The sequence below is a fragment of the Streptomyces sp. NPDC029151 genome (assembly GCF_055564315.1).
The window spans coordinates 224,972-339,440 of the sequence record NZ_JBVHWQ010000004.1 but is presented as its reverse complement, the minus strand read 5'-3'; the positions used below and the strand labels follow the sequence as shown (position 1 = coordinate 339,440).

Here is a 114,469-nt window from a genome sequence, read left to right as displayed (position 1 = left end):
GAAGCGGCGCTGGTCGATGGTGCCGTTCGGCGTCCGGTTGAACGGCAGGCCCATCTTCTCCAGGTCGAGGACGGCGTCGATGGCCTCCTTCGCCAGGATCTCGGCGGCGTCCTGGTCGACCAGGTAGTCACCGCCCTTGACCGTGTCGAAGGTGTGCCACTCCCAGTTGTCCTCCTCCACGTTGGCCAGCGCGGCGGCCATGCCGCCCTGCGCGGCGCCCGTGTGGGAGCGGGTGGGGTAGAGCTTGGTCAGGACCGCGGTGCGGCTGCGCTTCGTCGCCTCGATGGCGGCGCGCATGCCCGCGCCGCCGGCGCCGACGATGACGGTGTCGTACTTGTGGATCTTCATGTTTCTCGCAGCCCCGTGCCTAGCGGATGTTCGGGTCGAAGGTGAAGATCACCAGCGTGCCCAGCAGGATGGTGAACACCGTGGCGGTGTAGAGCAGGCCCTTGAGCCACAGCCGGCTGTTCGGCCGCTCCGCGTAGTCGTTGATGACCGTGCGCAGGCCGTTGGCGCCGTGCAGCATCGCCAGCCACAGCATCAGCAGGTCCCAGACCTGCCAGAACGGGGACGCCCAGCGGCCCGCCACGAAGGCGAAGCCGATCTTGGACACGCCACCGTCCAGCACGAGCTGGATGAGCAGGTGGCCGATCACGAGGACGACCAGCACGATGCCGGACAGGCGCATGAACAGCCAGGCCGCCAGCTCGAAGTTGCCCCGGGTCGACTTCGGGGACTTCTTGGTGCGCTTGCGCGGGGCCTCGATCAGCGGGGCCGGGTTGTCGACGGAGTAGACGGGGGCGCCCTCGACGGGGCCGACTCCGGAGGCCGCGGTTTCAGTCGTGGACATCGGCGTCAGCTCCCAAACAGGACACGGTAGGCGTGACCGAGGACCGGGTAGATCGCCCCGGCCATCAGCACGATCCAGACACCCATCACGGTCCAGAACATCTGCTTCTGGTAGCGCGGGCCCTTCGACCAGAAGTCGACGGCGATGACGCGCAGGCCGTTGAGCGCGTGGAAGAGGATGGCGGCGACGAGGCCGTACTCCAGCAGCGCGACGATCGGCGTCTTGTACGTGGCTACGACCTTGTCGTAGTCCTCGGGGGAGACACGCACGAGAGCGGTGTCCAGCACGTGAACGAACAGGAAGAAGAAAATGAGGACGCCGGTGACTCGGTGAGCCACCCAGGACCACATTCCTTCCCGGCCGCGGTACAGCGTTCCAGCCGGCACGGAAGAACCCTCCGGGAGCGGGGACTAGGGCCGCGCCGGCTTCACTGTCGGTCGGGCCCGGCCGGGTACGGTCCACCGGCCCTCTGCATCGTAGCGAGGCCCTGCGCCGTGCTTTACGGGGGGCCTACCGGTGTGATCAAAGTGGCATCGGATGGGCTATCGCGGCGCCGCCACCAGGGTGGGATGTCGCGCTATTTGCCAGGTGTGGGGGTGTTTGCGCTGTTCGCGCAGCTCCCCGCGCCCCGCAGCAGGACCACCAGCCGTCCTCTCGCCAGGCGCCGCACCTCCTCGGCCGCCACCACCCGTTCCTCCTCCGGATCGTTCGTCAATCGTGACCGGATCGCTTCCAGGAGGCGGTCGATGACCTCGTCCGGGGGGACGTCGCCCAGGTAGATGACGAACGCGTGTCCGAATCGGGCCTCGTAGGCCGCGTGGGCGGCGCCGAGGGCCGTGTGGGCCGCCGAGTAGGTGCCCTCGGGCAGCTCCGGCAGGGACTCGCCGGCCAGGGCCTCGGCCAGATCGGCGGGGGAGAGGTCGTACGCCGCCTCGTCCGCCGCGGCCAGCAGGGCGTCCAGGTCGGGGTAGGGGCGGTGGTCGGCCAGCCGGTGGGCCCAGCGCACGCTGCGCAGGCAGTGCAGGAGAAGGGCGCGGGCCTCGTCGGCGCGGGCGGTGTTGAAGGCGTCGAGAGGTGTGGGGAGATACGGCAGGCGGTGGGCGGGCAGCGTGGGTCCTCGCGTCACATGTGGTGTGGCAGGGGATGCTGTGAAAGGTGTGTCGCCAGATTATCGAGAGTGGTCACGCTGTGTCCGAGGGATACCTGAAATTCACTCGGACGGGAGAGTTTGGGACCGCCTGGATGACGGATGAGCCGCGGATCGGTCGTACGTTGGCAGAGTGACCCAGCACAGGCACAGGCGCCGGGGCTCGGCGCGGCAGGTGATACGGAAGCGGGCGGTCGTGACCGCCGCGTTCGTCGGGACGGTCGCGCTCGGCACGGGCGTCGGCGTGTGGGCCTCGTCGGACGGGGGCGGCGGAACGCCCGGGAGCGGCGCGCGGCAGTCGTCGTCCGGGCGGGTGGCCGGCACCGGCGCCGACCCGGACGAACCCGGCACGCCGTCGCCGGCCAGCCCCAGCCCGAGCAGGTCGTACCCGCTCTCCCGGGCCCCGCGCACCATACCCGCGGTCCGCTCCCACACCCCGGCGCGCGGCCCCGGCTGGACTCCGCGGCACGGCGAGCGGGTCGTGGTGAGCGACGCCGGGCTGGCCGACGAGGGGCGGCTGATAGCCGGGGAGCTGGGGCTGACCTACGCGGGGCGGAAGGACGACGTACGGGCGGGCGACGTACGGCTCGCGCTCGGCGGCGGGGGCGGGAACCAGGAGTCGTACACCATGACCGTCCGGGGCGGGCGGGTCGACATCAGCGGGCCCGGCGAGGCGGGCGTCTTCTACGGCACCCGCACCCTGAAGCAGGAGGTCCACGGCGGCGGTACGGCTCCGGAGGGCGTCGTACGCGACCAGCCGGCCAAGCCGGTGCGCGGTCTCATGCTGGACATCGCTCGCAAACCGTTCACCGAGTCCTGGATCGAGGACCGGATACGCGAGCTGGGGGACCTGAAGTACAACGAGCTGGGCCTGCACTTCTCCGACGACCAGGCCTTCCGGATCGAGTCCGCCAGCCACCCGGAGATCGTCTCCAAGGACCACCTGACCAAGGAACAGGTCCGGCGGATCGTGGCGCTGGCCGAGAGCCGGCACATCACCGTCGTACCCGAGATCGACTCGCCGGGGCACCTGGGCGCCGTCATCGCGGCCCACCCCGATCTGCAGCTGCGCAACGCGAACGGGGTGGCCACCCGGGGCGCCGTCGACATCTCCGAGCCGGCCTCCGCGCAGATCGTCGACGACCTGCTGAACGAGTACGCAGGCCTCTTCCCCGGCAGCCAGTGGCACCTGGGCGGGGACGAGTACCAGGCGCTCACCGTGCGGGACCCGCAGGCCTCCTACCCGCAGCTGGCCGCCGCCGCCCGGCAGCGGTTCGGCTCCGGCGGGACCGTCGCCGACCTGGCCACCGGCTGGCTCAACGACCGTGCCGCCACCGTCCGCGCCCACGACCGGACCGTCCGGGCCTGGAACGACGGCTTCTTCCGCGGCACCTCCGTCCAGCCCGACCAGGACATCCGGGTGGCGTACTGGACCGGCAAGGAGATCGGCGCCCGGCCGCCGGCGGAGTACCTGGCCGCGGGGCGGAAGGTCCTCAACTACAACGACGAGTTCCTCTACTACGTCCTGGGGCAGCCCCAGACCTTCGTCTACCCGACCGGACAGCGGATCTACGAGCAGTGGACGCCCCGGGTGCTGCGCGGCACCACCGCCGTTCCGGCCCGCTACGACGGGCAGATCCTCGGCGGGTCGTTCGCGGTCTGGTGCGACTTCCCGAACGCGCAGACCGAGGCGCAGGTCGCCGCGGGCATCCGGATGCCGCTGCGGGCCACCGTGCAGAAGCTGTGGGACCCGGGAAAACCGGCGCTGAGCTGGGCGGACTTCAGGAAGCTGGCGGACCGGCTGGGCTGAGAGCCGCGGAGCACCCCCAAGGTCCCCGGGGAGTGCCGAGAACCGAGTGGACGCGCGGTGGCGTCCGATCGTATGTTCCGGTGTCCGCGCGTCCGGTTCGGGGAGAGCCGTACGCCGTCTCAGATCTCACTCGGGGGACCTCCTTCATGACCACACCCATGCCCGCACCCGTGCCGCCGTACCCCGCCTCGCCCGGCGCCCGGCTGCGCTCGCCGGCCGCGCTAGGCCGGGCCGCCACCGTGCTGTTCGGACTGGTCATCGCCACCGACCTGTTCGCCTGCTACGCCGACCTGCTGGAGGCGAACGTCACGGGTGACATCGCCGGCGGCGCCGCCGGCGCCGCGGTGATCGACCGGGCGGACCACGCGGACACGCTCTACAGCGCCGCCGGCATCTCGCAGGGCGTGGCGCTGGTGGCCACGGCCGTCGTCTACCTGTGCTGGCTGTGGCGCATCCGGGTGAACGCCGAGGTGTTCGACGCCTCCCGGCACAGGATGAAGCGCGGCTGGACGATCGGCGCCTGGTTCTGCCCGGTCGTGAACTTGTGGTTCCCGCGCCGGATCGTCGCGGACAGCTGGGACGCCAGCGCGCCCTGGGGCTCGCGGTCCGGGCACACGCCGGTCAACGCCTGGTGGACGCTGTGGATCGCCGGCATCGTCGTGGGCCGGATCGCGGACACCACCTCGCGGCACGCCGAGACGGCGGAGGAACTGCGCCAGGCCGCGCACGTGATGCTCTTCTCCGACGCCCTCGACATCGTGTCCGCGGTGCTCGCCGCCGTGGTGGTCGTCCGGCTGACCCGGATGCAGGAGCGCAAGGTGCTCTCCGGCGAGCTGTTGCAGGCCCCCGCGGTTGGCTGAAAACACCCGACTGTGACACTCCCGCCCCGTCGCACGCAGTTAGGGGAAGTGCGGGCTCCGTATCGGTCGGTGCCCTGGCGAGGGAGACATTCATGAGCCTGGTGGAACAGATCGCACAGGCCGACGAACGTGGACTGGCCGCCAGTGGGCTGGCTTGTTTGGATCGGTGTCTGCCGCTGCTCGGCGGCGACGACGAGCTGCTGCGCCCCCTGTGGGCGCGCCTCGCCGACGGCTCCGACTGGGCCGGGGACCTGTCCCGGGTGCGGGAGGCGCTCGGCTCCGCCGGCCCCGACGACGACGAGGCCGCGCGGCTCGCCCGCCGGATGCTGGAGTCGGCCCCGGCCGGGCGCACCGCCGACGCGCTGCGGCCCTGGGCCGACGCCTGCTCGGTCGCCTCCCTCCGCGTCCACCGGATCCTCGACCCCGCCACCGCCGACGGCCCGGCCCCCGCAGGCGTTCCGCTCCCGGCCGATCCGGACGCCGGGCGCGCGGGCGACACCGCGGACCTGCCGCCGCTCGTCGGCGCCGAGCTGCGCCGCCAGGCCGCGGTGCTGGAACTCCTCGCGGGCCACGGCGCGCAGGGGCTGCGCCGGGCGCTGGACGTGTCGGTGGAGGGCCGCCGGGTGCTGCGCGCGGTGGTCTCCCGCCGGGCCCGCAGCGCCGCGGAACCGGGGGCCTGACCCGGCCGTGTGACCTTCGTGCGGTGGGACCGGGGTGGTCCTGCGACGGTTGGCGGGACGTTTGGGGAAAGGTCCCGGAACCCAGTGACGGAACGGCGCCCCCGCTCGCTCTCCCCTATGTGACAGCCGATCTGACAGCTCATGTGACGGCCCGCTACGGGACAGTACGGCAGGAGACCAGGCCGCAGGCCGCCGCCAAGCCGGTGCGGTGGGCGGCGGACGCGGTCGCGACCATGCGCGAGGGTGCGCGGGTACGGCTCGACTACTCGGCGCAGAGCCTGTGGCGGGTGGACCGGATGATCGAGGAGATACGCCGCGAGGGCCCGCCGTACGCGGCCGTCGAGAGCGTGCTGCGCGGCTTCGGCGCGTACGCCGGGGAGGTGATCGTCCGGCAGACCGGCGCCGAGTGGTGGGCGACCGGCGGCGAACACTGGCTGCGTACGCCCGACGGCCGGCTGTGGGACCCCATCGACGAGGCCCGCCGCTGCTACGGCGGCCACGGCTCGCTCCGGCTGCTGTGCCGGGACGCGACCGCGAGTGCCTCCGGCTGAGCGGGCCGCCCGGAGCCGTCCCCCGCTGTGACACTTCCGTCGGGGCCGACGCTGATGATCGTGGAGGGCAAAGACACGGCCGGAGCGTGTCGCACCGTGAGGGAAGCGCCACGCAGTGGCCAGCAACTCGGCACGAACGAGGACGGTCTTGGGCCAGGGAGGGGTACCCCGCCGCCCGCAGCCGCGGGACGGGGAGCTGGGCGCGGCCGTGGCGCGGGCCCAGGAGGGTGACGAGACCGCCTTCGCGGTGGCGTACCGGATCGTGCAGCCCGCTCTGCTCGGCTATCTGCGGGGCCTGGTCGGCGAGGAGGCGGAGGACGTCGCCTCCGACGCCTGGCTGGAGATCGCCCGCGACCTGGGGAGGTTCCGGGGCGACGGCGCCGGGTTCCGCGGCTGGACCGCGACCATCGCCCGGCACCGCGCGCTGGACCATCTGCGCCGGCAGCGGAGCCGGCCCCGGGCGACGCGGCTGGAACAGGACGCGCTGGAACTGCCCGGCCGGCACAGCACGCCCGACCAGGCCCTGGAGTCGCTCTCCACGGAACGCGCGCTGGAACTGGTGCGGGCGCTGCCGCGGGACCAGGCCGAGGCGGTGCTGCTCCGCGTGGTCGTCGGCCTCGACGGCCCGGCCGCCGCCCGGGTCCTCGGAAAACGCCCCGGCGCCGTCCGCACCGCCGCGCACCGGGGCCTGCGCCGCCTGGCCCGCCACCTGGGCGTTCCCGGCGCCGCGGACGACCCTGCCGAGGGTGTGGCGGACGGCGGACCCCCGACGCCGGGTGAGCCGGGATGAACGGCGCCGGGTCCGGGACGTGTACGAGGGCGGACGGCGCGCCGGCGGCCGGGATGCGGGGTGACGAGGAGGGAACGGACATGGCTGACCGGCACAGCGGCGACGGGCCACCTGGCCGCGGGCCCGCGCACCCCGCCGGCACCGTCGCCGCGTTCGGACCGGCCGACGCCTCCCGCGAGCTCTCCGGGCTGGAGACACGGTTCGGAGCCGCACTGCGCGCCGCGGGTCTCGACCCCGAGGCCGAGCGCAGCGCCGTGGCCGCCTTCCGGGACGCCCGCGACGCGGGCGCGCACGACGCGCGCACCCGTGCCCGGGACGACTGGCGGCCGGCCCGGCCGGCCCGGCCGGGACAGTGGCAGGCGACGACGGCTCACGGGGAGCGGTCGGGGCCGCCACCGTTCCCACGAGCGTGAGCGGGACGGCCGTCGGGCCGGACGCGCCCGCCGAGCCCTGCTCCGCACGCGTTCACGCGCGGGTCTGCTGCCCCTGCCGGTGCGGCCCGGCCGGGACAGTGGCAGGCGACGACGGCTCACGGGGAGTGGTCGGGGCCGCCACCGTTCCCACGAGCGTGAGCGGGACGGCCGTCGGGCCGGATGCGCCCGCCGAGCCCTGCTCCGCACGCGTTCACGCACGGGTCTGCTGCCCCTGCCGGTGCGGCGGGCCGCCGACGGTGATGGCCGCCATGGGGCAGAGTTCGGCGGCCCGGTGAGCCGCGGCGTGGTGGGCCGGTGCCGGCTCCGGGGCCAGGAGGACCACCCGGCCGTCCTCGTCGCCCTGGTCGAACACCGCGGGGGCGGTCAGGGCGCACATGCCGGCGCCGACACATCGGTCACGGTCTACGGTGACGGTCAGGGCGACGGCCATCGGGCTACTCCTCCTCCCACGTGACGGGGAGGGTCTGCACGCCGTAGACGTTCGTGCTGACGCGCAGCGGTACCTCCTCCTGCGGGACGGCCAGCCGCAACGCCGGGAAGCGGGTGAGCAGTGCCGGGAAGGCGACGCTCATCTCGACGCGGGCCAGCTGCTGGGCCAGGCACTGGTGGGCGCCGTGACCGAAGGCCAGATGCCCGGCCGCCTTGCGGCGCAGGTCGAGGCGGTCGGGGTCCGGGTACTTCGCCGGGTCGCGGTTGGCGGCCGGGAGGGAGACGACGACCGTCTCTCCGGCCTTGATCAGCCGGCCGCCGATCTCCACGTCCTCCAGCGCCGCCCGCAGGCCCAGTTCGGCGATGGTGAGATAGCGCAACAGCTCCTCGACGGCCTGGCCGGCGAGACCCGGGTCACCGCGCAGCGCGTCGGCCTGGTCAGGGTTGCTCAGCAGCGCGAAGGTGCCGAGCCCGAGCATGTTGGCGGTGGTGTCGATCCCGGCCGCCAGCAGAAGAAAGCCGACACCCAGCAGTTCCTCGTCGCTCAGGTCGCTGTCCGTGAGATCGCTGAGGATGTCGTCGGTGGGGGAGGCGCGCTTGGCGGCCACCAGCTGTGCCAGATACGCCTGGATCGTGGTGAACGCGGCCAGTTTGTCGTCCATGTCCCCACTGAAGACCGCCGCAGCCTGCTCCTGGAAGGAGTTCCGGTCCTGGTACGGCACCCCCAGCAGCTCGCAGATCATGATCGCGGGAAGGGGCTGGGCGAACGTGGTCACCAGATCCACCGTCGGCCCGGCCTTCTCCATGGCGTCCAGGAGCTCGGCGGTGATCTGCTCGACCCGCTCGCTGAGCAGCTGCATCCGCCGGACGGTGAACTTGCCCGCCAGCAGCCTGCGGTAACGGCCGTGTTGGGGCTCGTCCATGTTGATGAACTCGCCGGGTGCCGCCGGGGGAATCTGCATACCGCCCAGGTCCATGGACGGGTTGTGCATGAGCTCCTTGCGGGAGCTCAGCCGCGCGTCGGCCAGGATCGCGCGGCACACGGAATACCCGGTGGCCAGCCAGCCGACGTGTCCGTCGGGGAAGGTCAGCCGGTGCAACGGCTGCTCCCCACGTAACCGCGTCAGCTCGGCGGGCGGGTCGAAGGGGCAGCCCGTGCGGCGGTCGCCCGGCCGCGTCACCAGCTCGAAACGCCGTGCCGTGTCGTAGGCGGGGGGCGTCGACGGTTCGTCGTGCATGAGGTCCTCCGGTGTTGAGCGCTGAGCACCACGTGGTCGGTGCCGAGCAGCATGTGGTCAGTGCTGAGTACTCGTGGTCAGTACCGGGTGCCGGGTGCACGCCGGCGAGTCTCGTCGTACCGAGTCCCCGGGCCGGGGACGAAGGCGGCGCAGGGTGCGGGGAACGCAGCCGGGGGCGAACGTCACGCAGGAGCCCGGCCAGCACCAGGACCACGAGGTCCGCGTCCTCGCGGGAGCCCCCGGACGCCGTGGCGGCAGCAGCGCAAGCCGCCGGCCGAGGTCCTTCGCGGCCACGGCGGCCACCACCGTCAGCAGGATCCAGACCGTCGGATCGTTGACGGCCGCGTACGCCAGGGCGGTCGTGCCGATCCGGTGCGGACCAGCCCGCCGTCGGCGATGATCCGGGCCGGCACCGGGAACGCCGTCGCGGTCATGGCGACCGCGACGAACGGTACCGACGCCGGGAGCGGGCCCTGCCCGTGCGCATCCGCCGGCAGCCACGCGAGCGCGGCACCCGGGGCGCGGGGCAGCGCTGTCGAGAAGACGGCCGCCCACACCGTGACCCGGCCGCGTCCGCGCAGCATTCCGAGGTCGATCTCCGACCCGACGGCGCACACGAACAGCGCGAGACCCAGGCCTGGCGGGTGTGCTCGGCAGGGGCCGCACGCCGGCGGGGAGGACGGCGTCGGCGAGGTGCGCGCCGAGCGAGGCGGGACCCGGCAGGACGCCGGCGAGTATCCCGCCGATGACCGCCGGCCGGCCCAGCGACCTCGCGGCCACCCCCCAGAGCACGTGCCAGGCCGAGGATCACGGCCGGGTCGGGGGAGAGGGAGAGCGTCTGTGACGGCGTCACCGGGAGGGGTCTTCGTCGGCCCCCGGCGAGCTGCCGCCTGTCGGCGGGGTACCGGAAGTCCGGTTCTCGCCCGGCAGGACGACGTGTGCGGTGCCCTTGGCCAGGTCGATGCGCGTCCGCGGCGGGGCGCCGTCGCCCTCCTCGTCACGGAGCACTTCCTGAAGCTGCTGCTGCTCCATCTCCACCAGCTTGTTGCCGTTGAAGATGAGGTTGAACTGGTCGAACGCGGCGCCGGTCACCGGGCGTCGGGCACCGCTGCGCCGGAAGAGGATGCTGCGCCCCTTGAAGAAGCGCCGCAGGACCAGCTCCGTTCCGCAGCATATGAACAGTAACAACGCGAGCACGGGGAGAACGGCCCCGCTCCACACAGCTGATGACATCGAAAAGGCCTCCTGCCGACGGGTCGAGACTATCCAGCAACCGGAATCCGGTTCGCCGATATCCGGTGTCCCGTTTCGTCCAGTGCCGTCTCGGACCTTGCACGGCATGCCGCCACAACAGAGCCTCCAGAGGAGATGAGCGCCTGCGCAGCCCGAGGAGATTCGATGATCCCGCTCTCGCACGCACAGCAGCGACTGTGGTTCCTCAACCGGTTGGAAGGGCCCAATGCCACCTACAACATGCCGGCCCTGCTCCGGCTGACGGGTGAGCTCGACCGGACCGCGCTCGTCGCGGCGCTGCAGGACCTCATCGACCGGCACGAGCCGTTGCGCACGGTCTTCGTCAGCCATGACGACGTGCCGGAACAGCGGATCCTCGCGCCGGGCGTGGGCCGTCTGGAAGCTGCCGTCACCGAGGTCCGACCGGAGGAGCTGGACGGCGAACTCGCCGAGCTGGCCGGCCGCGCCTTCGACCTGGAGACGGAGATACCCATCCGGGCACGGCTGTTCGCCCTGTCCGAGCGCGAGCACGTACTGGCGTTGGTGATCCATCACATCGCCGCGGACGGGTGGTCGATGGCCCCGCTCGCGCGTGACCTCACCGCGGCGTACGAGGCCCGCCGGAACGGGCGGGCGCCCGACTGGCCGGAGCTGCCGATCCAGTACGCGGACTACACCCTGTGGCAGCAGGAACTGCTCGGGGGCGAGGACGACCCGGAATCCCTGATCAGTGAGCAGATCGAGTACTGGCGCAAGACGCTCGCCGGGCTGCCGGACGAACTGCGGCTGCCGGTGGACCGGCAGCGCCCCGCCGCGCCCGGCCACCAGGGCGGCAACGTCCCGTTCCAGGTGAGTGCGGAACTTCACGGGAGGCTGTCCGAACTGGCGGCGCGGTCGGACGCCAGTCTGTACATGGTGGTGCAGGCGGGGCTGGCCGCACTGCTGAGCCGGCTGGGTGCCGGCACGGACATCCCTCTCGGCTCGCCGATCGCCGGCCGCACCGAGGAAGGGCTGGACGAACTGGTCGGCTTCTTCGTCAACACCCTGGTGATGCGCCTCGACACCGCCGGCGGTCCCTCGTTCCGTGAGCTCATCGCCAGGTCTCGGCAGACGGCCCTGGAGGCGTACGCGAACCAGGAGCTGCCGTTCGAGCGGCTGGTCGACATCCTCCGCCCGGACCGGAGCCTCGGCAGGCACCCGCTGTTCCAGGTGATGCTGGCGTTCCAGAACAACACGCTGCCGCGGCTGCGGCTGCCGGGGCTGGCCGTGGAGGGCGAGCAGCTGTACACGGACACCTCCAAGTTCGATCTGGCGTTCAGCATGGGCGAGCAGTTCGACGAAGAGGGACGGCCACGGGGGCTGGGCGGCACGGTCGAGTACGCCACGGACCTGTTCGACCGGGAGAGCGTCGAGCGGCTCGGCGCCCGCCTGATCCAGGTCTTCGAGGCGATGGCCGCCGACCCCGACCAGCGAGTCGACGCCGTGGACGTGCTGCTGCCGGGCGAGCGGCAACAGGTGCTGGAGACGTGGAACCGGACCGAGCGGGACGTCCCCGCGGCCGGGTTCGCGGAGCTCTTCCGGTCTCGTGCCGCCGAGACCCCGGACGCCACCGCGCTGGTGTCCGAGGCGGCCACGCTGACCTACGGCGAGCTGGACGCCGCCGCCAACCGGCTGGCCCGGCTGCTCGCCGCGCGCGGTGCGGGCCCAGGGCACCTGGTGGCGCTGGCGCTGCCCCGGTCGGTGGAGCTCGTGACGGCGATGCTCGCCGTGGCCAAGGCCGGGGCCGCCTACCTCCCGGTCGACACCGGCTACCCCGCCGAGCGCATCGCGTACATGCTGGAGGACGCCCGCCCGGTGCTGACGGTGACGACCGGGGCGCTGACCGGGCGGCTGCCGGCCGCCGGCCCGGTCCTCGTCCTCGACGACGAGCACACCGTCACCGAGCTGAACGGGTACCGCGCGGACGACCTGCCGTCGAACCGGACGCTCGGCAGCCCGCTCTACGTGATCTACACCTCGGGCTCCACCGGGAAGCCGAAGGGCGTGGTGGTGACGGACCGCGGCGTGGCCAGCATGGTCCGCAGCCAGCGGGAGCGCCTGGGCGCGGGACCGGACAGCCGGGTGCTCCAGTTCTCCTCGCCGAGCTTCGACGTCGCGTTCTGGGACTGCTGCATGGCGCTGCTGAACGGCGGCACGCTGTTCCTGCGGTCCGCCGAACAGCTCATGCCCGGCCGGGAGCTGGCCGAGTTCATCCGGGACCAGCGCCTCACGCACTTCACCATGCCGCCGTCCGTCCTCGCGGCGATGCCCTCGGGCGTGCTGCCGGCCGGCCTGACCGTGTCGGTGGCGGGCGAGGCGTGCCCCGGCGCGCTGGTGGAGCGATTCGCGCCGGGCAACCGCATGTTCAACGCCTACGGTCCGACCGAGACGACCGTCATCGCGACCATGAGCGAGCAGCTGTCCGGCCCGGACGGTCCCCCGATCGGCAGGCCGGTGGACAACACACGCGTCTACGTGCTCGACGAGGCCCTGCGCCCGGTGCCGGCCGGTGTCGTGGGAGACCTGTACGTCGCGGGCGCGAGCCTGGCCGCCGGCTACCTGCGCCGCCCGGGTCTGACCTCGGAGCGGTTCGTGGCCTGCCCGTTCGGCGGCCCCGGGGAGCGGATGTACCGCACCGGGGACCTCGCCCGGCTGCGGGCCGACGGACAGGTCGACTACGTCGGCCGCGCCGACGCGCAGGTGAAGATCCGCGGCTTCCGGATCGAACCGGGTGAGGTCGAGGCCGTACTCGCCCGGCACCCCGGGGTGCAGCAGGCCGCCGTGCTGGCGCGGGAGGACCGCCCCGGCGACCGGCAGCTGGCCGCGTACCTCGTCCCGGCGGGGGACGACGCCGACCGGGACGAGGCGGCGGAGCGGCAGCAGCTGGGCAACTGGCAGGCCACCTACGACGCCCACCACGAAGGTCTGTCGGGTGGTCTCGGCGAGGACTTCTCCGGCTGGAACAGCAGCTACACGGGGCAGCCGATCCCGGTCGCGGAGATGCGGCGGTGGCGGGACGCCACCGTGGCCCGGATCCGGGAGCTGGGCCCCCGCCGGGTGCTGGAGATCGGGGTCGGCAGCGGCCTGCTCCTCGCGCCGCTGGCGCCGGACTGCGAGTCCTACTGGGGCACCGACATCTCCGAGGTCGTCATCGACCGGGTACGCGCCCAGCTCGAAGGCCGGCCCGAGCTGGCCGGCCGGGTCGAGCTGCGCACCCAGCCGGCGCACCTCTTCGACGGCCTGCCCACGGGGTACTTCGACACCGTCGTCGTGAACTCCGTCATCCAGTACTTCCCCAGCGCCGACTACCTGACCGACGTGCTCACCCGGGCGCTCGACCTGGTCGTGCCCGGCGGCAACGTGTTCGTCGGCGACGTCCGCAACCTCCGGCTGCACCGGGCCCTGCGTACGTCCGTCGAGCTGCAAGCCGCCGACGCCGCGGTCCGCGACGCCGGCGACGTGCGCCGGACCGTCGACCTTGCCGTGGCACGGGAGACGGAACTGCTCGTCGACCCCGACTACTTCGCCGGCCTGGCCGCGGCCGCGGACGTCATGGTCAAGTCCGGCACGGACCGCAACGAGCTCACCGGCCACCGCTACGACGTGGTGCTGCGCACGACGACGCCGCCGGAGCCGGCCGCCGTCCGGGAACTCGTCTGGGGGCGGGACGTCGCCGGCACGGACGAGCTGCGCTCGACGCTGGCGGCCCGGCCGGACGGCCTGAGGGTCACCGGCATCCCCAACCGCCGGGTCGCCGCCGAGCTCGCCGCCGTGCGGGTGCTCGAGGCCGGCGACCTGCCGGCCGCGCTGGCCGCCCTCGCGGCGGACCCGTCCGGGTTGCCGGAGCCCGGGGAGTTCGCCGCCCTGGGGGAAGAAGCCGGCTACCGGACCGTCGTCACCTGGGCCGGCGCCGACCGCGAAGGCGGCACGCTGGACGTGGTGTTCGGTGCACCCGGTACGACGGCGCCGGCCGGCTACCGCCCCGGTGCGCGCCCGGCCCACGGGGGCGCCGCGTACACCAACGCCCCGGCCGCCGTGCTGGCCTCGGACGCCCTGGTCGAGTCGGTGCGTGAGCACCTGCGGCGCGCGGTGCCGGACTACCTGGTGCCGACCGCGTTCGTCGTACTGGACCGGATGCCGCTGACGACGAACGGCAAGGTGGACCGGCGTGCCCTGCCGGCGCCGGCGGTCCTCGGCAAGACCTCCGGCCGTGGCCCGCGCAACGACCGCGAGGCCACCCTGTGCCGGATCTTCGCCGAGATCCTCGGAGTGCCCCGGGTCGGCATCGACGACGGGTTCTTCGATCTCGGCGGCCACTCGCTGCTGGCGACCCGGCTGGTCTCCCGGGTACGGGACGCCCTGGGCGTCGACCTGGCCATCCGGGACGTGTTCCTGACGCCCACGGTGGCCGGGCTCGGCGACGTGCTGGACAAGGCCGAGGGGACCCGGCGGCGGGTGGTGCGGCAGCCACGTCCCGAGCGCACACCCCTGTCGTACGCGCAGCAGCGGCTGTGGTTCCTCAGCCGGCTGGAGGAGGGGAGCGCCACCTACAACATGCCGATCGTGGTGCGGCTCACCGGTGAGCTGGACCGCACGGCACTGGCCGCGGCCGTCCAGGACGTGTCCGACCGGCACGAATCGCTGCGCACGAGGTACCCGGACGTCGATGGCACCCCGTACCAGGACATCGTGCCCCCGGAGCAGGCCCGGATCGAGCTGGAGGTCACCGAGACCACCGAGGCGGAACTGACCGGACAGCTCGCCGGTGTCTGCGGCCATGCCTTCGACCTGGCCGCGGAACTGCCCCTGCGAGCACACCTGTTCGCGCTGTCGCCGCACGAGCACGTGCTGGCGCTGGTGTTGCACCACATCGCCGGGGACGGCTGGTCGATGGGACCGCTGACCCGGGACCTGACGGACGCCTACACCGCCCGCCTCGACGGCCGCCGACCGCGGTGGGCGCCGCTGCCCGTGCAGTACGCGGACTACGCGCTGTGGCAGCGGGAGCTGCTCGGCCATGAGGACGACCCGGACAGCCTGATCAGCCGGCAGATCGCCTACTGGCGCGAGGAACTGGCAGACCTGCCCGAGAACCTGCGGCTGCCCGGCAGCCGGCCGCGTGGGACGAGCGGGGAGTACCACGGGGCCACCCTGTCGTTCCGCATCGACCAGCGGACCCACCGCCGCATGGCCGACCTGGCCGCCTCCTCCGGCACCAGCCTGTACATGGTCGGTCAGGCAGGGCTCGCCGCCCTGCTCACCCGGCTCGGCTGCGGCACCGACATCCCGCTCGGCACGCCGGTCGCCGGCCGCACCGACACCGCGCTCGACGACCTCATCGGCGACTTCCTCAACACGCTGGTGCTGCGGACCGACACGAGCGGCAACCCCACCTGGCACGAGCTGCTCGGCCGGATCAGCGAGACGAACCTCAGCGCCTACGCGAACCAGGACGTGCCGATCGAGCGCCTGGTCGAGCTGCTCAACCCGGACCGCTCGGCCGGCCGGATGCCGCTGTTCCAGGTCCTGTTGTCGCTGCACGGAGCACCGCCGGAACCGGGGTTCCCCGGCCTCGCCGCCCGACCCGAGCCGGTCGAGCGGATCGTGCAGAACAAGTTCGACCTCGCCGTCCACCTGCGCGAGACCGTGGCGGAGGACGGCGGTCCGGGCGGTCTGGAAGGAATGGTCGAGTACTCGACCGACCTGTTCGACACGGCGGACGTCGAACGGCTGACGGACCGCCTGGCGCGGACGTTCGCCGCGCTGGCCGCGGACCCCGGGCAGCGGATCGGCGCGGCCGACCTGCTCGACGAGGCCGAACACGAGCAGGTCGTCCGGGGCTGGAACGACACCGCGCACGAGGTGCCGTACGCCACCCTGCCGGAGCTGTTCGCCGCGCAGGCGGCTCGTACCCCCCACCGCACGGCGGTGGTCTTCGAGGGCACCGAACTCACCTACGCCGAACTCGATGCGCGCGCGGAGCGCTTGGCCCGGGTGCTCACCGAGCACGGCGCCCGGCCGGAGACCTGCGTCGCGGTGGTGCTGCCGCGCTCCGAGACCCTCGTCGTCACCCTGCTGGCGGTTCTCAGGACCGGCGCCGCGTACCTGCCGGTCGATCCGGGCTATCCCGCCGAGCGCATCCAGTACCTGCTCGACGACGCCCGCCCGGTGCTCACTCTCACCGAGGACCACCCGCTCTTCGGCGCGGAGCCGTCCGGCGGCGCGGTCGTGGCCGGCCCGGGCGCCTGCCTCCCGGAGCACCCCGCGTACGTGATCTACACGTCCGGTTCCACCGGAGCCCCCAAGGGGGTGGTGGTCTCCCACGCGAGCATCGTCAACCGACTGACGTGGATGCAGGACCGGTACGGGCTCGACGCGACGGACCGGGTGCTGCAGAAGACCCCCGCCGGATTCGACGTCTCGGTGTGGGAGTTCTTCTGGCCCCTGCTCAACGGCGCCACGCTGGTGGTGGCCAGGCCCGGCGGGCACCAGGACCCGGTCTACCTGGCCGGGCTGATGCGTGCACAGCGGATCACCACCGCGCACTTCGTGCCGTCGATGCTGGCCGTGTTCGCCGCGGAGCCCGCCGCGGCACGGCTGCCGGACCTGCGCCGGCTGATCAGCAGCGGTGAGGCACTGCCGGCCGAGCTGGCCGAGCGGGTCGGCGCCACGATCGGGGCCGGCCTGCACAACCTGTACGGCCCGACCGAGGCGGCGGTGGACGTGACCGCCTGGGAGTGCCGGAAGGAGCCGGGGGCGGTCACGGTGCCGATCGGCAGCCCGGTGTGGAACACCGCCCTGTACGTGCTCGACTCCGCGTTGCGCCCGGTCCCGCCCGGCGTCGCCGGCGAGCTGTACATCGCCGGCGCCCAGCTGGCTCGCGGCTATCTGCACCGCCCGGCCCTGACCGCCGGACGGTTCGTGGCCTGCCCCTTCGGCGGAGCCGGGGAGCGGATGTACCGCACCGGCGACGTGGCGGCCTGGCGGGCCGACGGCCAGCTGGAGTTCCTCGGCCGCGCCGACGACCAGGTCAAGGTGCGCGGTTTCCGGGTCGAGCCCGCCGAGATCGAGGCGGCCCTGGCCCGGCACGACGGCGTCAGGCGCGTCGTCGTCGTACCCCGCGCGGAGGCGTCCGGTGACACCCGGCTCGTCGCCTACGTCGTCCCGGCCGGTGCGGACCGGCCCCGGGCCGCGGTGCTGCGGGAGTTCCTCGGCGGTCTGCTGCCGGAGCACCTGATACCGGCGGCCTTCGTCGTACTGGACGAGCTGCCGCTGACCCCGAACGGAAAGCTGGACCGGCGGGCGCTGCCGGCACCCCATCACGAAGGCCGGACGACCGGGCGCGGTCCTCGCAACAAACGCGAGGAGACGCTCTGCCGGATCTTCGCGGACATCCTCGGCCTGCCCGAGGTGGGTATCGACGAAGGCTTCTTCGACCTCGGTGGCCACTCCCTCATGGCGACCCGGCTGATCTCCCTGGTACGGGTCACGTTCGGGGTCGATCTGGCGATCCGCGACCTGTTCACGACGCAGACGGTGGCCGGACTGGTACGGATCCTCGACCAGGCCGACGACAGCCGGCGGCAGCCGATCGTGCGGAGGCAGCGCCCGGAGCGGGTGCCGCTGTCCCACGCCCAGCAGCGGCTGTGGTTCCTCAACCGCCTGGAGGGTTCGAACGCCGCCTACAACCTGCCCATGGCGGCGCGGCTGACGGGCCGGCTGGACCACCGGGCGCTGGCCGCCGCCGTGGCCGACGTCACCGTCCGGCACGAGACGCTGCGCACGGTCTTCCCGGAGACCGACGGCATTCCCCACCAGCTGATTCTGCCCCCGGACCGGGCACGGCCGGACTTCGAGGTGAGCGAGGCCGACCGGGACGGGCTGGCCGCGGCGATCGCCGCGATCGCCGAGCAGGACTTCGACCTCCGCACGGACCTTCCGCTGCGGGTCAGGGTGCTCACGGTGTCCCCCACCGAGCACGTGCTCGTGCTGGTCCTCCACCATGTGGCCGGTGACGGCTGGTCGCTGGTCCCGCTCGCCCGTGACCTGAGCGGCGCGTACACGGAACGCTGCGCCGGCCGGGCCCCGGAGTGGACCGAACTGCCCGTGCAGTACGTGGACTACGCGCTGTGGCAGCGCGATCTGCTGGGCCGCACGGACAATCCCGACAGTGTCGTCAGCGAGCAGGTCGCGTACTGGCGGCAGGCACTGGCCGGGATTCCGGACGAGCTGCCCCTGCCGACGGACCGGCAGCGGCCGAAGACACCGAGCTACGCCGGCGGCAGCGTCGCGTTCGGCTACGGGCCGGAGCTGCACGCCCGGATCAACAAGCTGGCCGTCGACTGCAACGCGACGGCGTTCATGGTCGTCCAGACGGCGCTCGCCGCACTGCTGACCCGCCTCGGGGCCGGCACCGACATCCCGGTCGGCTCGCCCATCGCCGGGCGCACCGACGAAGCCCTTGACGACCTCGTCGGATTCTTCGTCAACACGCTGGTACTGCGCACCGACACCAGCGGCGACCCGACGTTCCGCGAGGTCATCGACCGGGTGCGGGAGGCCAACCTCAACGCGTACGCCCACCAGGACCTTCCGTTCGAGTACCTGGTCGAGGCGGTCAACCCGGACCGGTCCGCGGCCCGGCACCCCCTGTTCCAGGTGATGTTCGCCTTCCAGAACACCAGGGACACCGAGCTGCGGCTGCCCGGCCTCACCGCCGAGGCGCTCGAAGCGGGCACCGACGCCACCATGTTCGACCTGTCGGTCCAGCTGACGGCCCGGTACCACGAGGACGGCCGGGAGGGCGGTGCCCGCGGCGCTCTGACCTACAGCAGCGACCTCTTCGACAGGGAGACCGTGGAGTCGGTCGCCGAACGTCTGCTGCTGATGCTGGAGGCGATCACCACCGATCCCGGGCAGCGGATCAGCCAGGTCGAGCTGCTCGACGCGGCGGAGCGGCGGCGGATCCTGGAGGAGTGGAACGGCGGCACCGCACCGGTCCCGTCGGTCACCCTGCCCGAGCTGTTCGCCGCGTCCGCCTCCCGCGACGGCGCCGCCACCGCGGTGCGTACGGGGGACACGCGGCTGAGCTACGACGAACTGCGGTCCTCCGCCAACCGGCTGGCACGGCTGCTGGTGGCAGGCGGCTGCGGCCCGGAGCAGCGGGTCGCGCTGGCCCTGCCGAGGGACGAGCGGCTGCCGGTCGCGATGTGGGCTGTGCTGAACTCCGGTGCCGCGTACGTGCCGATCGACCCCGGCCATCCGGCCGAGCGGGTGCGCCACCTGGTCGAGGACGCCCGCCCGGTGCTGGCGGTGACGGACCGCGCCGGTGCGGACGTACTGCCCGAAGGGCTGCCCCGCATCGTGCTCGACGACCCGGCGACCAAGGCCGCGCTCAGCGAACTGGCGGACGGCGACCTCACCGACGCGGACCGGTCGGCGCCGCTGCGCCCCGACGACGCGGCCTACGTGATCTACACCTCGGGGTCGACCGGGCGTCCCAAGGGCGTGGTGGTCGCGCACCGCGCGGTGGCGAACCTCTCGGCGTGGGCGGGACGGGCCTTCTCCCCGGACGTGTTCGCCGCCGTACTGGCCACCACCTCGGTGACCTTCGACGTCTCGGTGTCGGACATGATTCTGCCGCTGCTGCACGGCGGCAGCATCGAGGTGGTGCGCGACGTGCTCGCCCTCGCCGACGGGGACCGTGCCGAGGCGAGCCTGGTCTGTACGGCGCCGTCCGCGATGTCGGCCGCACTCGCCGCCGGCGGCCGCCTGCGGATCGGCACCGTCATCCTGGTGGGCGAGGCGGTCACGCCGCGGCTGGTGCACGATCTGCGGGCCGCGGCCCCCGGCGTACGGATCGCGAACCTCTACGGACCGACGGAGGCCTGTGTCTACGCCACCGAGTGGTACGACGACGGCAACGCCGGCGGTGTGGCACCGATCGGCCGGGCGCTGACCAACTACCGCACCTATGTGCTGGACCACGGCATGAACCCGGTGCCCCCCGGGGTCGTCGGTGAGTTGTACCTCGCCGGAGCGGGGCTCGCCCGGGGCTACTCCGGCCGGCCCGGGATGACCGCCGAACGTTTCGTCGCCTGCCCGTTCGGTGGCGCCGGGGAACGCATGTACCGCACCGGCGACCTGGTGCGCTGGCGCTCCGACGGCCAGCTGGAGTTCGTCGGCCGGGTCGACGACCAGGTCAAGATCCGTGGCCAGCGGGCGGAGCCCGGCGAGACCGAGGCCGTCCTCGCACGGCACGACGGCGTCGCTCAGGTCGCGGTGATTCCCCGGCGGGACCAGCAGGGGGACACCGTGCTGGTCGCGTACGCCGTGGCCACCGACGGCCACGAGGTGGAGCCGGCCGAGCTGATCGAGTTCGCGCGCCGTGAGCTGCCGGGCCACCTGGTCCCGTCGGCGGTCGTGCCGCTCGAGCGGCTGCCGCTGACGGCCAGCGGAAAGCTGGACCGGCGGATGCTGCCGGCGCCGGGAACCGCGCAGTCCGCCGCCGGGCGCGGGCCGCGCGACGCCCGGGAGCAGGCGCTGTGCGACCTGTTCGCCGAGGTGGTCGGGGTGCCGGCCGTGGGGATCGACGACAGCTTCTTCGAGCTGGGCGGGCACTCCCTGCTGGCCACTCGGCTCGTGGCGAAGGCGCGGGACCGGCTCGGCGTCGAGCTCGCCGTGCGGACCCTGTTCGAGGCGCCGACCGTGGCGGGACTGACCGAACGCCTCGACGCGGCGGGCCGGGAGGACTCCGGCACGGATTCGCTGCGGATCCTGATGCCGCTGCGCGCCGAGGGCAGCCGTCCTCCGCTGTTCTGCGTGCATCCGGCGACCGGGCTCGGCTGGGTGTACGCGGGCCTGCTGCAGCACCTCGACAAGGACCAGCCGGTCTACACGATCCAGGCCCGTGGCCTGGACGGGCAGGGCGGGTACGCCACGTCCGTCGACGAGATGGCCGTCGACTATCTCGCCCACATCCGCGAGGTGCAGCCGCACGGGCCGTACCAGCTCATGGGCTGGTCGTCCGGTGGCGCGGTGTCCCACGCCATCGCCGGGCTCCTGCGTGACCAGGGGGAGCAGGTGCACCTGCTCGCCATGCTCGACACCACGGTCCCCGGGCCCGACTACACCGATCCGGACACCGACGTGATGTTCCAGGCCCTGCGCTACGTCGGCCTGGAACTGACGCCCGCGGCGGGGGAGGAACCCGACTTTGCCCGGGTGCACGCGTTCCTGCGGGAAATCGACCACCCGCTGGCCGGTCTGGGCGAGCGCAGCCTGGCCGCGCTGCCGGAGGTCCTCGGCCGGCAGACCGCGATGCTGAGAGAGCCGTTCGACCGTGCGGTCGACACCGACCTGCTGTTCTTCACCGCACGGCGCAGCCACCCGGACGAGCCGGACTTCGCATCGAGCTGGCAGCCCCTGATCAAGGGCCGGATCACGGAGATCGAGGTCGACTGCGAACACAATCAGATGACGGAACCGCAGCAGTTGGCGCAGATCGGCCCGGCCCTGCGGGCGAGGCTTCTGCCGGCCGACCGGTGAAGCAGACGTCGTACCGGTGGGATTGGCGGCGCCATATCTGGTTTGTAATTCAACATAATTGAAAGTGGCCGAAGGTGGCCGGAGGTGGCCGGAATTGGTCGCTTATCACAACCGGGCGTCGACAAAAATGCTTGCGTGAGCCGGTGTTGCTGAGAAAGAATCAGCCGTGTCGCAGGTTCCTGCGATGCGGTTGCAAAACGGGGGTTGCGAGGTGAGGTTGCGCTCGTCGCGCTGCTATGGGCTTCTCGCTGCCGGTTGGGCGGTGGCTTTCGCCGGCCTGCATTTCTTCTGGGCCCTCGGCGGGGAAGTGGGGCTGGACGTCTCGTCCGGTGACCGGCTCGCGTCCGAGCGGCCGACCTGGTTCGTGGTCGGCGGGCTCTGGGGAGTGGGCTTTCTCTGCCTCGTCGGCGCCGCGGTGGCGCTCGGCCTGCGGCGGCGCGGTGTGCATGGGCGCCGTTGGCGTGCGCTCCGGTGGCTCGGCGTCGCGATCAGCGCGCTGCTGCTGACCCGGGGACTCGTTGTCGAGGTGCTCCTCATCGCCGGGGCGTCGACCGTCGGCGAGATCAGTGCCGCGCAGAGGTTCTGGACGCTCGCCCTGTGGAACCCCTGGTTCATTCTCGGTGGATTGGTGTTCGGGCTGGCAGCCCGCAGCTTCGGCAAGGGTATGGCGGGCCGGACGCCAGAAAGACGCAGTCATTCACTGACCAGATGACACGGCGTCACAGCATCACATTTATCCGGCGATACGGGGGAGTGACTGTCCCGGATGACGCTTCGCACGGCATCGGATTTCATAGGACAGCTGCGGGAACTTCGGCTGAGTGTCGGGCAGCCTTCCATGCGGCATTTGCAACGGTTGGGAGGACAGACCAGAGCGGCCAACGGTGACGCGGTGGACGCGCTGCCGCGGAGTACGGTTTCCACGGTCCTGCGTGGGAACAAGCTGCCGCGATCGGAGTTCGTCTCCGCGTTCGTGACGGCCTGCCTGGTGTACGGCGGTCAGCCCCCGGAGAAGGTGGCGGAGGAGACCGAGCGCTGGCTCGCCCGTTGGCGAGTCCTGTACGCCGCGGAGGCGAAGGACGGCCCAGAGGGCGAGACCGCCCAGAGTGACCCGGTCTCCGGGACGCCGAAGGCGGGGAGCGTGCCACATCACCTCCCGCTCGACGTGGGGTACCTGGTCGGCCGCGAGGCGGCGCTCGCGGCCGCTGACGAACTGGTCCGGCGGCACCAGAACAGCGTCTTCCTCGTTTCGGGCCCGGTCGGCGTCGGGAAGAGCGCGTTCGCGATCCGGTGGGCGCACAGCATGGTCGACGACTTTCCGGACGGCCGGCTGTACGTCGATCTGAGGGGTGGGCACGGCGCGCTGGACACCGATCAGGCCCTGGGCGTACTGCTCGGCGGGCTGGGTGTGCACGAGAACGACTGCCCGGCGGATCCGCGGCGGCGGGTCGAGCGCTACCGTTCGCTGCTCGCCCATCGCAGAGTGCTCGTCGTCCTCGACAACGCCAGTGACACCGATCAGGTGCGCCCGCTGCTGGCGACCGGGGAGCACTGCCGGACCATCGTCACCAGCCGCAACCGGATGTCGGGGTTGGTGGCCCGGGAGGCCGCGCGTCGGCTGACCCTGGACGTACTCGCTCCGGAGGCGGCGTGCGCGGTGCTGAGCGCCGTCATCGACCGGGAGCACCTGGTGGGTGCGCAGGCCGAGTTGGAGGAACTGGCACGGTTGTGCGGGTATCTTCCGCTCGTGCTGCGGCTGGCCGCCGTGAAGTTCGCCGATCGGCCCGGTCAGGGCTTCAAGCACTTCGTCCGCACCATGCGCGACGACACCCAGTTGCTCTCCCTGGCACTCGACGGCGACCGCGGCAGCTCCGTCCGGGCCGAACTGGAGTTCTCCTACCGGAGGCTCTGTTGCGAGGCGAAACGGTACTTCTGGAAGATGGGTCTCGCCGACGACGCCGGGTTCACGCTGGAGAGCGGAGCGGCGCTCGCCGGGATACCGCTCGCCGAGGCCGACCGGCTGACCGACGTACTGGAGTCGGAGCACCTGGTGACCGAGGTCGGCAGGCGCAAGTTCACCATGCACCGGGTGCTGCAGGCGTTCGCCCGCACCAAGGCGAGGGAACAGGCGGCCTGTGAACCCCGCACGTTAGCGGTGGCGTGAAGCGGAGGGCGCTTCGGCGACGGGCCCCGCCGCTGCGCCGGTGACCACGGCCGCCGGGCGTACCACGGCGATCAGGGATCCCACCGTCAGGATCACCTGGTCGCCGACCCGGCTCTCACCGGACATGAACGCGCCGCCCTCCACCAGCCGTTCGACGCGCACGCGGTGACGGATCACGTCGCCGGGGAACGCGGAACCGGTGAAGGCGCAGTCCCGCAGGCGGCCGACCATCGGCAGACCGTCCCCGGCGGCATCCGGGCTGCCGAGCCAGAGCAGTGCGGCGGACTGCCCGAACGATTCGAGGATCATGGACCGCGGGTAGGCGTACCGCTTCGCCGGCAGGCCGTCGGCCATGTCCTGATAGCACGGCTCACTGCCGGTCACGGCCTTGGAGGTCTCGATGGTGCGGCCGGGGTCGAAGCCGGTGACGCGGTCCACCAGCACCATCGGGTGCCGGACCGGGAGGAGCGCGAGGAGCTGTGCGTACCCGGAGTTCACGAGGTCCCTCCCCGGACGAGTTCGACGGTCGCCTTCGCGACCTGGCCTCCGTCGGCGCGACGGCAGTCGAGCACGGCCCGCAGGGCGCCGGGCCGTCCGGCCGACACCCTGATCAGGAGCCGGAGTTCATCGCCTTCGAGCATCGGCCTGAGCACTCGCGCGGAGTCGAGCGTCCCCAGTTCGAGCCAGTCCTCCCCCGGGCCGCCCGGGCCGAGGTGTGCGGCGAGTGACGGGGAACGGTGGAGCTCGGCACCGACCGCCTGCCGGATGCCGTCGAGCAGGAAGATCGCCGGGTAGAGAGTGACGCCCGGGAAGTGCCCGGCGAGGTAGGGATCGCTGGACCGCACCACCTTGTCCGCCTCGATCAGCAGCTCGTCGCCCTCCGCGCGGGCCGTGATCCGGTCGGCGCCGTCGACCGGGCGGGCGTAGCCCCGCAGCCCGCTCACAGGAACCACACTCCGGCGTAGTCCTTCCAGCGAGCCGCGAGCCGGGCGGTGTCCAGCCTGGTGACGCCTGGCAGCAGGGGAGCGCGGTCCAGGCCGAAGGCCGCCAGCCCCGGCTCGTCGACGTAGACCGCGGCTCCCTTGTCCACCAGCGCGCCGATGGACCGCCGTGGATCGGCGAGGGTGTTCAGCACCGTCGGGCCCACCTGGAGTGCGGGCGGCGGAGCGGCACCGGCCAGTGCGGCGGTCACGCTCGTCCCGCGCAGCACCACGTCCATGCCGCCGAGCTGGTCGCCGAGCATCTCGACGCCGTAGAGCGCGTCGAAGAACTGCGCCTCCGCGCTGCCGCGGTAGCCGCGGTCGATGATGACCAGGTAGGTCACCTAAGCACCTCCGATGTAGACGGTCCGGTGTGCCGCGGCGACGGTCGCCGCCAGCCGGGCGTCGGAGCGCAGCCGGACCTCGGCGATGTGGTCATGGGCACCGCGCTCGGCGCTGCAGGCCGTGCAGACGATCCAGCTGAACCGGCCCTTGTACGCGGTGAGCAGACCCCGGATCAGCGCGCCGGCCGTCGGCGCAGGTGTCGCCGGGTCGCGCAGATCGGCGGGTTTGGTCTCGCCCAGCGAGGACTGGGTCAGCATGGTGTTGTAGCCGCACGCCCAGACCCTGATGGTGCGCTCCCGCTCCAGAACGGCCTGGGCCAGCCGGAACACCGTGGTCAGGGCGTCGGTCGTGTGGGGCGGTGCGGTGAGGACCACCAGCACGTCCCAGGTGCGGCGTTCGACGGTCGCGGCCATGGTCAGTGCCACACCACCCGGGTGCCGGGCTCCAGCAGCCAGTCCGCCAGGTCACCCATGCCGGTGGTCCGCACGCCGGGGGCCAGCGGTGCGGCGTGCAGCGCCCGGTGGGCGAGGGTGAACTCGTCGATCCAGGCCTGCCCACCGGCACCGAGGAACCGCGTCAGCCCGGGGCTCGCCCCGCGGATCCCGAGCGCGACGCCGTCCGCGGCCAGGAACAGGCGCACCCGCTCACCGGCCCCGGCGAGCGCGGCGGCGTCGGCCAGGAAACGATCGGCGGTGTCGCCGGACCGGGTCTCGACGAGCAGATACCGCCCGGCTGCGAGGTCCTGGGTCATGCCGCCGACGCCCGCAGCTTCCGGAGCAGCAGCGCGGAGATGTCGGACATGGTCCGCACGTCGCCGATCTCATGTGATTCGATCTTGACCCTGTAGTGCCGCTCCAGGGTGACGGCCAGCTCCATGGCCAGGAGGGAATCGACGCCGAGGTCGCGGACGAAGTCGATCTCCGGTGTGATCGACTCTCCGTCGACCTCCAGTACATCGGCGATCAGCTCGCGCAGCTCTTCGGAGTCGGGGGTGGCTTCGGCGGTCATGGGGATCCCTTCCGTGGTTCGTCTTCGCGGCGGTCGCGGCGGTCGCGGCGTCAGCCGCAGCCGCCCGCATGGCCGGCGTCGCCGCCGGCCGGTATCGGTTCGGGCACCAGGCCCGCTTCGTCCAGCCAGGTGAGTTCGGCGTCCGGACCCGGTTCCCGGCCCCGGACCTTCGCGACGTAGGCGCGCAACCGGTCGGTGCCGAAGAACTTGTCGTGACCGTGGATGAAGAAGGGGACGCCGAACAGGCCGTCCTTGTACGAGCGGGTCAGCACCTCGGCACCCCGGCGCCGCAGCTCCGGATCATCCGAAGCGCCGGCGACCAGGGCCGGATCCAGGCCGAGTTCGGCGGCGAGTTCGGCCACGACGGCCCGGTCGGTGATGTCCCGGCTCTGCTGCCAGCGGGCGCGGTAGGCCAGTGCCACGTACTCCCGGCCCAGGCCGGCGTCCTCGGCCACCAGGTAGCCGAGGTGGGCGATCTCCCAGTTCGGGTCGCGGTCCACCGGCCAGGTGACGGAGAGGCCGCGGGCCTCGGCAAGGCGACGGGCGTCCTGGAGGATGTAGAAGTTCTTCGCGCGGGACATCTCCACGATCGGCAGCTCGACGCCGTCCTTCTCCAGCAGTGCCTGGGTCTGGCCGTCCGGCTCCCAGAACGGGATCCACTCGATCGCGTCCGCCACGTCGGGGTAGCGGTCCATCAGGTCGCGGTAGGCGAACCACGAGTACGGGCTGCGCAGGGAGAAGTACCAGCGGGGTGGTTTACGGGCCATGTCGGGTGGCCTCCTTTCCGGTAGGGCTCAGAGCGAGATGCCGCCGTCGATCTCCAGCACCGTTCCGGTGATGAAGGCCGCGCGGGGGGAGACCAGGAACGACACCAGGTCCGCCACCTCCTCGGGCCGTCCCGTCCGGCGCAGTGCCGTCGCCTCGACGGCCCGCTTGGCAACCGTTTCGGACAGGCCGGCGGTCATGTCGGTGTCGATGAACCCGGGGGCGACCACGTTCGCGCGGATCCCGTACGGGCCGACCTCCTTGGCCAGCGACCGCGTGAACCCGATGATCCCTGCCTTGGCGGCCGCGTAGTTGGTCTGCCGGGCATTGCCCTGGACTCCGGCGACCGATGACAGATTGACGATCGCCCCGGACCGGCTCTTCATCATCTCGAAGATCGTGGAGCGGCAGACGTTGTACATGCCGTCGAGGTTGATGTCGAGGACGGTGTGCCAGTCCTCGTCCGGCATCAGCACCAGTGCGCTGTCCCTGGTCACACCCGCGGACGTCACCACGGCGTCGACCGGGCCGAGCTCGTCCGCCGTGTCGCGCACCCAGGCGCGTACGGCCTCCGCGTCGGTCACGTCGACCCGGGTGGCGACCGCGCGCCTGCCCAGCTCGCCGATCTCCTTCTCCAGCTCCCGGGCCGGCTCCTCGCCGCTGACGTAGCAGAACGCGACGTCGTGGCCGTCCTCGGCCAGGCGGCGCACCACCGCCCGGCCGATGCCACGGGAGCCGCCGCTCACCAGCGCGACCGGTGACGGGGTTTCAGGCATGGGTACTCCTCGCTGCCTTGCTGATGCGGAAAAGGGCACAGCCGAGCACGTTGTCGCGGTCGGCCGACAGCACCACCGCTACGCGCCCGGCGGCGGCGGGGTCCTGTTCGGCCGCGGCCAGCACGGACGCGATCTGGAACGGTGCCGCCGCGGCACCGGCGTCTCCCCAGGACTCCTCGCCGCGCAGGATCAGCGGGGCGTGCCCGTCGAGGTGGATCCCGGTCTGCCCGACCGCGGGGGACACGGCCCACACATCCGCCGGGGTGATCCCGGCGCGTGCCAGGGCGCGGGAGAGGCAGTCCGCCAGCGCGGTGTCCCGCTCGCCCTCGCCGAACACCCCGAGGGTGACGCCGAGGACCTCGGCGAGCACCGTGCCGTCCGGGGGCGCGGCGGGTTCCATGAGCAGCAGTGAGCAGCCCTCGCCGAGCGCGGTCGGCCGGTCCGGATCGCCGGCCAGGTGTTCCAGCCAGCCCCGGTCCTGGGTGAGTTCCTCCGCGCCGCCGCAGAGCACCGAGCGCGCGCGACCGGAGGAGAGCAGGCGCAGGGCGTAGCGCAGCGCGAACAGCCCGGCGGCTCTGCCGCCCGCGACGGTCGCGTTGGGGCCCTTGAGGTTGTGCCGGATGGCGCACTGCGCGGCGGAGCTGTTCATGATGGCGTTGGGGATCCGCGGCGTGTCGATGTGGAACGGCATCGCGCGGGTGTGTGTGTCCCGGGTGATGTCCATCATGCTCCGGTTGCTGCCGGCGGTGGTGCCGAGCACGAGCGCAGCCCACTCACCGGCGGCGACCTCGCGATGGCGGCTGTCCGCGCCGAGCAGTTCGTCGGCCGCGGCCGCGGTGAGGGCCGAGACCCGGTCCATCGACCGGGTGCCCTTGCGCCCCAGCACCTCCGCGGTGACGAAACCCGGTACCGGCGCGACCCGCTGCCGCGGGACGGGCCACGTCTCGGGCCGGGTCACCGCGGACGTCCCCGCCGCGACGCCGGCCGCGAAGGCCCTCCGGCCGAGGCCGAAGGGCGAGACGGCGGACCAGGCGGTGATGACGGGCGCCGTCACGACTCCTCACCGGGCAGGCCCTTGAGGGCGCGGTCGATCCGGTCGTCCCAGGTGACGACCCGTGCCTGGTTGCCGTTCTCCACGACGCCGTAGCCGTGGGTGATCACACCCGTGGCAACCCGGGCCAGCCGGCCGTCACGCACCACGTAGCAGTCCATGCGCGCGGTGTAGAGCAGGTTCTTGAAGAAGCTCTCGACCGTGTAGACGGTGTAGAGGTCCTCTTCGAGCAGGGCCTCGCCGAGTATCTCGATCCGGGAGTGGGTGACCGCCGGGATCCAGTTGCGCTCGGCGAGCTGTGCCCCGATGGAGATGCCGCGGGCGTCGACGAAGCGGTGCTTGGCCTCCTCCATCTGCCGCAGATACGCCGACATGTGCATCCGGCTGAAGTAGTGCACGTACGGGTAGGGGATGCGGAACTTCCAGCCGTAGCCGTTGCGCCCGGCCAGGAGCTGGTCGAGCACGGGGTCCCGATCGGCCGTGCCGCCGGAACGCAGCTCCCCGTCCGTGTCCGGGACGGCCTCACCGGGTTCCGGGGTGCCCAGAGTGGCCACGGTGAAGCGGTCGAGCGCGGCGGGGGCGGGCACCCGGCCGGGCAGCCGCCGGTCGTCCTCGTCCCGGCGCAACACGGCGGCCGCCGAAGCGGTGACGATCTTCTTCGGCTCGCCGTCGCGGAGCACGGTGATGGCCACCTTGAACCGGAACGCGGTGTCGTCGTCGCCCGTCACCGGCTTCACCTCGAGTACGGCCTCGTCGTCGACGAACACCCCGCCGCGCAGCCGGGCTTCCAGCTCGACGAGGTCGAAACCGAGGCCGTACTTCTCGTAGAGCCCGCCGACCGGCAGTTCCTGCCGCCGGAAGTGCTCGATCACCGCCTTCTCCACGAGGTAGTTGACGTGCTTGAAGCCGATGTACGTGCCGATGTTCGCGCCCTCGTACCCGGGCGTGAGGGAGACCGTGGTGGTCTGCGTGACCACGTTCTTGACCGCGGTGTCGATGTCAGCCATCAGATTCGCTCCACTAGCGTTGAACGGGGCCGTTCCCCGGCCGCTTCGGGGGCGGCGGAGATACGGCGCAGGAAGCCGCCGAGCGCGTCGGCGAACCGTGCCGGCTGCTCGGCCATCGGGAAGTGCCCGGTCCCCTCGACCGTGTGCAGGGCCGCCGCGGGCATCCGGGCGACCAGGTCCTGCGCCTCGCCGGTCACCGCGATGCGGTCGTCGGCACCGGACACGACCAGCGCGGGCGTGCGCACCTCCGCGGTACGCAGCCACGGCGTGCGCAGGTACAGCTCGAAGAACCGCGACCAGCCGTAGGGGCCGATCGTCGTGCACAGCCGCTCCGCGAGGACACGGTGCAGCGCCGGCTTCGACCGCGGCCCGGCCGCCACCCGGATGCCCTCCTCCATGGTGCGGACGAACTGTTCCGGGAGCGCCGCCATGGTGTCCCAGTCGAAGTCCTCCGGCCTGGGCCGGAAGAAGGGGGACACCAGCACCATGCCCTTGAGCCGGTGCCCGGTGCGCGCGGACGCACCGCAGACCAGGTCGAGCAGCAGCATGGCGGAGAAGGAGTGCGCCACCACGACGTCGGCCGGGCCCACGGTGTCCGCCAGCTCCTCCAGCGTCTCGGCGAGCCATGACGAGGACTCGAGGCGGTGCGCCCAGTCGGGCGGGCCTGTGCCGCGCCACGGCAGTTCGGCCGTGTGGAGCTCGGCTCGGCGCAGCTCCGGGCGCTGCGGCGCGAGCGCGATCAGCCGTTCCCAGACGGTGCCGCTGTCCGCCATGCCGTGCAGGAGCAGCACCCGGGGTCCGGCTCCGTCGCTGATCGTCCGCTGCCGGAGCAGCACGGGCCTGACGCCGCTGGGCGGGAATGCCGCGTTCACGCGCGGCCCACCCCGCCCCCGGTCACCACGCCGCCCGGTGCGGTGAGGACGAGCCCGGCGACCGCGTCGTCGGCGTCCGTACCCGCCACCGCGTACAGCGGGCCGCTGCCACCGCCGGCGAAGTGACCCACCGCGGCGGCGCACTGGAGGACCCCGAGCGCGCCGGAGGCCGGGCCCCAGCGGTCCTCGAGATCGTGCCGGGGCACGCCGGACAGGACGTCCGCCGGTGTGTGCCGCGGCGGGAGCCAGGCCCGTGGGACGCCGCCGAGCGCGGCGACGCAGTCGGCCAGGGAGCCGGTGCGGACGTAGCCGTCCAACCCGGCGAGTACCGGGGCGTCGCGCTCGGCCGCGCCCGCCGCGGACTCCAGCACCAGCGCCGCGGCGCCGTCGAACGGATGCTCGTGCCCGGTCAGGCGGCGGACGACGTCGTTGGCCGGCTCGGCGCCGACCACCAGGACGTACCGTGCGCGGCCGCCCGACAGCAGGACCGTGGCCCAGTGCACCGCGTCGAGACCGGAGGTCGGACCGTTGCACACCATCAGGTTCGGGCCGCGCAGGCCGAACCGGATCGCGATCTCGGAGGCGGTGACGTTGCTGGACAGCCGCGGCGCGTAGACCGGGCTGAGGAGGCGGGTGCCGCCGTCGGCCGCGATGGTGGTGGCGACCTCGCACACCGAGTCCAGGTTGCCGAAGTTCGAGCTGACGACGACCGCGACCGACTCGGCGGGCACCAGCAGCTCGGCGGCCACGGCCGGGGCGCCGCTGCCGGCGGACGTCAGCCGCGCGTCGCCGGTCATCAGGCCGGCGGCGTTCAGCGCGTCCCGTGCGGCGCAGAGCGCGAGCCGGGTCGCCTGATCCAGGTACCGCAGACCCTTCTTGCCGATCCGGGCCGCCGGATCGACCGGCGCCGCGCCCTCGGCGGTGCGCAAGGTGAGTTCCGTGGCGGCCGACGCGCCTGGCACGGCCAGGCCGACGCCGGTGGCGACCGCGGTCATCGCCGGCCGGCCACGAGTGCGACCGCGTTGACACCGCCGAAGCCGAAGGCGTTGACCTGCGCCAGCGCCAGGTCCGCCGGTGCGGCCGCGTCCCGTACGATCCGGAACCCGCCGGCCTCCTCGATCGGTTCGTTCAGGCCGAGCGTCGGCGGGACCAGGCCGTCCGCCATGGCGCGCAGGGCGACGATCAGGCTGTGCAGTCCGGAGGCTCCGGACGTGTGGCCGGTCATCGACTTCATTGCGGTCATCAGTGCCTTTTCGGGGGCGGGGCCGAACACCGCCCGGAGGGCCCGGGCTTCGGCGGCATCGTTGGCGTGGGTTCCCGTGCCGTGCAGCATCACCAGGTCGATGTCCTCAGGCCTGGCGCCGGCCCTGCGGTGCGCCTCGCGCATCGCGGCGGCGATGCTCCCGGCATCCGGGGCGGTGGTGTGGTGGGCGTCGCAGTTGACGGCGACGCCCCGCACCCGGCCGGGGGCCGGGCGGTCCGGGTCCTCGGTGCGGCGCAGCACCACGGCCGAGGCGCCTTCGCCGAGGACCGTGCCCATCCGGTCCCGGTCGAAGGGGCGCACGGTGTCCGGTGCCACCGACTGGAGCCGGTCGGCGATCCCCACCATGCTCTCGGTGACGGTGTCGACGCCGGCCACGATCACGGTCTCGGCGCCGGCGGCCAGCAGGTCGGTGCCCATCGCCAGTGCGTAGAGCGACGCCGAGCAGGCGTTCGAGATGGTGTGGGTCATGGTCGCGCCGAAGCGCTCCCGCAGCGCGGTGCCGAAGTGCAGTTCCCCGGGCGGGTACGGGACACCGTCCCGGGCCCACAACTCGACCGAGCGCAGCTCTCGGAGGCCGGTGCCGACCAGGACCGGGATGTCTCCCAGCCGCTCGTCCAGCCCTGCCTCGGAGACCGCCTGCGAGACCGCCTCGAGGAGGAAGGCGGTGGCCCGGCCCGGTACGTCGCCGGCGTGGCCGCGGTCATCGATCTCGTACAGCCGGTCGCCGGTGTAGTACGAGCGCTCGAAACCCCGCATCGGATGCAGGCCGGACGTGCCCGCGCACAGGGAATCGAAGATCTCGGCCGGGGACCGGCCGATGGCGGCCACCGCGCCGGTTCCGGCGATCGGCCAGCCTGCGTGCTCGTTCAACGGGACTCCTCGTATCGGCCCAGGACCGCGACCGCGTTGTTGCCCCCGAAGCCGAGGCCGTTGTTCTGCACGATCCGCAGGTCGGCCTCGACGGCGTGATTGGGCACGCAGTCGATCGGGCACTCCGGGTCCGTGCGGTGGTGGTTGATGGTCGGCGGAATGAACCTGTGGGTGATCGCCAGCGCACAGGCGATCGCGGCCAGCGCGCTCGCCGCGCCCATGGTGTGCCCGAGCATCGACTTGACGGACACGGTGCGCGGCGGCCGGTCTCCGTAGACCTCCCGGATCGCCTGGGACTCGGTGATGTCGTTGGCCTTCGTGCCGGTGCCGTGCGCCGAGATGAGGTCGACCTCGTGCGGCTTCACGCCGGCGTTCTCCAGCGCGAGCTCCATCACCCGGGCCACGCTGGAGCCGTCCGGCGCGACCTGGTGGTAGGCGTCACAGTTGAGGCCGTAGCCGAGCACCTCGGCGTAGATCCGGGCCCCGCGGGCGAGTGCCGACTCCAGATCCTCCAGCACCAGGACACCGGCGCCCTCGCCGGTGAGGATGCCGTTGCGGTCGACGTCGAAGGGGCGGCAGCGGTCGGGGGCGATGGTGCCCAGCCGGTAGAACCCGGCGAAGGTCTTGCGGCACATGGCGTCGGCGCCGCCGCAGAGAGCGAAGTCGGCGTCCCCGGAGCGGACCGCGTCGTAGCCGTAGCCGATGGCGTAGTTCCCGGCGGCGCAGGCGGTGGGGATGGTCACCGCCTCCACGTCCCGCAGGCCCAGCTCCAGGGCCACGGCCGAGGACAGCCGGGCGGCCCGGAGCCGGCGGGCGACCCGGGGGTCCATGGCCGCGGGGCCGTGCGCCAGCTCGGTCTCCACCAGCTCGTCGAGGTCCCGTGACTCGCCGTCGGTGGTGCCGATGGAGACCACGCCGGGCCGCTCGCGCAGCGCCCGGAGGTCGAGTCCGGCATCCGCGACGGCCATCCGCGCCGCGGACACCGAGAACCGGCTCGCGGGCCCCAGCGAGTCGACGGGCAGGTTCCGGATCCAGGCCGCCGCGTCGAACGCGTCGATCCCACAGCCGGTGGAGTGCTCGAAACCGGCGGTGTCGAACACCGTGATCGGCCCCGCACCGCTGCGCCCGGCCCGCAGCCCGGCGGTGAACTCCTCGACCCCGGTCCCGATGCTCGACAGCACTCCCAGCCCGGTCAGGACCACCCGCCTGTCAGGTGACGCCATCAGCTCCTCATTCCTGTGCGGGGACTACTGCTTCGCCCAGCCCGCGGTTTCGGCGACCACGTCGTAGACACCCCGAAGATTCGTCATCCGCGCGAGTTCGGCCTGGTCGATGACCACTCCGAACTCGCGCTCCAGCGAACCCAGGATCTCGATGGCACGCAGCGAGTCGGCGCCGTACTCCTCATTGAACAGGCCCTCGTCCGTGACCTCGTCCTCTTCGAGCTCGAGGATTTCGCAGACGATTTCTTTAATCTTGGCGAAATGGGCGTCGGTGGTCGTTGTCACGGTGGTGGCCTCTTTCTCCGGCAAGCGAGTCGAGCATTGGTTCAGTAGTTCAGATCTCATGCGTACGGACGCTGTCCCGCAAGGTTGTGGACGGCACGGGACGGAACGAGACAGCCGCTTCGCGTATCCCGCCCGAGCAGCCGTGGTCTAGTGTGATCGGCGGGCTATGCGGGGGAGTTGTGCCGCACCACCGAGGCGACGGGGGAAACAGGTCGCGATGACTGATGAATACGAGCGCCGAAAGGCCATACGTCAGCAAAAGGCCAGGGAATGGCAACCCGGTGAACCTTTGCCGGTCATTGCATATACGGAGGAGGAGGACGCCCTCTGGGAGACGGTCACCGCCAAACTGAGTTCACTGCACGAGGAAGTGGCGTGCGCGAACTACCGGCGGGCCGCCGAGGCGGTCGTCCTGGAGCGGCGGCGGGTTCCGCAACTGGCCGAGGTCTCCCCGGTGCTGACCGAGCTGACCGGTTTCCACCTGAGGCCCGCCGAAGGCACCGTCCCGGCGGCGCGGTTCCTCGGCACGTTCGCGGACAGCGGGTTCCACGCGACGCAGTACCTGCGGCGGCCCGAGTCGCCCTACCACTCCCCGGAACCGGACGTCCTGCACGAACTCGTCGGCCACGCCGTGATGTTGGGTGACCCCGTCTTCGCGGACCTGTACCGGAGCTTCGGAGAGGCCGCCCGCCGGGTGTCCGCACCTGATGCCATGCGGGACCTGGTCCACGTCTTCTGGTTCGCCATGGAGACCGGTGTCGTGTACGAGGACGGCCGTCCCCGCGTGTGCGGTGCGGCCCTGCTGTCCTCGGTCGCGGAGATGGAGTCGCTGGACAAGGTGGAGCTGCGGGCGTTCGACACCGCCGACATCGTGGCGCAGGACTTCGACGACACGGACTGCATGCCGGTGCTCTTCGCCGCCGAATCGATCGACCACCTGGTCGCCGAGGTGCAGCGCTTCTTGACCCGGCTGTGACCTTCCCGGCCGGCCGACATCACACCGAGAGGACGACATGAGGATCCAGGTCAGCATCACCGAGGAGCTCCAGGACTACATCGCGGACGTCTCGCTGTCCGAACCGGCGCCGCTGAGCGAGCTGCGGGAGGAGACGTCGAGGCTCGACGAGCGCAATATGCAGATCTCGCCCGAGCAAGGCCAGTTCCTGTCCGTGCTGCTCCGGGCCATCTGCGCGAAGCGGACCCTGGAGGTCGGGGTCTTCACCGGCTACAGCCTGCTGCGCACGGCGCTGACCCTGCCCGCCGACGGCCGTGTCACGGCCTGCGACATCAGCGAGGAGTGGGCGAGGACCGCGCTCGGGCACTGCGAGCGGGCGGGCGTCGCGGACAAGGTGGACCTCCGGATCGGCGACGCCCGGGAGAGCCTGGCCGCGCTCGTCGAGGAGGAGGGTGCGGCCGGCGCCTACGACTTCGTGTTCCTGGACGCGGACAAGGAAGGCTACGAGACCTACTACGAGTACGGTCTGACCCTGCTGCGGCCGGGCGGCCTGCTGGCCGCGGACAACGTGCTGTGGTCCGGGCTGGTCGTGGACGAGTCGGTCCAGGACGACGAGACGCGGGCGCTGCGCGCCTTCAACGCGAAGCTACGCGAGGACGACCGGGTCGACCTGTGCATGCTGCCGTTCGCCGACGGCCTGACGCTCGCCGTGAAGCGCTGACCTCCCCCCGCTCCTTCCGGCCTCAGTCCACCTTGGCCAGTCCGCGCGCGTCCCGCCTCGCGGCACCCCGGGAGACGGCGAGCGGGTCCCATCCCGCGGCGCGCGCGGGCAGCCGGCCCGGGTCGCCGAAGACCGCGCCGGCGTGCGCCTCGGTCAGCAGCGGCCGGCCGAGGATCCGGGACGCGCAGGCCGTTCCGCCGACCATGACGCCCGTGATGCCGCTGCCGTAGCGGGTGCTCTGCCCGACGACGTGCAGGCCCTTGACGCCGGTGGAGGTGTCCGGCCGGGCGCCGGCGGCGCCCCAGGTGGCCAGGCCGAACGGGGATCCGCCGGTGGAGAGCGTGTACCGCTCCTGGGTCAGCGGCGTGGCCAGCTCCAGGTGGGTGATGTGGTCCCGGAACGGCCCCAGCACCCGCTCACCGGCCCGCAGCACCGCGTCGGTGAAGCGCTTCTTCTCCGCCAGGTAGGCGGGCTCGCGGCGGTAGCGGCCGCCTTCGGCCGGTCCGCGCGTGACGCCCCAGTGCCGGTAGCCCGGCGGGCACATCGTCATCAGTTGGAAGTTCGCGTGTCCGGGCGGGCAGAGGTGCCGCGCGCCCGGCTCCTTGAGCGAGGCGAACGAGATGAAGAGGAAACGCACGTCGTCGGGCTGTTCCCCCGAGTACAGCCCCCGGTACAGCTCGCCGATGTCCTCCTGCGCGTACCACCAGATGTTGGCCTCGGCCTGTCGGGCCGGCGGCCGGTCGAGGGCGACGTAGACGGTCGCGAAGGGCAGCCCCACCGTCGCCTCCCGCGTCGCGCGGACGATCTGCGGGCTGAAGTGCTCGGAGCCGACCAGGTCCAGCACCGTGCGCCGGTAGTCGGCGCCGGAGATCACCAGCGGTGCACCGAGCGACGTCCCGTCCGCCAGGCGCACGCCGGTGACCGTGCGCTCCGCGACGTCGATCGAGGTGACCCGGCTGCGGGTGCGGAGTTCGCCGCCGTGCGCCTCCAGGACCTCGATCAGCGTCGCGGCCAGCACCTGGCCTCCGCCGACCGGGACATAGGCGCCTCGTATGTAGTGGTCGGTCACCATGGCGTGGGTGGCCACCGTCGCGACGTCGGGACCCATGCCGTAGTTCGGCGACTGGGCGGCGAGCACCGTACGGGCCCGGGTGGACAGCCCGCAGTGGTCGAACAGCTCGGTCAGCGGCCTTCGGCCCCAGGCCCGAACGTGCTCGGTGCCGGCGGCGATCCGCGGCAGATCGGCATCGGTGAGCAGCGCCCAGCGTTGCTCGCCGCCGACGGCCCGGCAGATCCTGGTGAACGTGCGCAGGCCCTCCGCGTCCTGGGGCAGTGCCCGCTCCAGCCGGGTCAGGTACGTGTCCCAGTCGGCGGGCACGTCGAGGGTCAGCCCGGGGATCAGGATCTGGTCGAAGCAGTCGCGGTCCAGCTCGCGGAACCGTACCCGGTCGCCGGCGCCGAGGCCGGACAGGATGGCCGGGATGATGCCGTCGGGTCCGCAGTCGCCCAGGTAGTGCACGCCGACGTCGAACTCGTAGGCACGGCGACGGCGGAAGACATGGCTGTTCCCGCCCGCCCAGTCGTGCTGTTCGAGCACGAGCACGCGCCGTCCCGCGGCGGCGAGATGGGCGGCGCAGGTCAGGCTGCCGAGGCCGCCCCCCACGACGATGGCGTCCCACTGCTCTTCGGTGTTGGTTCTGGTCAAGGAGTCCTCGCCGGGTAGTGGTCAGCGTGCGGGATACGGCCGCAACAGCGCGCAGCCGAGGGTGCCGTCGTCGTCGACTGCGGTCACCAGCGCCAGACGGCCGGCCAGCGCCGGGTCCTCCTCGGCCCTGACGAGCACGGCGAGTACCTGGAAGGAGGCCGCGGCGGCGGCCGCGTCGCCGATCAGTCCGGTGCAGTCGACCCGCGCGGGCGGCTGCCGGCCGAACAGGTCGAGGAGCGCGGCCCGTTCCGGACCGTCCGCCGCGCCCGGGGCGGCGAGCGCGATGTCCGCGGGCCGGGCTCCGGCCCGCTCCAGCGCTCGGCGCAGACAGCGGAGCAGGATCGCCGGGATCTCCCCGGGGTCCTCGGACACGCCGAACTCCAGCGCGACGACCTCCGCAAGACCGTCCCGCTCGGCGACGGCGGAGCCGGCCGGCTCCAGCCGCAGAACCGCCGCCCCCTCGCCGAGGACCGTGTCGTCCGGACCGCCCCGGCCGTGGTGGTGCAGCCGCGCCCGCGCGTCGGAGTACTCCTCGGCGCCGCCGCAGAACAGCGTCCCCGCGCGGCCGCCGGCCTGCAGTCGACGCGCGTAGTTCAGGGCCAGGAGACCGGCCGCGCGACCGCCGGCGACCGTCGCGTTCGGGCCCTTGAGCCCGTGCCGGATCGCGCACTGGCCGGCCGCGCAGTTCATCACCGTGTTGGGGAAGCGAGCCGGGTCGACGTAGAACGGCCGTTCGCCGTCGAGCGAGCTGCGGGTGAAGTCCATCGTGGACTGCACACTGCCGGTGGTGCCGAGCACCAGGCCGGGACTCGGGCCCCCGGCAGGGGTGCCGGACGCGTCCGTCCGGGCGGCGAGTTCTCCCACCGCCGCGACCGACAGCGCGGTGACCCGGTCCATCGAGCGGGTGCCCTTCCTGCCGAGCACGGTCCGGGCGTCGAAGTCCGGGACCAGCCGGCCGGGCGGGTACGGGGCGGTCCCGGCCGACGAGACGGGGGCCGGGACGCCGTTGCGCAGCCCGGCCCGGAAGGCGTCCGCGCCCAACCCGAACGGTGAGATCGCCGACCATGCCGTGATGACGGGTCGCATGCCGGTCATGCTGCTCCTTCGTCGTAGCGGCCGAAGACGACCACCGCGTTGTTGCCACCGAAGGCGAGTCCGTTGTTCTGCACGATCCGCAGGTCCGCGGGCACCGACTCGTTGGGCACGCAGTCGAGACCGCACTCGGGGTCGGTCGTGGTGTGGTTGACGGTCGGCGGGATGAAGCCGTGCTCCAGGGCCATCGTGCAGCCGATCGCGGCCAGCGCGCTGGCCGCGCCCATGGTGTGCCCGAGCATCGACTTCATCGACACCGTGCGGGGCGGCCGGTCGCCGAAGACCGCGTGGATCGCCCTCGCCTCGGTGCTGTCGTTGGCCTTCGTACCGGTGCCGTGCGCCGAGATGAGGTCCACCTCGTCCGGCGTGACGCCCGCGTCGGCGACCGCCAGCCGCATGCAGTCGGCGACGCCCTCCTCGAGCGGCGCGACCTGGTGGTACGCGTCGCAGTTGAGGCCGTATCCCAGTACCTCGGCGTGGATCCGGGCGCCCCGGGCGAGGGCCGACTCCAGGCTCTCCAGCACCAGGATCCCTGCACCCTCGCCGGTGAGGATGCCCTTGCGGTGGAGGTCGAAGGGGCGGCAGCGGTCGGGGGCGATGGTGCCGAGCCGGTAGAAACCGGCGAAGGTCTTGAGGCAGACAGCGTCCGCGCCACCGCAGAAGGCCAGGTCGGCGTCGCCCGCGCGGATGGCGTCGAGCCCGTGGCCGATCGCGTAGTTGCCGGCGGCGCACGCCGTCGGGATGGTCACCGCCTCGGCGTCGGCGAGCGCGAACTCGCGGGCGACGGACGTCGACAGCCGTGAGGCGGAGGCGCGGCGGGCGATCCGCGGGGCCGTCGCACCCGGTTCCGCGACGTCCTGGGCCACCAGCCGGTCGAGGTCGCGGGTCTCGCCGTCGGTGGTGCCGACGGCCACCAGGACCCGGCTCGCGTCCAGCACCCGCGGGCTCAGCCCGGCGTGGTCCGCGGCCATCCTGGCGGCGGAGACGGCGAAGCGGGCCGCCCGGCCCAGCTCTCCCGGGTCGAGCCGTTCGATCCAGCGCTCCGGTTCGAACCCGGTTATCTCGCAGCCATTGGCGTGCTCGAAGCCGGTGGTGTCGAACGCGGATATGGGCCGGACCTCGCTGCGGCCGGCGCGCAGCCCGGCGAGGAATTCGGAGACCGAGGCGCCGATGCTGGAAACCGCGCCGAGCCCGGTGATCACTACCCGCCGGCCGGATTTTCTCGTTTTCCCAGCAAGCAATGCACGACCCCAATTCGGAAGGGAAAAGCAATTCAGGTCCGCCCGGCAGACTACAAGCCGGGATCCCGGCGGGTACACCACCTGCCGTGTCTCATTCCGTCCCGTCCTGTCCTCCCGCTTGCCGGGACACGGCCGCGCGGGCAAGTCTGCAGTCAGAGCGCGCCGATGCGATAGGGAGTGGTCTCATGACGAATCCGTTCGACGACGACGAGGCGGTCTTCTCCGTCTTGGTGAACGACGAAGGCCAGTATTCCCTCTGGCCGGTATTCGCCGATGTTCCGGATGGCTGGACCGTGGAGCTCGCCGAGAGCAGCAGAAAGGATTGCCTGGCCTACATCGAGGAGAACTGGACCGATATGCGGCCGAAGAGCCTGCGCGAAGCCGCCTGACGTCCGCCGCCCTGGACCACCGGCCACTACCCCGGGAATGAAAATGAGCAACATCGGCGGTGACCTGCTGCCGCTGTCCGCCGCGCAGCGCGGAATCTGGTACGGACATCACATGGATTCCAGCGGCCGACGCTATCGGATCGCGGAATACTTCGACATCCGCGGCCCCGTCGACCCCGAGGTGTTCGCTGCCGGCTGGCGCCAGGTCGTCGAGGAGACCGAGGCGCTGCGCGTCCGGTTCACCGAAGAGGCGGACGGGCCACGGCAGTTCGTCGACGGCGCGGAGGCCGCGGCCGTGGAGGTCGTGGACGTCTCCGCGCTGCCGGACCCCGCGGGCACCGCGCTGGAGCGGATGCGCGCCGACCTGGACCGGCCGGTCGAGCTGTCCCGCGGTCCGCTGCACACCGTGCTGCTGTTCAAGCTGGCCGCGGACCACTGGCAGTGGTACTTCCAGTTCCACCACGTCGCCATGGACGGCTACAGCGGGGCTCTGGTGGTCCGCCGCGTGGCCGAGGTGTACTCGGCGCTCGTCGCCGGCGAACCGGCCGACCGGTCGGACCCGCTGCCGCTGCGCGGCCTGCTCGACGAGGAGAGCGACTACCGCGCCTCCGACTCCTTCGCCGCCGACCAGGAGTACTGGCGTGCCCAGCTGACCGGCCGGCCGGACCCGGTGACCCTGGCCGAGCGGTCCTCCGGCGCGACCGGCGAGCCGGTGCGCTGCTCGGTGGAGCTCGGGGCGGACCTCCAGCGGCGGCTGACCGAGTCCACCGGGCGGGCGCTGCCCACCGTCGTGCTCACCGCCGTGGCCGCCTATCTGCACCGGCTGAGCGGAGCGCAGGACCTCGTGCTCGGACTGCCGGTGACGGCACGGCCGGGCACCGGCCCCCGGACCGCCGGGATGGTGTCCAACCTGCTGCCGCTGCGGCTGACCGTGACCAGTGGGCTCAGCTGCGCCGACCTCGCCCGGCACGTGCTGTCCCGCGCCCGTGAGGCACTGCGCCACCAGCGCTACCGCTACGAGGACATGCGCCGCGACCAGCGGCTGTCCCTGGAGGACGAATCACTGGTCGGCCCCGTGGTCAACGTTCTGCCGTTCAGTTACGACCGCGGCTTCGGCGGTCACCCGATGACCTCCCACAACCTCGCGGGCGGACTGGTCGAGGACCTGTCGATCACGGTCTACGACCGTGGCGAGGGACAGGGGCTGCGCGTCGACTTCGACGCGAGCGCCCTGTACCGGCGGGAAGACCTCCTGACCCACCAGCGCGGTCTGCTGCGCGTGCTGCAGGCGATGGCGGACGACCCGGGGGTGGAGGTGGGCCGGATCGAGCTGCTCGACGAGGCGGAACGCCGGCGGGTGCTGCGCGAGTGGAACGACACGGCCCGCGAGCACCCGGCGGCGACCTGGCCCGCGCTCTTCGAGGCACAGGCCGCCGCGACCCCGGACGCGACCGCGGTCGTCTTCGAGGACACCGAGCTGAGCTACGCCCGTCTGAACCGCCGTGCCAACCGGCTCGCCCGCTCGCTGGTCGCCTCCGGAATCGGCCCCGAGAGCGTGGTGGCACTGGCACTGCCGCGCTCGGTCGAGCTGATCACCGCCATGCTCGCGGTCGCCAAGGCGGGCGGCGCGTACCTCCCGCTCGATCTGGAACACCCGGCGGAGCGGATCGCCTTCATGTGCGCGGACGCCGCGCCCGCCTGTGTCGTCGTCGGCGAGCAGAGCCCGGCGGGCCTGCCCGGCGACCTGCCCCGGATCACGCTCGACGGCCGGTCCGGCACCCACCGGGACACCGGCCCGGCCGAGGACCTCACCGACACCGACCGGCTCGCCCCGCTGCTGCCGGACCACCCGGCGTACGTCGTCTACACGTCCGGCTCCACAGGCCGCCCGAAGGGCGTCGTCGTCACCCATGCCGGTGTGGCGTCGCTCGCCTTCGGGCAGATCGCCCGGCTGGGAGTGGACGAGCGCAGCCGGGTGCTCCAGTTCGCGTCCCCCAGCTTCGACGCGGCGTTCTCCGAGGTGTCGATGGCCCTGCTGTCCGGAGCCGCACTCGTCCTCGCGCGCGCCGAACAGCTCGTCCCGGGTGCCACCCTGACCGAGCTGGCCGCCAGGCACGCCCTGACCCATGTGACCCTGCCGCCCGCCGTCCTCTCCGCGATGCGGCAGGATGAACTGCCCGCGGACCTGACCCTCAACCTGGCCGGTGAGGCGTGCCCGGCCGAGGTCGTCGCCGCCTGGTCGCCCGGCCGCCTCGTGCTCAACGCCTACGGCCCGACCGAGGCCACGGTCTGCGCGACCATGTCGGACCCCCTGTCCGGCAGCCGTACGCCGCCGATCGGCCGCCCGATCGACAACATGCGCGTGCTCGTGCTGGACGGCGCGCTGCGCCCGGTGCCCGCGGGGGTCGCCGGCGAGCTGTACCTGTCCGGTCCGGGACTGGCGCGGGGCTATCGGGCCCGGCCGGCGCTGACCGCGCAGCGGTTCGTCGCCTGCCCGGCCGAGGCCGCCACGGTGCCGGGCGAACGGATGTACCGGACGGGTGACCTCGTCCGGTGGCGTACCGACGGCCAGCTCGAATTCCTCGGCCGCGCCGACGACCAGATCAAGATCCGCGGCTTCCGCATCGAACCGGGCGAGATCGAGTCCGTGCTGGCGGCCGGCGACGCCGTGCGCGAGGCCGCCGTGATCGCCCGCGAGGACGTCCCCGGAGAGCGGCGCCTGGTCGCCTACGTCGTGCCGCACGAGGGGCGGACCATCGACCCCGCGGCGGCCCGGAGGTCGGTCGGCGCGTTCCTGCCCCGGCACATGGTGCCCGCGGCGGTCGTCGTCCTCGACCGGCTCCCGCTGACCCCCAACGGAAAGCTGGACCGCCGCGCGCTGCCCGCCGCCAGGTTCGCCGGCACCGGTACGGGCCGTGCCCCGCGCAGTCCGCGCGAGGAGATCCTGTGCGGCCTGTTCGCGGACGTCACCGGTGCGGCCAAGGTGCACATCGACGACCACTTCTTCGACCTCGGCGGGCACTCGCTGCTCGCCACGAAGCTGGTGGCCAGGATCAGGCCGGCCTTCGGCGTGGAACTCACCGTCCGCGACGTCTTCGGCGCACCCACGGTGGCGGAGCTCGCGCGGCGGCTGGACGAGGTCGGCGGTTCACCGCGGCCCGCCGTCACCCGTGCGCAGCGGCCCGAACGGCTGCCGCTGTCCTTCGCCCAGCGCCGACTGTGGTTTCTCGGCCAGATGGAGGGCCGGAGCGCGACGTACAACATGCCGGCCGTGCTGCGGCTGACCGGCGAGCTCGACCGCGGGGCACTGGCCGCGGCGCTCGGTGACCTGACCGACCGGCACGAGACGCTGCGGACCGTGTTCGGCGAGGTCGACGGGGTGCCGTTCCAGCGGGTGCTCGACGTCCGGCCCGAACTGCCGTGCACCGACGTCACCCGGCAGGGGCTGGACGCCGAGGTCGCCCGGTTCTGCGGCCGGGAGTTCGACCTGGCCGTCGATCCGCCGCTGCGGGCGCGGCTCTTCGCGCTGTCCCCGACCGAGCACGTACTCGCCCTGGTGATCCACCACATCGCCGGCGACGGCTGGTCGATGGCCCCGCTGGCGGACGACCTGGCGGCCGCGTACCAGGCCCGGGCCGCCGGGCTCGACGACGGCACGCCCGAACTTCCCGTCCAGTACGCGGACTACACGCTGTGGCAGCAGCGGCTGCTCGGCACCGAGGACGACCCGGACAGCCTGATCAACCAGCAGATCCGGTACTGGACGACGGTGCTGGACGGAGCGCCGGAGGAGCTGCCGCTGCCGGTGGACCGGCAGCGTCCCCCGGTCGCCAGCTACCGGGGCTCCACCGCGCGGTTCGAGATCGGCGCCGGCCTCCACGCCCGGCTCACCGAGCTGGCCCGCCAGAGCGACGCGAGTCTGTTCATGGTGGTCCAGGCGGCCCTGTCCGCCCTGCTCAGCCGGCTGGGTGCCGGCACCGACATCCCCATCGGGACGGCCATCGCCGGCCGGACCGACGAGAGCCTGGACGGGCTCGTCGGGTTCTTCGTCAACACCCTGGTGCTGCGTACCGACCTCGGCGGTGACCCGTCGCTGCGTGAACTCGTCGCGCGGGTACGGGAGACGGACCTCAGCGCCTATGCCCACCAGGACCTTCCGTTCGAGCGCCTGGTGGAGATCCTCAACCCGAGCCGGTCGACGTCGCGGCACCCCCTGTTCCAGGTGATGCTGGCGTTCCAGAACCTGGCCGACGTCGAGTTCCGGCTGCCCGGGCTGGAGGTGGAGGCCAGACAGCTCTACACCGACACGGCCAAGTTCGACCTGGCCTTCAGCGTGTTCGAGCAGTTCGACGGGCAGGGCGCGCCGAACGGTATGACCGGCGTGGTCGAGTACGCGGTCGAGCTGTTCGATCCGGCCACCGTCGAGCGGATGCTGGACCGGCTGGTCCGGGTCTTCGAGGTGATGACGGCCGATCCCGGGACACGTCTGAGCGACGTCGACGTCCTCGACCCCGCCGAGCGGCGGCTGGTGCTGCACGAGTGGAACGACACCGGCCGGGACGTCGCCCCGGCGGTCTTTCCGGAGCTCTTCCAGGCGCAGGTGGCCGCGACCCCCGAGGCGGTCGCGATCCGCTGCGAGGGCACCGCGCTCACCTACCGGGAGCTGAACGGGAACGCCAACAGGCTGGCCCGGCATCTGGCCGCGCGGGGGGTGGGGCCGGACGACTACGTCGCGCTCGCGCTGCCCCGGTCCATCGAGCTGACCACGGCCATGCTGGCGGTGCTGAAGGCCGGCGCCGCCTATCTGCCGGTGGACCCGGACTACCCCGCGGAGCGCGTGGCGTTCATGCTCGACGACGCCGCGCCGCGGTGTGTGCTGACCGCCGCCGACAGCACGGTCCCGCTGCCCGCCGGGCTGGAGCGGATCACCCTCGACGAGGCGACCCGTTCGGCCGTCCGCGCACTGCCGGACGGGAACCTGACGGACGACGACCGCGTGGCGCCCCTGCGGCCGGGTCATGCCGCGTACGTCATCTACACCTCCGGCTCCACCGGTGTCCCGAAGGGCGTCGTGGTCTCCCACGCGGGCATCGCCGGCCGGATGGGCAGCGAGATCGAGCGCCTGGAGGTCAGGCGGGACAGCGTCGTGCTGCAGTTCGCGTCGCCCAGCTTCGACGGTGCCTTCTCCGACATGTGCATGGCACTGCTGGCCGGTGGGACGCTGGTCGTGGCGCCGAGGGAGAAGACACTGCCGGGGCCGGCGCTGAGCGCGCTGATGCACGAGCAGGGCATCACCCATGTGACCCTGCCGCCGCCCGTGCTCGCGGCCCTGCCGGACGACGGCCTGCCCGCGCCGATGATGCTGATCATGGCCGGCGACGCCTGCTCGGCCGACATCGTCGGCCGCTGGGCACCCGGCCGCCGGATGGTCAACGCCTACGGCCCGACCGAGGCGACCGTCTGCGCCACCATCAGCGATCCGCTGGTCCCCGACGGCACTGTGCCCCCCATCGGGCGTCCGCTGGACAACACCCGGCTGTACGTTCTCGACGACCGGCTGCGGCCCACTCCGCCCGGCGTGGCCGGTGAGCTCCACATCGCGGGTGAGGCGCTGGCGCGCGGCTATCTGCGGCGCCCGGGACTGACCGCCGGCCGGTTCGTGGCCTGCCCGTTCGGCGCCCCCGGGGAGCGGATGTACCGGACCGGTGACGTGGTCCGCTGGCGCGGCGACGGTCAGCTCGAGTTCGTCGGCCGGTCCGACGACCAGGTGAAGGTCCGTGGCTTCCGGATCGAACTCGGCGAGGTCGAGGCGGCGCTGACCGCCCACCCCGGCGTGGCGCAGGCCGTCGTGGTGCCCCGGGAGGACCAGCCGGGCGACAAACGCCTGGTCGGCTATGTCGTCCCCAGCGGGGACGATCCCGCCGTGGCGAAAGACCGGGACGAGCGGCAGGTGGAGGAGTGGCAGCTCACCTACGACTCGCTCTACGCCGGCGGGGGAGCGGCCGAGCTCGGCGCCGACTTCTCGGGCTGGAACAGCAGCTACGACGGCCTGCCGATACCCGTCGACCAGATGCGCGCCTGGCGGGACGCGACGGTCGACCGGATCCTCGGACTGCGGCCGAAGCGGCTGCTCGAGATCGGCATGGGCACCGGACTGCTCCTGGCGAAGATCGCGCCGGAGTGCGAGAGCTACTGGGGCACCGACATCTCGCCCCGGATCGTCGAGGGGGTCCGCGCCCAGGTGGCCCGGGACCCGCGGCTGGCCGACCGCGTCGAGGTACGCGTCCAGCCGGCCCACGACCTCGACGGGCTGCCACCGGGACACTTCGACACGGTGGTGCTGAACTCCGTCGTGCAGTACTTCCCGAACGCCGCCTACCTGGAGAAGGTGCTGCGGGGTCTGCTCGGGCTGCTTGCCCCGGGCGGGCGGGTGTTCGTCGGCGACGTACGCAACATGCACCTGCTGGAGGGGCTGCGCACGGCCGTCGAGCTGGGCCGCACGGGCGGCGCGGCGAATGGCGAGGCGGTGCGTGCGGCGGTCGGGCAGGCCGTGTCCCTGGAGAAGGAACTGCTGATCGACCCCGCCTTCTTCACCGGTCTCGACGCCGCGGCCGACCTCCGCGTCAAGCACTCGGAGTTCCGCAACGAGCTGACCGCGCACCGATTCGACGTCGTCCTCCACAAGCAGCCGTACGAGCGCGTCGACACCGACGGCGCCCGTGAGCTCACCTGGGGCGCCGATGTCACCGGCCTGGACGCGCTGGCGGACCGGCTGGCCGCGGAGCACCCCGCGCCCGTCCGGCTGCGTGGCGTCCCCGACCCGCGGGTCGAGCACGAACTCGCGGCGGTACGCGTACTGGCCGACGGCGGAACGCCGGAGGCCGCTCGGGACAGGCTGATGGCACGCGACGACGCCCTCCCGGATCCGGAGGGCTTCGCCGGGCCGGCCGGCCGGGCCGGCTACCGCGCCCTGGTGCTGCCTCCGGGCGAGGACGGGACGCTCGACGTCCTGTTCGTGGAGCGCGGCGCGACCGGGGTGCCCACGACCGGGTACCGGCCGCAGCGTTCCGGAGCCCGGCCGCTGACCAACGACCCGTCCCGGTCCGCGGAAGCCGTCTCCCTGGTCGCCGCGGTCAAGGCCCACCTCCAGGACTCCCTGCCCCACCACATGGTCCCCTCGGCCCTGGTCGTGCTGGACGAGCTGCCGCTGACGCCGAACGGCAAGGTGGACCGGCGTGCACTGCCCGCACCGGGCCGGGCCGGGGCGGGGAGCGGCCGGGGGCCGCGGAACGAGCGCGAGGAAGTGCTGTGCCGGCTGTTCGCGGAGCTGCTCGGCGTGCCGACGGTCGGTATCGACGACGACTTCTTCGAGCTCGGCGGCCACTCGCTGCTGGCGACGCGGCTGGTGTCCCGGATCCGGTCGACGCTGAGTGTCGACCTCGCCATCCCGGATCTGTTCAACGCGACCACGGTCGAGAAGCTCTCGGGCCGGCTGGCCGTGGCGCGCAGGCGTGAGCGGCCTGCGCTGCGACCGCGTACGCGCCCGACAAGTTAAGGAGATTGTCCGTGTCATCTGCAGAAGAGTTCGACGTCGTCGTGGTCGGCGGCGGCCCGAGCGGTTCGACCGTCGCGTCCTTCGTCGCCAAGCAGGGACATCGGGTGCTGCTGCTCGAGAAGGAGTCCTTCCCGCGGTACCAGATCGGTGAGTCACTGCTGCCGGCGACCGTGCACGGCATCTGTGGGCTGCTGGGCGTCTCGGAGGAGATCGAGCGGGCCGGTTTCACCCGTAAGCTCGGCGGCACCTTCCGGTGGGGCAGCAGCCCCGAGCCGTGGTCGTTCGCCTTCGCCATCTCGCCGCGGATGGCCGGGCCGACCTCCTACGCCTATCAGGTCGAGCGGATGAAGTTCGACGACATCCTGCTCAAGCACTCCCGCAAGCTCGGGGTGGACGTGCGCGAGAACTGCGCCGTGACCGAGGTGATCGAGGACGGCGAGCGGGTCCGCGGGGTCGCCTACACCGACGCGGCCGGCGCCCGGCACACGGTCGACGCGCGGTACGTCGTCGACGCGTCCGGCAACAAGAGCCGGATCCACCGTCGGGCCGGGGGCGAACGCACCTACTCGGAGTACTTCCGCAACATCGCGATCTTCGGCTACTTCGAAGGCGGCAAGCGGATGCCCGAGCCGAAGCAGGGCAACATCTTCTGCGCCGCCTTCGACGAGGGCTGGTTCTGGTACATCCCGCTGGGCGACAACCTCACCAGCGTGGGCGCGGTGGTGACCCGCGAGTTCGCGGACTCGGTGCAGGGCGACCCCGCCGAAGCGCTCGCGCGCCTCATCGCGAAGTGCCCCCGGATCGCCGACCTGCTGTCCGACGCCGAGCGCGTCACGGAAGGCGTGTACGGCCAGGTACGCGTCCGGAAGGACTACTCGTACAGCAACAGCAGCTACTGGCGTCCGGGAATGGTGCTGATCGGGGACGCCGCGTGTTTCATCGACCCGGTCTTCTCCTCGGGGGTGCACCTGGCGACCTACAGCGCTCTGCTCGCCGCGAGGTCCATCAACTCCGTGCTGGCGGGCGACCTCGGAGAGGAGGAGAGCTTCGCCGAGTTCGATGCCCGGTACCGCCACGAGTTCGGTCTGTTCTACGAGTTCCTGGTGTCGTTCTACGACATGAACAGCGACCACGAGTCGTACTTCTGGCAGGCGAAGAAGGTCACCAACTTCGCGGACTCGGAGCTCGCGGCGTTCGTCGAACTGGTGGGCGGGGTGGCCTCGCTCGACGGCGCCTTCGTGGACGCCGAGTCGGTACGGAGGCGGTTCGAGCACACCGCCGGCGAACTCGAGCGGTCGGTGTCCCGGGTCGACCGGACCGGCGGGGACGACGCCACCCCGCTGTACCAGTCGGAGATCATGGGCAGCGTCATGGAGCAGGGCACCCAGATCCAGGTCCACGCGGCGCTCGGCAACGACCTCGATCCGGCGGAGGCGCTGTTCTCCGGCGGGCCGGTGCCCTCGGCCGACGGCCTGCGCTGGGTGGCGTCGGCCGAGCGGTGAGCCCGGAGCCGGTGTCCTGACGCCGGTGCCGGCCACCGGCTGGAGCCCTGGCGCGGCCACGTGGCCGCCCGGCACCGGACCGGAGGCAACGGCCGGGGCCGCCACCCCTGGCTTGATTAGTACCGGAAACGGCCCCTGACCAGGTGTTTTGCTGCCCGGTCAGGGGCTCAGTACTTGAGTCGATTGCAGCCCTTGATCAGGCGTTTCTGCCCGTTCCTCCCCCCTGTTGGTCATGCGTGGTCACGTGTCCAACCGCCGCTCTGGGACAGCGGAAAGCACCCGCCATGCGCCACGGGGGAAGCACACGACGGGGGCCGTTGAGGGACCGCTCAGGCGGTCAGGGCGGGGTCGTAGTACTCCGGCGTTCGGAACAGGCCCATGAAGGTACCGGGGCCGTGCCGTTCGTCCAGCCACGTTCCCAGCGAGGTCCCTGCCCAGCCGGACAGCCACGTCATCGGGGCTCGCAATCAGCATGGGCCTCCTCCATCGATCTCAGTTGGGTGTTTGGCCGGGCTGACTCCCGGGCAGGATCGAGCCCGAGTACGGCTCAGTGGTTCGGCTGACTCCTCGTTCTTTAGTCGCACGTGCGCTAACGAAGGAGGGGAAATGAATCGAGAGTCGTCTCGGCTTACCGTGTTGTTGCTTTTCGCGTTTGCGGCGGTCGTGGGCCTGGTGGCCTATATCGTCGCTATTACGGGAAAACTCGGTGTAATGACCGCCATCGGCTGGGGAGCAGGGGGCGTAGCCTTTGTGCTCACCGTAGGGCCGTCGATCATTGCATTGTGGCGCAGCGGTAACTAGCCAAAGGGTCTCGGAGAACCCGGATATCTGAGGCCAGCGGAAGGGCCTCGGTGAATCCCGGATAATCGAGGCCCTTTCCCATTTCTGCATCAGCCAGCCGACGGCGCAGTCTCGGTGATGTTCACCGTGAGACCTCGAACAAACTTCTCACCGATGACGGTCCTGCGGACGTTGTAGTCCGGGTCTTCCTTGATGAGCTGAATGTGAGACTCCTGCATCCTCTCCGGGAGCGCGTCCGGGCTGAACCATTTCGCCTCCAGAATCTCGAAGCCGTCGAGCTTGAGAGTTCCACCCACGAACGACCTGGAGGCCGGGGGGAGAGCCCCGTAGAGGTCTCCGCCAACGTGAGGCATCACTCACCCGGCTACACGATGTCCCAGTACGGACAGCGACGAGTCGAGGGGGCCCGCAAGCTGGCGTCCGGGACGGCCCAGAGGATTGGCCTGGGGAGGATCGCGTGAGGCGTCTGACGCGTTGGTCACCCGGGTGGGTGACATCTCGCATCGCCGCAGGTCAGAGCGAAAGGCGTCATGGCAACGGCCGGGGCCGCCACCCCCCACAGGAGAGGCCCCGGCCGTCGCGCGTGCGGGCCGCGTGCGGCCCGTACTCTCATCAGCGCCGTGCGTGCCGTTTCTGTCACACCCGGCCACCACCGGATCTCACGCTGCGCACACCCGGACCCGGTCACGAGTTAGTTGCATCTTCTACAGACATGGACGAGCACCGGTTTCACGCCGTAACGTGCCTTTCGCGCCGACCGAAGACAGGCGTAAAGGGAGTACGGTGCTGGGGGACGACGCGGAGCTGACCGCCGCGGTGCGTGCGGCACAGGACGGGAACGAGACCGCGTTCCGTACGGTGTACCGCGCCGTGCACCCGCGGCTGCTCGGATACGTCCGCACGCTGGTCGGCGAGGCGGACGCCGAGGACGTCGCGTCCGAGGCCTGGCTGCAGATAGCCCGCGACCTGGACCGGTTCAGCGGGGACGCCGACCGGTTCCGCGGCTGGGCCGCCCGGATCGCCCGCAACCGGGCCCTGGACCACATACGCATGCGCGGCCGCCGTCCCGCGATAGGCGGTGACGAGACGGAGCTGACCGGCCGGGCCGCCGAGTCCGACACGGCGGGCGAGGCCATCGAGGCCCTGGCCACCGACAGCACCCTCTCCCTGATCGCCCGGCTCCCGCAGGACCAGGCCGAGGCGGTCGTCCTGCGCGTGGTGGTGGGCCTGGACGCCAAGACCGCCGCCGAGACCCTCGGCAAACGCGCGGGCGCCGTCCGTACCGCCGCGCACCGCGGTCTGAAGCGGCTCGCGGAGTTGATCGGGGACGATCCGGAATCCGCGGGCGGACTCGACGCCCTCCCGCCTCAGAGAGAACCGCGCCGCCGCGCGGTGACGTCCGCAACTGTGACGCATACGCGTGCGCGGACGCAGAAGGACATGTGATGGCCGACGAGCAGTACAAGTGGCTGAACCGGGAGACAGCGGAACGCCTGCTGCGCGGTGAGCCACTGGAAGCCGTCGACGCCTCCGCTCGTGACCAGGCAGAACGCCTCTCCCAGGCGCTCGGCGCGCTGTCCGCGGAGGCGGCCCCCGCATCCGGTGAGCTCCCCGGCGAGCAGGCCGCCCTCGCCGCGTTCCGCAAGGCCCGCGAGAGTGCCGAGGCGGAGCGCACCGCAGCGGCCCACACCCCCGCCGCCGACCGCACCCCGGCACCCGGCACCGGCGCCGGTCTGGTCGGCATCGCCGCCCGGGCGCGTACCGGAATCCGCGCCGGGCGCCCCCGCTGGGCCCGCCCGGTACGCCTCGCGCTCGCCGCCGCCGCGGCCGTGGGCACGCTCGGCGGTGCCGCCATGGCCGCGGGCACCGGGGTGCTGCCCACGCCGTTCGACGACGAGCCCTCCCGCCCCACCGCCTCCGCCAGTACGACCACCGGACAGCCGCTCGGCCCCGGCTCCGCGCCGGCCACACCGGGGAAGGGCGAGGGCACCGGTCCGTCGGACGGCGGCCCGGACGGTCGCCGCGGCGGCGCCGACGACGAGGCCTCCGGCGCGGACCACGGCACGGGCCGTACCACCGCCCCCGGCCGGGACGGTGCCGCCTCCGCCTGCCGTGCCCTGCGCGACGGCAAGGAGCTGGCCGCCGGCCGCCGGCGCGCGCTGGAGCACCTGGCGGGCGGCTCCGCCCGCGTGACCACCTACTGCAAGGTCCTGCTGGCCACCGGCGAGTCCGCCTCCGGCAAGGAGAACGGCGGCACGGGAGGCAGGACCGGGGGCACCGCCGGCGGCGGACAGGGCAAGGACCAGGGCAACGGCGACGGCAACAACAAGGGCCAGGGCCAGGGTCAGGGCAAGGACAAGGGCGGGGGCAAGGACAAGGGCGGCGACCAGGACGGGGAGCAGGGCGGGGACCACGACGGGGGTGGTCACGGGCGCGGACACGGTCACGGGCACGGGCACGCCGGCACGGGGCGGGGCGAGGGCAGGGGCGGCCACCGGCCCGTCGGCTCCGGCTCCCACCCCGGCGGCGGCAAGGACGGCGGCAACGGCGGTGGCAAGGGCGGGCACCGCGGCGGCGCAGCCGCCCCCACCCCCGCCTCCGCACCCTCCGCTTCCCCGGCCTCCGCCCCGGCGCACCCCGGCGCACCGGCGGGCGCCCCCGGGTCCCCGTCGCCGTCCGCGGCCCACACCGCGCGCTGACGGCAGCGTGACCGGCTTCACCCCGTCTGACCTGCGCTTTCGAAGTCACCGAAAAAATTTCGGCGCGAGGTGTGACGTTTCTGGAGCCCGTGGCGCAGTAATGAGTGAGCCGACTGGTCATCGGCCGTAGCACTGAGCCGGGGTTCCCCCCGTACCCGCGGCTCGTGCACCTGGCGGGGGGGGGGGGGGGGGGGGGGGGGGGGGGGGGGGGGGGGGGGGGGAGGGGAGGGAGGGGGGGGGGGGGAGGGGGGGGGGGGGGGGGGGGGGAGAGGGGTAGTGGGCGGGAGCGTGGGGCGGGTGTTCCCTTGGTCCCTGTTGTTGGTGAGTTTGGTGGGGGGGGGGGGGTTCCCCCCCCCCCCCCCCCCGCCCCGCAAAGCCCCGCCACGAGCGCCCCCGCCGCACCGCGGCCTCACCAGTGGACGACGACCTTGTCGCCGACCCTCACCTGGGCGAACAGCCGAGCGATCGCCGTCTCGTCCCGCACGTTCACACAACCGTGCGAACCACCCGCGTAACCGCGCGCCGCGAAGTCGTACGAGTAGTGCACCGCCTGGCCGCCACTGAAGAACATCGCGTACGGCATCGGCGCGTCATAGAGGGTCGACACATGGTGCCGTGACTTCCAGTAGACGCGGAACACACCCTCGCGGGTCGGGGTGTACTGCGCGCCGAAGCGCACCGCCATCGTGGACAGGGTCCGTCCGTCGACCATCCAGCGCAGCGTCCGGCTGGTCTTGCTGATGCACAGCACCCGCCCGGTCAGACAGCGTGGATCGGGTGCGTCGGCCGGCTGGCCGCCCATCACGTACAGCTCCCACTTGTCCGGCGTACGCGTCATCGCCACCAGCCGCTGCCAGGTGACGGCGTCGGCCGCACCGGTCCGCGGGAGCCCGCGCCTGCCCTGGAAGCCCCGGACCGCCCGCTCGGTCAGCTCGCCGTACGACCCCGTCGGCGCGACGGTCAGCCAGGCCAGCTGGCGCAGCCGCGCCTGGAGTTCCCGTACGGCGGGCCCGCTGTCCCCGCGTGACCACAGCACCCGCGGCGCGGGGGCCGCCGGCGTCACCGGCGGGGCGGCCGGTGCCGGCCGGGCGGTGCCGGTGCCGCCCGGCGCCTGGACCCGCACCGGCAGGCCGCGCTTGCCGTCGGGGCCGGCCGGCTGCACGGTGCACCCGCAGAGCGCGGCGAGCGCGACGGCCGAGGCGAGCAGCAGTAGGGCGGTTCTCCCCGCGATCCTCATGCCCGGATGCTTCCCCGCGTGACCGGCGTCCAACTACGGGGCATGGTGAGGAGTGCCGGGAACAGCGGAGTCGGTCGTACGGCGGAGGCAGCCATGGCACAGGAGTCGGCACGTCGGTCGGAGTCGGGCCTGCCCATCGAGCCGGTCTACGGGCCGGCCGACCTGGCCGGCTGGGACCCGGACCGCAAGCTCGGCGAGCCGGGCGCGTACCCGTTCACGCGCGGGGTGTACCCCACCATGTACACCGGCCGTCCCTGGACCATGCGCCAGTACGCGGGCTTCGGCACGGCGGCGGAGTCCAACGCCCGCTACCGCCGGCTCATCGCGCACGGCACCACCGGCCTGTCCGTCGCCTTCGACCTGCCCACCCAGATGGGCCACGACTCCGACGCGCCCCTCGCGCACGGCGAGGTCGGCAAGGTGGGCGTGGCGATCGACTCGGTCGAGGACATGCGGGTGCTGTTCGACGGCATCCCGCTGGACCAGGTCTCGACGTCGATGACGATCAACGCGCCCGCGGCCCTGCTGCTCCTGCTGTACCAGCTGGTCGCGGAGGAACAGGGCGTACCGGCGGACCGTCTGACCGGCACCATCCAGAACGACGTGCTGAAGGAGTACATCGCCCGGGGCACGTACATCTTCCCGCCCAAGCCCTCCCTGCGGCTGACCGCGGACATCTTCCGGTACTGCACCGCCGAGATCCCGAAGTGGAACACGATCTCGATCTCCGGCTACCACATGGCCGAGGCGGGCGCGTCCCCCGTCCAGGAGATCGCCTTCACCCTCGCCGACGGCATCGAGTACGTCCGTACGGCGGTGGCGGCGGGGATGGACGTGGACGACTTCGCCCCCCGCCTGTCGTTCTTCTTCGTGGCCCGTACGACCCTGCTGGAGGAGGTCGCCAAGTTCCGTGCCGCCCGCAGGATCTGGGCGCGGGTGATGAGGGAGGAGTTCGGCGCCCGCGACCCCAGGTCGCTGATGCTCCGCTTCCACACCCAGACGGCGGGCGTGCAGCTGACGGCACAGCAGCCGGAGGTGAACCTGGTCCGGGTCGCCGTCCAGGCCCTGGCCGCGGTCCTCGGCGGCACCCAGTCCCTGCACACCAACTCCTTCGACGAGGCCATCGCGCTGCCCACCGACAAGAGCGCGCGGCTGGCGCTGCGCACGCAGCAGGTGCTCGCCCACGAGACCGACGTCACGGCGACCGTGGACCCCTTCGCCGGCTCCTACGCGGTCGAGCGGATGACGGACGAGGTGGAGGAGGCCGCGGTCGGCCTGATGCGCAGGGTGGAGGACCTGGGCGGGGCGGTCGCGGCGATCGAGCGGGGTTTCCAGAAGGGGGAGATCGAGCGGAACGCCTACCGCATCGCGCGGGAGACGGACGCCGGGGACCGGGTCGTGGTGGGCGTCAACCGCTTCCGGCTGGACGAGGAGGAGCCGTACGAGCCGCTCCGCGTGGACCCGGCCATCGAGGAACGCCAGGCGCGGCGCCTGGCCGAGCTGCGGGCCGGGCGGGACCAGGGGGCGGTGGACGCGGCACTGGACGCGTTGCGCAAGGCGGCGGAGGGGGACGACAACGTGCTGTATCCGATGAAGGAGGCGCTGCGGGTGCGGGCGACGGTGGGGGAGGTGTGCGGGGCGCTGCGGGAGGTGTGGGGCGCGTACGAGCCGGCGGAGGTGTTCTGAGGCCGGTGACCGTCTCGCACACCCCCGTGCGAGACTCCCTCCCATGTTCGGCGTCATCGATCTCCCCACCTACCTCGCAGGCCTGGTCCTGATCGTCCTGCTGCCCGGCCCCAACTCCCTCTACGTCCTCTCCGTGGCCGCCCGCCGCGGTGTGCGCGCCGGATACACCGCCGCCGCCGGTGTGTGGTGCGGGGACACCGTGCTGATGACGCTGTCCGCCGCCGGCGTCGCGTCGTTGCTCCAGGGGAACGCCCTGCTCTTCGGGATCGTGAAGTACGCCGGCGCCGGATATCTGAGCTGGCTGGCGGTCGGGATGCTGCGGAGCGCCCGGCGGATGTGGCGGACCCGGGGTGAGCGGGCCGCCGAGGAGGCCGCGCCCGCCCAGGGCGCCGACGAGCGGCCCTTCCGCCGTGCCCTCGTCGTCAGTCTCTTCAACCCCAAGGCGATCCTGTTCTTCGTCGCCTTCTTCGTGCAGTTCGTGGACCCGCACTACGCCTGCCCGGCCCTCTCCTTCGTCGTCCTCGGCGCCTTGGCGCAGGCGGCCAGCTGTCTGTACCTCAGCGCCCTGATATTCGGCGGCACGCGGCTGGCGGCGGCCTTCCGCCGGCGCAAGCGGCTGTCGGCGACGGCCACGTCGGCGGCGGGGGTGCTGTTCCTGGGGTTCGCGGTGAAGCTGTCGCTGGCCGGCGCATGACCCTTCGCCGGCCCCGGCCGCCCGCCCCTCAGGGGGCTTCGCCCCGGGCCCTCGCGAAAGCTCCCGTTCGCCGCGCGTACTCCCGCAGTCCCGCCGTCGTCGCCCCCGCCCAGCCCACGTAACCGTCGGGGCGGATCAGGAACACCCCCTCGCCGTACGACTCCGGGGCCGCGGGGAGTGAGCGGACGCCCGCCGTCGTCGCGCCGAGCACCGTCCAGTGCGGCCCCCGGAACACGTCGAAGAGCCGTACCCCGCCCACCGTGCCGTCGGGGGCGCGGTCGCCCGCCCGCACCGGGCCGGTGACCGTACGCGTCTCCACGCTCAGGGAGGACTCCCGGTACCCGAGGCCGAGCTGCACCGTCGCCCTGCCGCGCCGCACCCGGCCCCGGTGGACACCCGTCGACAGCTCCAGCATGGCCGCCGCGTTCGCCCGGCGCTCCTCCTCGTAGGTGTCCAGCAGGGTGTCCGGCGCGACGCCCCGCAGGACCGCGTCCAGCTTCCAGCCGAGGTTGTAGGCGTCCTGCACGCTGGTGTTCAGGCCCTGGGCGCCGGCCGGCGAGTGCACGTGCGCGGCGTCGCCGGCGAGGAGGACCCGGCCCGCGCGGAACCGGTCCGCCAGGGCGGCCCGCGGCCGGAAGCCGGACACCCAGCGCACCTCCGTCACGTCCTCGGCGGTCAGGTGCGTGCAGCGCGCGACCAGTTCGCGGATGCCGTCGGGGGACAGGTCGGGTTCCGTGCCCTCCGCGAGGCGCGCCTGGAGCTGGAAGTCCTCCGTGCCGGCCAGCGGGCACAGCCCGACGGCGTCTCCGTTCTCGCCCGGGAAGGCGTGCCAGTGGTCCCGGTCCAGACCCCTCAGCCGCAGGTCCGCCACCACGAACGGCGCCGGGTCGACCGTCTCGCCCCGCAGGCGGACGCCCAGGGCACGCCGGACCGCCGAGCGCCCGCCGTCGGCGGCGACCACGTACCGCGCGCGGAGCGTCGTACCGTCGGCGAACTCCACGGTCACGCCGTCCGCGTCCTGCGACAGGGCCGTCGCCTGCCGCCCGAAGGCGACCCGCCCGCCCAGTTCCGTGAGCCGCGCGTACAGCACCTCCTGCGTCCGCCACTGCGGGATCATCCGCGGATCGGTGTACGGCGTGCCCTCGTCCCCCTCCACCTCTTCGAACATCGACTGCTCGCCCTGCCGCACGCCGTCCTTCCACACCATGCGGTGCGGGTAGGGCCCGCTCGCCGCCAGGACCGCGTCCACCACGCCGAGGTCGTCGAAGATCTCCAGGGTGCGCGGCTGGAGGCCCTTGCCGCGCGATCCGGGGAAGAGGCCGTCGGCACCCTCCACCACCAGAGCGTCCACGCCCCGCCGGGCCAGGTCGACACCGAGGGTGAGACCCGTGGGGCCGGCGCCCACGACCAGTACGTCCATGGCCATTCTCCTTAACGTCGTTAAGTGCGCTCCCCCCGAGCATCTCCTTAACGGCGTTAAGGTGTCAAGCTGTCGGCGTGAGCACGGAACGAAGGGCGCCGCTGGACCGCAAGCGGGTCGCCGACACGGCGCTGCGGCTGCTGAACGAGGTCGGCCTGGAGGGACTGACCCTGCGCGCCATCGCCAGGGAGCTGGACGTCAAGGCACCCGCCCTCTACTGGCACTTCAAGGACAAGCGGGCGCTGCTGGACGAGATGGCGACCGAGATGTACCGGCGGATGCTCGCCGGCGTGGCGCTCGACCCCGCCGACACCTGGCAGGAGCGGCTGCTGAAGACCAACCGCGGACTGCGGGCCGCCCTGCTCGGCTACCGCGACGGCGCCCAGGTCTTCAGCGGCTCGCGGTTCACGGGTACGGACCACGCCCCCGCCCTGGAGGCGAACCTGCGGCTGCTGACGGCGGCGGGATTCACGCTCGCCCAGGCCGTCGACGCGGGCCGGACGGCGACCATGTACACCCTCGGCTTCGTCACCGAGGAGCAGGGTGTGCGCCCCCACGGCGGCGACCACCGGGAGGGGGTCGACGTGGAGGAACGCGCCCGCCGCCTGGCCGGCTTCCCGCTCGCCGCCCAGGCCGGCACGCTGCTCTTCGACGACTACGACCGGCAGTTCGAGGAGGGCCTGGCGGTCGTCGTCGCCGGCGTCGCGGCGCGGTACGGGATCAGCTGAGGGCGGACCTGCCCGGTGTGCGCGCCGTCTTCAGGGCCTTCTTCAGACGGGGGCCGAGCGGTTTCTCCGCGTACCGGTGGATCAGCCCGGCCAGCAGCAGCATGCCGAGCACGGTCACCGCGAGCGTGGGCCACGGCGGCAGCCCGAGCCCCCGGTGCAGCACCCGGATGACGAACCAGCCCAGGTGCTCGTGCACCAGGTAGAACGGGTACGTCAGCGCGCCGGCCGTGGCCAGCCAGGGCCAGGAGGCCCGGCGGGTCCAGCCCACCGCCACCGCGGCCACGGCGGCGAAGGCGAGGGTGACGACGGCGGTGATGACGTACGGGTCGCGGTGGAGGCCGCCCTGCGCGCCCGCGTGCCACAGGGCCTGCGTGGCGGTGTTCTGCCCGAGCAGCCAGGACACCGCGACGATGCCCCACAGCAGCAGGTCACCGCCGAAGCGGTGGATCAGGTACAGGGCCAGGCCGCCGACGAAGAAGGGCGCGTACTCGGGCATGACCAGCTGGTCGGTGAGGGCGTTGCCGGAGGTGCGGCACACCACCGCCGCCAGCGTCCACACGCAGCAGAAGAGGACCACCCGGCGGTAGGTGACACCCCGCAGGACGACGCACAGGGCGAACAGGGCGTAGAAACGGACCTCCACCCAGAGCGTCCAGCACACCCCCAGCACCCGGGTCGCGCCCATCGGCTGCTGCAGCATCGTCAGGTTGACCAGGAACTCGTCGGGGCGGACCGGGCGGACGACCGCGGGCAGGGCGACGGCCGCCGCGGTGACCAGCACCAGGGCGACCCAGTAGGCGGGGTAGAGACGGGCCACCCGGGAGCGGAAGAAGTCGCCGAGGGTACGGCCCCAGCTGCTCATGCAGATGACGAAGCCGCTGATGACGAAGAAGAACTGCACCCCCAGACAGCCGTAGGCGGCCGCCTGGGACAGGGTCGGGAAGATCTTGGCCGGGGCCTGGTGCCAGGAGGCCGAGACCGGGCCGCCGCGTCCGGCGTAGTGGTAGAGGCAGACCATCAGCGCGGCCAGGAGCCGCAGACCGTCCAGGGCGAGCAGGCGGCCCCGGCGCTCGATGGCCGTTCCCCGGCCGAGGGCAGCGGGAACGGCGGCAAGAGGAGGGGAGGAAGCAGACATGGTGCCCGGCGCCTACCCGGAGTGGCGTTGGTCATCTCGCCGTATTGTGTGAAAGTCCTCGCGGAAATCCGGTCGTTCTCGCACCACCTGGGCTGATTCCGGAAACAGCGCGGCCGGCAGGCTGACAATTAACCAGTCGACCCATGCTCGTTAACCCGTGCTTTCTTTTTTCTTTCCGGATTCTCCGGCCGCCCCCGCTCCGGAGAAACTCAGGACACGGCCGCCGGCCGCCGGCCGGCCCCGTGGCCGGCGGGGCGGGCCCGGTCCGGAGCCGCCCCGCCGTGAGGGCCCCTCAGCCCCGCACCGCCCTGCGCAGGCTGCGTGCCTTGCGCGCCACCCGGCGGACCGTCGCGTTGCGCGGGATGAACGCCAGCTGGGCCGGCACCCCGCCGGGCAGCGCCAGCGACGACAGCCGCCTGCGCTTGAAGTAGCGCTGGGTGCGGTCGTTCAGGTTCTCCGCCAGCCACGCCTCGGCCTCCCCGCGCAGCCTCGGCAGGATCCTCGGCTGCATCGCGAAGCCCACCGCGCGCACCAGCGCGCCCAGCGCCTCCACGTCCATGCCCCGCCGCTGCTCGGTGACGGCGGCCCTGTCGGTCAGCTCGGGCAGCAGTCCGTCCACGAGGGTGACCGGGACGCGGTTGCTGTTCTCGTACGGCGTCAGCCGCTCCAGCAGCAGCTCGGTGCCCACCCGGGCCACGGGCAGGCCGTACAGCGCGGACGCGGTGAGCAGGGCGGTGGAGAAGCAGCCGACGACCAGCGCGGGACGCATCCGCTGGTACAGCACCTCCGCGAGCACCGGCGTGTCCAGCACGGTCAGCTCGGCCTTCAGCCTCTCCGCCTCCTGCTCCAGCGAGCGGGCGAAGCGGGCCGGCGCGGACGGGTGCGGCTTGAACACCACCTTCGAGTGGCCGAGGGCGACCGCGCCCCTCAGCATCCGCACATGCAGGTCCTCCTCCTCCTCGGGGGTGAGGATGTCCAGCGCGGACAGGTACTGGCCGAGCAGCAGCGCCGGCTCCTCGACGGCCGGCAGCTCGTCGCCGAGCGGGGCGAGTCCGGCGAGGACCTTCGTGAAGGCGGGCGTCGGCACGATCTCGCCGGGCACCCCGAACTCGGTGAGCAGCAGCGGCTCCAGTCCCGGCACCAGGTCCAGGTGGAGCACCCGGTCCACGCGGGTGCCGACCAGCGGGTCGATCTTGTTGCGGGTGGGGCCGTAGCTCATCAGGCCGTCGGCGTAGACGGTGACCGGAGCGCCGGTGAAGATCTGGGCGAGCGCGAGCGACGGGTTCACCTGGATCGACTCGACGGCCAGCTCGACGTCGTCGCCGCCGAGGGCCCACTCGTGCCGCAAGTACCGTTCCCACAGCGGCAGGTCGTCGCCGCGGGGCGACCAGCCGCCGGGGTGGAACGGGAAGATCGCCTCGTTGTACGACACCACGTCGTCGAACCGGTCGCGCAGCCGCTCGAAGCCCGGCATCTCGTCCAGCGCGGGCGTGGTCTCGGGCGTGGCCGCGTTGTTGCAGACCAGCAGGATCCGCCGGTCGGCGGGGCGGAAGCAGCCGGAGTCCAGGGCGGCGGCGAGCGTGGCCGTGCCGTACAGCGTCGACGCCTGGAAGATCTGGGTGGTCACGCGGCGGCCCCCGCGGCGGCGGGACGGCGGCGCAGCCGGCGCAGCCGGGTGGCGCGCTGGAGGTCCATGGAGTCCAGTGCCTCGTCCAGCACGTCCTGCGGCATGCGCCGCAGGGCCGCGGCACTCAGGGATTTCAGTTTCTTCGCCACCGCCGGCTCGAACCTTTCGATGGATCCCAGGTGATGGGAGATGATCGCGCAGTAGGTGCGGACGGCCTTCGGCAGCAGCACCCCGGCGTCCCGGTCGGCGGCGGTCTCCGCGACGACCTGGTCGAACGCCCGGATGAAGTCCAGCTGCCGCACGTCACCGATCTGGGTGAGCGAGGAGGCGACCCCCCGCCGGTAGAACACGCCGAGCAGGCTCACCACGGCGAAGGACTCCGCCTCCCGGTGCAGCTTCCAGATCCACGGCCGGTCCTCGGCCGTGCGCAGCCCGTCGGTGAAGTGCAGCACCCCCCTGTCCAGCAGCCGGCGGTGGTAGATGCCGGCCCACGCGTACGCGTAGTCCACCGAGGTGGACCGGTCGGCGGGCAGGATCGCCCCGCGCGGGTCCAGCACCGTGTTCCGCCGGCCCACCGGCACCCGGTGCACACTGCGCGAACGGGCCGTGCACTGCACATGGTCGGTGCGCAGGAAGTCGCAGCCCAGCTCCTCGACGGCGGCGAGCAGCCGCGGGAGGTAGCCGGGGGCGAGCCAGTCGTCGCCGTCCAGGAAGGTCAGGTACTCGCCGCGCGCCCGGTCGATCCCGGTGTTGCGCGCGGTCGCCAGCCCTCCGTTCTGCTCGTGCCGGACGAGCACCGCGCCCGGCAACTCGCGCTCCGCGCGCGCGAGGATCTCTGGCGTCCCGTCGCGGGAACAGTCGTCGACGAGAATGAATTCGAAGTCCTCACGCGCGTTCGACACGAGGCTCCTGAGTGTGTCGGGCGCGTATTGCTGCACGTTGTAGAACGGCACGATGACGGAGAGCTTGACCACGTCAGGGACGTTAGGGCGCGGCCCGTCATTCGTCTTGACGGTCTGCTTGATACCCGGTGAACGACACGTGGCGAAGCCGTGAACCAGGCTGAATTCCGGCGCGTTCACGACCCGATTCGCCATTCGGCGGTGTGCTGTTAACCGTTTGTTGGATTCGGGTTGGGCGGAACCTCTCCCTCGCTTCCTAGCGTCTTCGACGTGCCAGCAAGTGCTACGAAGTCCCTGCGGGTCGCCGTCCTCGCGGACTCCGACACCCGCTGGAAGTGGGGCGCGCTCACCGCGCGGCGACTCACTCCCGCGGCTGCCGAGGTCCGGCTCGACGGCTACCTCCTGCGCGGACGCGCCACCCCGACCGCCCGCCAGCTCGAGGAGGTGGGCGTCCGGGCCGACTCCCTGCGCGAGGTCACCGGCGTCGAGTTCCTGCGCGCGATGAGCGAGGACCCCGACGACCCGTACGACGTGCTCGTCCTCGCGCTCGTCGGCGGCGGCGTCCAGGCGATGCTGCACGGACTGCGCGCCGCCTGGGGGACCGGAGGGCGTCCCGTGGTCGTCACCGGCTACGTCGGTGTCGTCTACGAGAAGCTCGCCGACGGCCTGCTGCTGCGGCACGGCGCGGACCTCGTCCTCGCCAACTCCCGCCACGACGCCGACCGGTTCCGGGCCGTGTACGAGGGGGTCGGTGCCGACGCCTCCTCGGTGACCGAGGTCGCGCTGCCCTTCCTGGGCGGCGCGCCCTACACCGGCGAACACGAGCCGTACACCGTGGTGTTCGCGGCCCAGCCGTCCGTGCCGGACAACCGCCGGGACCGTACCTACCTGCTGAACCGCCTCATCGAACACGCCCGGAAGCACCCCGAACGGGAGGTGCTGCTCAAGCTGCGCTCCAAGCCCGGCGAGCACACCACCCACATCGAGGAGCTGCCGTACCAGAAGCTGGCCCAGGGCACCGGCCTGCCGGCCAACCTCCGGCTGGTGTACGGGCACATGGGCGAGGTGCTGGACCGCACCGACCTGCTGGTCACGGTCAGCTCCACGGCCGCCCTGGAAGCCCTGCACCGCCGTGTCCCCACGGCCGTCCTCACCGACCTCGGGGTCCGCGAGGCGCTCGGCAACCACCACTTCACCGGCTCCGGCTGCCTCGCCTCCTGGGACCAGCTCGACGCCGGGCACCGGCCGGTGCCGGACGAGGAGTGGGTGGCCCGGCAGGGCGTCGCCGCCGACGGCTCGTACGCCACCGCGTTCGACGCGGCCCGCGAGCGCATCGCCAGGCTGCTGGACCGGCCCGGCGGACTGCCCCCCCTCACGCCCTACTACACCCCCGAGACCGCGCCCGGCTACCTGCCCGGCATCCTCGCCCGCCACCACCTCGGCCCCGACGGCGTCCCGCTGCCCGGCGCACCCGCCGCCGACAAGGCGCCCGGCCCCGTACGGCAGATCGTGCGCCGGGCCGCACGCGGCGCCTACCGGCACGGCGTCCAGCGCGTCGCCCCCGTGATCCGGCGGATGGGCGAGCTGTGACCTCACTCCAAGGAGTACACCCCATGTCCCACTCGGAAGCGGGCCCGGGCACGTCGCTGCGCCGGGTGCTCGCGGTGATCCCCGCGCGCGGCGGCTCCAAGGGCGTCCCCGCGAAGAACCTCGCCCCCGTGGGCGGTGTCCCGCTGGTCGTCCGCGCGGTCCGCGAGTGCCGGGCGACCCGTCTGGTGACCGACGTCGTCGTCTCCACCGACGACCAGGCCATCGCCGCCGCCGCCCGGGAGGCCGGCGCCGAGGTCGTACTGCGGCCCGCCGCCATCGCCGGGGACACCGCCACCTCCGAGGCGGCCGTCCTGCACGCCATGGACACCCACGAGACGCTGCACGGCGCCCGCGTCGACGTCGTCCTGCTCGTGCAGTGCACCAGCCCCTTCCTGGTCCGCGAGGACATCGAGGCGGTGGCCGCCGCGGTCGCCGAGGACGGCGCCGACACCGCCGTCACGGTGGCCCCCTTCCACGGCTTCGTCTGGCGGGAGGCCGACGGCGAGGGCGGGTCCGGCGTCAACCACGACAAGTCCTACCGCCCCCGCCGCCAGGACCGCCCCCAGGACTTCCTGGAGACCGGTGCCGCCTACGCCATGGACGCGGCCGGCTTCCGCGAGCACCACCACCGCTTCTTCGGCCGCACCGAGCTGGTGCGCACCGACCCGGCCCGGGTGCTGGAGATCGACGACCCGCACGACCTCGCACGGGCCCGGGCCCTGGCCCCGCTGTTCGACGCGGACCGCCCCGGCTCGCTGCCCTCCCACGACGACATCGACGCCGTGGTACTGGACTTCGACGGCACCCAGACCGACGACCGGGTGCTGATCGACGCGGACGGACGGGAGTTCGTCGCCGTGCACCGCGGCGACGGGCTCGGCATCGCGGCCCTCCGCAGGAGCGGCCTGAAGCTGCTGGTCCTGTCCACGGAACAGAACCCGGTCGTCGCCGCCCGCGCACGGAAGCTGCGGATCCCCGTGCTGCACGGCATCGACCGGAAAGACCTCGCGCTGAAGCAGTGGTGCGAGGAGCAGGGCATCGCGCCGGAGCGCGTGCTCTACGTCGGCAACGACGTCAACGACCTCCCGTGCTTCGCCCTCGTCGGCTGGCCCGTGGCGGTCGCGAACGCTCACGACGTCGTACGCGGCGCCGCACGCGCGGTCACCACCGTCCCCGGCGGTGACGGCGCGATCCGAGAGATCGCCAGCTGGATCCTCGGCCCCTCTCTCGATTCCCTCCCCAAGTAAGGACACCCCCTGATGAGCACCAACTCCCGTCTGCGCACGTTCGGTTCCCGCGAGGTCGGCCCGGGCCGGCCCGTCTACATCTGCGGCGAGATCGGCATCAACCACAACGGTGAGCTGGAGAACGCCTTCAAGCTGATCGACGTCGCCGCCGAGGCCGGCTGTGACGCCGTCAAGTTCCAGAAGCGCACCCCCGAGATCTGCACCCCGCGCGACCAGTGGGACATCGAGCGCGACACCCCCTGGGGCCGGATGACCTACATCGACTACCGCCACCGGGTGGAGTTCGGCGAGGACGAGTACCGCCAGATCGACGCGTACTGCAAGGAGAAGGGGATCGACTGGTTCGCCTCCCCGTGGGACACCGAGGCCGTCGCCTTCCTGGAGAAGTTCGACCTGCCCGCCCACAAGGTCGCCTCGGCGTCCCTGACGGACGACGAGCTCCTCCGGGCCCTGCGCGCCACCGGCCGCACGGTCATCCTCTCCACCGGCATGTCGACGCCGAAGCAGATCCGCCACGCGGTCGAGGTCCTGGGCAGCGACAACATCCTGATGTGCCACGCCACCTCGACCTACCCGGCGAAGGCCGAGGAGCTGAACCTCCGCGTGATCAACACGCTGGAGAAGGAGTACCCGAACGTCCCGATCGGCTACTCCGGCCACGAGACCGGCCTGCAGACCACCCTCGCCGCGGTCGCGCTCGGGGCGGCCTTCGTCGAGCGCCACATCACCCTCGACCGCGCCATGTGGGGCTCCGACCAGGCCGCCTCGGTCGAGCCGCAGGGCCTGACCCGCCTCGTCCGCGACATCCGCACCATCGAGGCCTCCCTCGGCGACGGCGTCAAGAAGGTGTACGACTCCGAGCTGGGCCCGATGAAGAAGCTGCGCCGGGTCGCGGGTGTCGTCACCGAGGCGGAGATCGCCGCGGCGGCGGGCGAGCCGGTCTCGGTGTGAATCCAGGTCACTGACGACGGGACGGTCGTACGCCCATGAGCCCCCGCGCCGGTCAGGCCGGCCACCCCGCCCGCACGCTCGCCTTCGTGGAGAGCCCGGTACAGCTGCTGAACGTACTGGAGTGGGCACACCTGCACGGCCTGCGCGGCCCTGCCGAGCAGGGGCGGCCGACGGTGCCCGGGCCGGCTGCGCCGGGGCCGCCCGCGTCGGCCGGGGTCGTACCGGCTCCGCTCGCGTCGGATTCGCTCACCCCGGCCCCCGCCGGCCCCGGCCCGCTCGCGTCGGGCCCGGCCGTCTCCGGCCCGGGCGTGCCACCGGGCCGTCCCGGCCGGCCGGTGCCGGGCCGGGACGGGGCGGCACCGGGGGGCCCGCCGGGCGGTGGAGAGGCCGGGGAGCCGGCCGCACCCTCCCTCTCCCTGCCCGCGCAGTCCCGGCGGACCCCGGGCGGCACCGCGCCGGCCGGCCCGCCGGCGGACGGCGGGGAGCTGACCCTCGTCGTCCTGTCCCCGACCGACCCCATGACCCGGGGCCAGCTGCGCCGCATGGCCGACCTGGCCCGGGACGAGGGGTACCGGGTGCGCTGGGAGGAGGCGCGCGGCGGCACCACCGCGCCCTTCCACACCATCGGCGGCCTGGCGGGTTCCCTCCGCCGGGCCGACCGCATCGTGATGGGGGACCCCTTCTCCCGCTACGTACAGCTCCTGCTGACCATCACCCGCGCCCGCGACCTCGTGGTCGTGGACGACGGCACGGCGACGATGGAGTTCGTCGCCCAGCTGGCCCGCGGCGAACGCCTGGTCCGCTGGCACCGCAAGGGCGGCCGCCCCGGCGCCCGCGACCTCCTCTTCGCCCCGGTCTCCTCCTCCGCCCGCCGCCGCCTCACCCCGAGCGACCGGCGCCGCGTCGAGGTCTTCTCCTCCATGCCGGTGACCGATGTCCCGGACGGCGTCACCGTCACCGCCAACGACTTCGCCTGGACCCGCGCCCGCTTCGGACCGCCGCGCATCACCCAGAGCGCGGACCTGGTCGGCACCTCCCTGGTGGAGACCGGGGTCGTGGACGGCGACCGCTACGTGGAGGCCGTCCACCACCTGGCGAAGACCCACGGCGCCACCCGCTACTTCGCGCACCGCCGCGAGAGCACCGACAAGCTCCACCGCCTCGCCACGGAGACGGGCCTGGAGATAGTCCGCCCCGACCTCCCCCTGGAACTGATCGCCCGCCGCGGCCCCATCGGCCGTACGATCCTCAGCTTCCCCTCCACGGTCGTCCACACCCTGCCGCTGGCCCTCGTCGGCACGGGCGTGCGCGTGGCGGTCTGCGACATCGACCCGACCTGGCTCACCGAGACCGCCTCCCCCCGCGCCCAGGGCTTCCTGTCCGGAGTGACCGGCACGGCCCGGGACGTCCACCGGCTGGCGGCGGTGAGCCCGGCGTAGCGGCTGCCGCCGCAGGGATGAGTACGGATACTCAGGCGCAGTGTGATCACATTTCGATAGGCTCTTTCACCTCGTGCACGGGACCCGCATGAGACGGCGGAGGACCGCCGGCGTCGGGGAGATGGGGAAACGGGGAGAGCATCACGCATGGCGTGGGACGAGTGGGAGCGACTGAAGGCGGATGCCGCGGCCCGCGGCTCCACGGGGATGCAGCTGAACCACGTTCCGTCGGATCCGGGCGGCCTGGCGTCGGACAAGAAGACGTGGACGAAGGCCGGCGAGGATACGAAGGGCCTGCAGGACGGCATCGGCAAGGCCCTGGGGAAGCTGGATGCCGGGCAGGCGGGGCTGGGGGACACGTCCGGTGTGCAGTCGGCGGCGGCGCAGCAGGAGCTGTACGAGTCCTGGAAGAAGTACGTCGGTGACGTCAAGGCCCGCTGCGGTGAGCTGGGCGGGCTGATGGAGAAGTCGGGGCACGACCTGTCGATGACCGACGCCGAGGTGAAGGCGGAGCTCGACAAGATCAACGGCAAGTACCACGACACCGAGGCCGTCGGCGGCCAGGCGAAGGGCCGGTGACGGGGGACCCATGGACATCGCGACGCTTCAGGCCCTCAAGCCCTCGGAGTACGAGGAGGCGGCCGACGGGTACCGGGCCACGAGCGAGATGGCGAGTGCCGCCAAGGATGCGGTGGAGAACCAGATAGCCGCCGGTATCCGCAACCAGCTCAAGGGTGAGACGGCCGACGCGGCCGTGCGCGAGCTGAAGGAGCTGGGGAAGAACTTCCACTACGTCCAGACCGAGTGCGCGCTGGCCAGTACGGCGTTGAACGGGTTCGCGTACGACATGGCCGCCGCGAAGCGGAAGCTGGAGGCGGCCCTGGAGGACGCCAAGGCGGCCGGCTGCACGGTGGGTGCGGACGGTTCGGTCACCTTCCCGGCCGGTGGCGAGGAGGTCGACGGCAAGGTGCCGGAGGGCGGCTCGGTGTCCCCCTCGACGACCATGACGGACCCGACGGCGAACGCCATCGAGCAGCAGGCCATCCACCAGCACCCGAACCCGAACTTCGGCAAGGCCATCGGCTTCGCGAACCGGATCGGGGACGCGCTGAAGGAGGCCGCGGACGCGGACGCCAAGTGGGCGCCGAAGCTGCGCGCGCTGAAGGCCGACGACGACCTGGTGGTGTCCGACCGGGACTGGTCCGACGTGAAGTCCGACCAGGACGGCGTGAGCGAGGCGGGCAAGAAGTACCTCGACTCGATGCCGCAGCCGCCCAAGGACGGCAGCCCCAAGGACAACGCGGCCTGGTGGAAGGGCCTCACCGACGAGGAGCGCGCGGCCTGGGTCTCCCTGCGCCCGGACGCCGTGGGCAAGCTCGACGGCGTCCCCGCCACGGTCCGCGACGAGGCCAACCGCATCGTCCTGGACGAGACCCGCTCCCGCTACCAGCTGGAACTCAACTCCATCCCGAAGCCGCCGGTCAACGAGTGGACGTACATCGCCAGCAACGGCTGGGCGTCCAAGGTGCACACCGACGAATGGATGGACTGGTACAAGAAGTACGGCGAGCGCTACGACCACCTCACCAAGTCGCTCCAGGGCATGAAGAGCATCCAGGACCGCTTCGACTCCACCGGTATGGCCACCGACAAGGACCACAAGGGCCTGCCGGACGCGTACCTGCTCGGATTCGACGCGGAGGGCAACGGCCGGGCGATCGTCGCCAACGGCAACCCCGACACGGCCCGGCACCAGGCCGTCTACGTACCGGGCACCACCTCCAACCTCAGCAACATCAGTGGCAACATCGACCGGATGACCTCCACCTGGCGCGTGGCCACCGACGAGGCCGACGGCCAGCCCGTCTCCACGATCACCTGGCTCGGCTACGACGCCCCGCAGGACATCGTGAAGGACTCGCCGTTCCGCCACTACGCGGACGACGGCGCACCGGCCTTCAACCGCTTCCTCGACGGACTGGAGGCCTCGCACAGCGGCGACACCCCGCCGCACCGCACGGTGATCGGTCACTCCTACGGCACCACCCTCGTCGGCTCGGCCGCCGACCACGGCACCCTGAACGCGGACGACGTGATCACCGCGGGCAGTCCCGGTGTCACGGTGCCCAAGGCGGAGCAGCTGGACGTGCCCAAGGGCCACGTCTGGAACGAGGAGGCCGACGGGGACGTCGTACCCGACATCGGCCGCTTCGGTCACGGCGGCACCGACTGGGACGGCCCCTGGACCGTGCCGAGCGACGAGCGGTTCGGGGCCAAGCAGATGACCACGGACACAGAGGGCCACAGCGGGTACTGGGACGAGGGCTCGGACAGCCTGCTCAACCAGGCCCTCGTCGTCGCGGGACACGGGGAGGACGTCAAGCTGAAGGAGCCGACCCCGACCTGGAAGTACACCCGTTAGGCAGAGCGAGGCCCGTCGATTGTGAAGAACCGCCTGGGCGCAGCAGCGCTCCTCGTGTCCACCGTCCTCACCACTCTCACCGGATGCAGCATGAGTTCCAGCACCGAATCCGACGACGTCCCGTCCGCCGGCACCAGCACGTCACAGGACGCCGCCGCGAAGACGCAGAAGGTGTCCAGCCGGCTGTACGACCTGATCGGCGTCAAGGGAAAGGCCTCCGACGGCAGCCCCGGCGTCCAGGAATGCGCGGACAAGGACCGGGACAAGTACTTCCGGATCTTCCACAAGTGGAGTTTCTACCCCGCGTCGGCGGAGGACCTCGACGTCGCCATGCGCAACCTCAAGGAGGGGATGCCCAAGCACGGCTGGAAGATCGTCGAGTACGGCCCCGACAGCAGCGCGAACAAGAACCTCACCCTGATCGCCGACAACGACGAGCAGAAGGCGGGCGTGCACATCACCCGGATGGCGAAGCGGAACCCGCCCAAGCTCAGCCTGATGGTCGTCTCCGGCTGCTACGAGGTCCCCGAGGGCCAGGACGTCGAGCATTTCTGAGCACGTCCGGCCGCGGGGCGGGACAGGACACGATGTGAAGACCGGCTCCGGAGCCCTCGCGGCCTTCCTGGCCCTCGGCCTCACCGTCCTGACCGGATGCACCATGGCCGAGAAGGACTCCGGCGACGTCACGGTCACCGGTACCTCCGGCGACGTCGCCGACTCGGTGGAGAGGATCTCCAGCGGTATCCACGGCCTGATCCGTGTGAAGGGCACGACGTCCGACAGCCGTGCGACGGTGACGGAGTGTTCCGGCAAGGACCCGGACACGTACTTCCGGGTCCTCCACCCGTGGAGCTTCACCCCGGCGTCCCCTGGTGACCTCGAGGCAGCCATGCAGCAGCTCAGGGAAGCGCTGCCGGAGCACGGCTGGAAGATCGTCGAGTACGGGCCGGACACCAGCAGGAACAAGAACATGAGGCTCACGGCTGACAACGACGCGAAGAGGGTGGGTGTGCACATCATCCAGATGGCCGAGGACAACCCGCCGATGCTGAGCCTGGACGTCGTCTCCGGCTGCTACGAGGTCCCCGAGGGGTAGGACGTCGAGCACGTCCAGGCCTCGGCCCTCCGGGACGGTCGGGGTTCGTGGTGGTCCGGTTTCTGGACATCGCGCGCGTGATCCCCGTGAGGCGTGGTATGCGTGGAGGAGGAAAAACAGAGGTTTTACCCACCACAGTTCGCCGCCATGCGTCCGCCGGTCAGGTTTTCTTCCCCTAACGGGCTGAACTTTTGTTGATCGAGGGGTAGTTGACCACCCGGGCGTCCTACCCTTCAGAGGGTGAAGCAATTGATGTCCCTAGAGTCCGAGGCCGGCCTCCCGGGTGATGTGCTCCCCGGCGTGCTGAGCGAGTCCCTGCACGCCGAACTCGTCGCCTTCCGTCGCGACTTGCACATGCACCCTGAGCTGGGCAACCAGGAGTTCCGCACCACGGCCGCGATCAAGGAGCGGCTGGAGCAGGCCGGTCTCAGGCCACGCGTGCTCAGCACCGGAACCGGACTCGTCTGTGACATCGGGCTCGCGGAGGGTGAGCACCCCGAGCACCTCCCCGTACCGCTGCTCGCCCTGCGCGCCGACATCGACGCCCTGCCCATCCCGGACGCCAAGACCGACTGCCCGTACCGGTCCACCGTGCCCGACCGGGCGCACGCCTGCGGTCACGACGTGCACACCACCGTGGTGCTCGGCACCGGGCTCGTCCTCGCCGACCTGCACGCCAAGGGCCTGCTGCCCCGCCCGGTGCGGCTGCTCTTCCAGCCCGCCGAGGAGGTGCTGCCCGGCGGCGCCCTGGACGCCATCGAGGACGGCGCGCTGACCGGGGTCGGCCGGATCCTCGCGGTGCACTGCGACCCCCGGGTGGAGGCCGGCAAGATCGGGCTGCGGCACGGGCCGATCACCAGCGCCTGCGACCGGGTGGAGATCGCGCTCGACGGCCCCGGCGGGCACACCGCCCGTCCGCACCTCACCACCGACCTGGTCACCGCCGCCGCCCGGGTCGCGATCGACGTCCCCGCCGTCGTCGCCCGCCGGGTCGACACCCGCGCCGGTCTCGCCGTCACCTGGGGCCGGATCGAGTCGGGCCACGCCCCGAACGTGATCCCGCAGCACGCGGAGCTGTCCGGAACCGTGCGCTGCCTGGACCTGGAGGCCTGGCGGCAGGCCCCCGACATCGTGCACGCGGCCATCGACGAGGTCGCCACCCTGCACCGGGCCAAGTCCGAGATCACCTACATGCGCGGAGTGCCGCCCGTCGTCAACGACCGGGAGTCCACCGAGCTGCTGCGCCGGGCCATGGTCGCCCGGCGCGGGATGAAGTCCGTCGAGAGCACCGAGCAGAGCCTCGGCGGCGAGGACTTCTCCTGGTACCTGGAGCAGGTGCCGGGCGCGCTGGCCCGGCTCGGCGTGCGCCGTCCCGGCGAACGCACGGTGCGCGATCTCCACCAGGGCGATTTCGACGCCGACGAGCACGCGATCACGGTCGGCGTGGAGATGTTCACGGCCGCCGCGTTCCTGGACCGCAACGGGGCGCAGAACTGATCGGACGGCCCCCCCGGGGCCGTCCCCCTCGTCCGGCGCAACACGGATACAAGCCATTCGTGCACGGTGCGCGACATCGGCGCGAGAAGGGCCCGAGACCGAGTTCAGACAGTGTTTGCCTCGAATCGATAACGGCTTCGCGAGAGGGTTTTTTGCGACATCTACGCGCGTTACGATGCCGCGAAGCCGACGCCGATGGGGGCGTCTCGGCCGGAGCACCGCCAAGGTGCTCACATCAAGCGCCTACGTGGCGCTCAGGTCAGGTGAAGGAGCCTTCCCGTGCGCCGGGTAGCCAAGCTTTCCGCTGCGTGTATCGCGTCCGCAGCACTCGCACTGACTGCCACTGCCTGTGGCAGCACCTCCTCCGACAACAACGACGCCGGTTCGCCCTCCAAGGGCGGCGGCAAGGGTGTCAAGGTCGGTCTCGCCTTCGACGTCGGCGGCCGTGGGGACCGCTCCTTCAACGACTCCGCCGCGCGCGGTGCCGACCAGGCCAAGAAGGAGTTCGGCGGCGACATCAAGGAGCTGACCGCGAAGACCTCGGACACCGAGGCCGACCGTGAGCAGCGCCTGTCGGACCTGGCCGACGCGGGCTACAACCCGGTCATCGGTGTCGGCTACGCCTACGCCGCCTCCATGACCAAGGTCGCCGCGAAGTACCCGAAGACCAGCTTCGGCATCGTCGACTCGGTCGTGAACGGCAAGAACGTCGACAGCATCACGTTCACCGAGGAGCAGGGCTCCTACCTGGCCGGCGTCGCCGCCGCCCTGAAGACCAAGTCGAACCACGTCGGCTTCATCGGCGGTGTGGACGTCCCGCTGATCAAGAAGTTCGAGGCGGGCTTCGTCCAGGGTGTCAAGGACACCAACAAGAAGGCCAAGGTCGACACGCAGTACCTGTCGCACGGCTCGGACACCTCCGGCTTCGCCAGCCCCGACAAGGGCAAGGAGGCCGCGCAGGGCATGCTCGACAACGGCGCGGACGTCGTCTACACGGCCGCCGGCTCCTCCGGCAACGGCGCCATCGAGGCCGTCGCCGGCAAGAAGGGCGCCTGGGCCATCGGCGTGGACTCGGACCAGTACAACATCCCGGGTCTGGCCAAGTACAAGAACTCGATCCTGACCTCGATGGTCAAGAACGTCGACGTCGGTGTCTACGACTTCGTGAAGTCGGTCCACGGCGGCAAGCCGCTGACCGGCACCAACACCTACTCGCTCGCCAAGGACGGTGTCTCGCTGTCCAAGAGCGGCGGCTTCATCGACGACCTCCAGGCCAAGCTGGACGCCGCGAAGAAGAAGATCGTCGACGGCTCGATCAAGGTCAAGACCACCCCGTGACCTGACGGGTCCCGTCGGACCTCGGCTCGGCGCGGGGGCGCCTGTCGGAGCCCCCCGCCGAGCCATAACAATGTGTCAACTCTACGCGTGTAGCGCGGAGTTGCCGCGCTAGCGTCGCCGACGCCTGCCCCCTCCCCGCAGCCCCTTTCCCCGAGGAGAGTGCGCCATCAACGCGTCCAGCCCTCCCGCTGCCGTCGAACTGCGCGGCATCACCAAGCGTTTCCCCGGCGTCGTCGCCAACCGCGACATCGACATCACGGTCCGCACGGGCACCGTCCACGCCCTGTGCGGTGAGAACGGCGCCGGCAAGTCCACCCTGATGAAGATCCTCTACGGCATGCAGCAGCCGGACGAGGGCACCATCACCGTCGGTGGCGAACAGGTCGTCTTCCACAACCCGGGCGACGCCATCGCCCGCGGCATCGGCATGGTGCACCAGCACTTCATGCTCGCCGACAACCTCACCGTGCTGGAGAACGTCGTTCTCGGCGCGGAGAAGCTGCACGGCATCGGGGGCAAGGCCCGCGCCCGGATCAAGGAGATCTCCGACGCCTACGGCCTCGGCGTCCGCCCCGACGCCCTGGTCGAGGAACTCGGTGTCGCCGACCGCCAGCGCGTGGAGATCCTCAAGGTCCTCTACCGCGGCGCCAAGACCCTCATCCTCGACGAGCCCACCGCCGTCCTGGTGCCGCAGGAGGTCGACGCGCTCTTCGACAACCTGCGCGAACTCAAGGCCGAGGGCCTCACCGTCATCTTCATCTCGCACAAGCTGGGCGAGGTGCTCTCCGTCGCCGACGAGATCACCGTCATCCGGCGCGGCACCACCGTCGGCACCGTCGACCCGCGCGCCACCACCCCCAAGCAGCTCGCCGAGCTGATGGTCGGCAGCGAACTGCCCACCCCGGAGACCCAGGAGTCCACGGTCACCGACGTGCCGATGCTGAAGGTGGACGGTCTGCACCTGGCGCAGACCGACCTCGACGGCGTCGAGCGGATCATCCTGGACGAGATCTCCTTCACCATCCACAAGGGCGAGGTCCTCGGCATCGCCGGTGTGGAGGGCAACGGCCAGTCCGAGCTGGTCGAGGCGATCATGGGCATGCGCCACCCGGACGCCGGCGTCGTCACCCTCGACGGCACCGACATCTCCCACGCCCCGACCCGCCACCGCCGCGAGTCCGGCATCGGCTACATCCCGGAGGACCGCCACCGCCACGGCCTGCTCCTGGAAGCACCGCTGTGGGAGAACCGCATCCTCGGCCACGTCACGGAGAAGCCGAACTCGCGCGGCGGACTGCTCGACCTCAAGGCGGCCCGCGCCGACACCCAGAGGATCGTCGAGGCCTACGACGTCCGCACCCCCGGCATCGACGTCACCGCCGCCTCCCTGTCCGGCGGCAACCAGCAGAAGCTGATCGTCGGCCGGGAGATGAGCCACAACCCCAAGCTGCTCATCGCCGCCCACCCCACCCGCGGTGTGGACGTCGGCGCGCAGGCGGCCATCTGGGACTACATCCGCGAGGCCCGCCGCGAGGGCCTGGCCGTGCTGCTGATCTCCGCCGACCTGGACGAGCTGATCGGGCTCTCCGACACCCTGCGGGTGATGTACCGCGGCCGCCTGGTCGCCGACGCCGACCCCGCCACGATCACCCCCGAAGAGCTGGGCTCCGCCATGACGGGTGCGGCCACCGGCCACCTGGAGCACACAGAGGACGACGAGCGATGAACAAGCTGACCCAACGCATCGACAAGGAGCGGCTGCTCCTCGGCATCGCCGCGCCGCTGCTCGCGGTCGTCGCCGCGCTCGTCGTCACCACCCTGGTGATCCTCGCGACCGGCAAGAACCCCGGCGACGCCTTCAGCGACATGGTGACCTACGGCTTCGCCAGCGACAGCCAGGTCTACATCCTGAACAAGGCGACGACCTACTACCTCGCGGGCGTCGCGGTGGCCATCGGCTTCCGCATGAACCTGTTCAACATCGGTGTCGACGGCCAGTACCGGCTCGCCGCGTTCATCGCCGCCGTCCTCGGCGGTGCGCTCACGGTGCCCGGCTGGATCGCCGTCCCGCTGATCATGATCTGCGCCATGGCGACCGGTGCCCTGTGGGCGGCCATCGCCGGCATCCTCAAGGTGACCCGGGGCGTCAGCGAGGTCATCGCGACCATCATGCTGAACTCGATCGCCACCGCGATCATCGCCTACCTGCTCCAGCCCGGAAAGCTCGGCCAGCTGGACCAGGCCGGCACCCTCGTCTCCACCAAGCCGCTGCCGTCGTCCTCGTACTTCTTCAGCTTCGACACCGGCCCCGCCGGTGAGCTGTGGGGCTTCATCGTCATCGCCGCCGTCGTCGGCGTCGCGTACTGGTTCGTGCTGGGCCGCACCCGGTTCGGCTTCGACCTGCGCACCGTCGGCCAGTCCGAGAGCGCGGCCGGCGCCAGCGGTGTCTCGGTGAAGAAGATGATCGCCACCAGCATGATCATCTCGGGTGCGGTGGCCGGTCTGATCGGCATGCCGACCCTGCTGAACGACAGCCACCAGTTCAGCAACGACTTCCCGGCCGGCATCGGCTTCACCGGCATCGCCATCGCGCTGCTCGGCCGCAACCACCCGATCGGCATCGCGCTCGGCGCCCTGCTCTGGGGCTTCCTGGAGCGCACCACCAACCACCTGGAATTCCAGGGCTACGACAAGGAAATCCTCGGCGTCATCCAGGGCGTCATCGTGCTGTGCGTCGTCATCGCCTACGAGGTCGTACGCCGCTACGGCCTGAAGCGCCAGCAGCAGAAGGTCGGTGCGGAACTCGCCGCCCAGGCCGCCGCCGCGACGAAGAAGCAGGAGGTGGCGTGATGACTGCCACGATGACCGACGCGCCGCCGCCCGCGGCCCCCAAGGCGGCGGGCGCCCCCCAGCGCTCCGGCCGCTCCCTGGGGCTGACCCTGATGATCGTCGCGGGTGCGCTGCTGCTCCTGGCCGCCGTCCGCGTGATCACCGGCGCCAACCAGCTCGACTCCGCCGGACAGGTCGCCGCCGCGCTCGGCCTCGCCGTGCCGATCGGTCTCGCCGGACTCGCCGGCCTGTGGTCCGAGCGGGCCGGCGTGGTCAACATCGGCCTCGAGGGCATGATGATCCTCGGCACCTTCGGCGCCGGCTGGGTCGGCTGGCAGTCCAGCCCCTGGCTCGGCCTGCTGTGCGGCGTCGGCTTCGGTGTCCTCGGCGGCCTGGTGCACGCCGTCGCCACCGTCACCTTCGGCGTCGACCACATCGTCTCCGGTGTCGCGGTCAACCTGCTCGCGCTCGGCGCCACCCAGTACCTGGCCAAGCTGTTCTTCGCCGGCGGCAAGGCCGCTGAGGCGGGCGGCAACCCCAAGCAGTCCCCGCCCGCGGACTCGCTGCCCGACGTCACCGTCCCCGGCCTCTCCGACGGACTCGCCTCCATCGAGAAGCACCACTGGTTCCTGGTCTCCGACCTCGCCGGCATCGTCGGCGGTCTGATCACCAACCTGTCCGTGGTCACGATCCTCGCCGTGCTGCTGTTCGTCGGCAGCTGGTGGCTGCTGTGGCGCACCCCGTTCGGGCTGCGGCTGCGCTCCTGTGGTGAGAACCCGGTCGCCGCCGAGTCCCTCGGCGTCAACGTCTACCAGTACAAGTACGCGGCCGTGGCCGTCTCCGGCGGCCTCGCCGGCCTCGGCGGCGCCTTCCTGGCGCTGGTCACCTCGCACACCTACCTGGAGGGCCAGACCGGCGGCCGCGGCTACATCGGTCTCGCCGCGATGATCTTCGGCAACTGGCGTCCCGGCGGCCTGGCGATGGGCGCGGGCCTGTTCGGCTACTCCGACGCGCTCCAGCTCCGCAACGGCGGTGTCACCGTCCACGCCCTGCTCCTGCTGCTGGTCGTCCTGCTCGCGCTGCTGGCCGGCTGGAAGCTGTACAAGAAGGCCGTCGTGCAGGGTGTGGTCAGCGCCGTCACGGCCGCGCTGGTCCTGGTCTGGTACCTGCTCACCGACGAGGTCCCGAGCGACTTCGTGGGCGCCACCCCGTACGTCGTCACCCTGCTCGTGCTGTCCCTCTCGGCGCAGCGCCTGCGGATGCCGAAGGCGGACGGCATGCGCTACCGGAAGGGCCAGGGCAAGTGACGCCGGGAACCGAGTTCGACTGGGAGCCGCTGCGCGCCGAGGCACGCGAGGCCATGACCCACGCCTACGCCCCCTACTCGGGCTACCCGGTCGGCGTGGCCGCCCTCGTCGACGACGGCCGCACCGTCACCGGCTGCAACGTGGAGAACGCCTCCTACGGCATCGGCCTGTGCGCCGAGTGCGGTCTGGTCTCCCAGCTGCAGCGCACGGGCGGCGGCCGGCTGACGCACTTCACCTGCGTCGACGGCAACGGCGCCCTGCTGGTGCCGTGCGGCCGGTGCCGCCAGCTGCTGTACGAGTTCGGTGGTCCCGACCTGCTGCTGGACACCCCCGCGGGCGTTCTCCCGCTCTCCGAGATGCTGCCCCAGGCCTTCGGCCCGGACCATCTCAGCCAGTAACGCCGTACGGCCCCCCTGCCCCGCTCGCAGGGGGGCCGCACACTTCGCACCAACGGAAGGAAGCCCTCAGCCATGGCCATGGACGCCATCTCCGTCATCCGCACCAAGCGGGACCGCGGCGAGCTGACCGACGAGCAGATCGACTGGGTCATCGACGCGTACACCCGCGGCGAGGTCGCCGACGAGCAGATGTCCGCGCTCGCCATGGCGATCCTGCTGAACGGCATGAACCGCCGCGAGATCGCCCGCTGGACCGCGGCCATGATCGCCTCCGGCGAGCGCATGGACTTCTCCTCGCTGTCCCGCCCGACGGCCGACAAGCACTCCACGGGCGGCGTCGGCGACAAGATCACCCTCCCGCTGGCGCCCCTCGTGGCGGCCTGCGGCGCGGCCGTCCCGCAGCTGTCCGGCCGCGGCCTCGGCCACACCGGCGGCACCCTGGACAAGCTGGAGTCGGTCCCCGGCTGGCGCGCCCTGCTCTCCAACGAGGAGATGCTGCACGTCCTGGACACCACCGGCGCGGTGATCTGCGCGGCCGGTGACGGCCTGGCCCCCGCGGACAAGAAGCTGTACGCCCTGCGCGACGTCACCGGCACGGTCGAGGCGATCCCGCTGATCGCGTCCTCGATCATGTCCAAGAAGATCGCGGAGGGCACCGGTTCCCTGGTGCTGGACGTGAAGGTGGGCACGGGCGCCTTCATGAAGACGATCGAGGACGCCCGGGAGCTGGCCTCCACGATGGTGGGCCTCGGCACCGACCACGGTGTGAAGACGGTCGCGCTGCTCACCGACATGTCCACCCCGCTCGGTCTCACCGCGGGCAACGCCCTGGAGGTCCGCGAGTCGGTCGAGGTCCTCGCCGGCGGCGGCCCCGCGGACGTCGTGGAACTGACCGTCGCCCTGGCCCGCGAGATGCTCGACGCGGCCGGCATCAAGGACGCCGATCCGGCGAAGGCCCTCGCCGACGGCTCGGCGATGGACGTCTGGCGCCGGATGATCGCGGCGCAGGGCGGCGACCCGGACGCCCCGCTGCCCACGTCGAAGGAGCAGCACGTCGTCAAGGCACCGGCCTCCGGTGTCCTGACCCGTCTCGACGCCTACGACATCGGCGTCGGCGCCTGGCGTCTCGGCGCCGGCCGGGCCCGCAAGGAGGACCCGGTGCAGGCAGGCGCGGGCATCGAGATGCACGCCAAGCCGGGCGACACGGTGACGGAGGGCCAGCCCTTGCTGACCCTGCACACCGACACCCCGGAGCGGTTCGACTACGCCCTCCAGGCGGTGGAGGGCTCCTACGACATCGCGGCCCCCGGCACGGACTTCACGGCGTCGCCAGTGGTGCTGGAACGTATCGCCTGACCTGCAGTTTCCTCATCCGGGTGAACGGGACCGGTGGACCTCCGCCGGTCCCGTTCGGCATGCTGGGATCGGTGACGCACCGATAGGAGACCGCCATGAGCGCACTCACCGTCAGCCATGACTCCGACCAGAACTGGGACGACCTCGTCCGGTACTGGGAGGAGATGGAATGGCCGGAGGGCAGCAAGGTGGAGATCATCGAGGGGATCATCACCGTGTCACCTGCTCCCGCGTCCCGCCACAACGTGATCGCGGAACGTATCCAGCGTCGCCTCTACTCCGTGATCCCCGAAGAATGGGGGATCTACCAGACACTGGCCATTGCCGTGCCGTCGCGGCTGGGCATGCTCATCCCGGATCTGCTGGTGGCTCCGGTGCGGGAATGCGCCGAGTCCGACTCGCACATCCCCGCCGCCCTCGCGGAACTCGTCGTCGAGGTGACCTCCAAGTCCAACGCCGGCCACGACCGCGTCAGCAAGCCCGCCGCCTACGCCACCGCGGGCATCCCGCTGTACCTCCTGGTCGACCGCTGGGCGCCCGGCGGACCCACCGTGACGCTCTACGGGGAGCCGAAGGGCGACGTCTACCGCGTGCTCAAGGCGGTCAAGTTCGGCGATCCCGTCGAGCTGCCGGAGCCGTTCGGCCTGACCATCGACACCGGCGAGTTCCCCGTCGACTGATCCGGCGTCACCCCAGCACCGCCGCCACCCCCACCAGCACCGGTACGGACACCACCGTCGACAGCAGCACCGACTCGCGGGCCAGGGACTCGGCGACGCGGTAGCGGCTGGCGTAGGTGAAGAGGTTCTGGGCGCCGGGCAGGGCGGCGGTCACCACCGTGTCCAGCAGGGCGTGGCCGTGCAGGCCGAACACGCAGCGGGCCAGCGCCCAGGCCACCAGTGGCTGGCCCAGCGACTTCAGTGCCACGGACAGCAGCACCAGCCGGCTGTCCCGCCCCCGGCCGGGTGCCGGGTTGCCGTGCAGGGACATGCCGAAGGCCAGCAGGGCCGCCGGGACGGACATGTTGCCCAGCACGGTGAGGGGGTTCAGGAGCGGGCCGGGCAGCTGCCAGCCCGCTGCCGACACCACCACCCCGGACACGGAGCCGACGGCGATCGGATTCCGCAGAGGCGTCAGCAGGCGCCGCCACACCGTGCCCCTCGCGCCCGTCCCGGACAGGTCCAGGACCGTGAGGGCGACCGGTGCGACCAGGACGACCTGGAAGAGCAGCACCGGCGCCACCAGCGACGCGTCGCCCAGCACGTACGCGGCGATCGGGATGCCGAGGTTGCCCGAGTTGACGTAACCGGAGCACAGCGCACCGATCGTCGTACGGGCCAGCCCCCAGCGCCGTACCACCCCCACCGCGACGAAGGCCCCGGCGACCGCGGCCGTACTGAGGGCCGTCACCAGCAGCCGCGCGGAGAACAGGACCGACAGGTCGGCCCGGGCGAGGGTGGTGAAGAGCAGCGCGGGGCCCGCGAGGCTGAAGGCGAGCCGCGTCAGCACCTCCCCGCCCTGCGCGCCGAGCGTCCCGCGCAGCCCGAGGACATAGCCCACCCCGATGACGACCGCGATCACCGCGAACCCGCTCAGCACCCCCGTCACAGGGCCCACCCTGCGGGGCCGCGGGTGAACCGGTCAATGTGATCCCCGAGACGCCCGGACGCACCCCGAGGCGGCCGACACGGCGAGGCGGTCGTACGGGTACGTCGCGATGCGGAGGGTCGCGCCGCCGTCCGGCGGGGTCGCCGTCAGCGTGACGCTCCCGTCCGCGCTCGTGTCCGCGGTGATCCTCCAGCCGCGCTCGGCCAGCGTGGTCCGGGCCCGCCGCAGAGCCGACTGCCCCGCCTGCGCCGTGACCCCTTTGAGGGCCCACTCGGTGCTGACGACGACCACACCCGGCACGCTCGGCGGTGTGTCGTGGAGCTGGTCGAAGAAGTGGCTCAGGCCTCTGTACGGGCAGTCCTCCTCCACCTTCCGTCCGGCCCCGGGCCAGTCGGCGTCCAGCTCGGCGCGCGGCAGGCCGAGCGCGTCGCGCACCTCCTGGGTGCGCTGGTCCAGCCGTCGGGCCGTGGCGGCGGGGTCGGCGACCGGGTACGAGCCGCCCTCGACGAACGACCCGGTCCGCCATCCCGGGACGAGGGCCACCGCGACCACCCCCGACACGGCGAGGGTCACCGCGCGCCGTCGCCTGCGGCGGGCCCGGGCGAGACGCGCGCGGTACTGCGGGGAGTGCGGTTCGGGTCTCATGCGCGGCATGTTGGTACACGCCACCCGGTCCGGGCATGAGCACGGCTACTCAGCAGAGCCGCCCGGCGACCCGGCGCCCCGCCCCGCGATGAGTTCCGGCCGCGCCCTCGGTCTACCGCACGTGGATGCCGAGACCCCCGTCGTGCTGGTGCTGTCCGGGCCCGTTCGCCGGGACGAGGTGGACGGGCTCTGTGCCGAGGTGCGGGCGTTGCTGGAGGGCAGCGGGGAGCGGGTGGTCGTGTGTGATGTGGGTGGGCTCGGACCGCCGGGACTGGCGGCCGTCGATCTGCTGGCCCGGCTGGAGCTGTCCGCCCGCCGGGCCGGCGGACGGATTCGGCTGCGGGACGCCGGCCCCGCGCTACACGCCCTTCTCGACCTCGTCGGCCTCCGCTTCCAGGTGGAGGGGCAGGCCGAAGAGCGGGAACCAGCGCTGGGTGTCGAGGAAGCAGTGGAAGCCGGTGATCCGGCCGTCTGAGATCTCCAGCACCTGCACCGCCCACGGGGTGAACCCGCCGTTCTCCGGGTCCGGCTTGTAGTGCGCGAAGCCCGGCAGGCCGTTGGCCTGGACCGGCAGCAGCCGGGAGCCGGCGCAGGAGGCGCCGACGGTGGTCATGAAACCGGTGATGTCGGCGGTGCCGCGCAGCCACAGGTCGAACGGCGGCATCGTCATGACGGCGTCCTCGTGGAGCAGCGCCGTCAGCGCCGCCATGTCATAGCCCTCGAAGGCCTTGACGTACCGCTCCAGGAGTTTCAGCTGCTCCTCGTCGAGCGGATCGGACACCGCCCCCTCGGCTCCCGCGTCCCCGCGCTCCGCCAGCGTGGCCCGGGCCCGCTGCAGCGCGCTGTTCACCGACGCGACCGAGGTGTCCAGCAGCTCGGCCACCTCGCTCGCCTTCCACGCGAGCACCTCCCGCAGGATCAGCACCGCCCGCTGCTTGGGCGGCAGCTGCTGCAGGGCCGCCATGAACGCGAGCCGGACCGTCTCCTTGGCGACCGCCGCCTCCGCGGGGTCCTCCACGGTCGGCAGCACGCGCGCGTCGGGCATCGGCTCCAGCCAGGTGTGGTCCGGACGCGGCGAGAGCGCCGCCCGGGCGAGCGGGGTCGCCTCCGTCAGGTCCATCGGCCGCGCCCGCTTGCCGCCCGCCTTCAGCATGTCCAGGCACACGTTCGTCGCGATCCGGTACAGCCACGAGCGCAGGCTGGAACGGCCCTCGAACGAGGCGTGGCTCCGCCAGGCGCGCACCAGGGTGTCCTGCACCGCGTCCTCGGCCTCGAAGGAGGAGCCGAGCATCCGGTAGCAGTACCCGGTCAGCTCGGTCCGGTGCTTCTCCAGTGCGACGTCGAGATCCGCCGTCGCCGTGCTGTCGCCCATCGTCCACCCACCCCTGTGGCCGTTCCTGTGGCGCGCCGTCGCGCCCCAGCACCTTGGAAGCTACCGCAGGGGACTGACAATGGCCCCCGGAGTCCGGAAACGTGCAGGTGGGGAGGGGGGCGCCCAGTGGCTCGGGAGGCGCGGGGCGCCGACGGGCCCGGCGTCGGCGTGGTTGCCGGCGCAGGCCCCCGCGCGCCTTCCCGGCGCCCTCAGCGCGCGTCGGCCACGACCGGGCCCCGCGCCGCCACCCGCGCCGCCCGGGAGCCCAGGGCGGTGATCGTGACGACGCCGAGGACCGCGAGCAGCCCGACACCGACCGTGCCGCCCCAGCCGTCCGCGTGGAAGGCCAGCGCACCGGCCGTGCTGCCGACGCTGGAGCCGACGTAGTACGCGGACTGGTACAGAGCCGACGCCTGGGCGCGGCCGTGCGTGGCCGTCTTGCCGACCGCCGAGGACGCCACCGCGTGCCCGGCGAAGAAACCCGCCGTGATCAGCACCAGGCCCAGCAGGACCAGGACGAGGGAGGCGGTCAGGCTCAGCAGCAGCCCCGCCGCCGTCGTACCGCCCGCCAGGTACAGCGCGCCCCGGCGGCCCAGCCGGCCCACCAGCCGGCCCGCCGTGGACGCGGACACCGTCCCCACCAGGTAGACGAGGAAGATCGAGCCCACGATGCCCTGCGGCAGCCCGAACGGCGCCGCCGTCAGCCGGTAGCCGATCACCGTGTAGACGCCGCCGAACACCGTCATGAACAGCGCGCCGATCGCGTACAGACGGCGCAGCAGCGGATCGGAGAGGTGGGCGCGGACCGTGCCGAGCAGGACCCGCGGGCGCAGCGACCCCGCCGTGAAGTGCCGCGGGGCCGGCAGCAGCAGCCGGAACGCCACCGCGCAGACGACCGCGAGCCCACCGATCACACCGACCGAGACCCGCCAGCCCCACTCCTGCGCGACCCAGCCGGTGATGACCCGGCCGCTCATACCGCCGACGCTGTTGCCGGCCACGAACAGCCCGATCGCCGTGACCAGCGCCTTGGGCCGCACCTCCTCGGCCAGGTACGCGGTCGCCGACGCCGGCAGCCCGGCCAGCGCCGCGCCCTGCACCCCGCGCAGCACCACCAGCGCGCCGAGCGACGGGGCGAACGGCACCAGCATGCCGACCGTCACGGCCACGGCCAGCGACGCGGTCATCACCGTACGGCGCCCGAAGCGCTCCGACAGGGCGCTCATCGGCAGGACGAACAGGGCCAGTCCGCCGGTCGCCGCCGCCACGGTCCAGCTCGCCTCGCTCGCCGCGACCCCGAACTCCCCGGAGATCAGCGGCAGCAGCGCCTGCGTGGAGTAGAGGAGGGCGAAGGTCGCGACTCCGGCGAGGAAGAGGGCGAGGCTCATCCGGCGGTAGCCGGGGCCGCCCGGGGTCATCCGGGAGTCGGAGGCGACCTCGCAGGAGGGCACCGAAGGTGCCGGAGCCGCGGAAGGTACGGAAGGGGCGGGCGAGACGGCGTCCACGTGCGTGGACGCCCCGGTACTGGCGGGAGACATGCCTCGACCGTACGGACATCCCCTCTCATGCGTCCAATGCATGGAAACGCCATAATCGTTCCCATGGTGCATCAGCAGAGGTCACAGGCGTGGCTGTCACCGTCCGGTGACACAGAAGACACGGCCGCGATGGCGAGGCTGCTCGCGCCCCGCCTCGCCTACTTCGCCGGCGTGGCCCGCACCGAGCACGTCACCCGGGCCGCGCAGGAGATGAACGTCCCGCAGTCGACCCTGTCCCGGGCGATGGTCCGCCTGGAGCAGGACCTGGGCGTCGACCTGTTCGCCCGGCACGGCCGCACGGTCTCCCTGACCACCGCCGGCCGCACCTTCCTCGCCTCCGTCGAGCGGGCCCTCGCCGAGATCGAGCGCGCCGCCGAGGAGGTCCGCGCCGACGCCGACCCGGCCACCGGCAAGGTCGCCTTCGGTTTCCTGCACACCATGGGCGCCGAGACGGTACCCGGACTGCTGCACGCCTTCCGCGCCGATCACCCGCGCGTCCGCTTCAGCCTGGTCCAGAACTACGGCGAGGCGATGCTGGAGCGGCTGCGCGCCGGTGAACTGGACCTCTGCCTCACCTCGCCGGTCCCCGACGCGCCCGACCTGGTCGCCCGCCGCCTGGACGAGCAGAAGCTCCGCCTGGTCGTCCCCGCCGACCACCGCCTCGCGGCCCGCCGACGCATCCGCCTGGCCGAGGCCGCCGAGGAAACCTTCGTCACCCTGGAACCGGGCTACGGCCTGCGCCGCATCACCGACGACCTGTGCCGCCGGGCGGGCTTCCGTCCGAGGGTCGCCTTCGAGGGCGAGGAGGCGGAAACCCTGCGGGGCCTGGTGGCGGCCGGCCTCGGTGTCGCGCTCCTGCCCCCGCCGACCGTCCCCCGCCCGGGAGTGGTGGAACTGACGGTGACGGCCCCGAGAGCGGCCCGCGAGATCGGTGTCGCCTGGCTGGCCGACCGCCCCGACACCCCACCGGTGGCGGCCTTCAAGAAGTTCCTGCTGTCGCGACGGGGCAACCTGCTCCCGGCCTAGGGACAGCCGGGCGAGGGACGCGGGGAGCCGCGCGACGAGCCACGGCACATCCCCGCCCTCGACACCGCGGCGCCCCGCCCCCTACCGCCGCAACGACTTGCCGAACCCCGCGGCCAGCGGCATCCGCAGCCCGATCGGCGGCGGCGCGGCCAACGCGTCCTCGACCGGGCGGGACACGCAGTGCCCGAACAGCGCGCCCATCGCGAAGTCCACCGCCAGACACCGCACCTCGTCCCGGTGCCCGTGCAACCCGTGACCGTCGGAGTGCACCTCGAACCGGCACACCTCCCGGTTCACCTTCTTCGCCCGCGCCGCGAACCGGAACGACAGCTCGGGATCGGTGCGTTCGTCGTTCGTGCCGTGCGCGATCAGCACCCGGCGCCCGACCAGCTGCTTCACCGGCTCGGCCGGCGCGGCGACGTCCTCCTCCGGCAGCCAGGGCGCCAGCGCCACCACGGAGTTGACCGCCTCGTGGCCCCCGGACCGGAGCGCCGCGCGGGCGCCCATGTCCACGCCGGCCAGGCAGACGGGCACGTCCCCGTACCGTCGTACGACCTCGTCGGCGGCCCACTCGGCGTCCGCCGCCAGATGGGCCTCGCTGCCGTTCCAGCCGCGGTAGCGGTAGTGGACGGCATGGACGGCCAGCCCCTCCGACCGGCCCGCGCGGGCGAGCGCGCGGCCCAGGGAGCGCAGGAGGGTCATCGCCCGGACGGGGGACGGCCGGCGGGCGGAGACCTCCTCCCCGCCGGGGAGCAGCAGCACCGCTCCGCTCACCGACGTCGGCTCCCGGCCGACTGCCCTTCCCAGCCTGGCCGTTCGGACCGGCGTCGCTTGCTGTCCCATGACAGAACAGTGTCAGAAGGCGCGGTGTACCAAACCCGTCCGTGGGGTCACCGTTGCGTATCGACGGAAAAGCGCCGGAAAACAGCTGCCGCGCACTCCGGGTCCTCTACGCGCGTAGGCGTTAGAGTGCGGAAATGACGAGCCAGACCGCACCGACCGGGAACGCCCCCACCGAGGACCAGATCCGCCGGGCGCCCAAGGTACTGCTGCACGATCATCTCGACGGCGGGCTCCGCCCCGGCACCGTCGTCGACCTCGCCCGGGAGACCGGCTACTCGGAACTGCCCGAGACCGATCCCGACAAGCTCGGGATCTGGTTCCAGGAGGCCGCCGACTCCGGCTCGCTGGAACGGTATCTGGAGACCTTCCGGCACACCGTCGCCGTGATGCAGACCCGGCAGTCGCTGGTCCGGGTCGCCCGGGAGTGCGCCGAGGACCTCGCCGAGGACGGGGTCGTCTACGCCGAGGTGCGGTACGCGCCGGAACAGCACCTCGACGGGGGCCTGACCCTGGAAGAGGTGGTCGAGGCCGTCAACGAGGGGTTCCGGCAGGGCGAGCGGCTGGCCCGGGAGAACGGGCACCGGATCCGGGTGGGCGCCCTGCTGACCGCCATGCGGCACGCGGCCCGCTCCCTGGAGATCGCCGAACTCGCCAACCGCTACCGGGACTCGGGCGTGGTCGGCTTCGACATCGCGGGCGCCGAGGCCGGTCACCCGCCCACCCGGCACCTGGACGCCTTCGAGTACCTCAAGCGCGAGAACAACCACTTCACGATCCACGCCGGCGAAGCCTTCGGACTGCCGTCCATCTGGCAGGCGCTCCAGTGGTGCGGCGCCGACCGGCTCGGCCACGGGGTGCGGATCATCGACGACATCGAGGTCCGCGAGGACGGCTCGGTCACGCTCGGCCGGCTCGCCTCCTACGTCCGCGACAAGCGGATCCCGCTGGAGCTGTGCCCCAGCTCCAACCTGCAGACCGGGGCCGCGTCCTCCTACGCGGAGCACCCCATCGGGCTGCTGCGCCGGCTGCACTTCCGGGCCACCGTGAACACCGACAACCGGCTGATGTCGCACACCACCATGAGCCGGGAATTCGAGCACCTCGTCGAGGCGTTCGGTTACACGCTCGACGACCTCCAGTGGTTCTCCGTCAATGCGATGAAATCAGCGTTCATTCCTTTCGATGAACGACTCGCGATGATCAATGACGTCATCAAACCCGGATACGCCGAGCTGAAATCCGAATGGCTGTTCCGGCAGACGGCGTCCACCAGCGGTTCTGCCGGTGGCGAGGACTAGTTCACCGGATTCTCCCGGCCCGGAACGCGGACGCACTTTCACAGGGCGTCCGCATTTCGGTGTTTGCGGGGGACGGTCGGGGATGTTTACGGTCGTGGACCGCTCAGATCGTTCGTGATCCCCCGTCTCCGCATACAAGGACGCATTCACCATGAAGCAGTCTGCTGCCAAGACCCTCGGTGTCGCCGCCCTCGGCGCCGCTTTCGCCGCCGCCGGTGCGGGCGTGGCGAGCGCGGCCCCGGCCAGCCCGGACGCCGGCCAGACGCTGGACACCGTCACCAGGACGCTGCCGCCCGGGCAGGTCGTCGAGGCGCTGCCGGACAGTGGCCCGGTGAAGACGCTCAAGCCGGTCGCCGAGCGCGGGGTCGCCGCGGCGCTGCCGGCCGCGAAGAAGGGGGCGGCCGCCGCGCAGCCCGTCGCCGAGAGCGTCGTCGCCGAGGGCCCGACCAAGCCGGTCGCCGGTCTGCTCGGCGGACTGCCGCTGAAGGGCCTGCCCACGCACGGCGTGCCGATCAACGGGATCCCGGTCGGCTGAGCCCGGCCCTCCCTCCGCCGCGCGGGGCGCCCCGGTACGTCCGGACGCGCCCCCGTGGCGTACCCGCGCCCGGAGGTCACCAGGCCGTGCGGGCCTTGTCCTCGGACGGCAGCAGCAGCCACAGCGCTATGTAGAGCAGGAACTGCGGGCCCGGCAGCAGGCAGGACAGCAGGAAGATCACCCGCATGGTCGTGGCCGAGGTGCCGAAACGCCGGGCCAGCGCGGCGCAGACTCCGCCGATCACGCGGCCGTGGGTGGGGCGGGCAAGGGCGGTCATGTCGGCTCCTCCGTGGTCGTCGGCCCGCTGCCGATCCTGTCGGTGCGAGCCGGTGGCGGGCCCCGTGCGGGACCTCTCAACTGCTTTCAACAGTACGGAGACGAAGGGGACGAAGCATCACTCCAAGGGGCGATCCCGACCCTGGGAATCGTCGGGGTACGGCCCTGAGACGGCTCCTCCGGGACGGTGACCGCCGTCCCGGCCGCACCGGGCTCCCGCACGTCCCGCCGCCGCAGCCGGGCCCGTCCCGCCGGTACGACGGCCACGTGGGCCAGGACGACGCCCACCGTGTTCAGCAGCAGCGAGTCGACGTCCACGACGCGGCCCGGCACACCGGTCTGCAACAGGGCGATGCCGAGGGAGATCAGCGCGCCGGCCGCGGCCGTACGCAGCAGCGACGCGAGAGGCGAGACGGTGAGCCTGCCGTGGGCCAGGGGCAGCAGCACGCCCAGCGGCGCGAGCAGCGCGAGCCCCTCCCCCAGGGTTCTGGCCGCCCCGGGCCAGCCCAGCGCCAGGTCGGCCCTGATGCCGGCCAGGGGACGCAGGTTCGGGGGCATCACCCAGGGGACGTCCAGGGGACGCAGCATCAGCCAGGCGACGAGGGCGAGGTGTGCGACGAGGAGGACACCCCCTGTCACACGGACGCGGATCGCGGCGCTGCCGCCGATGGAGCCTTGACGCTGCACGAACCCCTAGACGCGGGGGCCGGCGTGATTGGTTCCGCCACGGAATCTTTTCGGCGGGCGACAGGGTGCCGGGGGAGGGGGGACCGGCGCCGATCCGGACGAGACCCCCTAGCCGCCCACCGCCTCCCCGGACGGCGGCTGCGTGCTGCCCGGGTGGTCACGGAGCTCGTCCGTGCACTCGTAGCGGCGCAGGGGGCCCGCGGGGCCGCCCAGGATGACCGAGCCGTCGTCCTCCGTGGCCGCCGAGTCGGACAGGGTGCACACCAGCTGTGCCAGGGCGTAGGAGGTGAGCCGCGAGGGCGGCGTGCTGAGGCGCAGCGTGTCCTCGGGGTCCTTCGGGCGGGGCCCGCTCACACCGAGGCCGCCCGGCACGTACGTCGTGTACCCCGCGGAGCGCTCCGCCGGGTACGGCGACTTCGCGAGCTGGTCCAGCAGGCCCTGCGCCACGATCACCCGGCGCCGGGCGTCCGGTGTGCCCTCCGGGACCCGCACGGTCCGGTCGACGGCCACCAGGGACGCCCCGCACAGCAGGAAGACCTGCACCGGCACCCCCCGGCCGGCCTCCGTGGACACGTCGGGCCCGGCCAGCGTGCACGGCACCCGCGACGGTGCCGCCCCGAAGTCGGTCGGCACCTCCGTGGCCCGGATGCCGCAGCCGGTGAGCAGCGCGCCCAGGAGGGGCAGCGCCAGCAGCCGTCGTACGGTCATGACCCCTCCTCTCCTGAGCTGTCTCTGTCGGTCCTGGTGTCCTCGGCGCCCTCGGCGCCCTCCTCGGTCAGCCGTGAAGAGTCCCGTGGCAGCCGCAGTGTGAACACCGCGCCCCCGTCGGGCGAGTTCGCCGCGGTGATCTCGCCGCCGTGGATGTGGGCGTTCTCCAGGGCGATGGAGAGGCCCAGTCCGCTGCCCTCGGAGCGCGGCCGGGAGGCGCTCGCCTTGTAGAAGCGGTCGAAGACGTGCGGGAGGACGTCTTCCGGGATGCCCGGCCCGTGGTCGCGGACCCGGATCTCGATCGAGTCGTCCGCCTCCCGGACCGACACCCGCACCGGCGAGCCGCCGTGCTTGAGGGCGTTGCCGATCAGGTTGGCGAGGATGACGTCCAGGCGGCGCGGGTCCAGCTGGGCGTGGATGCCGCGCTCGGCGTCCAGCTCCACCGCGTCCAGCCAGGCGCGGGCGTCGATGCAGGCGGTGATCTGGTCGGCGATGTCGACGTCGTCCAGGACCAGCCGGGCGGTGCCCGCGTCGAAACGGGTGACCTCCATGAGGTTCTCGACCAGGTCGTTCAGCCGCCGGGTCTCGCTGACCACCAGCCGCACGGCCGGCTCGATCATCGGGTCCATGCTGCCGGTCTCCGCCTCCAGCTCCTCCTCCAGCACCTCCGTGACGGCGGTGATGGCGGTGAGCGGGGTGCGCAGCTCGTGGCTCATGTCGGCCACGAAGCGGCGGGACGCCTCGTCCCGCGCGGCCATCTCGGCGACCCGCTGCTCCAGCGCCTCGGCCGCGTTGTTGAAGGTCCGGGACAGGTCGGCGAGTTCGTCGGTGCCGGAGACCCGCAGCCGGGTGTCCAGCTTGCCCTCGCCGAGGCTCCGGGCGGCCACGCCGAGCCGGTGCACCGGCTTCAGCACGGTCGTGGCGGCGGCCTGCGCGAGCAGCGCGGCACCGATCAGCGCGAGCCCGGTGGCGATGCCCAGCGACCAGGCCAGCGAGTTGAGGTCCTTGGCCTCCGGCTCCAGGGACTTCGCCATGTAACCGGTCGGACCGCCGCCGATGACACGCGTCCCCGCGACCAGGTACGGCGTGCCGTGGTCCACGACCCGCTGCCAGTACAGGTGGTACGTCTCCTTGTTCGAGTCGGTCACCTTCTGCCGCTTGGTCACGGCGGTGCGCAGCGACTCGGGCACGTCCTCCAGCGCGAAGCCGTTGATGCCGCCGGAGTTGCCGTACACCGTCTTGCCCCCGGCGTCCTCGGCGACGAGCAGCACGCTGAAGCGCTGGCTGCTGGCGGCCATCTGGCCCGCGGCCCGCTGCAGCTGGTCCTGCGTCGGATGCTCGGGCAGCGCGCCCGCGCGGTTCTGCATCTCCTGCCGGAAGTCACGCAGCACCGCGTCCTGGGCGCGGGTGAGTACCGCCTCCCGGTTGAGCCAGTAGGCGATGCCCGACGCCGACACCGCGGCGGTGAGCGCCACCAGACCGAAGACCAGCACCAGGCGCAGCCTCAGGCTGGTGAACCTGAGCCGCGACAGACTTCCCCTGCGCCCCGCGGCCCAGCCGCGCAGCCCCCCTCGCGTATCGGTCACTGAGGCGCGTCCAGGCGGTAGCCGACACCACGGACGGTACGGATCAGCGTCGGGGACGAGGGCACGTCCTCGACCTTGGCGCGCAGCCGCTGCACACACGCGTCGACCAGGCGCGAGTCACCGAGGTAGTCGTGCTCCCACACCAGCCGCAGCAGCTGCTGCCGGGACAGCGCCTGACCGGGCCGCCGGCTCAGCTCCAGCAGCAGCCGCAGCTCGGTCGGGGTCAGCTGGAGGTCCTCGCCGTTCTTCGTCACGGTCATCGCCGACCGGTCGATGACGACGTTGCCGAAGGTCGCCGAGTCGCTGGACTCGCGCTCGCCGCGCCGCAGCACGGCCCGGATCCGGGCGTCGAGCACCCGGCCCTGCACCGGTTTGACGACGTAGTCGTCGGCCCCCGACTCCAGGCCGACCACGACGTCGATGTCGTCGCTGCGCGCGGTCAGCAGGATGATCGGCAGCTGGTCGGTGCGCCGGATGCGCCGGCACACCTCGAACCCGTCGATGCCGGGCAGCATCACGTCCAGCACGATCAGGTCCGGCCGCTGCTCGCGCAGCAGCTTCAGACCGTCCTCGCCGCTGGCAGCGGTGGCCACCCGGTGCCCCTGGCGCGTCAGGGACAGCTCCAGGGCCGTACGGATGGCGTCGTCGTCCTCGATCAGCAACAGGGAAGGCACGGGCTCATTCTGGCCCATGGAGGGGGTGCCGTACGACCTTCCGGTCACCTCCTGTCGGCGCGGTCCCCGTAGCGCCGTCACCTGTGCGCCGTGTGTGACCTGACAGGGCGGGACCCCTGTGACAGGTCTGTGACAGTCGACGGACACGTCCATGAAGTCACCCCGGCAGTCTTTTCGTCACGGGCCGGACGGGGAGCTGGAACCGGCCCGGCAAGACCGAGTCACCGGAAGTCCACGACGGGGAGCGCGAGATGAACACGCTGCACAGCATCAGCACCAGCGCAGTGGTCACGCGTCTGCACGACGTGCACCGGGGATCCGAGAAGTCCGGTGCCGTGAGCGGGCGGGGGTGCGCTCGCGGCACCGGGCGTCAGCACACCGCTCATGCGCAGCAGGGCCTTCAGCCCTACATGACGGTGGTCGACGGGGGAGCCGCGTACAGGGAGGACTCGGGGGAGCGCCGCTCGCTGACGGAGGCGGAGTTCACCGCCTACGTCCAGGAGCGCCGCGCCTCCCTGTACGCCACCGCCTACCACCTGACCGGTGACCGCTTCGAAGCCGAGGACCTGCTGCAGAGCGCGCTGTTCTCGACGTACAGGGCGTGGGAGCGGATCAGCGACAAGGCGGCGGTCGGCGGTTACCTCCGCCGCACCATGACCAACCTGCACATCAGCGCCTGGCGGCGCCGCAAGCTCAACGAGTACCCGACCGAGGAACTGCCGGAGACGCCCGGCGAGACGGACGCGATGCGCGGCACCGAGCTGCGCGCGGTCCTGTGGCAGGCGCTGGCCCGGCTGCCCGAACTCCAGCGCACCATGCTGGTCCTGCGCTACTACGAGGGCCGCACGGACCCGGAGATCGCGGAGATCCTCGGCATCAGCGTCGGCACGGTGAAGTCCAGCATCTGGCGCTCGCTGCGCCGGCTGCGCGAGGACGAGGTCCTCAGTTTCGGCCGTGACCAGGAGGACGCCTTCGGCGAACTGGTCGCCTGAAGGTCCCGGGGGACGGGGGAGACACGGGGGAATCGCGGGGGCCGCGGGGGACCACTGGGGGGTGGGCCTTCGGGGGAAGAACCGGGGGAAACGGGGAAAAGGGGGAAAACGGGGGGAACGGGGAAACGGGGGGCGAGCACGGGGGAGCAACGGGAAAAAAACGGGGCTGGTGGGCCGGGGGGCCTGCCAGTCCCGCTCTCGTGCGTCCGCGCGGGGCTTCTCGCGTGTCCGTGCGTACGGGGCCTAGGCCGGCGTCTCCTGGCGTGCCTGCCGGCCCGCCGCCGCTGCCGCCAGCCTGCTCAGCGCCTCGTCCCGGTCGCACGGGTGCGCGCCGAGGGACACCTGGCGGGAGACGATCGTGCGCTCCGCCCGCATCAGCCGCCAGCCGCGGCGCAGCAGGAACGGCACCGACTTACGGCCCTCCTTCAGGTCGCGCACGAAGCGCCGCCGGAAGGTGGTGACCGGGCCGCGGGACAGGCACAGCGCGTCCGCGAGCACGCCCAGTTCCCGGCAGCGCTCGACGATCTCCGCGGCGAAGATGCCCTCCGCGATGAACAGCGGGGTGCTGCCGATGTGCAGCGTCTCCTCGCCGGTGCGGGCGCTCAGCCCCAGGTCGTACACCGGCACCGGGGTGGACCCCGTCGCGCACAGCCGGGTGATGGCCTCGACGGCCACGTCCGCGTCCCACGACTCCGGGTGGTCCCAGTCGATGTCCGAACTCCCCTGCACCAGGGGCAGGGTCGGGTCGTCACCCTCCTTGTAGAAGTCGTCCAGGCGCAGCACGGGGAGCCCGGAACGGGCGGCGACGAGTGACTTGCCCGAGCCCGAGGGGCCGCACAGCAGCACGACACGGGCGGGGAACGGGGGATGAAGGCTCACGGAACACCAGTTTGACGCATCGCGGCCGCCCTGCCGACCCCGCGGGTCGGCTTTTGAGCGTGAGCCTGACCTCAACTACCCTTCGTGTCGACCTCATTACCCAGCGCACCAGAAGGTTGGCACCAGCGATGGCCCGACACACCTCTCCCGAGCACCCGACCGCGCGGCGCGCCCTGGTCGCCCTCCTGACCGCCGGAGCGGCCCTGGGCGCGGGCGCGGCCACGGCGTCCGCCGACTCCCTCCCCGGCGTGGGCGTCAACTACCGGCCCGTCGACATGGGCAACATCGACCCGCAGGCCGGTACGCGCGCCGCGACGGGCATCGTCGGCTACGTCACCGGCCCGGTCGCCGGCCTCAAGCCCAACCCGCTGGCGGGCACGGGCGTCGACCCGCTGGACAACGGGGTGGGCACCCAGCTGGCCGACTTCCAGCCGGTCGGCTCCCAGACGCTGACCCGCCCCCTGGCCCAGGCGCCGTCGCTCGGCAGCGTCCCGGTGCTGGGACAGGCCCTCGGAGCCCTGGGCCGCTGAGAGCGCCCCGCAGCGGAGCGGGGCGGCGCGGGGCGGCGTCCAGGACGCGGCTTCGCCGCGGGCGCGCCGAGCGACGACGCACCCGCGGTCGGCGGACGGCGGCAGGTCCCCCTTCGAGGGCCCGGGGCCCGTCAGTAGGAGGAACCGCCCGCGCCGAGCGACCCCGTCGGGTGCCACACCGTCTTCGTCTCCAGGAACGCCGTCATGCGGTCGATGCCCGGGGTCGCGAAGTAATCCACAGGCTGTGGACGCAGGACGCGCTTGAGGTTGTCCGCCGCGGCGATCTCCAGCTCCTTCGCCAGCGCCTCGTCCGCGCCCGCGAGGTCGATCGCGTTGACGTCCTGGTGCGCGGCGAGCGGCGCCGCGATCTCCGCCGTACGGCCGGAGAGGACGTTGACCACACCGCCCGGGACGTCGGAGGTGGCCAGCACCTCGCCGAGGGACAGGGCGGGCAGCGGGGCCTTCTCGGAGGCGATCACGACGGCCGTGTTGCCGGTGGCGATCACCGGGGCCACGACCGAGACCAGGCCGAGGAACGACGACTCCTGCGGGGCCAGGACGGCGACCACGCCGGTCGGCTCCGGGGAGGAGAGGTTGAAGTACGGGCCCGCGACCGGGTTGGCGCCGCCGATCACCTGGGCGATCTTGTCGGTCCAGCCCGCGTACCAGACCCAGCGGTCGATCGTCGCGTCCACGACGGCCGCCGCCCTGGACTTCGACAGGCCCTCCGCGTCGGCGACCTCCCGGACGAACTGCTCCCTGCGGCCCTCCAGCATCTCGGCGACGCGGTAGAGGACCTGGCCCCGGTTGTAGGCGGTCGCGCCGGACCAGCCGCCGAACGCCTTGCGCGCGGCCACGACCGCGTCACGGGCGTCCTTGCGGGAGGACAGGGGTGCGTTCGCCAGCCAGTTGCCCTTTGCGTCGGTCACCTCGTACACCCGGCCGCTCTCGGAACGCGGGAACTTCCCGCCGACGTACAGCTTGTAGGTCTTGAAGACGGACAGACGGTCAGACATCGAGGTATGCCTCCAGGCCGTGGCGGCCGCCCTCGCGGCCGAAGCCCGACTCCTTGTAACCGCCGAACGGCGAGGTCGGGTCGAACTTGTTGAAGGTGTTGGACCAGACGACACCCGCGCGCAGCTTGTTCGCCACGGCCAGGATCCGGGAGCCCTTCTCGGACCAGATGCCGGCCGAGAGGCCGTACTGGGTGTTGTTAGCCTTGGCGACCGCCTCGTCCGGGGTGCGGAAGGTGAGGACCGACAGCACCGGGCCGAAGATCTCGTCGCGGGCGATGGTGTGGGCCTGGGTGACGTTCGTGAAGAGCGTCGGCGCGAACCAGTAGCCGGAGGACGGCAGCTCGCAGGCCGGCGACCAGCGCTCGGCGCCCTCCGCCTCGCCCCGCTCGGCCAGCGCGGTGATCCGGGCCAGCTGCTCGGCGGAGTTGATCGCGCCGATGTCGGTGTTCTTGTCCAGCGGGTCGCCGAGGCGCAGCGTGGACAGGCGGCGCTTGAGGGAGTCCAGCAGCTCGTCGTGGACCGACTCCTGGACCAGGAGGCGGGAGCCCGCGCAGCAGACCTGGCCCTGGTTGAAGAAGATCCCGCCCACGATGCCCTCGACGGCCTGGTCGATCGGGGCGTCGTCGAAGACGATGTTGGCGCCCTTGCCGCCCAGTTCGAGGGTGAGCTTCTTGCGCGTGCCGGCGACCGTGCGGGCGATCTCCTTGCCGACCGCGGTCGAGCCGGTGAAGGCGACCTTGTTCACGTCCGGGTGCGCGACCAGCGCGGCGCCCGCGTCGCCGTAGCCCGGGAGGATGTTGACGACACCCTTGGGCAGACCGGCCTGGCGGCAGATGTCCGCGAAGAACAGGGCCGACAGGGGGGTGGTCTCGGCGGGCTTGAGCACCACCGTGTTGCCGGTCGCGAGCGCCGGGGCGATCTTCCACGCCAGCATCAGCAGGGGGAAGTTCCAGGGGATGACCTGGCCGGCCACGCCCAGCGGCCGGGGGCCCGCGCCGAACCCGGCGTGGTCGAGCTTGTCGGCCCAGCCCGCGTAGTAGAAGAAGTGGGCCGCCACCAGCGGGAGGTCCGCGTCGCGGGTCTCCCTGATCGGCTTGCCGTTGTCCAGGGTCTCCAGGACCGCCAGCTCGCGGCTGCGCTCCTGGACGATCCGGGCGATGCGGAACAGGTACTTGGCGCGCTCGGAGCCGGGCAGCGCCGACCACGTCTCGAAGGCCTTGCGGGCGGCCCTGACCGCGCGGTCGACGTCCTCGGCGCCGGCCTGGGCGACCTCGGAGAGGACCTCCTCCGTGGACGGGGAGACCGTCTTGAAGACCTTGCCGTCGGCGGCCTCGGTGAACTCGCCGTCGATGAACAGGCCGTAGGAGGGGGCGATGTCGACGACCGAGCGGGACTCGGGCGCGGGTGCGTACTCGAATGCGGATGCCATGGGGATCAGTCCACCGTCACGTAGTCGGGGCCGGAGTAGCGGCCGGTGGCCAGCTTCTGACGCTGCATCAGCAGGTCGTTCAGGAGCGAGGAGGCGCCGAAGCGGAACCAGTGGTTGTCCAGCCAGTCCGCGCCCGCGGTCTCGTTGACCAGGACCAGGAACTTGATGGCGTCCTTGCTGGTGCGGATGCCGCCGGCCGGCTTCACGCCGACCTGGACGCCGGTCTGCGCGCGGAAGTCGCGGACCGCCTCCAGCATCAGCAGGGTGTTGGCGGGCGTGGCGTTGACCGCCACCTTGCCCGTCGAGGTCTTGATGAAGTCGGCGCCGGCCAGCATGCCGAGCCAGGAGGCGCGGCGGATGTTGTCGTACGTCGACAGCTCGCCGGTCTCGAAGATGACCTTCAGCCGGGCGCTGTCCCCGCAGGCCTCCTTCACGGCGACGATCTCGTCGTACACCTTCAGGTACCTGCCGGACAGGAACGCGCCGCGGTCGATGACCATGTCGATCTCGTCGGCGCCGGCGGCCACGGCGTCACGGACGTCGGCCAGCTTCACGTCGAGGGCGGCACGGCCGGCCGGGAAGGCGGTGGCCACCGAGGCGACCTTCACGCCCGAGCCGGCGACGGCCTCCTTGGCGACGGCCACCATGTCGGGGTAGACGCAGACCGCGGCCGTCGTGGGCGTCGTGCGGTCGGTGGGGTCGGGGTGGACCGCCTTGGCGCCGAGCGCCCGGACCTTGCCCGGGGTGTCCGCGCCTTCCAGCGTCGTCAGGTCGACCATCGAGATGGCGAGGTCGATGGCGTACGCCTTCGCGGTCGTCTTGATGGAACGGGTTCCGAGAGAGGCGGCGCGCGCCTCCAGGCCGACCGCGTCGACGCCGGGCAGCCCGTGGAGGAAACGGCGCAGCGTGCTGTCGGACGCGGTCACGTCACTCAGGGCGTGTGCGGCGGGTGCAGTACTGGGCATGGTCACCAGACGAGCATATCTACGCGCGTAGCTGCTGTACACCCCCGCTGCTCACAACGGTTCCCGACATCACGGATGAGCGCCGGTTCCCGGGCGCGTGGCCGCGCCGTCGGCCCTGTCGTGCAGAATCGGGGCCATGACCACCCCGGATCACCCGTCACCCGCGTCACCGCCCCCGGCGCCCGTCGCCAAGGACCGGGCCTACCGCTCGCCCCTCGGCCTCGCGGGTGGCGTACTGCTGCTCCTGGTCGTCCTGTGGCTGGGCTTCGACGCCCTGGTCAAGGGCCACGGCCGGACCCCGTGGCTGGCGCTCGCCGGGCTCATCCTGATCGTGCCGGTGGTCATCGCCTTCACGCTCCGCCCGGCGGTCTTCGCCAACGAGGAGCGGCTGCGCGTCCGCAACCCCCTGCGGGTGATCACCCTGCCCTGGGGCGAGGTCGCCTCCCTGCGCTCCGGCTACTCCAACGAGGTCGTCGCCAAGTCCGGCACCAAGTACCAGCTGTGGGCCGTCCCCGTCTCGCTACGCGCCCGCAACAAGGCGGCGCGCCGGCAGCAGCGGGCGGCGGCGGACGAGGCCCGGGGCGTGACACCGGGCGGCCGGGGCGGTGGCCTCGGCCCGGGCGTCCTCGGCCTCGGCGGCTTCGGCCTGCGCGGCCCCGACACCGGGCCGACCCGCGCGGAGACCGACAAGGTCGTGGACGAGCTGCGAGAACTCCTGGACCACCGGGCGGAGGCCGAGTCGGCCCAGGGCGAGGTCAGCGTGCGCTGGGCCTACGAGGTGATGGCCCCGGCGGTGGCGGGGGCCGTGCTGCTGGTGATTCTGGTGGCCCTGGGCTGAGACCCGTCGGGGGAGCGGGCGGGGGTTGTCCGCGGGTGTTTTCGGGGTGGGGTCCGGTCGGGGCAGTAGGCCCTTCACGGGTGCCTTCGGGGTGGGGTCCGGCGGGGGACGGGTGCTCTTGGGCTGGTGTCCGCCGGGGAGCGGCAGGGCCCTTCGCGGGTGGTTCCGGGGCGAGCGCCCCGGGAGCGCGGCGTCCACGGGGTGGTTCCGAGGACCGCCGGGGAGCGGGCCCTCCGCGGGTGCTTTCGGGCCCAGGGCAGGCCCCGGGGCCGTAGGCCGCCCTTCGCCGCTGTCGAGTGTCTGGAACGTGACTGGAACGTGATGAGTACGCCCCCCGGACCGCCGTCGCCCCTGCCGCTGCCCGCCGAGGCGGTGCCCGACGGCTGCCGCTCCTGGAACGGTGAGCACGCCCGCCGCTGGCTCGACGCGCTGCCGTCCCGCCCGGTGCCCCTGCCCTGCCGGAGCCGGCAGCTGCTGACCGCCCTGTGCGCCGCCGTGGCGGCCACGGCGCTGCTGGTGCTGCCCGCAGGATGGCAGCCGTGGGCGGCGGCGCTCCCGGCGCTGCACGGGCTGTGGCTGTACGCGCGCCCGGAGATCGTCCCCGTGTCCGCGCCCGTGGTCGCGGTGCTGCTGGCGGTCCTGCGGCCCGGGACCAGCCGGGCGGAGACCGTCGCCGCCGTGGTCTTCCTGGCCCTGGTCTGGGCGGCTGCCGTGCCCCGGCTGCTGGCCCGGCGCCGGCAGCGGGACCGGGCGAGGGACGCGGCCGCCGGCATCACCGCGCCGCTGCCGGACACCGGAGGCCCGCTGCACCGCGGCCGGTTCCTCACCGTGTGCGGAGGCGTCCTGCTCGCGCTGGGGATCGCTGCCGTCGCCGTCGTCCCGGCCCCCGCGTCCGACCCGTCCGAGGCGGCGCGGGTGCTGCCGGCGCTCGCCTGGCTGGTCGCGGGACAGGGCCTGACCACGCTGGTCTCCGGTCTGCTGGGCCGCCGCCGGGCCGCCGCCCTGGGCGCGGCGCCGGCGCCCGTGCTGCGGGTGCTCGTGCGCGAGGGCGCCGACGGCGACAGCGAGGTGTTCGCCGCCGACGACACGGCCGCGCTGCGCCCCCTGTTCAAGGTCGCCGTCACCGAGGCCTCCGGGGACGCCGGGAAGACCGGGAAGACGGGGGAGACGGGGGAAAAGGGGGAAAAGGAGGCAGGGGACGACGAGGAGGAGCTGGACGACTTCCTGGCGCGGCTGGACCGGGAGGGTCCGGGGCCGCTGCGGGAGGCCCTGCTGTACGGCGTGCCCTGCGACGGCGCGGAGATCCTGCTGGTCACGGCCGTCGAGGCGGCGGACGGGCCGCCGGTCGTGGAACGGTCGTCGGGGCCCGTACGACCGCTGTCCGAGGCGACCGTACGGCGGCTGCTGACCGCGCGGAAGCGCCGGGCGGCCCGGGAGGCGTCGCACGCCGAGCTGCGCCGGGCGGCCGGGGAGGCCGTCGCAGCGCAGCGGGAACCGCGGACGAGGGACGGCGCCCCCGCGGGGATACGCCAGTGGCGGGCGGGGCTGCTGGACCGGCTCCGTGCGCTGCTGCTGGTGCTGTGGGCCGGCGTCGTCCTCTGGGACGACACCGGAGGCTGGCGTCACGCGCTCGGCGTCCTCGCCGGATGCGTCGGCGCGCTCTGGCTGCCCCACTGGGTCGCCTGGCGGATCACGGCCGACCGGGACGGGCTGTGGCTGCGCGGGCTGCGCGGACCCCGGCTGCTGCCCTGGGACGAGATCAGGACCGTCGACTGCACCGGCACCGAGCTGAAGGTGGAGAGCCGGCGGGCCTCCTTCACCGGCTGGTCGGCGCACGCGCCCCGCTGGCCGTGGCTGGAACGCAGGTTCGGGCTCCTGCACCCCTACGAGCGGACCGCCGGGGAGATCACCGCCCTGTGGCGCGACCCGTCGCTGCGTCCCACCGTGCCGGCCGACCGCGGTCAGCGGGGCCGGCCGCTGTGGCCCCTGGCGCTGGTGGCGGTGGCCGCCTGGGCGGCGGCCCTGCTGTTCCTGTCCTGAGCCCGGACATGCCGCAGGGGCGCCCCGGGGGGCGCCCCGTGTCGGGCGGCGGGAGCGCGGGCCGCACCGCTCGGGAGCGGACCGTCGGCGGCCGGTCCTGCCGGCCGCCGGCCGGTGGCCCCGCCGTTCCCGTCCTGCGGACGGGCGGCGGGGCCCGGCGCCGCGGCGGTGTCCGCTCGCCCCGGGACGCCCGCCGGTCAGATGCCGGCAGCCGCCGACAGGTCGCGCTTGACGGCCGTCAGCAGCTCGGCCGCGCGGGTGCGGGCGGCCGGGAGCGCGTCGTGCGCGGAGACCGGTACGACGACCTCCAGGTAGCACTTCAGCTTCGGCTCGGTGCCGCTGGGGCGGACGATGACCCGGGCGCCGTCCAGCGTGTAGCGCAGGCCGTCCGTGGGCGGCAGCCTGTCCGTGCCCCGGGTCAGGTCCTCGGCCCGGACGATCGGCAGGCCGGCCAGCTCGGTCGGCGGCTGCTCGCGCAGCCGGCGCATCGCGTCCGCGATCAGGGAGAGGTCCTGCACGCGCACCGAGAGCTGGTCCGTGGCGTGCAGACCGTGCTCCACGGCGAGGTCGTCGAGCAGGTCGAGGAGGGTACGGCCCTCCTCCTTCAGTCCGGACGCCAGCTCGGTGATCAGCAGTGCGGCGGTGATGCCGTCCTTGTCGCGCACGCCCTCCGGGTCCACGCAGTAGCCGAGGGCCTCCTCGTAGCCGTAGCGCAGGCCGTCGACGCGGGCGATCCACTTGAAGCCGGTCAGCGTCTCCTCGTACGGCAGGCCCGCCTTCTCGGCGATCCGGCCGAGCAGGGAGGAGGAGACGATCGACTCGGCGAAGGTGCCCCGGGCGCCGCGGCGGACCAGGTGGGCGGCGAGCAGGGCGCCGACCTCGTCACCGCGGAGCATGCGCCAGTCGGCGCCGTCCCTCACGGCCACGGCGCAGCGGTCGGCGTCGGGGTCGTTCGCGATGACCAGGTCCGGGTCGGTGGCGCGGGCCCGGGCGAAGGCCAGGTCCATCGCGCCCGGCTCCTCCGGGTTCGGGAACGCGACCGTCGGGAAGTCCGGGTCGGGGTCGGCCTGCTCGGCGACCAGCACCGGCTCGGGGAAGCCGGCACGGGCGAACGCGGCCAGCAGGACGTCCTTGCCGACACCGTGCATGGCCGTGTAGACGGTGCGGGCGGTGCGCGGGGAGGCGGGGTCCAGGACGGCGTCCGTGCGGGCGAGGTAGGCCTCCAGCACCGACTCGTCCAGGATCTCCCAGCCGCTCTCCGGGCGGGGCACGTCGTGCAGGGAGGCGATCGCGTCGATCTCGGCGGCGATCTCCGCGTCGGCGGGCGGCACGATCTGGGAGCCGTCGCCGAGGTAGACCTTGTAGCCGTTGTCGCGGGGCGGGTTGTGGCTGGCGGTGACCTCCACGCCCGCGACCGCGCCGAGGTGCCGTATGGCGAAGGCCAGGACGGGGGTGGGCAGGGGGCGCGGGAGGACGGCCGCGCGCAGGCCCGCACCGGTCATCACCGCGGCGGTGTCCCGGGCGAAGTCGGCGGACTTGTGGCGGGCGTCGTAGCCGATGACGACGAGCCCCCCGGCCCGGCCCTTGCCCTTCAGGTAGGCGGCGAGGCCGGCGGCGGCGCGGATGACCACGCTGCGGTTCATGCGCATCGGGCCGGCGCCCAGCTCGCCGCGCAGGCCGGCGGTGCCGAACTGGAGCGTGCCGGAGAAGCGGGCCGACAGTTCGTCCGTGTCGCCGGCCTCGATCAGCTTGGCGAGTTCGTCACGGGTCTCCGTGTCCGGGTCCTCGGCGAGCCATGCCGTGGCCCGGGCCATGAGATCGTCGTGCACCTTGGGATCAACCCTCTCCGTGTTTGCCTCGTCCACCGGGGGCACCGCCCCCGGGCACCCGTTCGCCCGCCCGCCGGCCGACTCGGCCGGCCACGGAGCGAACGGGCGCGATCGTGTCACCGGCGTGGACCGGCGGCCCGCTCGCGCCGGTCCGGCCGCCGTTTCCTACAGCTTGCCCAGTACCTGGCCCAGCAGCTGACCCATCCGGGCCGCCGAGTCGCGGCCGGCCTGGAGGACCTCCTCGTGGTTGAGGGGTTCACCGGTCATGCCCGCGGCGAGGTTGGTGACCAGGGAGATGCCCAGGACCTCGGCGCCGGCCTCGCGGGCCGCGATGGCTTCGAGGACCGTGGACATGCCGACGAGGTCCGCGCCGATGACGCGGGCCATGCGGATCTCGGCCGGGGTCTCGTAGTGCGGGCCGGGGAACTGGGCGTAGACGCCCTCCTCCAGCGTGGGGTCGATCTCCTTGCACAGGGCGCGCAGGCGCGGGGAGTACAGGTCCGTCAGGTCGACGAAGTTGGCGCCGACGATGGGGGAGGTCGCCGTCAGGTTGATGTGGTCGCTGATGAGGACCGGCTGGCCGGGGCGCATGCCCTCGCGCAGGCCGCCGCAGCCGTTGGTCAGCACGATCGTCTTGCAGCCCGCGGCCACGGCCGTCCGCACGCCGTGGGCGACGGCGGCGACGCCGCGGCCCTCGTAATAGTGCGTGCGGCCCAGGAAGACCAGGGCGCGCTTGTCACCGAAGGAGTACGAGCGGATCTTGCCGCCGTGCCCCTCGACGGCCGGCGGCGGGAAGCCGGGCAGCTCGGTGACCTGGAACTCGGCGTCGGGTGCGCCCAGGGCGTCGACGGCCGGAGCCCAGCCGGAGCCCATCACGAGGGCGACGTCGTGGGTCTCGGCGCCGGTGAGGGCGCGCAGGCGCGCGGCCGCGGCGTCGGCGGCGGCGTAGGGGTCGCCCTTGATGTCGTCCGGAGTAAGAGATGCGTTCACGCCGATGAGGGTAACCGGTCTTCGCCTACGCGCGTAGATGACAGAGCCCACGGGTTTGGGCCCGTTGCCTTGTCGATTTCCACAAACGGCGGCAAAGAGCGAGGTGAGGCGCGGGGCGCCGGCTCAGCAGGGGCGCTTGCGGAGTTCCATCACATAGTCGTGCGGGGCTCCCGCCGACTCCGCCGCGTCGGCGATCTCGCCCAGGTAGCGCGCCGACGGCAGACCGCCCTCGTAACCGTCGAGGACGTACGCCCAGGCCGGCTCCTCACCGTCGAGCGTGTGCACGCGCACGCGTACCCGGCGGTAGATGCCGAGGCCCACGCCCTCCCACCGGTCGAGCGACTCCTCGTCCATGGGCGCGATGTCGTACAGGCCGACGAAGACCTCGGCCAGGGGGTCCTCGACGAGCGTCGCCAGCGCGCCCTCCCAGCCCAGCTGCTCGCCGCCGAAGGTCAGCCGCCAGCCGCTCAGCCAGCCGGTGGCGCGCAGCGGGGAGTGCGGGGCGCGGCGGGACATCAGGCGCGCGTCGAGGTTGCCGGCGTACGCGGCATAGAGCGACATGGGGAGAGGGTACGGCAGAGCCCCTCGCGTCTCCGGAGCCCCGGGAGCGGTCCGGTGGCGCCCCCGGGCAGTAGCACCTTGAGGCGTGCGGGACAATGGAGTACGTGACTCGGATCGTGATCATCGGTGGCGGACCCGGCGGATACGAGGCGGCCCTGGTGGCCGCCCAGCTCGGCGCGGAGGTGACCGTCGTCGACTGCGACGGTCTGGGCGGAGCGTCGGTGCTGACCGACTGCGTGCCGTCGAAGACCCTTATCGCTACGGCCGAGGTGATGACCACCTTCGACTCCTCCTACGAGGAGCTGGGGATCATCGTCGCCGACGACACCCCGCCGCTGGAGCAGGCGGCCCGGGTCGTGGGCGTGGACCTCGGCAAGGTCAACCGCCGGGTGAAGCGGCTCGCGCTCGCCCAGTCCCACGACATCACCGCCTCCGTGACGCGCGCCGGCGCCCGGGTCATGCGCGGGCGCGGCCGGCTCGACGGCATGCAGGCCCTGGACGGTTCCCGCAAGGTCGTCGTCACCGCCGCCGACGGCACCGAGGAGAGCCTCACCGCCGACGCCGTCCTCATCGCCACCGGCGGCCACCCGCGCGAGCTGCCCGACGCCCAGCCCGACGGCGAGCGCATCCTCAACTGGACCCAGGTCTACGACCTCACCGAGCTGCCGGAAGAGCTGATCGTGGTCGGCTCCGGTGTGACCGGTGCCGAGTTCGCCGGCGCCTACCAGGCGCTCGGGTCGAAGGTGACCCTGGTCTCCTCCCGCGACCGCGTGCTGCCCGGCGAGGACCCGGACGCCGCCGCCGTGCTGGAGGACGTCTTCCGGCGCCGGGGCATGAACGTCATGGCCCGCTCCCGCGCGCAGTCCGCCAAGCGCGTCGGCGACCGGGTCGAGGTGACGCTGGCCGACGGCCGGGTCATCACCGGCTCCCACTGCCTGATGGCCGTCGGCGCCATCCCGAACAGCGCGGGCCTCGGCCTGGAGGAGGCCGGCGTCAAGCTGCGCGAGTCGGGCCACATCTGGACCGACAAGGTCTCCCGCACGACCGCGCCGGGCGTCTACGCCGCCGGTGACGTGACCGGTGTCTTCGCCCTCGCGTCGGTCGCCGCCATGCAGGGCCGCATCGCCATGTACCACTTCCTCGGCGACGCGGTGGCCCCGCTCAACCTGAAGACGGTCTCCTCCAACGTCTTCACCGACCCCGAGATCGCCACCGTCGGCTACACGCAGTCCGACGTGGACGGGGGCAAGATCGACGCCCGGGTCGTCAAGCTCCCGCTGCTGCGCAACCCGCGCGCCAAGATGCAGGGCATCCGGGACGGCTTCGTGAAGATCTTCTGCCGGCCGGGCACCGGGATCGTGGTCGGCGGTGTGGTGGTGGCCCCGCGCGCCTCGGAACTGATCCACCCCATCTCGATCGCCGTCGACAACAATCTGACGGTCGAACAGATCGCGAACGCGTTCACGGTGTACCCCTCCCTTTCGGGGTCGATCGCGGAGGTCGCCCGGCAGCTGCACACGCGCAAGGCGAGCGCGGAGGGCTGACGGGTCCGGCCGACTTCCCGCTGGTCACGGGGAGTTGTGGCGAGTGCGGACGGCATAGTTGGGGCGGGCGGGGCCTATACCACTTCCCGCCCCACCATGCGAACAACTTCTGCTATTCGGCGCAAACTGCTGAAAGCAGACGGTCGCTGGGGTTACTGTCAGTTTCGTGTTCGCTGCTGAACGTCGCCAATTGATCCTCGAAATGGTGCGAGCGAACGGTGCCGTGTCGCTCCGTGAGCTCGCCCGCGTCGTCCAGACCTCCGAAGTGACCGTACGGCGGGACGTGCGCGCACTGGAGGCCGAAGGACTCCTCGACCGCCGGCACGGCGGTGCGGTACTGCCGGGCGGGTTCACGCGGGAGTCCGGCTTTCCGCAGAAGTCTCATCTCGCGACCGCCGAGAAGACGGCCATCGCCGACCTCGCCGCGGGCCTCGTCGAAGAAGGCGAGGCGATCGTGGTGGGAGCCGGTACGACCACGCAGGAGCTGGCCCGCCGCCTCGCGCGCGTGCCGGGCCTCACGGTCGTCACCAACTCCCTGCTGGTGGCCCAGGCGCTGGCCCATGCCAACCGGGTGGAGGTCGTGATGACCGGAGGCACCCTGCGCGGCTCCAACTACGCCCTCGTCGGCTCCGGCGCCGAGCAGTCCCTCCAGGGCCTGCGGGTGTCGAAGGCCTTCCTCTCCGGAAGCGGCCTGACGGCCGAGCGGGGCCTGTCCACCTCCAACATGCTCTCGGCGTCCGTCGACCGCGCCCTCGTCCAGGCCGCAGCGGAGGTCGTGGTCCTCGCCGACCACACCAAGCTCGGCACGGACACCATGTTCCAGACCGTGCCGACGGACCTCATCACCCGGCTGGTCACCGACGAGCCGCCCGCCCACGACGACCGTGCCGCCACGGAGCTGCAGGCGCTCGCCGACCAGGGCGTGCAGATCGCCGTGACGGGGGCGGGCGGAGCGTCTCCGGGGGGTGAACAGGCCCCGGCGCGTCGCGCTCCGCTCCCGGGGCCGAGAAGGGGCATGGCGCTGCGCTCCGGGGCGGGGCTGGGTGAGCCCGCGGCGCCCGAGCGGGGGCGGGTCGCCGATCTGCGGCGGCGCTGAGGGCGCGGGTGCCCGTGCCCCGTAGGGCTCCGGGACACCGCGCCCCCCGGGCGACAAGCGGAACGCCCGGCAGACCGACCGAGGCCGGTCCACCGGGCGTCGCTGTGAAGCGTGCCGTCAGTCCTTGATCTCGCAGATCGCGGCGCCCGAGGTCAGGGACGCGCCGACCTCGGCGGTCAGGCCCTTGATGGTGCCCGCCTTGTGGGCGTTGAGGGGCTGTTCCATCTTCATGGCCTCCAGGACGACGATCAGGTCGCCTTCCTGGACCTCCTGGCCCTCCTCGACCGCGATCTTCACGATCGTGCCCTGCATCGGGGAGGCGAGGGTGTCGCCGGAGGCGACGGGGCCGGACTTCTTCGCCGCGCGGCGCTTCGGCTTGGCGCCGGCCGCGAGGCCCGTGCGGGCCAGGGACATGCCCAGCGAGGACGGCAGCGAGACCTCCAGGCGCTTGCCGCCGACCTCGACGACGACCGTCTCGCGGCCCAGGTCCTCCTCCGCCTCGGCGTCGGCCGGTGCGGCGAACGGCTTGATCTCGTTGACGAACTCCGTCTCGATCCAGCGGGTGTGGACCGTGAAGGGGTCGGCGGAGCCGGTCAGCTCCGGAGCGAACGCCGGGTCCCGCACCACCACGCGGTGGAAGGGGATCGCCGTCGCCATGCCCTCGACCTGGAACTCGTCCAGCGCGCGGGCGGCCCGCTCCAGGGCCTCCTTGCGGGTACGGCCCGTCACGATCAGCTTGGCCAGCAGGGAGTCCCACGCCGGGCCGATGACCGAGCCGGACTCCACGCCCGCGTCCAGGCGGACGCCGGGACCGGACGGCGGGTCGAACCGGGTGACCGTGCCGGGGGCCGGGAGGAAGTTGCGGCCCGGGTCCTCGCCGTTGATCCGGAACTCGAACGAGTGACCGCGCAGCACCGGGTCGCCGTACCCCAGCTCCTCGCCGTCGGCGATGCGGAACATCTCGCGGACCAGGTCGACGCCGGCGACCTCCTCGGTCACCGGGTGCTCGACCTGCAGACGGGTGTTGACCTCCAGGAAGGAGATCGTGCCGTCCTGGCCGACGAGGAACTCGCAGGTACCGGCGCCCTCGTAGCGGGCCTCCTTCAGGATCGCCTTCGAGGCCCGGTACAGCTCGGCGACCTGCTCCTCGGACAGGAACGGCGCCGGAGCCTCCTCCACCAGCTTCTGGTGGCGGCGCTGCAGGGAGCAGTCACGGGTGGAGACGACGACCACGTTGCCGTGCTTGTCGGCCAGGCACTGGGTCTCCACGTGCCGGGGGCGGTCCAGGTAGCGCTCGACGAAGCACTCGCCGCGGCCGAAGGCGGCCACCGCCTCACGCACCGCCGACTCGTACAGCTCCGGGACCTCCTCCAGGGTCCGGGCGACCTTCAGACCGCGCCCGCCGCCGCCGAAGGCGGCCTTGATCGCGATCGGCAGACCGTGCTCCCGGGCGAAGGCCACGACCTCGTCGGCGCCGGAGACGGGATCGGGGGTGCCGGCGACCAGGGGGGCGCCGGCGCGCTGGGCGATGTGCCGGGCGGCGACCTTGTCGCCCAGGTCGCGGATGGCCTGCGGGGGCGGGCCGATCCAGATCAGGCCCGCGTCCAGCACCGCCTGGGCGAAGTCGGCGTTCTCCGAGAGGAAGCCGTACCCCGGATGGACCGCGTCCGCGCCGGACTCGCGCGCGGCGTTCAGGATCTTGTCGATGACCAGGTAACTGGTCGCCGGGGTGTCACCGCCCAGGGCGAACGCCTCATCCGCGGCGCGGACATGCAGAGCGTCCCGGTCCGGGTCGGCGTAGACGGCCACGCTCGCGATCCCGGCGTCCCGGCAGGCCCGGGCCACGCGGACAGCGATTTCGCCACGGTTGGCGATGAGCACCTTGCGCACGATTGAGGCTCCCTCCTTGAAACAAGCCGAGTTTAGGGACTGCCGACACGTCACTTCGACCCGTCCCCCGTGGTGAGCTTGCCCACACGGAGCGTGATACGAGGCTCGCTCGACCCGCCAAAGCCCATGTCGCACCTCGGTACGCAGGACTCCTTCGGAAAACCCTAGCCCTGCCATGTGGCCAAGGTCTCTGTGAGGGCGTGCTGCGGCCCACTCTGTTTCTTTGTCGAGTCCCTACGAATGGCCCAATGATTCTTTGCCGGTGCCCGAACCCTTGTCCCCCGGTTTACCCGTTAGTAGCGTTCACGCTGTCCCGAACGTACCTGGGGTAACAGGCTGTCGGTGTGAGAGTGGGTGGGGCCCGGTGGTGCGCAGACCGGTGGCAGGGTTCGTGGCGGTGGTCCTCCTGGCGGAGGCCGTCTTCATCGCTGCGCTGAACTGGTTCCTCGGGATGGTCGTGGACCGCCAGGGCATGTCCCTGGCCGGCCTCGATCCGGACGTTATGGCGAGGACCTCGAAGATTGCTGGAGTGGTCTTCGGCCTCTACTTCGCGGCGTGCGCGCTGGTGGCCGTGCTCGTGGCGGTACGCGACCGCGCCCCGGCCGGCCTCGGCCGCGTCCTGCTGATCAGCGCGGCCGTCGTGCACGGCCTGCTCGGCGCGTTCGCCTGGGGCCCGGTCGGCTGGCCGGCGTTCCTGTTCATGATGGCCGTCCTCGCGCTGATCGTGCTGCTCCTGGTGACGTACGACCGAGTGGGTGGCGTGGACGGCGGGGCACCCGGCGGCGGTGTGCCGGGACAGGGAGGCGACCCGGAGGCGAAGCCCGAGCCGGACGCCGGGCAGGGCGCCGCGCCCGTCGGCGCGGCCGCGCCGGCGAGCCGTGGGGACGAGCCGCAGGACGGGGACGAGGAGCCGCAGGACACCGTCCCCGCCCGGATCACCGTTCCGGCGCCCACAACTCCGTGATGCCGACCCCCAGTTCCGCGAGGAGCCTGCGGATCAGGGGGAGGCTGATGCCGATCACGTTGCCGTGGTCGCCGTCGATGCCCTCGATGAACGGCGCTGAACGGCCGTCCAGGGTGAACGCGCCGGCGACGTGCAGCGGCTCACCGGAGGCCACGTAGGCGGCGATCTCCTCGTCGCTGGGCTCGCCGAACCGGACGACGGTGGAGGCGGTCGCCGACACGTACCGCTTGGCCTCCGTGTCCCACACGCAATGACCCGTCTGGAGGACACCGGCCCGCCCGCGCATGCTCTTCCAGCGGGCGGCGGCCTCCTCGGCGTCGGCCGGCTTGCCGAGCGCCTGCCCGTCCAGCTCCAGCACCGAGTCGCAGCCGATCACCAGGGCGCCCTGCACCTCCGGCCTGGCCGCCACGACGCTCGCCTTGGCCTCGGCCAGGGCGAGGGCGAGCTCCGCCGGGGTGGGGGCGGTGACGGCGTCCTCGTCGACACCGCTCACGATCACCTCGGGGGCGAGACCGGCCTGCCGGAGCAGGGCCAGCCGGGCGGGGGACTGGGAGGCGAGCACGAGTCGCCTGCGCTGTGTGGCAGTCATGCGGTCAGGTTAGTCAGGGTGCGCCGCCCGGCTCACCTCAGACCGATCACGATCATGATCAGGACCATGGCCAGGGAGATGAGGAAGCCGAGCCGCCGAAGCATGTCCTGCGCGTCGCGCAGCTCCTTCGGCGGCTCGTTCTCCGGGTCTGACCACAGCATCCGTCCAGCGTGCGGCCTCGTGGGGGCCGGGCGCCTGAGTACCGGTACTCAATTGGCGCCCGGCACCGCGGTCCCTCAGCTCGGCCAGTAGGTGCGGGTCCAGGACACCGGGCCCGGCGCGGGCACGCGGTGGGCCGCGATCCTCGACGGGTCGGACCACGCGTCCTTCGGGGGCTCCGCGCCGGACGGCGTCACCGCTGCCGCCGCGGCGCGGGCGCGGACCACCGCCAGGGCGGCGGCCAGCTCCTCCGGAGTCGGGTTGCCTCGTACGACCTTGATGTTCATGACCGCTCCCGGGGTCGGCAGGGCTGGGCGAGGGACCTACAGGGGGATGTTGCCGTGCTTCTTCGGAGGCAGGGATTCCCGCTTGGTGCGCAGCTGACGCAGCCCGCGGACGATGTGCGCGCGGGTGTCGGACGGCATGATCACCGCGTCGATGTAGCCGCGCTCGGCCGCGACGTAGGGGTTGAGGAGGGTGTCCTCGTACTCCTGGATCAGGCGCGCCCGGACGGCCTCCAGGTCCTCGCCGTTCGCCTCCGCCTCCGCGAGGGTGCGGCGGTGCAGGATGTTGACCGCGCCCTGGGCGCCCATCACGGCGATCTGGGCGGTGGGCCAGGCGAGGTTGAGGTCGGCGCCCAGGTGTTTGGAGCCCATGACGTCGTAGGCGCCGCCGAAGGCCTTGCGGGTGATGACGGTGATCAGCGGGACGGTGGCCTCGGCGTAGGCGTAGATCAGCTTGGCGCCGCGGCGGATGATGCCGTCGTGCTCCTGGTCGACGCCGGGCAGGAAGCCCGGTACGTCCACGAAGGTCAGCACCGGGATGTTGAAGGCGTCGCAGGTCCGCACGAAACGGGCGGCCTTCTCGCTCGCCGTGATGTCGAGGCAGCCGGCGAACTGCATGGGCTGGTTGGCGACCACACCGACCGGGTGGCCCTCGACCCGGCCGAAACCGGTGACGATGTTCGGCGCGAACAGCGCCTGCGTCTCGAAGAACTCCGCGTCGTCCAGGACGTGCTCGACCACCGTGCGGATGTCGTACGGCTGGTTCGCGCTGTCCGGGACGAGCGTGTCCAGCTCCCGGTCCTCGTCGCTGACGGCGAGATCCGCCTCCTCCGGGAAGACCGGGGGCTCGGAGAGGTTGTTGGACGGCAGGTACGACAGCAGCTGCTTGACGTACTCGATGGCGTCCTTCTCGTCGCCGGCCATGTGGTGGGCCACGCCGGAGGTGGAGTTGTGGGTGCGGGCGCCGCCCAGCTCCTCGAAGCCGACGTCCTCGCCGGTGACGGTCTTGATGACGTCCGGCCCGGTGATGAACATGTGCGAGGTCTGGTCCACCATGACCGTGAAGTCGGTGATGGCGGGCGAGTAGACCGCGCCGCCCGCGCAGGGGCCGACGACCAGGCTGATCTGCGGGATCACACCGGAGGCGTGGGTGTTGCGGCGGAAGATCTCGCCGTAGGCGCCGAGCGAGGCCACGCCCTCCTGGATGCGGGCACCGCCGGAGTCGTTGATGCCGATGACCGGGCAGCCGGTCTTCAGCGCGAAGTCCATCACCTTGACGATCTTCTGGCCGTAGACCTCGCCGAGGGCGCCGCCGAAGACGGTGAAGTCCTGGGAGAACACGGCGACCGGGCGGCCGTCGACGGTGCCGTAGCCGGTCACGACGCCGTCCCCGTACGGGCGGTTCCTGTCGAGGCCGAAGTGGGTGGACCGGTGCCGGGCGAACTCGTCCAGCTCGACGAACGACCCCTCGTCGAGGAGGAGTTCGATGCGCTCACGGGCCGTCAGCTTGCCCTTGGCGTGCTGCTTCTCGACGGCGCGCTCCGAGCCGGCGTGCGTCGCCTCGTGGATGCGGCGCTGGAGATCCGCGAGCTTTCCCGCGGTCGTGTGGATGTCGATCTCGTGGATCTCGTGACGCTCTTCCGGCTCGGACATCGGGATGCGGCTCCCTGCCTGCTCAAAAGGGGGGACGGTTACTCATCCGTAGAGTAGTGGCGGGCCTACGGATCAGCAGTGCGTCGTTTACCACACCTAGGGTGGCTTGCATGACGCCGCAGAATCCATCAGACGACAGCCGCTGGTCCGACCTGGACCGTCCGCCTCTGAACGCCGTGGCACTGCGGCGCGGGCTGGTCCGGGAGGAGGGCCTGTACCGCGACATCCAGGTCGTGCAGCGGACCGGCTCCACCAACTCCGACCTCGCCGCGCTGGCCGCCGCCGGGAAGGCGGGTGAGGGCGCGGTGCTGGTGGCGGAGGAACAGACGGCCGGCCGGGGCCGCCTGGACCGCCGCTGGACGGCACCGCCGCGTTCGGGGCTCTTCTTCTCCGTCGTGCTGAAGCCCGCCGAGGTGCCGGTGGCCCGCTGGGGCTGGCTGCCGCTGCTGACCGGTGTGGCCGTGGCGACCGGGCTGGCCAGGGCGGCGGGGGTGGACACGGCGCTCAAGTGGCCGAACGACCTGCTGGTGACCGTGGGCGGTCAGGAACGCAAGGCCGGGGGCATCCTCGCCGAGCGGGCCGGGGACGACGGGGTCGTCATCGGCGTGGGCGTCAACGTCACCCTGCGGGAGGACGAGCTTCCCGTCCCGCAGGCGGGGTCGCTGGCGCTGGCCGGGGCGCGGGGGACGGACCGGGATCCGCTGCTGCGGGCCGTGCTGCGGTCGCTGGAGGACTGGTACGGCCGCTGGCGCGCGGCGGGCGGCGATCCCTCGGTGAGCGGGCTCCAGGAGACGTACACGGCGGGCTGCGCGACGCTCGGGCGGGTGGTGCGGGCGGAGTTGCCCGGGGACCGGGCACTGGTGGGGGAGGCCGTGGCGCTGGACGGGGACGGACGCTTGATCATCGCCACGGAGGACGGTGTGCAGGAGCCGGTGGGCGCGGGGGACATCGTCCACCTTCGGCCCGCGTGAGGGTCGTGCCGGGTGGCTGAGGCGCGCCGGCGGTGCGGGAGGGGCGACGGTCGCATGCGGTGCGCGCGAGCGGTGCGCGGTGGGGGCGTCTGCGGTGTGTGCGGCTCGCGTGAGGGTTTGGGTGGGGGTGGGCGTGGGGGTGGGGTGCCTCCGGCGCATGTGCGCGCGGTGCGGGTGGGGCTGAGGTGCCTGCGGTGGGGGTGAGGGGTGTCGGGTGGTGCGGGAGGGTGCCTGCGGCGCATGTGCGTGTGGGGTGCGCGGGCGGGGCTGAGGTGCCGTCGCGGGTGTGAGGGGTGCCGGGTGGTGCGGGAGGGTGCGTGCGGCGCATGTGCGCGCGGTGCGGGTGGGGCTGAGGTGCCGTGCGCGGGTGTGAGGGGTGCCGGGTGGTGCGGGAGGGTGCGTGCGGCGCGGGCGGGGCTGAGGTGGCGTGCGGTGAGGGTTTGGGTGGGGGTGGGCGCTGAGGTGGGGTGCCTCCGGCGCATGTGCGCGCGGTGCCGGTGGGGCTGAGGTGCCGGTGCGGTGGGGGTGAGGGTGGCCGGTGGTGCGGGAGGGTTCGTGCGGCGCATGTGCGCGCGGTGCGGGCGGGGCTGAGGTGCCCTGCTGTGGGGTGAGGGTGCCAGGTGGTGCGGGAGGGTGCGTGCGGCGCATGTGCGCGCGGTGCGGGTGGGGCTGAGGTG

Annotated in this window: 101 protein-coding genes and 1 pseudogene (1 of these 102 only partly in view); 48 read left to right on the top strand and 54 right to left on the bottom strand. The window is 72.4% G+C overall.

Translation table 11 applies throughout. From position 1 onward, the window contains the following. The 4 genes from sdhA to ACZ4VF_RS18025 all read right to left on the bottom strand — a co-directional run. Positions 1-348, bottom strand: partial view of a succinate dehydrogenase flavoprotein subunit gene (sdhA, locus tag ACZ4VF_RS18040; RefSeq protein ID WP_467926954.1) — the beginning only. Its footprint begins 1,407 nt before the window's first position; the window shows 348 of its 1,755 coding nt (coding positions 1-348); it begins with the start codon at positions 346-348; the stop codon falls past the left edge of the window. A 19-nt stretch (positions 349-367) separates the two neighbouring features. Next, entirely contained in the window at positions 368-850 is a 483-nt protein-coding gene (locus ACZ4VF_RS18035) for a succinate dehydrogenase hydrophobic membrane anchor subunit (protein ID WP_467926953.1), read from the bottom strand. A 5-nt stretch (positions 851-855) separates the two neighbouring features. Continuing rightward, on the bottom strand, positions 856-1,236 hold the full coding sequence (sdhC, locus tag ACZ4VF_RS18030; RefSeq protein WP_467926951.1) for a succinate dehydrogenase, cytochrome b556 subunit: 381 nt from the start codon (positions 1,234-1,236) through the stop codon (positions 856-858). Positions 1,237-1,427: 191 nt separating this feature from the next. Continuing rightward, positions 1,428-1,976 carry a 2-oxo-4-hydroxy-4-carboxy-5-ureidoimidazoline decarboxylase gene (locus ACZ4VF_RS18025; protein WP_467926950.1) on the bottom strand — a complete coding sequence of 183 codons (549 nt, stop codon included), beginning with the start codon at positions 1,974-1,976 and terminating at the stop codon, positions 1,428-1,430. 217 nt (positions 1,977-2,193) lie between these two features. Here ACZ4VF_RS18025 and ACZ4VF_RS18020 point away from each other — a divergent pair, with 217 nt between their 5' ends. From ACZ4VF_RS18020 to ACZ4VF_RS17995, 6 genes are all read left to right on the top strand, one after another. Continuing rightward, positions 2,194-3,807 (top strand): beta-N-acetylhexosaminidase, encoded by a 1,614-nt coding sequence (locus ACZ4VF_RS18020; protein WP_467926949.1) that lies wholly within the window; start codon positions 2,194-2,196, stop codon positions 3,805-3,807. Positions 3,808-3,953: 146 nt separating this feature from the next. Further along, complete coding sequence (locus tag ACZ4VF_RS18015) at positions 3,954-4,667, top strand: DUF4328 domain-containing protein (RefSeq protein ID WP_467926947.1); 714 nt, start codon at positions 3,954-3,956, stop codon at positions 4,665-4,667. Between the two features lie 92 nt (positions 4,668-4,759). Beyond that, positions 4,760-5,347, top strand: a complete 588-nt coding sequence (locus ACZ4VF_RS18010; RefSeq protein ID WP_467926946.1) for a hypothetical protein — start codon at positions 4,760-4,762, stop codon at positions 5,345-5,347. 203 nt (positions 5,348-5,550) lie between these two features. After that, positions 5,551-5,898 (top strand): hypothetical protein, encoded by a 348-nt coding sequence (locus ACZ4VF_RS18005; protein ID WP_467927369.1) that lies wholly within the window; start codon positions 5,551-5,553, stop codon positions 5,896-5,898. Positions 5,899-6,046: 148 nt separating this feature from the next. After that, entirely contained in the window at positions 6,047-6,688 is a 642-nt protein-coding gene (locus tag ACZ4VF_RS18000) for an RNA polymerase sigma factor (protein WP_467926944.1), read from the top strand. Positions 6,689-6,768: 80 nt separating this feature from the next. Next, positions 6,769-7,101 carry a hypothetical protein gene (locus tag ACZ4VF_RS17995; RefSeq protein WP_467926943.1) on the top strand — a complete coding sequence of 111 codons (333 nt, stop codon included), beginning with the start codon at positions 6,769-6,771 and terminating at the stop codon, positions 7,099-7,101. A 211-nt stretch (positions 7,102-7,312) separates the two neighbouring features. Here the strand turns inward: ACZ4VF_RS17995 and ACZ4VF_RS17990 are convergent, their stop codons facing one another. The 3 genes from ACZ4VF_RS17990 to ACZ4VF_RS17980 all read right to left on the bottom strand — a co-directional run bounded on the left by ACZ4VF_RS17990 (position 7,313) and on the right by ACZ4VF_RS17980 (position 9,986). After that, positions 7,313-7,552: a ferredoxin gene (locus tag ACZ4VF_RS17990; protein ID WP_467926941.1), complete on the bottom strand. Its 240-nt coding sequence runs from the start codon at positions 7,550-7,552 to the stop codon at positions 7,313-7,315. A 4-nt stretch (positions 7,553-7,556) separates the two neighbouring features. Beyond that, positions 7,557-8,789, bottom strand: coding sequence for a cytochrome P450 (locus ACZ4VF_RS17985; protein ID WP_467926939.1), 1,233 nt, complete (start codon positions 8,787-8,789; stop codon positions 7,557-7,559). An 849-nt stretch (positions 8,790-9,638) separates the two neighbouring features. Continuing rightward, positions 9,639-9,986, bottom strand: a complete 348-nt coding sequence (locus ACZ4VF_RS17980; RefSeq protein ID WP_467926938.1) for a DUF6191 domain-containing protein — start codon at positions 9,984-9,986, stop codon at positions 9,639-9,641. A gap of 201 nt (positions 9,987-10,187) precedes the next feature. Between ACZ4VF_RS17980 and ACZ4VF_RS17975 the strand changes: the two genes are divergently transcribed. The 3 genes from ACZ4VF_RS17975 (at position 10,188) to ACZ4VF_RS17965 (ending at position 23,772) form a co-directional block, all read left to right on the top strand. After that, entirely contained in the window at positions 10,188-21,608 is an 11,421-nt protein-coding gene (locus ACZ4VF_RS17975; RefSeq protein ID WP_467926936.1) for an amino acid adenylation domain-containing protein, read from the top strand. 166 nt (positions 21,609-21,774) lie between these two features. After that, positions 21,775-22,320: a DUF3995 domain-containing protein gene (locus ACZ4VF_RS17970; protein WP_467926934.1), complete on the top strand. Its 546-nt coding sequence runs from the start codon at positions 21,775-21,777 to the stop codon at positions 22,318-22,320. A gap of 180 nt (positions 22,321-22,500) precedes the next feature. Then, complete coding sequence (locus tag ACZ4VF_RS17965; RefSeq protein WP_467926933.1) at positions 22,501-23,772, top strand: NB-ARC domain-containing protein; 1,272 nt, start codon at positions 22,501-22,503, stop codon at positions 23,770-23,772. On the opposite strand, the gene ACZ4VF_RS17960 is transcribed toward ACZ4VF_RS17965, so the two are convergent. Genes ACZ4VF_RS17960 through ACZ4VF_RS17890 form a run of 15 tightly spaced genes read right to left on the bottom strand, consistent with a single transcriptional unit; the run spans position 23,758 to position 34,218 of the window. Next, positions 23,758-24,270 (bottom strand): 3-hydroxyacyl-ACP dehydratase FabZ family protein, encoded by a 513-nt coding sequence (locus tag ACZ4VF_RS17960; protein WP_467926932.1) that lies wholly within the window; start codon positions 24,268-24,270, stop codon positions 23,758-23,760. The two genes, ACZ4VF_RS17965 and ACZ4VF_RS17960, sit on opposite strands and share 15 nt — an antisense overlap. After that, positions 24,267-24,716 (bottom strand): hypothetical protein, encoded by a 450-nt coding sequence (locus ACZ4VF_RS17955; protein ID WP_467926930.1) that lies wholly within the window; start codon positions 24,714-24,716, stop codon positions 24,267-24,269. Before ACZ4VF_RS17955 ends, ACZ4VF_RS17960 begins: the two co-directional genes overlap by 4 nt. Then, complete coding sequence (locus tag ACZ4VF_RS17950) at positions 24,713-25,096, bottom strand: hypothetical protein (RefSeq protein WP_467926929.1); 384 nt, start codon at positions 25,094-25,096, stop codon at positions 24,713-24,715. The genes ACZ4VF_RS17955 and ACZ4VF_RS17950 overlap by 4 nt, the downstream gene beginning before the upstream one ends. Then, on the bottom strand, positions 25,097-25,522 hold the full coding sequence (locus ACZ4VF_RS17945; protein ID WP_467926928.1) for a hypothetical protein: 426 nt from the start codon (positions 25,520-25,522) through the stop codon (positions 25,097-25,099). After that, a complete protein-coding gene (locus ACZ4VF_RS17940) occupies positions 25,513-25,848 on the bottom strand; it encodes a hypothetical protein (protein WP_467926927.1) in 336 nt (111 codons plus the stop codon). Before ACZ4VF_RS17940 ends, ACZ4VF_RS17945 begins: the two co-directional genes overlap by 10 nt. Then, complete coding sequence (locus ACZ4VF_RS17935) at positions 25,845-26,105, bottom strand: acyl carrier protein (protein ID WP_467926925.1); 261 nt, start codon at positions 26,103-26,105, stop codon at positions 25,845-25,847. The genes ACZ4VF_RS17940 and ACZ4VF_RS17935 overlap by 4 nt, the downstream gene beginning before the upstream one ends. A 50-nt stretch (positions 26,106-26,155) precedes the next feature. Further along, positions 26,156-26,872 carry a DsbA family protein gene (locus ACZ4VF_RS17930; protein WP_467926924.1) on the bottom strand — a complete coding sequence of 239 codons (717 nt, stop codon included), beginning with the start codon at positions 26,870-26,872 and terminating at the stop codon, positions 26,156-26,158. Positions 26,873-26,899: 27 nt separating this feature from the next. Continuing rightward, on the bottom strand, positions 26,900-27,646 hold the full coding sequence (gene fabG, locus ACZ4VF_RS17925) for a 3-oxoacyl-[acyl-carrier-protein] reductase (protein WP_467926923.1): 747 nt from the start codon (positions 27,644-27,646) through the stop codon (positions 26,900-26,902). Then, complete coding sequence (locus tag ACZ4VF_RS17920; RefSeq protein WP_467926921.1) at positions 27,639-28,700, bottom strand: beta-ketoacyl synthase N-terminal-like domain-containing protein; 1,062 nt, start codon at positions 28,698-28,700, stop codon at positions 27,639-27,641. Before ACZ4VF_RS17920 ends, fabG begins: the two co-directional genes overlap by 8 nt. Beyond that, entirely contained in the window at positions 28,697-29,704 is a 1,008-nt protein-coding gene (locus ACZ4VF_RS17915; protein WP_467926920.1) for an acyl-CoA thioesterase family protein, read from the bottom strand. The genes ACZ4VF_RS17920 and ACZ4VF_RS17915 overlap by 4 nt, the downstream gene beginning before the upstream one ends. Then, complete coding sequence (locus ACZ4VF_RS17910) at positions 29,704-30,576, bottom strand: alpha/beta fold hydrolase (protein WP_467926919.1); 873 nt, start codon at positions 30,574-30,576, stop codon at positions 29,704-29,706. The genes ACZ4VF_RS17915 and ACZ4VF_RS17910 overlap by 1 nt, the downstream gene beginning before the upstream one ends. Beyond that, positions 30,573-31,571 (bottom strand): beta-ketoacyl synthase N-terminal-like domain-containing protein, encoded by a 999-nt coding sequence (locus ACZ4VF_RS17905; RefSeq protein WP_467926917.1) that lies wholly within the window; start codon positions 31,569-31,571, stop codon positions 30,573-30,575. Before ACZ4VF_RS17905 ends, ACZ4VF_RS17910 begins: the two co-directional genes overlap by 4 nt. After that, positions 31,568-32,710 (bottom strand): beta-ketoacyl synthase N-terminal-like domain-containing protein, encoded by a 1,143-nt coding sequence (locus tag ACZ4VF_RS17900; RefSeq protein ID WP_467926916.1) that lies wholly within the window; start codon positions 32,708-32,710, stop codon positions 31,568-31,570. Before ACZ4VF_RS17900 ends, ACZ4VF_RS17905 begins: the two co-directional genes overlap by 4 nt. Further along, a complete protein-coding gene (locus tag ACZ4VF_RS17895; RefSeq protein ID WP_467926914.1) occupies positions 32,707-33,933 on the bottom strand; it encodes a beta-ketoacyl-[acyl-carrier-protein] synthase family protein in 1,227 nt (408 codons plus the stop codon). The genes ACZ4VF_RS17900 and ACZ4VF_RS17895 overlap by 4 nt, the downstream gene beginning before the upstream one ends. 24 nt (positions 33,934-33,957) lie before the next feature. Beyond that, complete coding sequence (locus tag ACZ4VF_RS17890; protein ID WP_467926913.1) at positions 33,958-34,218, bottom strand: acyl carrier protein; 261 nt, start codon at positions 34,216-34,218, stop codon at positions 33,958-33,960. Between the two features lie 166 nt (positions 34,219-34,384). On the opposite strand from ACZ4VF_RS17890, the gene ACZ4VF_RS17885 reads away from it, so the two are divergent. Together ACZ4VF_RS17885 and ACZ4VF_RS17880 are read left to right on the top strand one after the other, a co-directional pair. Beyond that, a complete protein-coding gene (locus ACZ4VF_RS17885) occupies positions 34,385-35,194 on the top strand; it encodes a phenylalanine 4-monooxygenase (RefSeq protein ID WP_467926912.1) in 810 nt (269 codons plus the stop codon). Positions 35,195-35,231: 37 nt separating this feature from the next. Further along, positions 35,232-35,894, top strand: a complete 663-nt coding sequence (locus ACZ4VF_RS17880; protein ID WP_467926911.1) for an O-methyltransferase — start codon at positions 35,232-35,234, stop codon at positions 35,892-35,894. 22 nt (positions 35,895-35,916) lie between these two features. Here ACZ4VF_RS17880 and ACZ4VF_RS17875 read toward each other — a convergent pair whose 3' ends face one another. Genes ACZ4VF_RS17875 through ACZ4VF_RS17865 form a run of 3 tightly spaced genes read right to left on the bottom strand, consistent with a single transcriptional unit; the run spans position 35,917 to position 39,893 of the window. Then, positions 35,917-37,599, bottom strand: coding sequence for a phytoene desaturase family protein (locus tag ACZ4VF_RS17875; protein WP_467926909.1), 1,683 nt, complete (start codon positions 37,597-37,599; stop codon positions 35,917-35,919). A 21-nt stretch (positions 37,600-37,620) separates the two neighbouring features. Next, the gene (locus tag ACZ4VF_RS17870) at positions 37,621-38,694 is read right to left on the bottom strand and encodes a beta-ketoacyl synthase N-terminal-like domain-containing protein (protein ID WP_467926908.1); all 1,074 of its coding nucleotides are present in this window, start codon (positions 38,692-38,694) and stop codon (positions 37,621-37,623) included. After that, positions 38,691-39,893, bottom strand: a complete 1,203-nt coding sequence (locus ACZ4VF_RS17865; protein WP_467926907.1) for a beta-ketoacyl-[acyl-carrier-protein] synthase family protein — start codon at positions 39,891-39,893, stop codon at positions 38,691-38,693. Before ACZ4VF_RS17865 ends, ACZ4VF_RS17870 begins: the two co-directional genes overlap by 4 nt. A gap of 224 nt (positions 39,894-40,117) precedes the next feature. On the opposite strand from ACZ4VF_RS17865, the gene ACZ4VF_RS17860 reads away from it, so the two are divergent. Genes ACZ4VF_RS17860 through ACZ4VF_RS17850 form a run of 3 tightly spaced genes read left to right on the top strand, consistent with a single transcriptional unit; the run spans position 40,118 to position 49,378 of the window. Continuing rightward, positions 40,118-40,321: an MbtH family protein gene (locus ACZ4VF_RS17860; RefSeq protein WP_467926905.1), complete on the top strand. Its 204-nt coding sequence runs from the start codon at positions 40,118-40,120 to the stop codon at positions 40,319-40,321. Between the two features lie 43 nt (positions 40,322-40,364). Beyond that, positions 40,365-47,876 carry an amino acid adenylation domain-containing protein gene (locus ACZ4VF_RS17855; RefSeq protein WP_467926904.1) on the top strand — a complete coding sequence of 2,504 codons (7,512 nt, stop codon included), beginning with the start codon at positions 40,365-40,367 and terminating at the stop codon, positions 47,874-47,876. An 11-nt stretch (positions 47,877-47,887) separates the two neighbouring features. Continuing rightward, positions 47,888-49,378, top strand: a complete 1,491-nt coding sequence (locus ACZ4VF_RS17850; protein ID WP_467926902.1) for an FAD-dependent oxidoreductase — start codon at positions 47,888-47,890, stop codon at positions 49,376-49,378. Positions 49,379-49,707: 329 nt separating this feature from the next. On the opposite strand, the gene ACZ4VF_RS17845 is transcribed toward ACZ4VF_RS17850, so the two are convergent. Then, a complete protein-coding gene (locus ACZ4VF_RS17845; RefSeq protein WP_467926901.1) occupies positions 49,708-49,833 on the bottom strand; it encodes a hypothetical protein in 126 nt (41 codons plus the stop codon). 151 nt (positions 49,834-49,984) lie between these two features. Between ACZ4VF_RS17845 and ACZ4VF_RS17840 the strand changes: the two genes are divergently transcribed. Continuing rightward, positions 49,985-50,179, top strand: coding sequence for a hypothetical protein (locus tag ACZ4VF_RS17840; protein WP_467926899.1), 195 nt, complete (start codon positions 49,985-49,987; stop codon positions 50,177-50,179). A gap of 188 nt (positions 50,180-50,367) precedes the next feature. Here ACZ4VF_RS17840 and ACZ4VF_RS17835 read toward each other — a convergent pair. Beyond that, positions 50,368-50,475 (bottom strand): annotated as a pseudogene (locus ACZ4VF_RS17835) (NUDIX hydrolase); the annotation flags it as partial. Between the two features lie 487 nt (positions 50,476-50,962). Between ACZ4VF_RS17835 and ACZ4VF_RS17830 the strand changes: the two are divergent. Beyond that, complete coding sequence (locus tag ACZ4VF_RS17830; protein WP_467926898.1) at positions 50,963-51,625, top strand: RNA polymerase sigma factor; 663 nt, start codon at positions 50,963-50,965, stop codon at positions 51,623-51,625. Further along, positions 51,625-52,878 carry a hypothetical protein gene (locus ACZ4VF_RS17825; protein ID WP_467926897.1) on the top strand — a complete coding sequence of 418 codons (1,254 nt, stop codon included), beginning with the start codon at positions 51,625-51,627 and terminating at the stop codon, positions 52,876-52,878. The genes ACZ4VF_RS17830 and ACZ4VF_RS17825 overlap by 1 nt, the downstream gene beginning before the upstream one ends. A 409-nt stretch (positions 52,879-53,287) precedes the next feature. Here ACZ4VF_RS17825 and ACZ4VF_RS17820 read toward each other — a convergent pair whose 3' ends face one another. Beyond that, positions 53,288-54,115 carry a L,D-transpeptidase family protein gene (locus tag ACZ4VF_RS17820; RefSeq protein WP_467926896.1) on the bottom strand — a complete coding sequence of 276 codons (828 nt, stop codon included), beginning with the start codon at positions 54,113-54,115 and terminating at the stop codon, positions 53,288-53,290. A 93-nt stretch (positions 54,116-54,208) separates the two neighbouring features. Here ACZ4VF_RS17820 and ACZ4VF_RS17815 point away from each other — a divergent pair, with 93 nt between their 5' ends. Then, positions 54,209-55,801, top strand: coding sequence for an acyl-CoA mutase large subunit family protein (locus ACZ4VF_RS17815; protein ID WP_467926894.1), 1,593 nt, complete (start codon positions 54,209-54,211; stop codon positions 55,799-55,801). A 43-nt stretch (positions 55,802-55,844) separates the two neighbouring features. Further along, complete coding sequence (gene leuE, locus ACZ4VF_RS17810; protein WP_467926893.1) at positions 55,845-56,495, top strand: leucine efflux protein LeuE; 651 nt, start codon at positions 55,845-55,847, stop codon at positions 56,493-56,495. A gap of 28 nt (positions 56,496-56,523) precedes the next feature. Here leuE and ACZ4VF_RS17805 read toward each other — a convergent pair whose 3' ends face one another. Beyond that, entirely contained in the window at positions 56,524-57,921 is a 1,398-nt protein-coding gene (locus ACZ4VF_RS17805; protein WP_467926892.1) for an FAD-dependent oxidoreductase, read from the bottom strand. Between the two features lie 71 nt (positions 57,922-57,992). On the opposite strand from ACZ4VF_RS17805, the gene ACZ4VF_RS17800 reads away from it, so the two are divergent. After that, positions 57,993-58,643, top strand: a complete 651-nt coding sequence (locus ACZ4VF_RS17800) for a TetR/AcrR family transcriptional regulator C-terminal domain-containing protein (protein ID WP_467926890.1) — start codon at positions 57,993-57,995, stop codon at positions 58,641-58,643. Here the strand turns inward: ACZ4VF_RS17800 and ACZ4VF_RS17795 are convergent. The 3 genes from ACZ4VF_RS17795 to ACZ4VF_RS17785 all read right to left on the bottom strand — a co-directional run bounded on the left by ACZ4VF_RS17795 (position 58,636) and on the right by ACZ4VF_RS17785 (position 62,379). Beyond that, complete coding sequence (locus tag ACZ4VF_RS17795; RefSeq protein WP_467926889.1) at positions 58,636-59,778, bottom strand: acyltransferase family protein; 1,143 nt, start codon at positions 59,776-59,778, stop codon at positions 58,636-58,638. The genes ACZ4VF_RS17800 and ACZ4VF_RS17795 overlap by 8 nt on opposite strands. Before the next feature lie 292 nt (positions 59,779-60,070). Continuing rightward, positions 60,071-61,405, bottom strand: coding sequence for an alpha-2,8-polysialyltransferase family protein (locus ACZ4VF_RS17790; protein ID WP_467926888.1), 1,335 nt, complete (start codon positions 61,403-61,405; stop codon positions 60,071-60,073). Beyond that, on the bottom strand, positions 61,402-62,379 hold the full coding sequence (locus ACZ4VF_RS17785) for a glycosyltransferase family 2 protein (RefSeq protein WP_467926886.1): 978 nt from the start codon (positions 62,377-62,379) through the stop codon (positions 61,402-61,404). The genes ACZ4VF_RS17790 and ACZ4VF_RS17785 overlap by 4 nt, the downstream gene beginning before the upstream one ends. Positions 62,380-62,577: 198 nt before the next feature. Here ACZ4VF_RS17785 and ACZ4VF_RS17780 point away from each other — a divergent pair, with 198 nt between their 5' ends. The 16 genes from ACZ4VF_RS17780 to ACZ4VF_RS17705 all read left to right on the top strand — a co-directional run bounded on the left by ACZ4VF_RS17780 (position 62,578) and on the right by ACZ4VF_RS17705 (position 80,457). Further along, positions 62,578-63,897, top strand: coding sequence for a DUF6716 putative glycosyltransferase (locus tag ACZ4VF_RS17780; RefSeq protein WP_467926885.1), 1,320 nt, complete (start codon positions 62,578-62,580; stop codon positions 63,895-63,897). A gap of 23 nt (positions 63,898-63,920) precedes the next feature. After that, complete coding sequence (locus ACZ4VF_RS17775; protein WP_467926884.1) at positions 63,921-65,144, top strand: cytidylyltransferase domain-containing protein; 1,224 nt, start codon at positions 63,921-63,923, stop codon at positions 65,142-65,144. A gap of 12 nt (positions 65,145-65,156) precedes the next feature. Continuing rightward, complete coding sequence (locus ACZ4VF_RS17770) at positions 65,157-66,095, top strand: N-acetylneuraminate synthase family protein (RefSeq protein WP_467926882.1); 939 nt, start codon at positions 65,157-65,159, stop codon at positions 66,093-66,095. 518 nt (positions 66,096-66,613) lie between these two features. Beyond that, positions 66,614-67,534: a hypothetical protein gene (locus ACZ4VF_RS17765; RefSeq protein WP_467927368.1), complete on the top strand. Its 921-nt coding sequence runs from the start codon at positions 66,614-66,616 to the stop codon at positions 67,532-67,534. A 147-nt stretch (positions 67,535-67,681) separates the two neighbouring features. After that, on the top strand, positions 67,682-68,113 hold the full coding sequence (locus ACZ4VF_RS17760; RefSeq protein ID WP_467926881.1) for a hypothetical protein: 432 nt from the start codon (positions 67,682-67,684) through the stop codon (positions 68,111-68,113). Positions 68,114-68,123: 10 nt separating this feature from the next. After that, positions 68,124-69,956, top strand: a complete 1,833-nt coding sequence (locus ACZ4VF_RS17755; protein WP_467926880.1) for an alpha/beta hydrolase — start codon at positions 68,124-68,126, stop codon at positions 69,954-69,956. 90 nt (positions 69,957-70,046) lie between these two features. Further along, complete coding sequence (locus ACZ4VF_RS17750) at positions 70,047-70,511, top strand: hypothetical protein (protein ID WP_467926879.1); 465 nt, start codon at positions 70,047-70,049, stop codon at positions 70,509-70,511. Between the two features lie 34 nt (positions 70,512-70,545). Next, a complete protein-coding gene (locus ACZ4VF_RS17745) occupies positions 70,546-71,052 on the top strand; it encodes a hypothetical protein (protein WP_467926878.1) in 507 nt (168 codons plus the stop codon). Between the two features lie 252 nt (positions 71,053-71,304). Further along, on the top strand, positions 71,305-72,549 hold the full coding sequence (locus ACZ4VF_RS17740) for an amidohydrolase (RefSeq protein WP_467926877.1): 1,245 nt from the start codon (positions 71,305-71,307) through the stop codon (positions 72,547-72,549). Between the two features lie 279 nt (positions 72,550-72,828). Next, positions 72,829-73,887 (top strand): BMP family lipoprotein, encoded by a 1,059-nt coding sequence (locus tag ACZ4VF_RS17735; protein ID WP_467926876.1) that lies wholly within the window; start codon positions 72,829-72,831, stop codon positions 73,885-73,887. 199 nt (positions 73,888-74,086) lie between these two features. Next, positions 74,087-75,613 (top strand): ABC transporter ATP-binding protein, encoded by a 1,527-nt coding sequence (locus tag ACZ4VF_RS17730; RefSeq protein ID WP_467927367.1) that lies wholly within the window; start codon positions 74,087-74,089, stop codon positions 75,611-75,613. After that, positions 75,610-76,737 (top strand): ABC transporter permease, encoded by a 1,128-nt coding sequence (locus ACZ4VF_RS17725; RefSeq protein ID WP_467926875.1) that lies wholly within the window; start codon positions 75,610-75,612, stop codon positions 76,735-76,737. The genes ACZ4VF_RS17730 and ACZ4VF_RS17725 overlap by 4 nt, the downstream gene beginning before the upstream one ends. Then, positions 76,737-78,023: an ABC transporter permease gene (locus ACZ4VF_RS17720; RefSeq protein WP_467926873.1), complete on the top strand. Its 1,287-nt coding sequence runs from the start codon at positions 76,737-76,739 to the stop codon at positions 78,021-78,023. Before ACZ4VF_RS17725 ends, ACZ4VF_RS17720 begins: the two co-directional genes overlap by 1 nt. Next, positions 78,020-78,421: a cytidine deaminase gene (locus ACZ4VF_RS17715; protein ID WP_467926872.1), complete on the top strand. Its 402-nt coding sequence runs from the start codon at positions 78,020-78,022 to the stop codon at positions 78,419-78,421. The genes ACZ4VF_RS17720 and ACZ4VF_RS17715 overlap by 4 nt, the downstream gene beginning before the upstream one ends. 72 nt (positions 78,422-78,493) lie before the next feature. Next, positions 78,494-79,777, top strand: a complete 1,284-nt coding sequence (locus tag ACZ4VF_RS17710; protein ID WP_467926871.1) for a thymidine phosphorylase — start codon at positions 78,494-78,496, stop codon at positions 79,775-79,777. 95 nt (positions 79,778-79,872) lie between these two features. Further along, on the top strand, positions 79,873-80,457 hold the full coding sequence (locus ACZ4VF_RS17705; RefSeq protein ID WP_467926870.1) for a Uma2 family endonuclease: 585 nt from the start codon (positions 79,873-79,875) through the stop codon (positions 80,455-80,457). A gap of 7 nt (positions 80,458-80,464) precedes the next feature. On the opposite strand, the gene ACZ4VF_RS17700 is transcribed toward ACZ4VF_RS17705, so the two are convergent. Then, the gene (locus tag ACZ4VF_RS17700; RefSeq protein WP_467926868.1) at positions 80,465-81,385 is read right to left on the bottom strand and encodes an AEC family transporter; all 921 of its coding nucleotides are present in this window, start codon (positions 81,383-81,385) and stop codon (positions 80,465-80,467) included. 33 nt (positions 81,386-81,418) lie between these two features. Next, complete coding sequence (locus ACZ4VF_RS17695) at positions 81,419-82,030, bottom strand: hypothetical protein (RefSeq protein ID WP_467926867.1); 612 nt, start codon at positions 82,028-82,030, stop codon at positions 81,419-81,421. Between the two features lie 88 nt (positions 82,031-82,118). On the opposite strand from ACZ4VF_RS17695, the gene ACZ4VF_RS17690 reads away from it, so the two are divergent. Then, positions 82,119-82,505 carry an STAS domain-containing protein gene (locus ACZ4VF_RS17690; protein ID WP_467927365.1) on the top strand — a complete coding sequence of 129 codons (387 nt, stop codon included), beginning with the start codon at positions 82,119-82,121 and terminating at the stop codon, positions 82,503-82,505. Here the strand turns inward: ACZ4VF_RS17690 and ACZ4VF_RS17685 are convergent. Continuing rightward, positions 82,389-83,402, bottom strand: coding sequence for a sigma-70 family RNA polymerase sigma factor (locus ACZ4VF_RS17685; protein ID WP_467926866.1), 1,014 nt, complete (start codon positions 83,400-83,402; stop codon positions 82,389-82,391). The genes ACZ4VF_RS17690 and ACZ4VF_RS17685 overlap by 117 nt on opposite strands. Positions 83,403-83,611: 209 nt before the next feature. Further along, positions 83,612-84,940, bottom strand: coding sequence for an MFS transporter (locus ACZ4VF_RS17680; RefSeq protein WP_467926865.1), 1,329 nt, complete (start codon positions 84,938-84,940; stop codon positions 83,612-83,614). A gap of 63 nt (positions 84,941-85,003) precedes the next feature. Here ACZ4VF_RS17680 and ACZ4VF_RS17675 point away from each other — a divergent pair, with 63 nt between their 5' ends. Next, a complete protein-coding gene (locus ACZ4VF_RS17675; protein WP_467926864.1) occupies positions 85,004-85,966 on the top strand; it encodes a LysR family transcriptional regulator in 963 nt (320 codons plus the stop codon). An 81-nt stretch (positions 85,967-86,047) separates the two neighbouring features. Here the strand turns inward: ACZ4VF_RS17675 and ACZ4VF_RS17670 are convergent, their stop codons facing one another. Further along, complete coding sequence (locus ACZ4VF_RS17670) at positions 86,048-86,809, bottom strand: alpha/beta hydrolase (protein ID WP_467926863.1); 762 nt, start codon at positions 86,807-86,809, stop codon at positions 86,048-86,050. A 134-nt stretch (positions 86,810-86,943) separates the two neighbouring features. On the opposite strand from ACZ4VF_RS17670, the gene ACZ4VF_RS17665 reads away from it, so the two are divergent. Next, a complete protein-coding gene (locus ACZ4VF_RS17665) occupies positions 86,944-88,107 on the top strand; it encodes an adenosine deaminase (RefSeq protein ID WP_467926861.1) in 1,164 nt (387 codons plus the stop codon). 151 nt (positions 88,108-88,258) lie between these two features. Next, a complete protein-coding gene (locus ACZ4VF_RS17660) occupies positions 88,259-88,642 on the top strand; it encodes an ATP-binding protein (RefSeq protein ID WP_467926860.1) in 384 nt (127 codons plus the stop codon). A gap of 76 nt (positions 88,643-88,718) precedes the next feature. Here ACZ4VF_RS17660 and ACZ4VF_RS17655 read toward each other — a convergent pair whose 3' ends face one another. The 5 genes from ACZ4VF_RS17655 to afsQ1 form a co-directional block, all read right to left on the bottom strand. Next, positions 88,719-88,919, bottom strand: coding sequence for a PspC domain-containing protein (locus tag ACZ4VF_RS17655; protein WP_467926859.1), 201 nt, complete (start codon positions 88,917-88,919; stop codon positions 88,719-88,721). Positions 88,920-89,005: 86 nt separating this feature from the next. Further along, on the bottom strand, positions 89,006-89,605 hold the full coding sequence (locus ACZ4VF_RS17650) for a VanZ family protein (RefSeq protein ID WP_467926858.1): 600 nt from the start codon (positions 89,603-89,605) through the stop codon (positions 89,006-89,008). Positions 89,606-89,713: 108 nt separating this feature from the next. Next, complete coding sequence (locus ACZ4VF_RS17645) at positions 89,714-90,313, bottom strand: hypothetical protein (RefSeq protein WP_467926857.1); 600 nt, start codon at positions 90,311-90,313, stop codon at positions 89,714-89,716. After that, complete coding sequence (locus tag ACZ4VF_RS17640) at positions 90,310-91,899, bottom strand: ATP-binding protein (protein WP_467926856.1); 1,590 nt, start codon at positions 91,897-91,899, stop codon at positions 90,310-90,312. Before ACZ4VF_RS17640 ends, ACZ4VF_RS17645 begins: the two co-directional genes overlap by 4 nt. Next, complete coding sequence (afsQ1, locus tag ACZ4VF_RS17635; protein WP_026248263.1) at positions 91,896-92,573, bottom strand: two-component system response regulator AfsQ1; 678 nt, start codon at positions 92,571-92,573, stop codon at positions 91,896-91,898. Before afsQ1 ends, ACZ4VF_RS17640 begins: the two co-directional genes overlap by 4 nt. A 251-nt stretch (positions 92,574-92,824) precedes the next feature. On the opposite strand from afsQ1, the gene ACZ4VF_RS17630 reads away from it, so the two are divergent. Next, on the top strand, positions 92,825-93,565 hold the full coding sequence (locus tag ACZ4VF_RS17630; protein WP_467926854.1) for a SigE family RNA polymerase sigma factor: 741 nt from the start codon (positions 92,825-92,827) through the stop codon (positions 93,563-93,565). 243 nt (positions 93,566-93,808) lie between these two features. Here the strand turns inward: ACZ4VF_RS17630 and ACZ4VF_RS17625 are convergent, their stop codons facing one another. After that, positions 93,809-94,411 carry a uridine kinase family protein gene (locus tag ACZ4VF_RS17625; protein WP_467927364.1) on the bottom strand — a complete coding sequence of 201 codons (603 nt, stop codon included), beginning with the start codon at positions 94,409-94,411 and terminating at the stop codon, positions 93,809-93,811. Between the two features lie 161 nt (positions 94,412-94,572). On the opposite strand from ACZ4VF_RS17625, the gene ACZ4VF_RS17620 reads away from it, so the two are divergent. Further along, positions 94,573-94,974: a hypothetical protein gene (locus ACZ4VF_RS17620; RefSeq protein ID WP_467926853.1), complete on the top strand. Its 402-nt coding sequence runs from the start codon at positions 94,573-94,575 to the stop codon at positions 94,972-94,974. 131 nt (positions 94,975-95,105) lie between these two features. Here the strand turns inward: ACZ4VF_RS17620 and ACZ4VF_RS17615 are convergent, their stop codons facing one another. The 3 genes from ACZ4VF_RS17615 to deoC are packed head-to-tail and all read right to left on the bottom strand — an operon-like array spanning position 95,106 to position 98,384. Next, positions 95,106-95,990, bottom strand: a complete 885-nt coding sequence (locus tag ACZ4VF_RS17615) for an aldehyde dehydrogenase family protein (protein WP_467926852.1) — start codon at positions 95,988-95,990, stop codon at positions 95,106-95,108. Beyond that, entirely contained in the window at positions 95,983-97,419 is a 1,437-nt protein-coding gene (locus ACZ4VF_RS17610; protein ID WP_467926850.1) for an aldehyde dehydrogenase family protein, read from the bottom strand. The genes ACZ4VF_RS17615 and ACZ4VF_RS17610 overlap by 8 nt, the downstream gene beginning before the upstream one ends. A 5-nt stretch (positions 97,420-97,424) precedes the next feature. Then, positions 97,425-98,384, bottom strand: coding sequence for a deoxyribose-phosphate aldolase (gene deoC / locus ACZ4VF_RS17605; protein WP_467926849.1), 960 nt, complete (start codon positions 98,382-98,384; stop codon positions 97,425-97,427). A 136-nt stretch (positions 98,385-98,520) separates the two neighbouring features. On the opposite strand from deoC, the gene ACZ4VF_RS17600 reads away from it, so the two are divergent. Further along, positions 98,521-99,222, top strand: coding sequence for a PH domain-containing protein (locus tag ACZ4VF_RS17600; protein WP_467926847.1), 702 nt, complete (start codon positions 98,521-98,523; stop codon positions 99,220-99,222). A 321-nt stretch (positions 99,223-99,543) separates the two neighbouring features. Further along, positions 99,544-101,262, top strand: a complete 1,719-nt coding sequence (locus tag ACZ4VF_RS17595) for a hypothetical protein (protein ID WP_467926846.1) — start codon at positions 99,544-99,546, stop codon at positions 101,260-101,262. A gap of 197 nt (positions 101,263-101,459) precedes the next feature. Here ACZ4VF_RS17595 and ACZ4VF_RS17590 read toward each other — a convergent pair whose 3' ends face one another. From ACZ4VF_RS17590 to ACZ4VF_RS17580, 3 genes are all read right to left on the bottom strand, one after another. Further along, positions 101,460-103,091 (bottom strand): phospho-sugar mutase, encoded by a 1,632-nt coding sequence (locus ACZ4VF_RS17590; RefSeq protein ID WP_467926845.1) that lies wholly within the window; start codon positions 103,089-103,091, stop codon positions 101,460-101,462. A 165-nt stretch (positions 103,092-103,256) separates the two neighbouring features. Beyond that, positions 103,257-104,081 carry a purine-nucleoside phosphorylase gene (locus tag ACZ4VF_RS17585; RefSeq protein WP_467926844.1) on the bottom strand — a complete coding sequence of 275 codons (825 nt, stop codon included), beginning with the start codon at positions 104,079-104,081 and terminating at the stop codon, positions 103,257-103,259. Positions 104,082-104,204: 123 nt separating this feature from the next. Continuing rightward, entirely contained in the window at positions 104,205-104,642 is a 438-nt protein-coding gene (locus tag ACZ4VF_RS17580; RefSeq protein WP_467926842.1) for a gamma-glutamylcyclotransferase family protein, read from the bottom strand. Between the two features lie 95 nt (positions 104,643-104,737). Here ACZ4VF_RS17580 and ACZ4VF_RS17575 point away from each other — a divergent pair, with 95 nt between their 5' ends. Both ACZ4VF_RS17575 and ACZ4VF_RS17570 read left to right on the top strand, forming a co-directional pair. Next, a complete protein-coding gene (locus ACZ4VF_RS17575) occupies positions 104,738-106,186 on the top strand; it encodes an NAD(P)H-quinone dehydrogenase (protein WP_467926841.1) in 1,449 nt (482 codons plus the stop codon). A 166-nt stretch (positions 106,187-106,352) separates the two neighbouring features. Further along, positions 106,353-107,282, top strand: a complete 930-nt coding sequence (locus tag ACZ4VF_RS17570; protein ID WP_467926839.1) for a DeoR/GlpR family DNA-binding transcription regulator — start codon at positions 106,353-106,355, stop codon at positions 107,280-107,282. A 117-nt stretch (positions 107,283-107,399) separates the two neighbouring features. Here ACZ4VF_RS17570 and ACZ4VF_RS17565 read toward each other — a convergent pair whose 3' ends face one another. Next, on the bottom strand, positions 107,400-109,172 hold the full coding sequence (locus ACZ4VF_RS17565) for an acetyl/propionyl/methylcrotonyl-CoA carboxylase subunit alpha (RefSeq protein WP_467926838.1): 1,773 nt from the start codon (positions 109,170-109,172) through the stop codon (positions 107,400-107,402). Between the two features lie 379 nt (positions 109,173-109,551). Here ACZ4VF_RS17565 and ACZ4VF_RS17560 point away from each other — a divergent pair, with 379 nt between their 5' ends. Next, positions 109,552-110,136: a hypothetical protein gene (locus ACZ4VF_RS17560; RefSeq protein WP_467926836.1), complete on the top strand. Its 585-nt coding sequence runs from the start codon at positions 109,552-109,554 to the stop codon at positions 110,134-110,136. On the opposite strand, the gene ACZ4VF_RS17555 is transcribed toward ACZ4VF_RS17560, so the two are convergent. The 4 genes from ACZ4VF_RS17555 to ACZ4VF_RS17540 form a co-directional block, all read right to left on the bottom strand. Continuing rightward, a complete protein-coding gene (locus ACZ4VF_RS17555; protein ID WP_467926834.1) occupies positions 110,108-110,725 on the bottom strand; it encodes a Maf family protein in 618 nt (205 codons plus the stop codon). The genes ACZ4VF_RS17560 and ACZ4VF_RS17555 overlap by 29 nt on opposite strands. Before the next feature lie 32 nt (positions 110,726-110,757). Then, positions 110,758-110,886, bottom strand: a complete 129-nt coding sequence (gene mmpB / locus ACZ4VF_RS17550; protein WP_467926833.1) for a morphogenic membrane protein MmpB — start codon at positions 110,884-110,886, stop codon at positions 110,758-110,760. Between the two features lie 75 nt (positions 110,887-110,961). After that, positions 110,962-111,171 (bottom strand): acyl-CoA carboxylase epsilon subunit, encoded by a 210-nt coding sequence (locus tag ACZ4VF_RS17545; protein WP_467926832.1) that lies wholly within the window; start codon positions 111,169-111,171, stop codon positions 110,962-110,964. 36 nt (positions 111,172-111,207) lie between these two features. Next, the gene (locus ACZ4VF_RS17540) at positions 111,208-112,821 is read right to left on the bottom strand and encodes an acyl-CoA carboxylase subunit beta (RefSeq protein WP_467926830.1); all 1,614 of its coding nucleotides are present in this window, start codon (positions 112,819-112,821) and stop codon (positions 111,208-111,210) included. A gap of 110 nt (positions 112,822-112,931) precedes the next feature. Between ACZ4VF_RS17540 and ACZ4VF_RS17535 the strand changes: the two genes are divergently transcribed. Next, the gene (locus ACZ4VF_RS17535) at positions 112,932-113,792 is read left to right on the top strand and encodes a biotin--[acetyl-CoA-carboxylase] ligase (protein ID WP_467926829.1); all 861 of its coding nucleotides are present in this window, start codon (positions 112,932-112,934) and stop codon (positions 113,790-113,792) included. The last annotated feature ends 677 nt before the right edge of the window (positions 113,793-114,469 follow it).

Coding starts and splice junctions, on each gene's coding strand:
- ACZ4VF_RS17885 (WP_467926912.1), top strand. CDS start 34,385: ATGCGGGGGAGTTGTGCCGCACCACCGAGGCGACGGGGGAAACAGGTC.
- ACZ4VF_RS17705 (WP_467926870.1), top strand. CDS start 79,873: ATGAGCGCACTCACCGTCAGCCATGACTCCGACCAGAACTGGGACGAC.
- ACZ4VF_RS17575 (WP_467926841.1), top strand. CDS start 104,738: ATGGAGTACGTGACTCGGATCGTGATCATCGGTGGCGGACCCGGCGGA.
- ACZ4VF_RS17755 (WP_467926880.1), top strand. CDS start 68,124: ATGGACATCGCGACGCTTCAGGCCCTCAAGCCCTCGGAGTACGAGGAG.
- leuE (WP_467926893.1), top strand. CDS start 55,845: ATGTTCGGCGTCATCGATCTCCCCACCTACCTCGCAGGCCTGGTCCTG.
- ACZ4VF_RS17905 (WP_467926917.1), bottom strand. CDS start 31,571: ATGACCGCGGTCGCCACCGGCGTCGGCCTGGCCGTGCCAGGCGCGTCG.
- deoC (WP_467926849.1), bottom strand. CDS start 98,384: ATGCCCAGTACTGCACCCGCCGCACACGCCCTGAGTGACGTGACCGCG.
- ACZ4VF_RS17615 (WP_467926852.1), bottom strand. CDS start 95,990: ATGTCTGACCGTCTGTCCGTCTTCAAGACCTACAAGCTGTACGTCGGC.
- ACZ4VF_RS17860 (WP_467926905.1), top strand. CDS start 40,118: ATGACGAATCCGTTCGACGACGACGAGGCGGTCTTCTCCGTCTTGGTG.
- ACZ4VF_RS17540 (WP_467926830.1), bottom strand. CDS start 112,821: ATGTCCGAGCCGGAAGAGCGTCACGAGATCCACGAGATCGACATCCAC.
- ACZ4VF_RS17760 (WP_467926881.1), top strand. CDS start 67,682: ATGGCGTGGGACGAGTGGGAGCGACTGAAGGCGGATGCCGCGGCCCGC.
- ACZ4VF_RS17775 (WP_467926884.1), top strand. CDS start 63,921: ATGTCCCACTCGGAAGCGGGCCCGGGCACGTCGCTGCGCCGGGTGCTC.
- ACZ4VF_RS17690 (WP_467927365.1), top strand. CDS start 82,119: ATGAGTTCCGGCCGCGCCCTCGGTCTACCGCACGTGGATGCCGAGACC.
- ACZ4VF_RS17930 (WP_467926924.1), bottom strand. CDS start 26,872: ATGGCCCGTAAACCACCCCGCTGGTACTTCTCCCTGCGCAGCCCGTAC.
- ACZ4VF_RS17695 (WP_467926867.1), bottom strand. CDS start 82,030: ATGAGACCCGAACCGCACTCCCCGCAGTACCGCGCGCGTCTCGCCCGG.
- ACZ4VF_RS17855 (WP_467926904.1), top strand. CDS start 40,365: ATGAGCAACATCGGCGGTGACCTGCTGCCGCTGTCCGCCGCGCAGCGC.
- ACZ4VF_RS17825 (WP_467926897.1), top strand. CDS start 51,625: ATGGCCGACGAGCAGTACAAGTGGCTGAACCGGGAGACAGCGGAACGC.
- ACZ4VF_RS17985 (WP_467926939.1), bottom strand. CDS start 8,789: ATGCACGACGAACCGTCGACGCCCCCCGCCTACGACACGGCACGGCGT.
- ACZ4VF_RS17725 (WP_467926875.1), top strand. CDS start 75,610: ATGAACAAGCTGACCCAACGCATCGACAAGGAGCGGCTGCTCCTCGGC.
- ACZ4VF_RS17870 (WP_467926908.1), bottom strand. CDS start 38,694: ATGACCGGCATGCGACCCGTCATCACGGCATGGTCGGCGATCTCACCG.
- ACZ4VF_RS18010 (WP_467926946.1), top strand. CDS start 4,760: ATGAGCCTGGTGGAACAGATCGCACAGGCCGACGAACGTGGACTGGCC.
- mmpB (WP_467926833.1), bottom strand. CDS start 110,886: ATGCTGTGGTCAGACCCGGAGAACGAGCCGCCGAAGGAGCTGCGCGAC.
- ACZ4VF_RS17595 (WP_467926846.1), top strand. CDS start 99,544: ATGAGTACGCCCCCCGGACCGCCGTCGCCCCTGCCGCTGCCCGCCGAG.
- ACZ4VF_RS17600 (WP_467926847.1), top strand. CDS start 98,521: ATGACCACCCCGGATCACCCGTCACCCGCGTCACCGCCCCCGGCGCCC.
- ACZ4VF_RS17990 (WP_467926941.1), bottom strand. CDS start 7,552: ATGGCCGTCGCCCTGACCGTCACCGTAGACCGTGACCGATGTGTCGGC.
- ACZ4VF_RS17720 (WP_467926873.1), top strand. CDS start 76,737: ATGACTGCCACGATGACCGACGCGCCGCCGCCCGCGGCCCCCAAGGCG.
- ACZ4VF_RS17805 (WP_467926892.1), bottom strand. CDS start 57,921: ATGGCCATGGACGTACTGGTCGTGGGCGCCGGCCCCACGGGTCTCACC.
- ACZ4VF_RS17935 (WP_467926925.1), bottom strand. CDS start 26,105: ATGACCGCCGAAGCCACCCCCGACTCCGAAGAGCTGCGCGAGCTGATC.
- ACZ4VF_RS17645 (WP_467926857.1), bottom strand. CDS start 90,313: ATGACCGTACGACGGCTGCTGGCGCTGCCCCTCCTGGGCGCGCTGCTC.
- ACZ4VF_RS17840 (WP_467926899.1), top strand. CDS start 49,985: ATGAATCGAGAGTCGTCTCGGCTTACCGTGTTGTTGCTTTTCGCGTTT.
- ACZ4VF_RS17815 (WP_467926894.1), top strand. CDS start 54,209: ATGGCACAGGAGTCGGCACGTCGGTCGGAGTCGGGCCTGCCCATCGAG.
- ACZ4VF_RS17675 (WP_467926864.1), top strand. CDS start 85,004: ATGGTGCATCAGCAGAGGTCACAGGCGTGGCTGTCACCGTCCGGTGAC.
- ACZ4VF_RS17655 (WP_467926859.1), bottom strand. CDS start 88,919: ATGACCGCCCTTGCCCGCCCCACCCACGGCCGCGTGATCGGCGGAGTC.
- ACZ4VF_RS17665 (WP_467926861.1), top strand. CDS start 86,944: ATGACGAGCCAGACCGCACCGACCGGGAACGCCCCCACCGAGGACCAG.
- ACZ4VF_RS17880 (WP_467926911.1), top strand. CDS start 35,232: ATGAGGATCCAGGTCAGCATCACCGAGGAGCTCCAGGACTACATCGCG.
- ACZ4VF_RS17545 (WP_467926832.1), bottom strand. CDS start 111,171: ATGAACATCAAGGTCGTACGAGGCAACCCGACTCCGGAGGAGCTGGCC.
- ACZ4VF_RS17915 (WP_467926920.1), bottom strand. CDS start 29,704: ATGGCTGACATCGACACCGCGGTCAAGAACGTGGTCACGCAGACCACC.
- ACZ4VF_RS17770 (WP_467926882.1), top strand. CDS start 65,157: ATGAGCACCAACTCCCGTCTGCGCACGTTCGGTTCCCGCGAGGTCGGC.
- ACZ4VF_RS17580 (WP_467926842.1), bottom strand. CDS start 104,642: ATGTCGCTCTATGCCGCGTACGCCGGCAACCTCGACGCGCGCCTGATG.
- ACZ4VF_RS17940 (WP_467926927.1), bottom strand. CDS start 25,848: ATGACCCAGGACCTCGCAGCCGGGCGGTATCTGCTCGTCGAGACCCGG.
- ACZ4VF_RS17895 (WP_467926914.1), bottom strand. CDS start 33,933: ATGGCGTCACCTGACAGGCGGGTGGTCCTGACCGGGCTGGGAGTGCTG.
- ACZ4VF_RS17535 (WP_467926829.1), top strand. CDS start 112,932: ATGACGCCGCAGAATCCATCAGACGACAGCCGCTGGTCCGACCTGGAC.
- ACZ4VF_RS17820 (WP_467926896.1), bottom strand. CDS start 54,115: ATGAGGATCGCGGGGAGAACCGCCCTACTGCTGCTCGCCTCGGCCGTC.
- ACZ4VF_RS17765 (WP_467927368.1), top strand. CDS start 66,614: ATGACCCGGGGCCAGCTGCGCCGCATGGCCGACCTGGCCCGGGACGAG.
- ACZ4VF_RS17795 (WP_467926889.1), bottom strand. CDS start 59,778: ATGTCTGCTTCCTCCCCTCCTCTTGCCGCCGTTCCCGCTGCCCTCGGC.
- ACZ4VF_RS17710 (WP_467926871.1), top strand. CDS start 78,494: ATGGCCATGGACGCCATCTCCGTCATCCGCACCAAGCGGGACCGCGGC.
- ACZ4VF_RS17975 (WP_467926936.1), top strand. CDS start 10,188: ATGATCCCGCTCTCGCACGCACAGCAGCGACTGTGGTTCCTCAACCGG.
- ACZ4VF_RS17995 (WP_467926943.1), top strand. CDS start 6,769: ATGGCTGACCGGCACAGCGGCGACGGGCCACCTGGCCGCGGGCCCGCG.
- ACZ4VF_RS17740 (WP_467926877.1), top strand. CDS start 71,305: ATGTCCCTAGAGTCCGAGGCCGGCCTCCCGGGTGATGTGCTCCCCGGC.
- ACZ4VF_RS17630 (WP_467926854.1), top strand. CDS start 92,825: ATGAACACGCTGCACAGCATCAGCACCAGCGCAGTGGTCACGCGTCTG.
- ACZ4VF_RS17685 (WP_467926866.1), bottom strand. CDS start 83,402: ATGGGCGACAGCACGGCGACGGCGGATCTCGACGTCGCACTGGAGAAG.
- ACZ4VF_RS17610 (WP_467926850.1), bottom strand. CDS start 97,419: ATGGCATCCGCATTCGAGTACGCACCCGCGCCCGAGTCCCGCTCGGTC.
- ACZ4VF_RS17670 (WP_467926863.1), bottom strand. CDS start 86,809: ATGGGACAGCAAGCGACGCCGGTCCGAACGGCCAGGCTGGGAAGGGCA.
- ACZ4VF_RS17620 (WP_467926853.1), top strand. CDS start 94,573: ATGGCCCGACACACCTCTCCCGAGCACCCGACCGCGCGGCGCGCCCTG.
- ACZ4VF_RS17555 (WP_467926834.1), bottom strand. CDS start 110,725: ATGACTGCCACACAGCGCAGGCGACTCGTGCTCGCCTCCCAGTCCCCC.
- ACZ4VF_RS17845 (WP_467926901.1), bottom strand. CDS start 49,833: ATGACGTGGCTGTCCGGCTGGGCAGGGACCTCGCTGGGAACGTGGCTG.
- ACZ4VF_RS17680 (WP_467926865.1), bottom strand. CDS start 84,940: ATGTCTCCCGCCAGTACCGGGGCGTCCACGCACGTGGACGCCGTCTCG.
- ACZ4VF_RS17660 (WP_467926860.1), top strand. CDS start 88,259: ATGAAGCAGTCTGCTGCCAAGACCCTCGGTGTCGCCGCCCTCGGCGCC.
- ACZ4VF_RS18015 (WP_467926947.1), top strand. CDS start 3,954: ATGACCACACCCATGCCCGCACCCGTGCCGCCGTACCCCGCCTCGCCC.
- ACZ4VF_RS17750 (WP_467926879.1), top strand. CDS start 70,047: ATGAGTTCCAGCACCGAATCCGACGACGTCCCGTCCGCCGGCACCAGC.
- ACZ4VF_RS18035 (WP_467926953.1), bottom strand. CDS start 850: ATGTCCACGACTGAAACCGCGGCCTCCGGAGTCGGCCCCGTCGAGGGC.
- fabG (WP_467926923.1), bottom strand. CDS start 27,646: ATGCCTGAAACCCCGTCACCGGTCGCGCTGGTGAGCGGCGGCTCCCGT.